This is a genomic window from Moraxella sp. I5G (assembly GCF_055193055.1).
This window is the reverse complement of sequence record NZ_JBUXLH010000001.1, coordinates 1-115,343: the sequence shown is the minus strand read 5'-3', so window position 1 is coordinate 115,343 and position 115,343 is coordinate 1. Positions and strand designations below refer to the sequence as shown.

General features: G+C 37.7%; 84 protein-coding genes, 1 tRNA gene, 1 CRISPR repeat array and 1 riboswitch (1 of these 87 running past the window's edge). Of the genes, 33 read left to right on the top strand and 52 right to left on the bottom strand.

All coding sequences use genetic code 11. From position 1 onward, the window contains the following. Nucleotides 1-2,469, bottom strand: the 5' portion of a protein-coding gene (locus ACZBKJ_RS00425) for a UvrD-helicase domain-containing protein (RefSeq protein WP_463198918.1). It extends 1,386 nt beyond the left edge of the window; the window shows 2,469 of its 3,855 coding nt (coding positions 1-2,469); its start codon is at nucleotides 2,467-2,469; its stop codon lies beyond the left edge, outside the window. Nucleotides 2,470-2,492: 23 nt separating this feature from the next. Further along, nucleotides 2,493-6,614, bottom strand: coding sequence for an exodeoxyribonuclease V subunit gamma (locus tag ACZBKJ_RS00420; protein WP_463198917.1), 4,122 nt, complete (start codon nucleotides 6,612-6,614; stop codon nucleotides 2,493-2,495). Between the two features lie 182 nt (nucleotides 6,615-6,796). Between ACZBKJ_RS00420 and dnaE the strand changes: the two genes are divergently transcribed. Then, nucleotides 6,797-10,441, top strand: coding sequence for a DNA polymerase III subunit alpha (gene dnaE, locus ACZBKJ_RS00415; protein WP_463198916.1), 3,645 nt, complete (start codon nucleotides 6,797-6,799; stop codon nucleotides 10,439-10,441). Here dnaE and ACZBKJ_RS00410 read toward each other — a convergent pair. From ACZBKJ_RS00410 to ACZBKJ_RS00355, 12 genes are all read right to left on the bottom strand, one after another. Next, the gene (locus tag ACZBKJ_RS00410) at nucleotides 10,433-11,353 is read right to left on the bottom strand and encodes a matrixin family metalloprotease (protein WP_463198915.1); all 921 of its coding nucleotides are present in this window, start codon (nucleotides 11,351-11,353) and stop codon (nucleotides 10,433-10,435) included. The two genes, dnaE and ACZBKJ_RS00410, sit on opposite strands and share 9 nt — an antisense overlap. A gap of 48 nt (nucleotides 11,354-11,401) precedes the next feature. Continuing rightward, nucleotides 11,402-11,992, bottom strand: coding sequence for an oligoribonuclease (gene orn, locus ACZBKJ_RS00405; RefSeq protein WP_463198914.1), 591 nt, complete (start codon nucleotides 11,990-11,992; stop codon nucleotides 11,402-11,404). Between the two features lie 60 nt (nucleotides 11,993-12,052). Beyond that, nucleotides 12,053-12,574: a helix-turn-helix domain-containing protein gene (locus ACZBKJ_RS00400; protein ID WP_463198913.1), complete on the bottom strand. Its 522-nt coding sequence runs from the start codon at nucleotides 12,572-12,574 to the stop codon at nucleotides 12,053-12,055. Nucleotides 12,575-12,639: 65 nt separating this feature from the next. Then, on the bottom strand, nucleotides 12,640-12,954 hold the full coding sequence (locus tag ACZBKJ_RS00395; RefSeq protein WP_463198912.1) for a hypothetical protein: 315 nt from the start codon (nucleotides 12,952-12,954) through the stop codon (nucleotides 12,640-12,642). A 64-nt stretch (nucleotides 12,955-13,018) separates the two neighbouring features. Next, complete coding sequence (locus tag ACZBKJ_RS00390) at nucleotides 13,019-13,360, bottom strand: hypothetical protein (RefSeq protein ID WP_463198911.1); 342 nt, start codon at nucleotides 13,358-13,360, stop codon at nucleotides 13,019-13,021. Nucleotides 13,361-13,423: 63 nt separating this feature from the next. Next, complete coding sequence (gene rpe / locus ACZBKJ_RS00385; protein ID WP_463198910.1) at nucleotides 13,424-14,104, bottom strand: ribulose-phosphate 3-epimerase; 681 nt, start codon at nucleotides 14,102-14,104, stop codon at nucleotides 13,424-13,426. Nucleotides 14,105-14,253: 149 nt separating this feature from the next. Then, nucleotides 14,254-15,000, bottom strand: a complete 747-nt coding sequence (gene tsaA / locus ACZBKJ_RS00380; protein ID WP_463198909.1) for a tRNA (N6-threonylcarbamoyladenosine(37)-N6)-methyltransferase TrmO — start codon at nucleotides 14,998-15,000, stop codon at nucleotides 14,254-14,256. 114 nt (nucleotides 15,001-15,114) lie between these two features. After that, nucleotides 15,115-15,516, bottom strand: a complete 402-nt coding sequence (locus ACZBKJ_RS00375) for an ExbD/TolR family protein (RefSeq protein WP_463198908.1) — start codon at nucleotides 15,514-15,516, stop codon at nucleotides 15,115-15,117. Nucleotides 15,517-15,526: 10 nt separating this feature from the next. Next, nucleotides 15,527-16,081 (bottom strand): MotA/TolQ/ExbB proton channel family protein, encoded by a 555-nt coding sequence (locus ACZBKJ_RS00370; RefSeq protein WP_463198907.1) that lies wholly within the window; start codon nucleotides 16,079-16,081, stop codon nucleotides 15,527-15,529. A gap of 84 nt (nucleotides 16,082-16,165) precedes the next feature. Further along, the gene (tolA, locus tag ACZBKJ_RS00365; RefSeq protein WP_463198906.1) at nucleotides 16,166-17,401 is read right to left on the bottom strand and encodes a cell envelope integrity protein TolA; all 1,236 of its coding nucleotides are present in this window, start codon (nucleotides 17,399-17,401) and stop codon (nucleotides 16,166-16,168) included. Between the two features lie 133 nt (nucleotides 17,402-17,534). Beyond that, complete coding sequence (locus tag ACZBKJ_RS00360; RefSeq protein ID WP_463198905.1) at nucleotides 17,535-18,446, bottom strand: LysO family transporter; 912 nt, start codon at nucleotides 18,444-18,446, stop codon at nucleotides 17,535-17,537. Nucleotides 18,447-18,494: 48 nt separating this feature from the next. Then, nucleotides 18,495-19,241, bottom strand: a complete 747-nt coding sequence (locus ACZBKJ_RS00355; protein WP_463198904.1) for a TerD family protein — start codon at nucleotides 19,239-19,241, stop codon at nucleotides 18,495-18,497. A gap of 169 nt (nucleotides 19,242-19,410) precedes the next feature. On the opposite strand from ACZBKJ_RS00355, the gene ilvD reads away from it, so the two are divergent. The 12 genes from ilvD (at nucleotide 19,411) to ruvA (ending at nucleotide 29,886) form a co-directional block, all read left to right on the top strand. After that, complete coding sequence (ilvD, locus tag ACZBKJ_RS00350; RefSeq protein ID WP_463198903.1) at nucleotides 19,411-21,306, top strand: dihydroxy-acid dehydratase; 1,896 nt, start codon at nucleotides 19,411-19,413, stop codon at nucleotides 21,304-21,306. A 177-nt stretch (nucleotides 21,307-21,483) separates the two neighbouring features. Beyond that, complete coding sequence (leuC, locus tag ACZBKJ_RS00345; protein ID WP_463198902.1) at nucleotides 21,484-22,902, top strand: 3-isopropylmalate dehydratase large subunit; 1,419 nt, start codon at nucleotides 21,484-21,486, stop codon at nucleotides 22,900-22,902. A 77-nt stretch (nucleotides 22,903-22,979) separates the two neighbouring features. After that, on the top strand, nucleotides 22,980-23,558 hold the full coding sequence (locus ACZBKJ_RS00340; RefSeq protein WP_463198901.1) for a hypothetical protein: 579 nt from the start codon (nucleotides 22,980-22,982) through the stop codon (nucleotides 23,556-23,558). Nucleotides 23,559-23,808: 250 nt separating this feature from the next. After that, nucleotides 23,809-24,195: a hypothetical protein gene (locus ACZBKJ_RS00335; RefSeq protein WP_463198900.1), complete on the top strand. Its 387-nt coding sequence runs from the start codon at nucleotides 23,809-23,811 to the stop codon at nucleotides 24,193-24,195. Between the two features lie 40 nt (nucleotides 24,196-24,235). Beyond that, the gene (locus tag ACZBKJ_RS00330; RefSeq protein WP_463198899.1) at nucleotides 24,236-24,727 is read left to right on the top strand and encodes a hypothetical protein; all 492 of its coding nucleotides are present in this window, start codon (nucleotides 24,236-24,238) and stop codon (nucleotides 24,725-24,727) included. 34 nt (nucleotides 24,728-24,761) lie between these two features. Continuing rightward, entirely contained in the window at nucleotides 24,762-25,295 is a 534-nt protein-coding gene (locus ACZBKJ_RS00325) for a YbhB/YbcL family Raf kinase inhibitor-like protein (RefSeq protein ID WP_463198898.1), read from the top strand. A 114-nt stretch (nucleotides 25,296-25,409) separates the two neighbouring features. Beyond that, entirely contained in the window at nucleotides 25,410-26,057 is a 648-nt protein-coding gene (gene leuD / locus ACZBKJ_RS00320) for a 3-isopropylmalate dehydratase small subunit (protein WP_463198897.1), read from the top strand. Between the two features lie 31 nt (nucleotides 26,058-26,088). Further along, entirely contained in the window at nucleotides 26,089-26,760 is a 672-nt protein-coding gene (locus ACZBKJ_RS00315; RefSeq protein ID WP_463198896.1) for an EcsC family protein, read from the top strand. Between the two features lie 62 nt (nucleotides 26,761-26,822). Then, nucleotides 26,823-27,893 (top strand): 3-isopropylmalate dehydrogenase, encoded by a 1,071-nt coding sequence (gene leuB / locus ACZBKJ_RS00310; protein ID WP_463198895.1) that lies wholly within the window; start codon nucleotides 26,823-26,825, stop codon nucleotides 27,891-27,893. A 66-nt stretch (nucleotides 27,894-27,959) separates the two neighbouring features. Beyond that, nucleotides 27,960-28,036, top strand: a tRNA-Ile gene (locus tag ACZBKJ_RS00305). Nucleotides 28,037-28,220: 184 nt separating this feature from the next. Further along, a complete protein-coding gene (fba, locus tag ACZBKJ_RS00300; protein WP_463198894.1) occupies nucleotides 28,221-29,261 on the top strand; it encodes a class II fructose-bisphosphate aldolase in 1,041 nt (346 codons plus the stop codon). A gap of 1 nt (nucleotide 29,262) precedes the next feature. Then, on the top strand, nucleotides 29,263-29,886 hold the full coding sequence (ruvA, locus tag ACZBKJ_RS00295) for a Holliday junction branch migration protein RuvA (RefSeq protein ID WP_463198893.1): 624 nt from the start codon (nucleotides 29,263-29,265) through the stop codon (nucleotides 29,884-29,886). A gap of 23 nt (nucleotides 29,887-29,909) precedes the next feature. Here the strand turns inward: ruvA and ACZBKJ_RS00290 are convergent, their stop codons facing one another. Genes ACZBKJ_RS00290 through prmB form a run of 3 tightly spaced genes read right to left on the bottom strand, consistent with a single transcriptional unit; the run spans nucleotide 29,910 to nucleotide 32,799 of the window. Beyond that, entirely contained in the window at nucleotides 29,910-30,554 is a 645-nt protein-coding gene (locus ACZBKJ_RS00290; RefSeq protein ID WP_463198892.1) for a GDSL-type esterase/lipase family protein, read from the bottom strand. Nucleotides 30,555-30,556: 2 nt separating this feature from the next. Continuing rightward, nucleotides 30,557-31,645 carry a chorismate synthase gene (gene aroC, locus ACZBKJ_RS00285; RefSeq protein ID WP_463198891.1) on the bottom strand — a complete coding sequence of 363 codons (1,089 nt, stop codon included), beginning with the start codon at nucleotides 31,643-31,645 and terminating at the stop codon, nucleotides 30,557-30,559. 53 nt (nucleotides 31,646-31,698) lie between these two features. Beyond that, entirely contained in the window at nucleotides 31,699-32,799 is a 1,101-nt protein-coding gene (gene prmB, locus ACZBKJ_RS00280) for a 50S ribosomal protein L3 N(5)-glutamine methyltransferase (RefSeq protein WP_463198890.1), read from the bottom strand. A gap of 156 nt (nucleotides 32,800-32,955) precedes the next feature. Here prmB and ACZBKJ_RS00275 point away from each other — a divergent pair, with 156 nt between their 5' ends. Beyond that, nucleotides 32,956-34,110, top strand: coding sequence for a cupin domain-containing protein (locus ACZBKJ_RS00275; protein WP_463198889.1), 1,155 nt, complete (start codon nucleotides 32,956-32,958; stop codon nucleotides 34,108-34,110). 204 nt (nucleotides 34,111-34,314) lie between these two features. Next, nucleotides 34,315-35,697, top strand: coding sequence for a S1C family serine protease (locus ACZBKJ_RS00270; RefSeq protein WP_463198888.1), 1,383 nt, complete (start codon nucleotides 34,315-34,317; stop codon nucleotides 35,695-35,697). 29 nt (nucleotides 35,698-35,726) lie between these two features. Here the strand turns inward: ACZBKJ_RS00270 and ACZBKJ_RS00265 are convergent, their stop codons facing one another. Both ACZBKJ_RS00265 and ACZBKJ_RS00260 read right to left on the bottom strand, forming a co-directional pair. Next, nucleotides 35,727-37,076, bottom strand: a complete 1,350-nt coding sequence (locus tag ACZBKJ_RS00265) for an SWIM zinc finger family protein (RefSeq protein ID WP_463198887.1) — start codon at nucleotides 37,074-37,076, stop codon at nucleotides 35,727-35,729. A 79-nt stretch (nucleotides 37,077-37,155) separates the two neighbouring features. Then, on the bottom strand, nucleotides 37,156-40,470 hold the full coding sequence (locus tag ACZBKJ_RS00260) for a DUF6493 family protein (RefSeq protein WP_463198886.1): 3,315 nt from the start codon (nucleotides 40,468-40,470) through the stop codon (nucleotides 37,156-37,158). A gap of 184 nt (nucleotides 40,471-40,654) precedes the next feature. On the opposite strand from ACZBKJ_RS00260, the gene hemF reads away from it, so the two are divergent. Then, complete coding sequence (hemF, locus tag ACZBKJ_RS00255; protein ID WP_463198885.1) at nucleotides 40,655-41,614, top strand: oxygen-dependent coproporphyrinogen oxidase; 960 nt, start codon at nucleotides 40,655-40,657, stop codon at nucleotides 41,612-41,614. A 147-nt stretch (nucleotides 41,615-41,761) separates the two neighbouring features. After that, a complete protein-coding gene (locus tag ACZBKJ_RS00250; RefSeq protein ID WP_463198884.1) occupies nucleotides 41,762-42,208 on the top strand; it encodes a c-type cytochrome in 447 nt (148 codons plus the stop codon). A gap of 52 nt (nucleotides 42,209-42,260) precedes the next feature. Here ACZBKJ_RS00250 and thiC read toward each other — a convergent pair whose 3' ends face one another. Further along, nucleotides 42,261-44,096 (bottom strand): phosphomethylpyrimidine synthase ThiC, encoded by a 1,836-nt coding sequence (thiC, locus tag ACZBKJ_RS00245; protein WP_463198883.1) that lies wholly within the window; start codon nucleotides 44,094-44,096, stop codon nucleotides 42,261-42,263. An 80-nt stretch (nucleotides 44,097-44,176) separates the two neighbouring features. Further along, nucleotides 44,177-44,300: riboswitch (TPP riboswitch) on the bottom strand. A 183-nt stretch (nucleotides 44,301-44,483) separates the two neighbouring features. Here thiC and ACZBKJ_RS00240 point away from each other — a divergent pair. Then, nucleotides 44,484-45,644: an MFS transporter gene (locus ACZBKJ_RS00240; protein ID WP_463198882.1), complete on the top strand. Its 1,161-nt coding sequence runs from the start codon at nucleotides 44,484-44,486 to the stop codon at nucleotides 45,642-45,644. 10 nt (nucleotides 45,645-45,654) lie between these two features. On the opposite strand, the gene tfpB is transcribed toward ACZBKJ_RS00240, so the two are convergent. The 6 genes from tfpB to serS all read right to left on the bottom strand — a co-directional run bounded on the left by tfpB (nucleotide 45,655) and on the right by serS (nucleotide 56,277). Beyond that, the gene (tfpB, locus tag ACZBKJ_RS00235; RefSeq protein WP_463198881.1) at nucleotides 45,655-47,427 is read right to left on the bottom strand and encodes a type IV pilus assembly ATPase TfpB; all 1,773 of its coding nucleotides are present in this window, start codon (nucleotides 47,425-47,427) and stop codon (nucleotides 45,655-45,657) included. A 285-nt stretch (nucleotides 47,428-47,712) separates the two neighbouring features. Continuing rightward, a complete protein-coding gene (locus ACZBKJ_RS00230) occupies nucleotides 47,713-48,030 on the bottom strand; it encodes an excalibur calcium-binding domain-containing protein (protein ID WP_463198880.1) in 318 nt (105 codons plus the stop codon). 93 nt (nucleotides 48,031-48,123) lie between these two features. Beyond that, a complete protein-coding gene (locus ACZBKJ_RS00225; protein WP_463198879.1) occupies nucleotides 48,124-49,881 on the bottom strand; it encodes an ABC transporter ATP-binding protein/permease in 1,758 nt (585 codons plus the stop codon). 90 nt (nucleotides 49,882-49,971) lie between these two features. Next, nucleotides 49,972-52,098, bottom strand: coding sequence for a TonB-dependent receptor (locus ACZBKJ_RS00220; protein ID WP_463198878.1), 2,127 nt, complete (start codon nucleotides 52,096-52,098; stop codon nucleotides 49,972-49,974). Nucleotides 52,099-52,269: 171 nt separating this feature from the next. Further along, nucleotides 52,270-54,255: a transketolase gene (tkt, locus tag ACZBKJ_RS00215; protein WP_463198877.1), complete on the bottom strand. Its 1,986-nt coding sequence runs from the start codon at nucleotides 54,253-54,255 to the stop codon at nucleotides 52,270-52,272. A gap of 756 nt (nucleotides 54,256-55,011) precedes the next feature. Then, complete coding sequence (gene serS, locus ACZBKJ_RS00210) at nucleotides 55,012-56,277, bottom strand: serine--tRNA ligase (RefSeq protein WP_463198876.1); 1,266 nt, start codon at nucleotides 56,275-56,277, stop codon at nucleotides 55,012-55,014. Between the two features lie 192 nt (nucleotides 56,278-56,469). Between serS and ACZBKJ_RS00205 the strand changes: the two genes are divergently transcribed. The 3 genes from ACZBKJ_RS00205 (at nucleotide 56,470) to ACZBKJ_RS00195 (ending at nucleotide 58,455) form a co-directional block, all read left to right on the top strand. Beyond that, entirely contained in the window at nucleotides 56,470-57,132 is a 663-nt protein-coding gene (locus ACZBKJ_RS00205; RefSeq protein WP_463198875.1) for a YcxB family protein, read from the top strand. Nucleotides 57,133-57,261: 129 nt separating this feature from the next. Then, nucleotides 57,262-57,696: a Dps family protein gene (locus ACZBKJ_RS00200; protein ID WP_463198874.1), complete on the top strand. Its 435-nt coding sequence runs from the start codon at nucleotides 57,262-57,264 to the stop codon at nucleotides 57,694-57,696. Between the two features lie 150 nt (nucleotides 57,697-57,846). After that, nucleotides 57,847-58,455: a DUF2062 domain-containing protein gene (locus ACZBKJ_RS00195; protein WP_463198873.1), complete on the top strand. Its 609-nt coding sequence runs from the start codon at nucleotides 57,847-57,849 to the stop codon at nucleotides 58,453-58,455. A 37-nt stretch (nucleotides 58,456-58,492) separates the two neighbouring features. On the opposite strand, the gene lolD is transcribed toward ACZBKJ_RS00195, so the two are convergent. The 5 genes from lolD to ACZBKJ_RS00170 all read right to left on the bottom strand — a co-directional run bounded on the left by lolD (nucleotide 58,493) and on the right by ACZBKJ_RS00170 (nucleotide 72,238). After that, nucleotides 58,493-59,167, bottom strand: coding sequence for a lipoprotein-releasing ABC transporter ATP-binding protein LolD (gene lolD / locus ACZBKJ_RS00190; RefSeq protein WP_463198872.1), 675 nt, complete (start codon nucleotides 59,165-59,167; stop codon nucleotides 58,493-58,495). 9 nt (nucleotides 59,168-59,176) lie between these two features. After that, a complete protein-coding gene (locus tag ACZBKJ_RS00185; RefSeq protein WP_463198871.1) occupies nucleotides 59,177-60,415 on the bottom strand; it encodes a lipoprotein-releasing ABC transporter permease subunit in 1,239 nt (412 codons plus the stop codon). Nucleotides 60,416-60,516: 101 nt separating this feature from the next. Then, entirely contained in the window at nucleotides 60,517-61,536 is a 1,020-nt protein-coding gene (gene dusB / locus ACZBKJ_RS00180; RefSeq protein WP_463198870.1) for a tRNA dihydrouridine synthase DusB, read from the bottom strand. Between the two features lie 367 nt (nucleotides 61,537-61,903). After that, a CRISPR array of direct repeats spans nucleotides 61,904-70,626; the repeat unit is 32 nt; unit sequence GCAGCTACCTGCGGGTAGCTGTGTGTTGAAAC. A 74-nt stretch (nucleotides 70,627-70,700) separates the two neighbouring features. Beyond that, entirely contained in the window at nucleotides 70,701-71,879 is a 1,179-nt protein-coding gene (locus ACZBKJ_RS00175) for a ribonuclease D (protein ID WP_463198869.1), read from the bottom strand. Between the two features lie 26 nt (nucleotides 71,880-71,905). Next, nucleotides 71,906-72,238, bottom strand: a complete 333-nt coding sequence (locus ACZBKJ_RS00170) for a YbaB/EbfC family nucleoid-associated protein (protein WP_463198868.1) — start codon at nucleotides 72,236-72,238, stop codon at nucleotides 71,906-71,908. A 183-nt stretch (nucleotides 72,239-72,421) separates the two neighbouring features. Here ACZBKJ_RS00170 and ACZBKJ_RS00165 point away from each other — a divergent pair, with 183 nt between their 5' ends. From ACZBKJ_RS00165 to hpt, 4 genes are all read left to right on the top strand, one after another. Continuing rightward, a complete protein-coding gene (locus tag ACZBKJ_RS00165; protein ID WP_463198867.1) occupies nucleotides 72,422-73,705 on the top strand; it encodes an FAD-dependent monooxygenase in 1,284 nt (427 codons plus the stop codon). Between the two features lie 51 nt (nucleotides 73,706-73,756). Further along, complete coding sequence (gene rlmKL, locus ACZBKJ_RS00160; RefSeq protein WP_463198866.1) at nucleotides 73,757-76,516, top strand: bifunctional 23S rRNA (guanine(2069)-N(7))-methyltransferase RlmK/23S rRNA (guanine(2445)-N(2))-methyltransferase RlmL; 2,760 nt, start codon at nucleotides 73,757-73,759, stop codon at nucleotides 76,514-76,516. 234 nt (nucleotides 76,517-76,750) lie between these two features. After that, on the top strand, nucleotides 76,751-77,680 hold the full coding sequence (gene ttcA, locus ACZBKJ_RS00155) for a tRNA 2-thiocytidine(32) synthetase TtcA (RefSeq protein ID WP_463199044.1): 930 nt from the start codon (nucleotides 76,751-76,753) through the stop codon (nucleotides 77,678-77,680). 57 nt (nucleotides 77,681-77,737) lie between these two features. Further along, nucleotides 77,738-78,268 (top strand): hypoxanthine phosphoribosyltransferase, encoded by a 531-nt coding sequence (gene hpt / locus ACZBKJ_RS00150; protein WP_463198865.1) that lies wholly within the window; start codon nucleotides 77,738-77,740, stop codon nucleotides 78,266-78,268. Nucleotides 78,269-78,433: 165 nt separating this feature from the next. Here hpt and ACZBKJ_RS00145 read toward each other — a convergent pair whose 3' ends face one another. From ACZBKJ_RS00145 to ACZBKJ_RS00125, 5 genes are all read right to left on the bottom strand, one after another. Beyond that, a complete protein-coding gene (locus ACZBKJ_RS00145; RefSeq protein WP_463198864.1) occupies nucleotides 78,434-78,748 on the bottom strand; it encodes a 2Fe-2S iron-sulfur cluster-binding protein in 315 nt (104 codons plus the stop codon). A gap of 85 nt (nucleotides 78,749-78,833) precedes the next feature. After that, complete coding sequence (gene nrdB / locus ACZBKJ_RS00140; RefSeq protein WP_463198863.1) at nucleotides 78,834-79,931, bottom strand: class Ia ribonucleoside-diphosphate reductase subunit beta; 1,098 nt, start codon at nucleotides 79,929-79,931, stop codon at nucleotides 78,834-78,836. A gap of 111 nt (nucleotides 79,932-80,042) precedes the next feature. Continuing rightward, complete coding sequence (locus tag ACZBKJ_RS00135) at nucleotides 80,043-81,071, bottom strand: ribonuclease Z (protein WP_463198862.1); 1,029 nt, start codon at nucleotides 81,069-81,071, stop codon at nucleotides 80,043-80,045. A gap of 67 nt (nucleotides 81,072-81,138) precedes the next feature. After that, complete coding sequence (locus ACZBKJ_RS00130) at nucleotides 81,139-82,431, bottom strand: adenylosuccinate synthase (RefSeq protein ID WP_463198861.1); 1,293 nt, start codon at nucleotides 82,429-82,431, stop codon at nucleotides 81,139-81,141. Nucleotides 82,432-82,525: 94 nt separating this feature from the next. Next, on the bottom strand, nucleotides 82,526-83,752 hold the full coding sequence (locus ACZBKJ_RS00125) for an ATP phosphoribosyltransferase regulatory subunit (RefSeq protein ID WP_463198860.1): 1,227 nt from the start codon (nucleotides 83,750-83,752) through the stop codon (nucleotides 82,526-82,528). 311 nt (nucleotides 83,753-84,063) lie between these two features. Here ACZBKJ_RS00125 and ACZBKJ_RS00120 point away from each other — a divergent pair, with 311 nt between their 5' ends. Together ACZBKJ_RS00120 and ACZBKJ_RS00115 are read left to right on the top strand one after the other, a co-directional pair. Beyond that, a complete protein-coding gene (locus ACZBKJ_RS00120) occupies nucleotides 84,064-85,284 on the top strand; it encodes a magnesium and cobalt transport protein CorA (protein WP_463198859.1) in 1,221 nt (406 codons plus the stop codon). Nucleotides 85,285-85,457: 173 nt separating this feature from the next. Further along, on the top strand, nucleotides 85,458-85,805 hold the full coding sequence (locus ACZBKJ_RS00115; protein WP_463198858.1) for a PilZ domain-containing protein: 348 nt from the start codon (nucleotides 85,458-85,460) through the stop codon (nucleotides 85,803-85,805). A gap of 90 nt (nucleotides 85,806-85,895) precedes the next feature. On the opposite strand, the gene folD is transcribed toward ACZBKJ_RS00115, so the two are convergent. The 13 genes from folD to ACZBKJ_RS00050 form a co-directional block, all read right to left on the bottom strand. After that, nucleotides 85,896-86,750: a bifunctional methylenetetrahydrofolate dehydrogenase/methenyltetrahydrofolate cyclohydrolase FolD gene (gene folD / locus ACZBKJ_RS00110; RefSeq protein WP_463198857.1), complete on the bottom strand. Its 855-nt coding sequence runs from the start codon at nucleotides 86,748-86,750 to the stop codon at nucleotides 85,896-85,898. A 55-nt stretch (nucleotides 86,751-86,805) separates the two neighbouring features. Further along, complete coding sequence (clpA, locus tag ACZBKJ_RS00105; protein WP_463199043.1) at nucleotides 86,806-89,040, bottom strand: ATP-dependent Clp protease ATP-binding subunit ClpA; 2,235 nt, start codon at nucleotides 89,038-89,040, stop codon at nucleotides 86,806-86,808. Between the two features lie 9 nt (nucleotides 89,041-89,049). Next, nucleotides 89,050-89,373 carry an ATP-dependent Clp protease adaptor ClpS gene (locus tag ACZBKJ_RS00100; RefSeq protein WP_463198856.1) on the bottom strand — a complete coding sequence of 108 codons (324 nt, stop codon included), beginning with the start codon at nucleotides 89,371-89,373 and terminating at the stop codon, nucleotides 89,050-89,052. A 52-nt stretch (nucleotides 89,374-89,425) separates the two neighbouring features. After that, entirely contained in the window at nucleotides 89,426-90,163 is a 738-nt protein-coding gene (locus tag ACZBKJ_RS00095; RefSeq protein ID WP_463198855.1) for a hypothetical protein, read from the bottom strand. A gap of 137 nt (nucleotides 90,164-90,300) precedes the next feature. Beyond that, nucleotides 90,301-91,983, bottom strand: a complete 1,683-nt coding sequence (locus ACZBKJ_RS00090) for a fructose-specific PTS transporter subunit EIIC (RefSeq protein ID WP_463198854.1) — start codon at nucleotides 91,981-91,983, stop codon at nucleotides 90,301-90,303. Nucleotides 91,984-92,020: 37 nt separating this feature from the next. Further along, nucleotides 92,021-93,001, bottom strand: coding sequence for a 1-phosphofructokinase family hexose kinase (locus ACZBKJ_RS00085; protein ID WP_463198853.1), 981 nt, complete (start codon nucleotides 92,999-93,001; stop codon nucleotides 92,021-92,023). 17 nt (nucleotides 93,002-93,018) lie between these two features. After that, nucleotides 93,019-95,880, bottom strand: coding sequence for a phosphoenolpyruvate--protein phosphotransferase (gene ptsP, locus ACZBKJ_RS00080; RefSeq protein WP_463198852.1), 2,862 nt, complete (start codon nucleotides 95,878-95,880; stop codon nucleotides 93,019-93,021). 190 nt (nucleotides 95,881-96,070) lie between these two features. Next, complete coding sequence (gene greA / locus ACZBKJ_RS00075; protein WP_463198851.1) at nucleotides 96,071-96,547, bottom strand: transcription elongation factor GreA; 477 nt, start codon at nucleotides 96,545-96,547, stop codon at nucleotides 96,071-96,073. 149 nt (nucleotides 96,548-96,696) lie between these two features. Then, complete coding sequence (gene carB, locus ACZBKJ_RS00070) at nucleotides 96,697-99,933, bottom strand: carbamoyl-phosphate synthase large subunit (RefSeq protein WP_463198850.1); 3,237 nt, start codon at nucleotides 99,931-99,933, stop codon at nucleotides 96,697-96,699. A 70-nt stretch (nucleotides 99,934-100,003) separates the two neighbouring features. Further along, complete coding sequence (locus tag ACZBKJ_RS00065) at nucleotides 100,004-100,867, bottom strand: PhzF family phenazine biosynthesis protein (protein WP_463198849.1); 864 nt, start codon at nucleotides 100,865-100,867, stop codon at nucleotides 100,004-100,006. Nucleotides 100,868-100,880: 13 nt separating this feature from the next. Then, nucleotides 100,881-101,828: a restriction endonuclease gene (locus ACZBKJ_RS00060; protein ID WP_463198848.1), complete on the bottom strand. Its 948-nt coding sequence runs from the start codon at nucleotides 101,826-101,828 to the stop codon at nucleotides 100,881-100,883. A gap of 66 nt (nucleotides 101,829-101,894) precedes the next feature. Further along, nucleotides 101,895-103,076 carry a glutamine-hydrolyzing carbamoyl-phosphate synthase small subunit gene (carA, locus tag ACZBKJ_RS00055; RefSeq protein ID WP_463198847.1) on the bottom strand — a complete coding sequence of 394 codons (1,182 nt, stop codon included), beginning with the start codon at nucleotides 103,074-103,076 and terminating at the stop codon, nucleotides 101,895-101,897. 290 nt (nucleotides 103,077-103,366) lie between these two features. Beyond that, nucleotides 103,367-104,149, bottom strand: coding sequence for a TatD family hydrolase (locus ACZBKJ_RS00050; protein WP_463198846.1), 783 nt, complete (start codon nucleotides 104,147-104,149; stop codon nucleotides 103,367-103,369). Nucleotides 104,150-104,525: 376 nt separating this feature from the next. On the opposite strand from ACZBKJ_RS00050, the gene alaS reads away from it, so the two are divergent. The 6 genes from alaS (at nucleotide 104,526) to rpmG (ending at nucleotide 110,095) form a co-directional block, all read left to right on the top strand. Further along, nucleotides 104,526-107,195 (top strand): alanine--tRNA ligase, encoded by a 2,670-nt coding sequence (alaS, locus tag ACZBKJ_RS00045; RefSeq protein WP_463198845.1) that lies wholly within the window; start codon nucleotides 104,526-104,528, stop codon nucleotides 107,193-107,195. A gap of 173 nt (nucleotides 107,196-107,368) precedes the next feature. Next, on the top strand, nucleotides 107,369-108,655 hold the full coding sequence (locus tag ACZBKJ_RS00040; protein WP_463198844.1) for an aspartate kinase: 1,287 nt from the start codon (nucleotides 107,369-107,371) through the stop codon (nucleotides 108,653-108,655). 118 nt (nucleotides 108,656-108,773) lie between these two features. Then, nucleotides 108,774-109,022, top strand: a complete 249-nt coding sequence (csrA, locus tag ACZBKJ_RS00035) for a carbon storage regulator CsrA (protein ID WP_463198843.1) — start codon at nucleotides 108,774-108,776, stop codon at nucleotides 109,020-109,022. Nucleotides 109,023-109,092: 70 nt separating this feature from the next. Further along, the gene (locus tag ACZBKJ_RS00030; protein ID WP_463198842.1) at nucleotides 109,093-109,434 is read left to right on the top strand and encodes a HopJ type III effector protein; all 342 of its coding nucleotides are present in this window, start codon (nucleotides 109,093-109,095) and stop codon (nucleotides 109,432-109,434) included. A gap of 240 nt (nucleotides 109,435-109,674) precedes the next feature. Next, a complete protein-coding gene (rpmB, locus tag ACZBKJ_RS00025) occupies nucleotides 109,675-109,911 on the top strand; it encodes a 50S ribosomal protein L28 (protein WP_463198841.1) in 237 nt (78 codons plus the stop codon). Between the two features lie 28 nt (nucleotides 109,912-109,939). Next, nucleotides 109,940-110,095: a 50S ribosomal protein L33 gene (rpmG, locus tag ACZBKJ_RS00020; protein WP_003659281.1), complete on the top strand. Its 156-nt coding sequence runs from the start codon at nucleotides 109,940-109,942 to the stop codon at nucleotides 110,093-110,095. A gap of 145 nt (nucleotides 110,096-110,240) precedes the next feature. Here rpmG and ACZBKJ_RS00015 read toward each other — a convergent pair whose 3' ends face one another. The 3 genes from ACZBKJ_RS00015 to ACZBKJ_RS00005 all read right to left on the bottom strand — a co-directional run bounded on the left by ACZBKJ_RS00015 (nucleotide 110,241) and on the right by ACZBKJ_RS00005 (nucleotide 115,029). Further along, entirely contained in the window at nucleotides 110,241-113,009 is a 2,769-nt protein-coding gene (locus tag ACZBKJ_RS00015; protein WP_463198840.1) for a lytic transglycosylase, read from the bottom strand. A gap of 188 nt (nucleotides 113,010-113,197) precedes the next feature. Then, nucleotides 113,198-113,686 carry a Cif family virulence factor gene (locus ACZBKJ_RS00010; protein WP_463198839.1) on the bottom strand — a complete coding sequence of 163 codons (489 nt, stop codon included), beginning with the start codon at nucleotides 113,684-113,686 and terminating at the stop codon, nucleotides 113,198-113,200. 131 nt (nucleotides 113,687-113,817) lie between these two features. Next, the gene (locus ACZBKJ_RS00005; RefSeq protein ID WP_463198838.1) at nucleotides 113,818-115,029 is read right to left on the bottom strand and encodes a CNNM domain-containing protein; all 1,212 of its coding nucleotides are present in this window, start codon (nucleotides 115,027-115,029) and stop codon (nucleotides 113,818-113,820) included. Between the last annotated feature and the right edge of the window lie 314 nt (nucleotides 115,030-115,343).

Here is a 115,343-nt window from a genome sequence, read left to right as displayed (position 1 = left end):
ATAAGCCTCTTCTTCATTTTTTGATTTTAGCATTTTTTCAAACCAAGACATAAAATGCAATTCATGAACATTTCTAAGCGCTTGTTTATTACTCATTAATTCTATCAACTGCCATAAATCTGCAATATATCTTTCATTATATTTTGCAATTTGTTTCCATAAAGTATTTTCTTGGTTATTTAAATTACCTGAAAGTGGATTATTTAACAAGCAATAGTTTAATAAACTTGCAATACCAAATCTATTGAAATTATATTTTGCTTTTTTTAAGTAGGTAACAAATTTATTATAATAAAAATCATTACTAAGGATAGTATTATTTGCTTCATTCAAATCTAAATTAAAAAATGATGAAGTTAATAGCAATGATATTTTATTTTTATTACTATTATCCATAACTGCTAATAATAATTTATGTAAATCTTTTGCAGCTTGAGTTGAAAAAATATTAATTGATTTTGGAAGTACTGAATGAATATTCCATTCCTGCAAATGATGCTTAATTTTTATTAAATTATCATGGTTCCTTGAAAGTATGGCAATATCATTTGGAACTATTCTTCTTTTTATTCCATCAACGTCAATAAATCCATCCATATTTAATATACTATTAATATGTTTTGCAACTGATGAAAATACATTAACATCATCATTATCATAAAATAAAATATTAATTGTTTTATCTGTCAAATAATCAGGAATGGTTTTATTTGTTAAATGATTCTGCCATGATAAAATCTTAAGGTCTTTTTTAGCAAAAATTTCCTGATAAAAAATATCATCGCCCAATCTTGCATGATTTTCATTATTTGTTTTTTGGTTGTCATAAAACCAATTATTTAATGCTTTAATCATTTCTGAGTTGGAGCGATGATTGACATTTAACGTTAATGATGAATCCAAAATAGGTAAATGATTTAGCTGGTTGGGATTTTTACCATAATATTTCGCCTGATTATAGTTGGCAACGTCTCCACCACGAAAACGATAAATAGCCTGTTTAGGGTCACCAACCAGCAGTAAAAATCCTGGTTTTGTTCTTTTTTTCTCTTTATCTCGTTGCTCTTTTAAGTCTTGAAGGTAGATTAATTTAATTAGATTAAATTGTAAATCACTAATATCCTGAGATTCATCAATTAATGCAACTGGATATAAAAAACGAATATATCTTGTGAGTTCTTTATTATCTTCTAGTGCTTCATTTAATCGAACCATTTGAAATGTAAAAGTACTTTGATTTTTTTTCTCTAAATAATTTTTCATTTCCACTTTTACAGTTTTAGCAATTTCACTATATAAATATATTTTGTATTTATCTCGAACAGATTTAATATCCTTTAATAATTTATTTAGTTTTTTTAGATATAAAATTGGTAATTTATGAAATTCATCTCTTGATTTTTCATATCCTTTTTTAAATAATTTATCACTATCTATTTCGTCAAGTTTTTCTATTAGATTTTTTTCTTCTTTTGTTATAAATTTTATGAAGCCAATCTTGTAATCATAAATCTTTTGAATAATACTTTCTAATAAATAAAAATTATTTGAAATTATACCTTTTTTAAATCCGCACGTTTCCGTACAATAATTAGTATCGTAATAAGGGTTAAAAACAGATAAATCTTGATTTAAAAAATCTTGAATAAAATCATTAATCCATTTAAAATAAAAATCATTAACTTTTTCTACTTTGTCAATATTAGCGGTATAAAAATCTAAAGATAATTTAATCAATTTGACAATGGATGATGTATCACTAAATATTGATTTATCTATTATTTGATAGAGTTCTGGCGACTCTTGACTTAATGTATATCTAGATTTTCTAAGCTCATCATGAATTAAAGAATGAATGATATCACTATAATCATCAATAATTTTAGTTTCTGTGTTATAACTAATTTCAGAAGAAAACTCTTTTAGCCATTTCTGAGCAAGGCTATCTATTGTTCCAATAAATAACTTATCCAACGTAGATAATAACAATGAAATACGTCTAATAGTTAATTCTAGTATATGATTTTGACTGTCTGTTAATAAAAATTTAATTAAATGTAAATTAATTGCATCGTCATATTCTTCAATTTCTTCCTTAGAAGCAATGTCTTTAATTTCATTTAAAACATCATCAATTGAAATATTTTCATCAACCCCTAAAGAAAACCAATTTGGATATTTTTCTTTTTTTGATTGCATCCAAATAAGGTACTTACAAAAATTATTTAGCCTTTTTTGCAATCTTTCTTGCATTTCAGCAGCAGCCAGCCGTGTAAACGTTGTAGCAATAATTTTCTCTGGAGGATATTTTTTTTCAACTAACAGTCTTAATAAAATACCCGTCAATGTCCATGTTTTCCCAGTTCCTGCTGATGCTTCTATTAAATAACCATTTTCCAAGTTGCATGAGATAGCTGGTGAAATGTTATTTTGTGAATTATTTAGTCTGATATCAAGTTCTTTGTTCATAACTTATTTTATTGAATTTAAATTTATTTAATTGGTTGTAAATTTTTTACCATTAGCTCAAAAAGCGGTTTTAATAATTGAATATGGCGGGTAATTATTGATAAATGATTTTGATGATTAGATAACATAATTTTCCACGTTTCATGCATACTGCATTGTTCATCAATAATATTTTGATAATCCTTTGCCAACCACTTATCAAAATTTTTTTTATCATCAATAAATTTCGATTTGTCATCACTTAAACAATAATTAACGCTTTCACGAATTGTAAAAATTAGTGGGATTTGTTTTAAAATTTTGTCTATAACCATCATATTAAATAAATAGGCTTGTGCTATTTTATAATGAATGGGCACGATTTTAAATATTTGAACATTTTTATAATCTGTAATATCTTGATTCTGTTTATTAAAATGCCAAATACTTACACCTTGATTATTTTTAATATTCTGATTATCTGTTTTTCTAGCAATTTGCCAAATCAAATGACAAATCCAAAAGCTAAATAAATGGGTTGATTTCGCTGATTTTGGTAAAATATTTATCCAAGTATCGCTGTTTATGCTTGGTATATTTTCTGTAATTAAAACATTTTGTTGATTAAAATTTAATGTTATGCTTTGTTCATTAGTTTTGGTAATCAAATCATCTACATCAATATCGTGACTTTTTAAGATATTAAAAAATTCAGTTCTTTCTTGATTAATCCCATCTATTTTTTCATTCAGAATATCAACTCTTGATAAACCAACAGGAAGTAAATTATCATAGTAAATTGAATTTAATTTATTAATAAATATATTATTTTCTAATTCTTGTTTATTTTTTGAATTAATTATTTCTTCTGGATAATTAATCAATGCTTCATGATTTGTTAATTTAATATTTTCTAGTATTAATTCTTTTAATTGATAACTTTCCAAAAAACCCAGTGTTAATGGTTCATTGGGTTCTTTTTCTTCATTTTCTTTTATTAAATGTATTTTATCATACAAGTAAGCGTAAGCAGGGTTTTTTATACTATTAGTTATTTTTCTTGATGATACATTATTATCAAGGATTATGTTAAATAAATTAGTGAAATTAGAACAATGTTCCGCAAACTGTTCTTGATATTGCTCAGATTTCACCCAATTTTCAGCAAGCTCTAATGTTTTTTGTAGATGGTTTTGTATGTTTTCCACCACCGTGATATCAGGCAAATTTACTAAATTCTTATTACCTATAGGTTCATTTTTATCCAAGATATCGCGAACTTCTTGCCATAGTTGAGGCGGCGGCAAATTTGATTGTTGATAATATTTTAATTCCATTAATTTTTTCTTTAAGTAAGTTTTAATCTGTTGCTTGATATCATCCGTTTCTTTTAGATAGTTCTCTGGAACATCTTTATAAAAAACTGAATAATCAAATGCAGTAGCACTGTGATAAGTAACTAAATAAGATTCTATCAAACTAGGCAATACTTCTTGAAAAGCCTGTGTTATTTTATCATCATCTGCATTTAAAGAACCCTCAACCAGTGGCGTCTGCCAGCGTGCTTCCGTTTTAAAAAACTGCAACAGTTCACTAACGGGTGAAGCTGGCAATAATAAGGTCTGTCCATCTGCACTAACACCATTATAAAAAATCAATACCCTATCTTTTGTGCATAAAATCGCATCCAAAAATGCTCCATTATCATCGTCTTCGTTGTAACGGTCCCCACGTTTTTTAATACCAGCACGCATCAAATCCAAACGCACCGCCCTATCTTGCCTTGGAAATGCTGATAAATTCATATCTAACATTACTGTCAATCCAAAGGGAATGCTACGCAATGCGCCAAACCGAGCAAAGGTAATTACATCGGTAGGTTCAGCTTTAATAGCCTGAGCCTTGACAGTTTGAGTTAAACTATTTAATACAAACTGCAAACTTAGATGAATGTTATCTTTTTTATTTTTTATTTTTGCATCCTTATGATATTGTTGATAATTTGCGTTAGCCCGTAAATCTGACATCATGGAATTTTTAGTAGCAAAAATTGCATTTATAGCTTCGGTTTGATTAAATCGAGCAAAATAACGATTGATAATATTTTGTTCAATTTTATTTAAAATTACTTCAATTCGGTCAAATTTATCATAATCATATCGGTTAGCATCTAGCCCCTGATGGATTTTTGTCAAAACATTTATCACCTTTTGGTCGGCTAAAGTTACCGTTTGCAATGGTAATACCGCTTCTACAAACGCATCTTTTTCCCATTTAAATGGATGCAGCGCTGAGCTTGAACGATGATTCGTTGGTGCTAGCAACCCCAAAACCATTCTATCTAGTGCATAACTAAAGCTATAACGGTAATCCGCATCACCTTCAGCCAAGGTTTTTTTCAAATGGCTTTCATCAAAACCGCGTTTAAATCCAGCCTCTGTTAATAAATCACAGCCTCGTTTTATCTCATCAAAAGTTAAGTAAAAACTTTCATATAAAGCTGGTGTCATAAGCCACTCATATACTTCTTCTGCATAAAATCGAGATGAAGAATCGCCAACCAATGTATAAAATCCTGAGATAGCAGTCAAAAGCTCATCAATATTTTTGTCAGTCGTACCTGTAATTTTAATTGGTAAGGTTAAACCATCTATGCCAACACCTTCTGGAAAAACCGCCCGAATAAGTTCTTCATTATGATTCACATCAGGCAGTAATACAACCACATCCGCCAGTGTACTTTTGGGATTTTCATTTAGATATTTAGCAATCATAAGGCGTGCAATTTCTAATTGGCGCTTTAGACTATGACAAGCATGAATTGATAAACTATCTATCTTATCCAATGGTAGAGTAATTTTTGGACGCGATTTTTGATTTAGATTATTAAAATTATCATATTGAAGCACGCTTAATAAATCAGCGCCTAGAGTAGTTTGGGCATTGGTTTGATTCTCCCCAAGCATCAAGATATCTTGTTTTAAACGATCAAGTAATGTATCTTTTTGACACACTTTAAATTCATCATGCCACACTATCTGCCACGCCTGCTCTTTTTCATCAGCGCCGCCTGACATGTCAGCAAGCATGGCAAAAGTTTCTCGGCTTTCCTTACCTAAACGTGAAAGCAATCCATGACCATAATCTTTTAAATAGACACTTTGAGGTTTAATGATTTGTTGAGTTAATAACCAATTTTTATCCACAATGTCCGCCCAAAACAACATTGACGGGTTAAAATGGAATAAAATCACATCCAAGGATAGCGATAAACGTTTTAAAAAATCCAACTCTACCTGAGGGATTTGCTGTACAGTAAACAAATAAAGTCGTTGTGGTAAAATTTTTTGGGCAAATAGATTTAAATCTTTTTTTTCTTCTAAAATTTGCCAAAATCTATCTTCTAGTTTTTCACGATACAGATAAGTTTGTCCAAACAACTGATACCACAAATAGCCAAGTAGTTTTTCCAAATTTAAATAATAATCCCAAAGCCAATCAGGTATTTGATTATCATTATCATCATTGATTGTTTGAATACCATCAGAACCAATGGTATTAAATTCACTGTGCATTTTTATTTTGTCATTCATCATCTTTTGCACTGCTTGTTCCAATGATTCGCCCTTTGCCCATGCGAGCAGCCATTTAGGTCTATGCGTTAGATAACGTACATATATTCGTGCCAATTCATCACACGCCTGCCAAATTCTATTTTCTAAAAATTTATTCTCTTGTTTGTCATATAAAGGCGTTAAAAGAAAAGCTAAAGGTTCATTTTCATTTTCCAAAATATACGTTATGCCTTTATCTTTGATTTCTTGATGTAAAAACCCAAAAATCCGCCAGCGTATAATAGATGCTGACAGTACTGCTACCTCAGGTACGCGCAACCCATCTTGATAAGCTTTATCAAAATCTAAAGTGTGTTTTATCATATCCCATTGATACTTTCCCCAAAATTGGGCAGTAAACAATGTGCTAATACCCAATCTAGATGCCACTTGTTTATTGAGCCACTCACCTAGCACCATCGATGGCACAATTACAGTGAATTTATCAAACACCAAATCGCTTAACGATAAAGTTGAGGTAGGATTTTGGTAAAATTCTAATAATTTATTGACCAAAATATCTGGGTCATTAGATTGGATAATATGAAACATAGTCTGATTTTTAATAACAATTTTTATCTTAGTTGTAGATTTTAATGTCTATTTAAACACTATCTAACAGTAAGTATTTTAACAATAAATAAAGATGGATTGTAACAGATAAACTGGTTATAATGCACCCAAAGTTTTATATTTTTTAAATTTTCTAAATTATTGATTTATCTGGTAAAAATATGTCATTTGTCCATTTGGGCGTACGAAGTGAATACGCCATTGTAGATTCTATTGTTCGCATTAAAGAACTGGTTGCAAAAGCCAGTCAAGATGGGCAAATCAGTCTGGCACTTGCTGATTTATCCAACACCTTTGCTTTGGTAAAATTTTACAAAGCCTGTCTTGCACACAAAATCAAACCAATCTTAGGTGTTGAGGTTATTGTTGGTGATACCATTGACCGCACCGCTGAAGATCATAACTTTAGTGTTATTTTATATGCCATGAATAATACAGGTTATCAAAACATCTTGCAGCTGGTTTCAAATAGCTACATCGATCGCCCAAAAAATGATAATGGCCGAGTTGCCATTGATACACCCATCGTAACCAAATCAGCTTTATTTGCCAAAAACGACGGCATTATTGCGATTTTAACACATCGGTCAGAAATTGCTCCTATTTTGAACGGTAATTATCCCCATCGGGTGCTAGAAATGCTAACCCCCTGGCAAGATGCCTTTGATAATCGTTTATATTTGGCAATCAAACGTACACACTTGCATGATGATGATTATAATAAAAACGCCATTATTTATGCTGGTCAAAAAAATATTCCTGTTATCGCTCATAATGATGTGCGTTTTATGAATCCAAGCTTACAAACACTTGGTAAAGAAGAAACCGCCAGTTCAGATTTTGAAGCACATGAAGCTCGGGTTTGTATTACTGGCGGTTATATTTTAGATGATAATAACCGACCCAAACTGTATAGCGAACAACAATATTTCAAAAGTCAGGCGGAAATGAGTGCTTTGTTTGCTGATATTCCGCAAGTAATTGAAAATACTAATCTTTTGGCAAGTCGCTGTAACGTTCAATTAAAACTTGGAATCAATGTACTGCCCGACTTTCCCATTCCAGAAGGTGAAACCATTGAGAGTTTTTTTAAAAAAACTGCCGCCGAAGGGTTAAATGCACGTTTAGATAAATTGTATCCACCTGATACCCGAAGCAGCGATTGGCAAGATATTAAAAAATCCTATGATACACGTTTAGATTATGAGATTAATATCATTCTTAAAATGGGGTTTCCAGGTTATTTTTTAATTGTTATGGACTTCATTCGCTGGGCAAAAGAAAATGGGGTGCCTGTTGGTCCAGGTCGTGGTTCTGGGGCAGGGTCACTGGTAGCATACTCTCTAAATATTACCGACCTTGACCCTTTAAAATACGATTTACTGTTTGAGCGATTTTTAAATCCAGAACGGGTATCCATGCCTGATTTTGATGTGGATTTTTGCATTGAAGGGCGCGACCGCGTGATTGATTATGTCGCTCATACTTATGGCAGAAAAGCCGTTTCCCAAATTATCACCTTTGGCACCATGGCAGCAAGAGCGGTGGTGCGAGATGTGGCGCGAGTGCAAGGTAAATCTTATGGGCTTGGTGATAAGATATCCAAACTAATTCCTAAAACACCGGGGATTTCTCTTGACCAAGCTATTGAAGAAGAGCCTCAATTAAAGGATTTGTTAACCAATCCTGATACACTTGACCATGAATTAGCACTAGAAGTCTGGGAAATGGCAAAAAAATTGGAAGGCATTACCCGAAATGTTGGCAAACATGCTGGCGGGGTCTTAATTGCCCCCAATCAAATTAGTGATTTTAGCGCAATATATTGTGATGACGAAGGGCATTTTGTCAGTCAATACGACAAAGATGATGTTGAAGCGGTTGGATTGGTAAAATTTGACTTTTTAGGACTTCGTAATTTAACTGTTATCAAGGCAGCAATTGATAACATTGATAAACGTCGTCAAAAAGAAGGGGAAGCGCCCATTGATTTGGACACCCTACCACTTGACGACAAAGATGTCTACCAAAATGTTTTACAATCTGGCAATACCACAGCAGTGTTTCAGCTTGAAAGCAGTGGCATGAAAAAATATTTAAAACAGCTAAAGCCAACTAATATTGAAGACGTCATTGCAATGTGCGCTTTATATCGTCCAGGTCCTTTAGAATCAGGCATGGTGTCAGATTTTATTGACCGAAAACATGGCATTCAAGAAGTTGCTTATCCTGACCCAAACTTTCAACATGCCTCATTGCAGCCTGCTTTACACTCTACCTATGGCGTCATCGTTTATCAAGAGCAGGTGATGCAGATTGCCCAAGTTTTAGCAGGATATACGCTTGGCGGAGCTGATATGTTGCGACGTGCTATGGGTAAGAAAAAACCTGAAGAGATGGCAAAACAGCGAGAAGTTTTTGTACAAGGGGCTATTGGTCAGCATATTGATGGGGATTTGGCGGCAAAAATCTTTGATTTGGTGGAAAAATTTGCCGGTTACGGTTTTAACAAATCACATTCAGCGGCTTATGGTGTGCTCGCCTATCAAACCGCTTATTTAAAATATTATTACCCTGCCGAATTTATGGCAGCGGTTTTAACATCGGAGATGAGCGATACAGACACTGTGGTTTTTTTGATTAATGATTGCAAAGAAAACTTTGGTTTAACCGTGCTTCCACCCAGTGTAAACCGTAGCCAATGGCAATTTATCGCAGACGATCCACAAACCATCATTTATGGCTTAGGTGCTGTAAAAGGTGTGGGTATTGATGCTGTTGCCAGTATCGTTCAGGCAAGAAAAGATGGGGAATTTCAGGATTTATACGATTTTTGCAACCGCGTTGATACCAAAAAAGTGGGTAAATTGGCTTTAGAAGCATTGATTTTGGCTGGCTGTTTTGATGATTTGGCATATAAACTTGCGCCACATTTACAAAATCTTGACGGTAAAAACCAAAATTATCAAATTCGTGGCGGTTTATGGGAGCAGCTACCCAAAGCTATGGAGGTTGCCAACCAAAATCGGGAAAATAAAAACAATGGTACGCTGGATTTATTTGCTGAAGTTGATGATGGGCTGTCTGTCGCGCCGCCTTTAGCGCCGATTATTTGGAGCAGTAAAGAACGTTTGGCAGGCGAAAACGCTAAACTAGGTTTGTATTTGACAGGACATCCAATGGATGAATACCGTCAAGAACTAAAAAATTACACAACAACGGCTAGTTTAGCCCAGCTTAGTGATACAGGATTTAAGGATGTTAGCAAAGTTGCAGGGCTGATTGTTGATGTTGCAAACTTTGGCAATCGTGTTGCCATTACTTTAGATGATGGAACTTATCGACGTGAAATCAGTTGTTATTTAGAGCAATTTAACCGACTCAAACATTTGTTTAAAATTGGTGAAATTATCATAGTCAAACTCACCGCTAGAGAAAGTGATGGACGGCTTTTTGCTACATTGCGTTACGCTTACTCACTCTTAGAATGTCGGCTTAATTACCTAACAGCTTTGCACATCAAAATACACAGTCAAGATACACAAAAAATGACTGAGTTATTTGGGCTACTTAAAGAAAATAATCCGCCAAGCTCTGAATTTTTGACCACGATTAACAAAGACGATTCATTTAATAATGCTGATAATTTATCAGTGTCTGATGGATGTTTACCTGTATTTATCTATCTTTATGATGACTGTGCTACTTGTGGTATCCAGGTAAATACTCGTTTTCGCATTCATCCAAATGAAGAAAATATCAGTGCATTAAAAGCAACCTTTGAGCAACATTTGATTTTAAAATAGCCGATCATGTTCACCACGATGATTTAACAATTCAATGTCAGCGGGTTTTAATTTAAAATTCGCCATATCCTGTTCGCCTGCCATAGAATACATCAATGCGCTAGGGTCGTCATTATGACCAATATCTAGAGCGTGACCTAATTCATGAGCCAAGGTCAATTTTAAATCATCTAATGAGCTAAATTCATAAATGTTAATTTCTTTGCCGTTAAAAATTCCTTTATGAAATTGTCTAGCAACAAAACGGCGATTAGCATTATTGATGGCGGTGTTAATGGTTTGAGTGTGTTGATTAAATTCATCCACAAATTGATTAAATGATGCTCTTTTTTGATTATACGCCAAAACCTTACTATCCAAAACCTGCTTTTGAGCCAACATAGCTTGGTGTTCATTTAATAAATTTTGACGAATGGTTGGGTCCTGAGTGCTGTTAATATGGCTTACTAATTCATTATAACTGCTTTGCCAGTGATTAACTTGATTTTGAATCGCATTAAATTCAATATCTAAAGACCGCTTATCAGAATCTATTTTTGCAGATTGTTTTTGGTGCGACATAACCATGCCATCAATCGCAAACTTGGTATCACGGCGAGCATCACTTTCTGCCTGACGTTCATCATAAATAAAATTAATGGTTAATCGTGCATCTTTATCATAAACAAACCATTCTTTACCTGTACCATCACGCCAAATATTTGCTGCCTTTTCACTCAAATCAATGACTTGAGTTTCAGTTAAACCAAAACGATTATCCACCTGACCAATACGATAACGAACCCTAGTATCAAAAGGATGCGTCAGTCTATCCAAACCATGATTAAATTTTAATTGGGGATGTTGATAATTTTGGATAGCAAAAAAACACGCAATCCCCATCAGTAAAAAAGCAATAATTTTCTTAATCATGGTTATTTTTAGCAAAAATGCATGTAACTATTAATTTTAAACTTACAATCAGTCTAATAATTTGAAAAAATGCTCGCGATAATGACGCAGTTCGCGAATGGAATCACGAACATCATCCAAAGCTAAATGGGTACCGCCTTTTTGATAACTATTTGCCACATCAGGTCGCCAGCGATAACATAATTCTTTTACACTTGACACATCCAAATTGCGATAATGAAAATAGGCTTCTAAATCAGGCATTTGTCGCGCTAAAAAACGTCTATCTTGACAAATTGAGTTACCGCACATTGGCGATACGCCTTTATCCACCCATTTTGCCAAAAATTCTAACGTTGCTGTTTGGGCATCCGCTAATGTAACAGTGCTACGGCGCACTCTATCAATCAATCCTGATTGACCATGCTGATTTTTATTCCAATCATCCATGTTGTTTAGCACAGTATCAGCCACTTTGATTGCCAATACAGGTCCTTCTGCTAAAATATTTAAATCATCATCCGTAACAATGGTTGCAATTTCAATAATTTCATCACGGACTGTATCTAGACCTGTCATTTCCAAGTCTATCCAGATGAGTGCTTTTTTTGCTTTGACGGTGGATTTTGGATGGGTGATTTGGACTTTTGGGGTGTTCATATCAAACCTAATTTTCTTTATTAAATTTTATATATTGGCAAACTATTAAATTGGCCAAATTCAACTAAATCGCTTTGGTTTTTCATCAAACACATGAGCATGATATTGATTCATTTGTTTTTGCATAAATGTCGCAATTGCCGCCTGAATCATATGTTGCCCTATCATTTGAAGATTTTCTTGTCCAAGCATTTCTTTAATTTTATCAGCAAAACAAATGGTTACCAAAGGTTCTTTGTCGCCAACTTCTTGCAGTACAAGCATACCGTCATCGCGTTGCAAAAATTCCAGATAAGCCTCTTTTGCGGTTAGTTTTGGTTTCTTGCCAGGTGCGCTGGCTGACTTAAGTTTTGATTTTTTGGTTAATTTTTTAATAAAAGGCTCGCCTTGACCTGTTAAAATCCACTGCGTATCTAGTCCAAATGTCTGGTTTAGTTTGTTAATGCCAATTTTGGAAATACCATTTTTTTGCCAATTAATAATTGTAGATAATTTTAAACCCAAAGATTCTGCTAGTTTTTGCTCAGAAATATCAAGCGCTTCATAAACTCGCTTCATGGTATCATGTAATTGGTTTGGCATAAATAATCCTATGATTTGATATACAATGGAATTTATAATAATAAGGATTTTTCCTTAATTTTCAATCAGCGCCAATAGCGAAGTTTGGCAAGCATAAATAAAAGCCCCACAAACATACCTAAATAATAAGCCATTTTTACATCAAAACCATCATCGCGATATTTAATGGGCATGCTAACCAGTGCAGTCAGTGCTGGAAACAGTATCAAATACAGCACCCAGTTTTCTGCCACATGATAAAAACTTTGCAAATAGTCACCGCCACCATAACGATATCCTGACAAACCAAGCAACATAACGACTACAATCAAAGTAAAAGCAAGCGATTTGGGCAGGTCTTTTGGCACCCAACTATCTGGAATTATATTACTGATTTTCATGATATTTTTACTTAATAGCGTGATTGAGGTCTTGTTTAAACATTATAAATTCTTTAATGATTTTTTAACTGTATTGCCCCATGATGGTCAAAATCATCACACAAGATAACAACAATCCTAATGTGCAAGCATTTTGCATATGAATGTTTGTTTTGGAATATTTATTCATAAGCCAAGCCGTTATACACGTCAAAACTGGTACTCCAATCAAAAAGAACGATAAAACAGCGGCAGCGTGTGGCAAAATTTGCGCCCATGTATCACCAGCAAGCCAGCGAAAAAAATAACCCAAAGACCCCAAAAATAAGGCAAAGGCAAAAAACCCAAACGTTACCCACAACGAAATAGGTTTAGGTTTTATCTCAGCAGTTTCTAGTGAGTTTGAGGAATGAATGTTTTGCGTCATAAATCAATCAACTGCAAATTTATAGTAAAATGGTCTTCTATTAATCAATGAGTCCAAAAATTATTAGTTTGACAAACTCGCTAATTCAGCGCGCATTTTATCAATGACCACATTATAATTAGGCTGATTAAAAATTGCTGAGCCAGCCACAAACATATCTGCACCCGCCTTAGCAATGCGTTTAATGTTATCAACATTAACCCCACCATCTACTTCTAGATAAATATCGCGACCGCTATCGTCAATACGTTTACGAACAGCAGCAATTTTATCCAAAGTAGCTTCAATAAACTTTTGACCGCCAAACCCTGGATTGACACTCATTAAAAGAATCTGATCAATTTTATCAATGGTATAATCCAAGTAGTGCAGTGGCGTTGCTGGATTAAATACCAACCCACATTTTGCTCCACCATCTTTAATCAACTGCAAGCTGCGGTCAATGTGTTGCGTTGCTTCAGGATGAAACGTGATGATATCAGCACCTGATGCCAAAAACTGCTCAATCATACCATCAACAGGCGATACCATCAGATGCACATCAATAGGAGCAGTAACTCCATCATCTTTTAACGCCTTACACACCATCGCACCAAAACTCAAGTTTGGCACATAATGATTGTCCATCACGTCAAAATGTATAACATCAGCACCAGCTTGAAGGACGGCTTTAACATCATCTCCTAAATGGGCGAAATTTGCTGACAAAATGGAAGGGGCAATTAAATATTTTTGTGATTTCATTGTCAAGATTAGCTATGAGTAAAAGAATATATCATAGCAAAATTTATTCATAATAGCTATTATAGAAAGACGATTTAAAAAAACGCTTGTAAACATTATAACAGATATGTCTTTGTTATTTTTAAATTTAAAATATATCCAATTGTTGCTTATTTACTTAAATCAATCATCTTAATATCATCCATCACCATTTCATGATGTTGATTCATAAAAAATCCAATATCTAAATTTTTATAACGCATAAAATAACAATTATCCACTTCATGTTGACGGTAAGCAGGACGCGGGTCTTGAGCAACCAATTGTTCAATGATGTTTACATCATCATAAGTTATTTGATGATTTAATATCAAATCTTGAATTTTTTGATTAAATTTTGGATGGAATGTTACGATCTTAATTGATGGGATTTGCATATATCCACTATTGGCATTTGCAATATTGTCAGCAAATGCAATATAAGGTTTAATATCCAAAATGGGTGTTTTATCCACCATATCAGCACCAATGATATGTAAAACCGCTTTATGATGGTTGATTTCCAACTTATCCAGCTGAACAACTGATAACCCAATATTTGAAGGTCTGTACATACTTCGAGTTGCAAATACGCCCATTTTTTCATTACCGCCAAGACGCGGTGGACGTACCTTAGGATGAAATGTTGGTTGCGACTTATTTTGATGAAACTGCCACAATACCCACAAATGACTGTATTGCTCAATTCCTAAAAAAGCATCTGGATTGTCAAAGGGAGTAACAAATTCAATATGGCTTTTGAGGGCAACTAAATTTGGCTGACGAGGAATTCCAAATTTATCCATCATCGGCGAATGATGATAGCCAATGATTGGTAAATGATGATAAGAAGATTGTGAAAAATTTAAATGCTGCATTGGATTTTATGGATTTTTGTGATGATAAAACATTAAAAGACAAATATCAAATTATAATTGTTGCCTTATAAAAAAATAAAAGCGGCTAGAACCGCTTTTTTAATTTCCTGATATTTAATCATTTACAAATGCAATTTTGGTAAGTCCGGCACTACTAGCTGTTGCTAAAACTTGGGCAACTGTATCGTATCTACCTTCTTTGTCAGCACGCAAATGGACTTGGGGGTCTTTACCATCGGCAACTTGCTGGGCAAAGCGTTTGGATAAATCATCCAGCGTTAGTTCGGTTTTATCCCAATAAATCTTACCTTCTGCATCAATACTAACCTGAACCACTTCAGGTGGCATTTCATTAACACTGGCGGATGTTTTTGGCAAATCCAGTGGTACGGTTGGATTAAGCACCGTTGCCGTTACCAAAAAAATAATCATCAAAACCAGCATAATATCAATCAATGGAATTAGATTGACATCATTCATGCCGCCATCGTCATTATCACCTAATTCAAAAGCCATTACTTACCCCTTAGCGCGCAATATCAGCCAAAATTTGATGAGCGGCATCATTTGCCAGATAAATAGCTCGCTTATTGATGCGATTAATGATATTAAAAAATACCACTGCAGGAATGGCTACTGCCAAACCAAGCCCTGTCATAATCAAGGCTTCACCAACTGGACCTGCCACTTGTGCCAACCCCGCCTGTCCGCTTTGACCGATGGAATGCAGAGCATGAAAAATTCCCCAAACTGTGCCAAAAAGCCCAATAAATGGAGCGATTGCCGCTGTTGTTCCCAAAACAGGTGCGCCCTTTTCCAAATCAAAACGGTAATTAGCAATGTGTTTTAAAAGAAGCTGCTCTACTACTGTTTTACGCTCACTAAATGCCAACATAGCGTAACTGGCTTTAGCGCTGCCAATTTTTTGAGTCAAATCAGCATGGATATTTTTTGTCATTTGCAATGATTTCATCAGTCTGACGATTGCCACAACCCACGAAACTAATGATAATGCAATTAAAATACAAAATAAGGTGATGCTAACTGCATCAATATGCTTAAAATATTCTGCAAAATTCATAAAAATTCCTTACCAACTATCAATACGATAATTTTAATGTAAATTTAATAATAAACTAATAATAAAGTCAATGAATACAATCGGTTAATTAAGGTTAATGACCGCTGAAAAATTTCCCGACCCTGAAATTGGCTGTCCACTGGGTGATTTAAACGGGTTTAAACTGGCACGTCTAACAGCAGTAATAATTTGTTTGTTCAAATTAGGATCACCAGTATTTACACCTGAAACACCCGTAATTCTACCTTTAGCATCAAAAGTAATGTGTATGGAAACTTTGATGGTTTTTTTGTCTTCAATGGTGGTACTAAGTCCACTAAAATCAGGTTGTCTGCGCCAGTTGGCATTAATTTGAGCTGCTGAGACAGTCTGTCCTTTTAGCTCGCCGCCGCCACTACCTTGTGAATTTTTATCGCTACCTGTGGCATTTTTATCGCCTTTACCCGTACCGCCAACTTTGCCATCTTCACGACCGCCCTCTTTGCCATCAGCCTTGCCGTTTTCTTTGCCTGCTTTATTGCCTTTGGTATTTGTACCTTGACCGCCTTGACCATGACCATTTTTAGCTTTAGCATCAGCGTCTGCCTTGGCTTTGGCGGCAGCCGCAGCATCGGCTTTTGCTTTTGCTTCAGCATCGGCTTTTGCTTTTGCTTCAGCATCGGCTTTTGCTTTTGCTTCAGCATCGGCTTTTGCTTTTGCTTCAGCATCGGCTTTTGCTTTTGCTTCAGCATCGGCTTTTGCTTTAGCAGCATCTGCTTCAGCTTGTTTTTTTCTTTCAGCTTCTTGACGTTGTTGCAATTCAAAAGCAGCTTGTTTTTGTCGTTGAGCGATTAAATCCTCATTTATTTTTGATGTTTCTATCTTGGGTGTTTCTTTAGGTGGTTCAGGTTCAACCTTAGGTGTTTCTTTTGGTTTAACAGGTTCTGTTTTTGGAGTTTCTGCCAGTTTTTGTGGTTCAACTTTTGGTTTAACAGGTTCTGATTTTTTTACAGGCACAGGAATTGGTGCTGGAGCAGGTGCTGGAGCAGGTGGTGCAGCAGCTGGGGCAGGCTCAGCTTTGGCAGTTGTGCTGGGATTTTTAGCAGGTTTTGGACTAATTGTTGGTGCAATGCTGGGCTTAGGTGGTTCAGGCTCAGCTTCTTCTAGATTAATCATCTCAATTTGCAAAGGCGGGGTATTTTTTAATGGTTCAATCTCAAGCATCTTCATGGTTGCCAAACCAGTTCCTGCCACTCCATGCAACGCCAACGTAATTGCAACCGCAATCGCTGTGTTTTTATTATTAAAAAAGTTATTGTTGGAAATCTCGCCTGTTGTCATAAAACAGTACCTTGTTAATTTTTTGCAAACAAAATAAACAAATAAATACAAATGATAACAATTATCAGAGCGTATTATCTAAAATTTTACAAAAAAAAACAAGGGTTATTTAAAAATAATTATCGTTACTGCTTTATACCCCATTCAAAGCACTAAACCCAACCATTAATAAAGGTGAAACGATATTGGTAGTTACGCCAAAACTAATAATTAGTGGGGCTAAGGCAATACCGCCTGATTGGGTCAGAATGGGCAAGGTAAAATCAAGAGCGGTTACACCACCAAGTCCAATAGCACATGATGATGAATAACGCATAACGTAAGGAATAAAAAATAATGCGCAAATTTCTCGACCCAAATCATTAAATAACGCAACACTTCCCCAGATTGCTCCGTAAGCATCGGTCATGACTGTGCCAGACAATGAATACCAGCCAAAACCAGATGCCAACGCCAGTCCTTGAAAAATTGGTAATTTAAATATTAGCGCAAAAACCACTCCCCCCAATAAAGTGCTGATGATAAATACCAAACTTAAATAAGCACCATACGGATTAAATAATGCGTCTTTTAAATTAATTTTTGAATTTTTTAAACCAATTCCCACCAAAAATAACAATGCCATTAATAATACGGTAATGCTGTGTTTAGGCAATACAAATACTGATGGAAAAAACTTGGCAACCACAATTCCTAACGCCAAACAAATCAGCTGATTAAAACTACTAAAAAAGGAGGTGCTATTTGAGATTTTTACTGTTTTTTTTGGGTAAGGGCAAGGATATTTTTTTTCAAAAACCCATACACCAAAACCACCAAAACCCAAAGTTAAAACAAACAAACAACCAATGTATAAAATAATATCATCTAATTTTTGATGCAATCCCTCTACTAAACCAAGTTCAATCCCAATTACCCATAAAATCATCAAAACTAAATACTGAATGATTTTTTCAGCATAAAGCAAAAGAATCTGATTTATAGGTAAGAAAAAACCAATAAACATTGGCAATAAAATTAAGATTAATGTAATCAAACTATTCATGATGACAATCTAATTAATAACCATCGATATCTTGCAATGCTAGTGTATTTACTGGCTGTTTGATGATTTTAAGTTTGAAATATGATTTTTACTTTTTTCTAAAGCAACATGATTTTTGGCAAAATCTGTTAATGATTTTATAAACTGTTTGGAATTTTGATTGTTTGAATTTAACATGATATTTGGAACACTAAGTAAAAATTCATCGTCTATTTTAGTTAATTGATATATCAGTAAGGCGCTGGCTTCTTTTGAAAGTTGGCTAAGTGATAATTTATGTAAACTGTTGCCTTCGTTATCCATTAATTTGATCAATCCTTTTTTAGCTTGATATAATGGATGATGATAAAAGCTGCTTATAAAAAATAGCAGATAAGTTGCTTTTGGAATTTTTTCTAATAGTAATGGTAGACGAATATGAATTTCTTCTTGATTAATTAGCTGTTCTTCAAAATTTTTTGCACCAGCTAAACCATCACCTAAATGATAAATGGTATGATTATCTCCCAAATCACCAAACCAAATGGTTTTAATTACATTAATATCATCATCCAATAAAACACAAGATAAATCCAAATCCAATTGGCGATATTGGTTTTTAAAGGGAGTTAATTTTTTAGTAACAGGTAATTTGGTTAACCATAAATCCATACCTTGTTTAGGGATTTGAGTTTCATGATAGCTAACTGAAGCGATTAGGCTTGTTCCTTTTAAACCAAGTTGGCTTAATAATTGGGCGGAAGTATGCACAGGCTCTGAACTTGACTGTTTATTCTCTGTATTAATATCTGACATTTGAACATTCATGATTGTTTGAATTACACTGTTTTATTAAAAGATGCCCATTCTAGCAAATTATTAATGCTTTATAAATCTTATATAAAAAATTTCACCTTTTATTCGCCAAACAGTGTAAAATTAACCCCTTTTACAACTTAAAATGATTATCTTGAGGACGATTGTCATGCAATACCGCTCAAAAACTTCCACCGCAGGTCGTAATATGGCAGGAGCACGAGCTCTTTGGCGTGCTACTGGTATGACTGACGAAGATTTTAACAAACCCATCATTGCCATTGCCAACTCATTTACCCAGTTTGTGCCGGGTCATGTGCATTTAAAAGACATGGGGCAGCTGGTTGCTCGTGAGATTGAAAAAGCAGGTGGTGTTGCTAAAGAATTTAATACCATTGCTGTGGATGACGGAATTGCCATGGGTCATAGTGGCATGTTGTACAGTTTGCCAAGCCGTGATTTAATTGCTGATAGTGTAGAATATATGGTCAATGCTCACTGTGCTGATGCGCTAGTATGTATCTCTAATTGCGATAAAATCACCCCTGGCATGCTTATGGCAGCCATGCGATTAAACATTCCAACAATCTTTGTCTCAGGCGGTCCCATGGAAGCGGGTAAAGTCTTAGCAACCACACTTGGCGATAGCCATACCGTGCATGAGCTGGTTACCAACGAAACAGGACAAAAAGTTCGCAAATTGGACTTAGTGGATGCAATGATTGATGCTGCTGATGATTTAATCAGTGATGAAGAGGTTACTCAAACTGAGCGTTCAGCTTGCCCAACATGTGGTTCATGCTCGGGTATGTTTACCGCCAACTCTATGAACTGTTTAACCGAAGCGCTTGGTTTGTCTTTGCCTGGTAATGGTTCATTGCTTGCTACTCACGCCAAGCGTAAAGAATTGTTTTTAGAAGCAGGTCGCACTATTGTTGAACTTGCAAAACGTTATTACGAACAAGACGATGACCAAGTGCTACCCCGCAGCATTGCCACCAAAGAAGCTTTTATTAACGCAATGAGTTTGGATATCGCTATGGGCGGTTCGACCAACACCATTTTACATCTGCTGGCGGCAGCGAATGAAGCGGCTGTTGATTTTAAAATGGCAGATATTGATGCTTTGAGTCGTCGTGTGCCTTGTTTGTGTAAAGTTGCCCCTGCCACTCAAAAATATCATATGGAAGATGTACACCGAGCAGGTGGTGTTATGGGAATTTTAGCTGAACTGAATCGAGCTGGATTATTAAACACCAATACCCCAACCGTTCACAGTAAAACTTTGGCAGATGCTTTAACGTATTGGGATATTATGAATCCTCAGAACAGTGAAGCTCGCGAACGTTTTATCGCTGCCCCTGCAGGCATTCGCACAACACAAGCCTTCAGCCAAAACGCTTCTTGGTCAAATCTGGATGTCAATCGTGAAAGTGGTTGTATTCGCGATAAAACTCATGCTTATTCGGATGATGGTGGGCTTGCAGTATTATTTGGCAATATCGCTGAAAATGGCTGCGTTGTTAAAACCGCTGGTGTGGATGAAAGTATTTTAACGTTTACAGGTCGTGCTCGCGTTTTTGAAAGTCAAGACAGCGCCGTTGAAGCAATTTTAAGCGATAAAATTGTTGCTGGTGATGTTGTTGTCATTCGCTATGAAGGCCCAAAAGGTGGTCCAGGCATGCAAGAAATGCTGTATCCAACCAGCTACCTAAAATCCAAAGGATTGGGTAAAAGTTGCGCCTTACTTACCGATGGGCGTTTTAGCGGTGGCACTTCAGGACTTTCCATTGGACATGCCAGCCCAGAAGCAGCCGCAGGTGGAGCCATTGGTTTGGTGGAAGAATTTGACACCATTCATATTGACATTCCCAATCGTAGCATTCATTTGGACGTCAATGATGATGTGTTAGAAAATCGCAAACAAGCCATGCTAGCTCGTGGCAAAAATGCATGGAAGCCAGTTAATCGCAAACGTTATGTCTCACAAGCTCTAAGAGCTTATGCTGCAATGACCACCAGCGCTGATACTGGCGCAGTGCGTGATGTATCACAAGTAGAGTAGCCAAAAGCACCGCCTGTAAATTTGGCGGTGTTTCTTAATTAAGAAGATTTGTTAAAGTACATCATCTAAATTATCAATCAAGACTGTTTGATGACAAATATTTTTTTCAAAAGAAATTTAGTATAATGACGTATTTTAAACACCATACCCAGACCATATTTTTAGCAGGAGTAAAACATGGCAGGCAAAACTTTATATGATAAACTTTGGGACGACCATTTGGTAAAACAGCGTGATGACGGTTCAAGTTTGATTTATATTGACCGCCATCTACTTCATGAAGTAACCAGTCCGCAAGCCTTTGAAGGTCTGGAATTGGCTCATCGCAAACCTTGGCGATTGTCTGCTAATATTGCAACCCCTGACCATAATGTACCCACATCTCAAAAAGAACGTTCGGAAGGCATTAGTGGCATTGCTGACAATACATCGCGCATTCAGGTGCAAACATTGGATGATAATTGTAAAAATTTTAACGTCATGCAATTTGGCATTAATGACATTCGTCAAGGTATTGTGCACGTGGTAGGACCTGAACAAGGGTTAACTTTGCCAGGTATGACGGTGGTTTGTGGTGATAGTCATACCGCAACGCATGGAGCTTTTGGCTGTTTAGCTCACGGGATTGGCACATCCGAAGTTGAACATGTACTAGCCACCCAGTGTCTTGTACAAAAGAAAATGAAAAATATGCTAGTGCGTGTTGATGGCAAACTTGGCAAAGGCGTCACTCCAAAAGATGTAGTACTTGCCATTATTGGTAAAATTGGCACAGCAGGAGGCACAGGTCATGCCATTGAGTTTGGCGGTCAAGTATTTCGCGACATGTCCATAGAGGGGCGAATGACAGTCTGCAACATGGCAATTGAAGGCGGTGCTCGAGTTGGCTTAGTTGCCGTCGATGATAAGACCATTGATTATGTTAAAGGTCGCCCGTATGCTCCAAAAGGTGATGATTGGGAACGCGCCGTTGAGTATTGGCAAACTCTGCACTCAGACGATGATGCAAAATTTGATACTGTCATTGTATTAAATGGCGAAGAGATTGAGCCACAAGTGTCTTGGGGAACGTCACCTGAAATGGTTGTTGCTATCAGCCAAACCGTACCAACACTAAATGATGCTCGTGATGATGTACAAAAAAATGATTGGAACCGCGCTTATCAATATATGGGCTTGACGGCCGGGCAAGCCCTTGGTGATATTAAACTTGACAGAGTATTTATTGGTTCTTGCACCAATTCACGCATTGAAGACATCCGAGCAGCTGCAGATGTAGTTAAAGGACGCAAGGTTGCTGACTCCATCAAACAAGCAATGATTGTACCGGGTTCTGGCTTAGTTAAAAAACAAGCAGAAGAAGAAGGTCTTGATAAAATCTTTATCAACGCAGGCTTTGAGTGGCGCGAACCAGGATGCTCGATGTGTCTTGCTATGAACGCCGATAAACTGCAAGCGGGCGAACACTGTGCCAGCACATCAAACCGCAACTTTGAAGGTCGTCAAGGCAACGGTGGACGGACGCATTTGGTTAGTCCAGCAATGGCGGCGGCGGCTGCGATTGCAGGGCATTTTGTGGATGTACGGACTTTTTGATTTTAAGTGATAAGTATGGCATGATAGTAATAGGTGGTTTAATTCCCCTATTATTATCTCAAAACTAGGCTCATCTGATGACTTCAATTTACAAAAAGAATGTTTCCGATGCTAAAAAATATTTAATTTATAAAAAAACTCATGGCATTTGTATAATTTGCAGTAAAAAGATTGTTTGTGATTGTAATCAATGGTCATTAGACCACTATATTCCACGGGCAATTTATAAATGGATACCCGACCAAGACCTTAGAAACAAATTGGAAAGTTTGGATAATTTGTTTATTGTTCACCGAAAATGTAACATCAATAAAGACGCAAATTTACCAACGCTTAAAGATATTCACAACCTACCAATTGATAATGATTTAAAATCAAATATGGTAAATTTTTATCAAAGTGTAGAAGATAGATTACTTCAATATCAAGCATTAAAGCAAGGCGTTTTGACAACGCAAAAATTCAGATGTTTATTCTGCAAACGCACAATCTCAGTATTTAATTCAACACTTAGAAGAATTGACAATAAAAAACTTCGAGTAATGGATAATGCCATGTGTTTGTGTTTTTTTTGCAGTGTTCGCGCTGGTAATTCAAAGTATAAACAAAAAATGGTTGCAAAACAGTTAAATGCCTCTGATAATACCAAAACTTAATTATAAAAAAAAATTTTTATGGGAAAATTTATCCAAAATTCAACCCTGATATTTTTTTATAAATCTTATCTGCCTTTATCATCCACCCACCAACCTAGAGCTTTAAAGGGGTTTAAAAAGAAATCAATCTAAATAGTGTGATATTTAATTTATCTTAGTAATGACAAGGCATTCTCATTTGTTAAAATAAATTTACATAGATGAAACAAAGTAAACATAGTCCACACACAATCAAAGAAGGAAAACTGGTATGAAAAAATTTATTCTTGCGTTTTTAGCCCTTGCTCTTTCTCAAAACGCTCTGGCAGTGGATGACTGGATTGAACCTTACGGTACGTACCTAAATACCAATAAGGCGTCAGCTGTTAAAATCTATTATACTATGGGTGGGCGCGGTGAAGATATGGTATCGTCCTCACTTTGCCCAAACAAGACTTTGGCATCGGTTAGTTATGATATAAATTCTCAAACCTCTCATTATCGTGATAAACGAGGTGCATTGACGATGACAACCTCAGTCAGCACCAAAGAGTTACAGATGATAAAAATTGAGGGTTCGCACCCCTGTTTTCCTGCGGCGACGTATAGAAAGGTTTCTGATGATATTAATAAGAGCGGTTCAAAGTCTCATAAATAGCCATCAGATAACTTACTTAACCACATACAAGAGGTGATGAATGGCTTTAAAATATTATTTATTGCTTTGTTTATTGTTATCAACCAATTTAGTATTGGCAAAAGAACATTACAACCAATATTGCAACGCTCGTTTTGCCTATTGTGTTGATGTGCCTGATGGTGTTATTGCTTCGTCTATAGAACCACAAAACGGCGATGGAAAACTTTTTGGTGTTAAAGATACTGATGCGGTCATCTCAATTTATGGTAGTTTGTGGCCAAGCGTCATTGATGCTAGTAGTGAAGAACTACTACAAGAACGGCAACAAACCACTTGTGCAGAAAATCAGTGTCGCATCACTTATCAAGTTAAAAAGGACAATTATTATATTGCCAGCGGCTATTACTTAGATGATGGTAAAATTTTTTATCAAGTTTATCGAGTTAGAAATGGCGAAGAACACTATTTAGGTTTTTTATATCCCAAAAAAGATAAGGTAAAAATGGATAAAATTGTATCAAAAATGACTTCATCTTTTTTGAAATATTAATCGTATAAGCTCATAATTTAAAAAGGCGTGTAAAATGAATCCAATAGCTAACAACCCTTATCTTAATGTTCGTCAACCCACCCAGCCCAAAGGTGAAATGGTGCTTAGCTGTGCTGATATTCACCCAGAAAGCACTTTGTCTAATGATTATGTTGCTAATATCTGGGGTTATACAGGCAATAACATCAGTCCAGCCCTAACATGGAGTCATGCACCTGCTAACACCAAAAGTTTCGTACTAACCATGTACGACCCTGATGCACCGACAGGCTCGGGTTTTTGGCACTGGAATGTATTTAATATTCCTGCAAATGCTACAGGTCTTAAACAAGGTGCTTCAGGTCAATTTACTGATGGTGAAAAAGAACTTATCAATGATGCAGGTCTCTTAGGTTTTATTGGAGCATTTCCACCCAAAGGTGATAAAGTCCATCGCTATATTTTTACTTTGTACGCTTTAAGTGAAATATTGGAACTGCCCGACACCATCAGCCCTGCAGTACTAGGATTTAATCTAAATGGCAAAGTATTGGCAACGGCAAGCTTGATGGCGTATTACAGCTGCTAAATTTGATTTATAAGGGGAATAAAGATATGCGTTTATGGATAACTACAATATTGATTTATCACGCCTGCCCATTAAATTTATTTTCAATCAAGAAAAAGTAATCTGGAGTTATAGATGAAAAAATACACCATTGAAACAGGCATCACCTGCCCTCTTGACCGTGCCAACGTCGATACCGATTTAATCATCCCTAAGCAATTTTTAAAATCCATCAAGCGCACAGGGTTTGGTGATAATTTATTTGATGAATTGCGTTATTTGGATGAAGGCTATTTGGGTCAAGATATTAATAAGCGCCCTAAAAATCCCGATTTTGTACTAAACCAAGAACGTTATCAAGGTGCAAGTATTTTGCTTGCTCGTGATAATTTTGGTTGTGGCTCAAGTCGTGAACATGCTCCTTGGGCATTGAACGAATATGGTTTTCGTACCGTGATTGCCCCAAGCTTTGCTGATATTTTTTATAATAACTGTTTTAAAAATGGCATGTTACCAGTTATTTTATCTGAAAAAGATGTTGATGAGTTGTTCAAAGAATGCTTTGCCAATATTGGTTATCAATTAACGGTTGATTTAGAAAACCAAAAAGTCATCAACCCAAGCGGTAAAGAATATCCTTTTGAAGTCGATGCCTTTCGTAAACATTGTTTGTTAAATGGACTGGATGATATTGGCTTGACTTTGCAAAATGCTGATGATATTCTCGCTTTTGAAACCAAAGCTAAAGCAGAGAGACCGTGGGTTTTTAAAGAATTATTATAAGTAGTTTTCAATTAAAATATGGAGTTTTGTTATGTCCAATTTGATCAGTAGTGAAGCAATGCATGAAGTTATGGAGTGGGCTTATGATAAGTCCATCAATGGTATTGGATTTGGTACAGCTGTTGAAATGGCAGAAGATTATTTATCTGAAAGTGGAAATTTAAGAGATAAGATTGATTCTTTGATTCGTTGGCAAAATACTAAAGCTGGCTCCGCAGGTTTTGTATCAGGGCTTGGAGGGGTTGCTACATTACCAGTTGCTCTTCCAGCTAATATTGCTTCTACATTATATATACAGATTCGTATGATTGCCGCGATTGCTCATATGACGGGTTACGACATTAGAAATGATAAAGTAAAAACAATGGTATATTTATGTTTGCTTGGAAATGGTGCAGGTGAAGTTTTGAAGGATTTTGGGGTTACTGCAAGTATTAAGTTTGCAGAAAACTTTATTAAGAAAAAAGTTACTAAAGAAATGTTAAATAAAATTAATAAATATGTTGGTTTTCGCTTGGTGACAAAAGCAGGATTAACTAAACTTGTACCAATATTGGGTGGCGTGGTGAGCGGCACTTTTGATGCAGCGACAACTAATTTGGTTGGTAATACAGCTCGTGACTTATTTCTAAATAAAAATAATCAAAATTTTGATGGCTTTCATGGGAATATTTACGATGAAAATGGTCAAAGGGTGCGCTAAACTTTTCAGAGAAATGAAAAGTGATTAAAATTATTCAATTTTTTTAGTTTCAAGGAAATCTCATGACCAAAAAAATAGCAATCCTAAACGGTGACGGTATCGGACCTGAAATTGTCGCCCAAGCTGTCAAAGTGTTAGATAAACTCATTGGGCAAGGGCTTGATGTGTCCTATGAATATGGCAAATTGGGCGGGGAAGCCTATGATGCCTATGGTTCACCCTACCCCATTCAAACCCAAGAGCTTTGCCAAAAAGCGGATGCAGTGCTTTTAGGCGCAGTAGGTAGCCCAAAATATGACACGTTAGAACGCCATCTACGTCCCGAGCGTGGACTACTTGCCATTCGCAAGGATTTAAATTTATTTGCCAATTTACGCCCTGCAATTTTGTATAAAGAGCTGGCTGATGCTTCCACATTAAAACCTGAGGTTGTGGCAGGGCTTGATATCTTAATTGTCAGAGAATTGACAGGTGATATTTATTTTGGTGAGCCTAGAGGGATTCGCACGCTTGAAAATGGCGAACGTGAAGGCTTTAATACTATGAAGTACAGCGAATCTGAGATTCGTCGTATTGCCAAAGTTGCCTTTGAGGCAGCCGCCAAACGAAACGGAAAACTATGTAGTGTCGATAAAGCCAATGTTTTAGAGACAACTGAACTTTGGAAAGAAATTTTTAATGAAGTTGGTAAAAGTTATCCTAATGTAGAACTTAGCCACATGTACGTAGATAACGCTGCAATGCAATTGGTGAAAAACCCCAAACAATTTGATGTCATTGCAACAGGTAATATTTTTGGCGATATTTTATCCGACCAAGCGTCCATGCTGACAGGTTCTATTGGCATGCTACCATCAGCAAGCCTTGATGAAAATGCAAAAGGCTTATATGAACCATCACATGGTAGCGCGCCTGATATTGCAGGACAAGATAAAGCCAACCCATTGGCAACTATTTTGTCATTAGCCATGTTGCTTCGTTACAGTCTAAATGATGAAGTACGTGCTAAACAAGTAGAGAATGCCGTTGAACGCGTATTAGCGAATGGATTTAGAACTGCTGATATTTATGAAGATGGTACAACACTGCTTTCATGCAGTCAGATTGGCGATGCGGTACTCAATGCTTTATAAAACTGACTTAATTTATCCAAAAGTATTTACATTAGTAAAAATGTTTGATAAAATAGCCAAGTTTTTGGGCTCATAGCTCAGTTGGTTAGAGCAGAGGACTCATAATCCTTTGGTCGCAGGTTCAAGTCCTGCTGGGCCTACCATATATACCCTATAAATCATTGATTTATAGGGTTTTTATTATTGGTTTTATCTTAATTGGCTTTATAAGCTCTTACTAATAATCTACCAGCTTTGAAATACATTTATCTCAACACTCCAACACTTTCTCTAATGAAGATTTTTTGATATAATCTGAGTTATTTATTTTATTAATGGAGCTTAATTATGGCACTGGTTTCTTTACGTCAGCTTCTTGACCATGCAGCTGAACATGATTATGGTTTGCCAGCATTTAATGTCAACAATTTAGAGCAAATGCGCGCCATCATGATGGCTGCTGACCAAACTAACTCACCTGTTATCGTGCAAGCATCTGCTGGTGCCAGAAAATATGCGGGCGCTCCTTTTTTACGTCATTTAATTTTATCTGCCGTTGAAGAATGGCCGCACATTCCTGTCGTAATGCATCAAGACCATGGTACCAGTCCTGATGTTTGCCAGCGCTCCATCCAACTTGGTTTTAGCTCAGTTATGATGGACGGCTCATTAAGAGAAGATGGAAAAACTCCTGCAAGTTATGATTATAACGTTGGCGTTACTCGCGAAGTGGTCAAAATGGCTCACGCATGTGGTGTATCCGTAGAAGGTGAGATTGGCTGTCTAGGAAGCCTTGAAACTGGTCTGGCTGGCGAAGAAGATGGCGTGGGTGCTGAAGGCGTGCTTGACCACAGTCAGCTTTTGACTTCCGTAGAGGAAGCCCGTCAATTTGTTGCCGATACTGGTGTGGATGCTTTAGCAATTGCCGTAGGAACCTCACACGGTGCTTACAAATTCACTCGACCACCTACAGGTGACATTTTAGCCATCAATCGCATCAAAGAAATTCATGAAGCTCTACCTAACACTCATTTGGTTATGCATGGCTCAAGTTCTGTTCCCCAAGAATGGCTAAAAATTATCAATGAAAATGGCGGACAAATTGGTGAAACTTATGGGGTTCCTGTAGAGCAACTGGTAGAAGCCATCAAACATGGAGTGCGTAAAATTAATATTGATACTGATTTACGTTTGGCTTCAACAGGGGCAATTCGCCGTTTTATGAACGAACATCCAGCAGAATTTGACCCAAGAAAATATTTAGCACAAACCATCAAAGCTATGCAAGAGATTTGTGTTGCTCGCTATGAAGCCTTTGGTTCAGCTGGTCATGCCGATAAAATTCGTCCCATCAGTCTTGAAAAAATGGTAGATTATTACAAAAATTAATATGATTGCTTTAATTAAAGGGCAGGTGCACTCACTGTGTGCGCCTGTTGCTTGTATTCTCACAAACAGTGGTGTGGGTTATGAAATTGAATTACCAATTCCTGATTTTTGTACTTTAACACTTGGTGATGAAGTCAGTTTATTCACACACCTTCATATTCGTGAAGACGCTCAATCTCTTTTTGGTTTTATCGACCAAAAGGATAAAGAAATTTTTAAAAAATTGATTAAAATTAATGGTGTAGGCGCAAAGATGGCATTGGCGATTTTATCTACCTTAAATGGTGATGAGTTAAAACATGCTATTATTTACGATGATGAAACCCTTTTAATTAAAGTACCAGGTATTGGCAAAAAAACCGCTCAAAGACTTATTATTGAACTAAAAGATAAATTAGATAATTTAGAAAATAACACCAAGACACAAACTCACCCTGATATTTCATCCACAAATTTTTCATACATTTCCAAAGAAGTGGAAAGCGCTTTATTGAGTTTAGGTTACAAAGAAAAAGAGGCTCAAATTGCCATTAGAGCGGCTCAAAAGCAGCTTAACAATACTGGCTCTACTTATGATACAGCCAGCTTACTAAAAACTTCTTTAAAGCAATTGTCAGGCTTGTAGTGATTTGATTTAGCCTAATCCAATCAAGAACACAGTCCTAAATTTTGCAAAAATTGATATAATTTATCTGTAAAATATGCATAACCTTGAGGGTTGGCGTGTATTTGGTCAGATTTTAGATTGTTGTTTGATAAAATTTCCGACCAGACTTCACTCAATAAAGGCACATCTGTTAAATCAGCAACTTCTTGATAAATGGGATTATCACTAGCCTTTCCAAATAAGGCACTGGCAGAAATGTATGGTTGAGCAATCAATACAACAGTAATGGATTGTGATTTTAATTGATTGATGATATTTATCAAATTGTTTTTTGTAATTTGTGATGGCACTCCTTTTAATACATCATTACCACCAATACCAAGCAGTACCAGCTTTGGTTTTTTCAAAATCACTGGCTGTAATCTTTTTAAAATATCTTCTGTTGTATCACCATTAACACCATCATTATCTACTTTCCAACCTGTTTTTTGAGCAAGTAGCATGGGGTAGCTTTGTGATTGCTCTGCTCCATAACCAAATGTTAGAGAATCACCCAAAGCTGAAACTAAACTTCCTGAAATTAATGGGCTGAATTTGTGATTTTTATCACAGCCAACCAATCCAACAGCTAAGGCAGCCGTTACCGTCCATAAAAATTGTCGTCTGGATAAATAAAAATGGGACATCATTATGATAATGGTTTAAATGGCAATATCACATCAGCATTTTGGGCTCGATGGCGCAAATAGTGGTCAAGCAAAACAATTGCAAGCATTGCTTCAGCAATGGGTGTTGCGCGTACGCCTACACAAGGGTCATGACGACCTTTGGTAATAACCTCTGTAGTATTACCTAAAATATTCACTGTTTTGCCAGTAGTAGTAATGCTTGGAGTAGGTTTTAAAGCAATGGCAACTTTGATGGTTTGACCACTAGAAATTCCGCCTAAAATCCCGCCTGCATGATTGGATAAAAACCCATCAGCGGTTAATTCATCACGACTTGTATGTCCAAATTGTTCGGCTACCAAAAAACCATCACCAATTTCTACAGCCTTGACTGCATTGATACTCATCATTGCATGCGCAATATCAGCATCAAGTTTATCAAATACAGGTTCACCTAAACCGACAGGAACATTTTCAGCAAAAATTTCAAGTCGAGCACCGCAACTTGTACCTTGTTCACGCAAAGAAGTAATTAATTGTTCAAATCGTACAACCGCATCTTTATCTCCACAAAAAAATGGGTTTTTTGATACTTCTGCCCAATCCAATTTTTCAACTTTTTCGGTGCCAATCTGGGTTACATGACCGCGGATAACAATCCCCAAATGTTCTGATAAATACTTTTTAGCAATGGCTCCAGCCGCCACACGCATTGCCGTCTCTCTTGCAGAAGCTCGACCACCACCACGATAATCACGAAACCCGTATTTCATGGTATAAGTATAATCAGCGTGATTGGGGCGAAACAGCTCAGCAATATTACCATAATCTTTTGATTTTTGGTCAGTGTTGCGGATAAGTAGACCAATTGACGTGCCCGTTGTTTTGCCCTCAAATACCCCAGAAATAATTTCAACCCTATCTGCTTCTTTTCTTTGTGTCGTAAATTTGGATGTGCCGGGTTTTCGTCTATCAAGCTCTATTTGCAAATCTTTCTCACACAGCGATAGATTTGGTGGCACACCATCGACAATCGCCATCAATCCAACGCCATGCGATTCGCCACATGTTGTTACTTTAAAGACCTGACCAATACTATTACCCGACATGATTACTCCAAGTTTACTTTATCATCTATTTTATGTTTTGATTTAGTTTGTAATTATGATAATCCTTTTACCTGCTCAACTTGACACGCAAACTCTTCACGGTACTCCAAAAGCTCTGTGCAAGTCATTGCAAATACACCACTACCACCCTTTTCAAAAGTTAACCAATCAAATTGAATTTCTGGATAGGCTTGACGTAATGCCCACTCACTATCTCCAACTTCACACACCAAAAGTCCATCAGCCGTTAAGTAGTCTGAAGCGTAATATAAAATTTGATGTACCAAATCCAAACCGTCTTGTCCTGCCGCTAAAGCATGTTCGGGTTCATGCAAAAACTCTGGTGGCAGCTCTGCCATTACCGCAGCATCCACATAAGGTGGATTGGTTACAATCAGCTCATACTGATTTTCTGGGGGTAATTTAGAAAATAAATCACTTTGCAACAGATTAACCTGATGGGCTAAATCATGATGCTCAACATTTATACAAGCAACCTCCAAGGCATCTTTGTCAATATCCACAGCATCCACGTTAGCATCAGGAAAAGCTGTCGCCAAAGCAATAGCAATACAGCCTGAACCTGTGCATAAATCCAAAATTCGCTCAGGAGCTGACAACTGCATTTCTGGCAATCCATGTCCAAAAAATTCACTTTTTTTACTGTCATCCACATCAAAATATGGATAAAATTTTTGATTAATCAATTCAGCAATTGGAGAACGAGGAATGAGTACGCGCTCATCTACATAAAATGGTAAATCGCAAAAATACGCTAAATTTATTAGATAACTTAATGGCTTTCTTTGGATAATACGTTCTGATAGTAATGTTAATACTGCTTGTTTTTCATTCTCTATCAACCGACAATCTAAAATTTCTGAATCAGCTGACCATTGAAGCGATAGTGAATGCAAGACAATTGCCGCTGCTTCTGCAAACTCATCAGTCGTTCCTTGGGCAACTACCACATCATATTGACGCAGCTTACTCACCACAAAACGAATAAAATCACGAATGGTCAATAATTGTTCTTGAGCTTGAGCTAATTCGGCGTATAAATCGGTAATATCTTCTTTTGTTAAAGACTCTTCTTCTGAAATATATTCAAAATGTGCATTGTTATCATCTAGTAAATCAGGAATGCTTGACATAAAAACTCTAAAATAATTACATAAATAAGCCAAGCATTATAAATAAAATTCATTTATTTTGCTATGAAAAAAATTGATGTTTTTACATTGACTTTTTGGTTTGGTTTTTGAATTAAAAATTGTTAGAATACTTTATTTAACTTAAGCAAATAAACCATGACCAATTTTACTCAAAAACTACCCTATTGCCTGCCAAATAACATGACCGCAGAAGAATTTTTAAACGATTATTGGCAAAAAAAACCACTTCTTATCAAAAATGGCTTACCCGCTTTAGCCAATATGTTTGAACCCACCGATGTGCTAGATTTAGCGCTTGAAGATGGTGTATCAGCCAGACTTATTAGCCAAAATGACGGTAATCCTGACAAATGGTCGCTCAAAAATTCCCCTTTGAATGAAACTGACTTACAAAACACCCCAAAACTTTGGACGGTTTTAGTACAAAATTTAGAACAATGGTCACCAGAACTTGGTGAGCTTTGGCAGGCATTTGATTTTATTCCAAGATGGCAACAGGATGATATTATGGTTTCTGTCGCTCCAAAAGGTGGCTCTGTGGGCAAACATTACGATGAGTATGATGTTTTTTTGGCACAAGGATATGGCAAAAGACGCTGGCAGCTGGGCAAAATGTGCAGTCTTGATACGCCTTTTGTAGAAAATCAACCCATTCGCTTGCTAGATGATATGGGTGAGCTTATTTTTGATGAAGTGCTAGAAGCTGGTGATGTACTGTATGTACCACCAAGATTATCCCACTATGGCGTAGCAGACGATGAATGTCTAACTTTTTCCTTTGGATTTCGTCGCCCCAGTATGGTACAAATTTTAGATGAAGTTGCTGACATCGCCACTCATCACACAGAATTATTTTCACCAATTGTCTTACCACAAACTAAACAAAATAGCCCTTATGAACTTAGCCAAGAAAGTCTAAGTGCCATTAAAAATAATCTCATAGACACACTAAATTCTGATGCAGGCAATGATATTATTAAAACTGCACTTGCTGAGCTGATCAGCCGTCGTCAATATGAGCTTTTAGCTTTTGAAGATGAACTTGATGCCACAACATTAAAAAACCGTTTAGCAAATGGCGAGTGTTTAGCCATTAATCCTGCTAGCCGATTTGTATTTGTTGATGGTACTTGGTATATTAATGGTAATGATATTTGTTTTAATACTGACGAATTTTTAATATTTGAAAAACTGATTCGAGGTGATGTATTAACTTTATCAGATATTGCCACTGATTTATTGCCTGCTGTAGCCGATTGGTTAAATAACAACTGGTTAATTTTATACTAGCTAATTTATATGGATAGTAATATCACAAAGGTCTGTTTTTTCAGACCTTTTCTTAATTTGATTGTTTATTTTATTTTTATTTCGTATTATTCGTTCACAATTTAGAAAAACTATTTAAAAAAATCCTAAAAATTTCGTTGTTTAGCAAAATTTTACCTAAGCAATTCATGTTAAAATAACCTGAATTTTATCAAGGATACAAAAATGCATTTAAAAAATACACAAAAACCGTCAAATTTATCTAAAAATGAACATTTTTGCACTCAACAAGGATTTAGCGGCTTAAAAATTTTATCTTTATTGATTGCAATCATTTTAGGTGGTACACTGGTTTGGGTAGCTCTTGATCCAGACTCCAATGGTAAAGCCCTACAAAGTCAATTACCAAGTCAACTTCAATTAAGCCAGCCTGAGCCTGCTGCCCCTGAAGAACCCAAGCCGGCTGCTCAAAAAGTAGAAGCTCCAGAACAAGTATGGCAACCAACATTGGCTGATACCAACAAAACCAACCCTGATAAACCAGCGCCTATCACTTCTTATCATGATGCGGTTAGCAAAGCAGCTCAATCTGTGGTTAATATTTATACTACAAAAAAAGTTGAAAACCCTTATGCGGATGACCCAGTTTTTCAACAGTTTTTTGAATATTATGGACAAGGTCAAGAGCAAAGTGAAGGAGCAGTTAGTTTGGGCTCAGGTGTTATTGTCTCAGCTGATGGTTACATCGTGACTAATGCCCATGTTATTGAAAAAGCCGATGAAATTACCGTTGCATTAAATGATGGCAGAAAGACGCTTGCTAAAATTGTTGGTAGCGACCCTGACAGCGATTTAGCGGTAATCAAGGTGGATTTAGAGGGACTCACACCTCTTGCGTTCCGCCGTGACTCAATTTTAGTAGGTGATGTAGCTTTGGCTATTGGTAATCCATTTGGAGTTGGTCAAACGGTAACACAAGGGATTATTTCAGCCACTGGACGAGCAGGTCTTGGTGTAAGTAGCTTTGAAGATTTTATTCAAACCGATGCTGCTATTAATCCAGGTAATTCTGGTGGTGCCTTAGTTGATGCGAATGGTGCTTTGATTGGTATTAATACTGTCATCTATTCACGTTCTGGCGGCAGTATGGGCATTGGTTTTGCGATTCCAACCAATATTGTTGAGCAGGTGATGGATGGACTGATTAAAAATGGCAAAGTCAGTCGTGGCTGGTTAGGCATTGAAATTGCCCCAGTCAATAAAAGCCCTACTGATTTATCCAATGACACAGGGGTAACCATTGCTAATGTTTTATCAGGTGGTCCTGCTGATACCGCAGGATTAAAAGCTGGTGATGTGGTGTTATCCATCAACAACCAGCCTGTTAAAGACGCTAACGCTCTAATAGGCACAGTTGCGCGCACCACCCCAAATAGTGAACTAAGTTTGGTTGTTAATCGCAATGGTCAAAAGCAAAATCTATCTGTTACTGTAGGTGAACGTCCAAGCGCCCAACAAGCCAAAACTCCCCAAAACCGCCAACTAACCCCTGAAGAAGCTGAAAGAATCCAAAAATTACTTCAGGAGCTGGGCAGAATGCAGCGCTAATTATTTGTTAATGATTTTATCAAATCATTTTATTGGATGGTGTTATTAACAGTTTGTTCGGTCATCATTTTAACCGATAAAATGTGTTTACATAATCCACGTTTTGTTTGATGTTTGGCAAACCACTGGCAAGTGCATTGTGGTTTGCCATGTTTGATTAAAACTGTGTGTGTAACATCGGTACCAGTAACACGAGCTTCTAGTTCTGTTGGTGTGTTTTTAATCAATTGTACATCTTGCGAATTGGATAATTTTTTGGCATTTTTTAAACGCGGATTTAATGATAAAATTCTATCCATTTTAAACGGTAATCGACGATAATAATGTTGATAGCCATCCAAATCAAAACCTAAAAGCCCCATAGCTGATAAACTTGCGGTCATTTGCTCAGTCGTTGCAAAGTCCAAATCGTATTCAAATGACAACAAAGTCGGATCGAATGTTTCATTGGATTTTAACAAATGATTGAATGCATAAATAAATTCTACTGGTATATCAGTTAATTTATCCAAAACATTTCCTTCACCGCTAAATCCGCGATAGTAATCTGGCGAAATTGCCAAAGTCATGCGCAAATGACCCATATATAATTGCACTGCTAAACTTTCACCATCGTCAGCCTGATACAAACACATCACATCAATAAATGGCAACAACCCCTCAAGCAGTCTTAACCGCTCAATCCCGCCAATACGAATACTATGTGGTTTGGCAATTGGGGATAATTGCAATCTTCCTGCAATGTAGCTGGCATACAAAACTGCTGTAGATTTACCTTTGGGTATTTGATTAAAAAATTGTATGGTCTGCATTTTATTTAATTTAAATACTTCCTTCATGTCTGCCATATACAATTGTACACTTGTTAGACCCTTAAGCCAACGCTCAGGTAATTTCACCTTTTTTTCTACCACATCAGTTTTTTCAGTCTGGATACGAACCTCATTATCACCAACTGCAAGCAGCATCAATTCTTGCTTTTTAACTGCATTTAAAGCATTAATCATTGGTTCGTTAAAATCAACATTGGTTGTACCACTGGCAATAAATTGACCATCCAAACCTTGTTCTAAAATATCCAATCGTGCATAGACACCATTACAAGAAGAAAAACCTTCAAAACGCATTTTCTCCTTACCTGTAGTTACAATCGGGTCAAGTAAACGCACAGGAATCGGAGCAAAACTTGAACGCACCACCTTTGAAACTGTCATCAAACACTTAGCAGTTAAAGCAGAATCCACAATTTCACCTGTAAAAAAACAAGGAATATTCTGAATTTCTTCAATTTGGGTATGATGAGCCAAAACCAATTCATTCAAATTAGCTTTTTTATGGATATGGCTTACACTTTTATAAGCAAAATCAATGTCGTTCATAACTTCTCTTTTTCTTTAAATAAAACCATTAAATAAAAAAAATAATCAATAAATAATCAAACCAATTGACTATTTATAGTTATAGTTTTTTAATTTTTGCAATTATGCTTTTTAGACCAGATGCTTGATTCAACAGAACATCCAAATTTGTTAAAACTTCTTTATTGGGTTTTTGGTCGTATTGACCTAAAAGTATATAATATAATTCTAACATTTTTTTAAATCCAATAGGCTGTTTTTCTTCAAATTTAACTTTAGATAAAATATCATCCACTAATTGCAAAACAAAAGATGAATTAGTAGAACCATATTGATTTAATAATGTAATACTTTCAATAAATCGACTAAACGGCGCAGAATTATTTTCTATCAGCGCTATAATATGCTTAGCAAAAACAGATATTTCTATTTTTTGCTGATCAATCAAAGATTGCAATCCATCAACAGCAATCAAACGTACATCTTTTTTAGAATGAAACAATAAATAGGCTAATATCATCAATGTGTATTGATTTATTGGATGGCATTTCTCAATAAATGACTGCACCATCACAGTAAATGATTTGGCATTTTTCCCATCTAAAAACTCAAAAACACCATTTGCGAATACCTTATCAACATACAATGTATTTACTGGTGTTAAACTTTTTATAAAATTAAATTGATGACCAAAATTATCATCATATCCATTAAAAACACTGACATAGCCCCAGTGTCCGTTATATTGTTTCATGTAACATTGTCGACGATAGATATCTGTGGTTGATGCCAATCTAAAGTATTTTGGTATTTCACAAGCAATGGCATACCCAACCACCATTTTTTTCCATTTTTTACCTTCATAGCCATATTCATAGATTGGTTGCATACGATAATGTTCATCTTGTTTTGGCAAGACTTTATCGTATATTTTGCCATCTTCGTGAGAATGATCCAAATCAATCTGTAGATGATGGGTTAATGCTGCTGTTGCCCATAATCCACGCCAAGACTGCCAGTTATCCTGATTAATTTCATTTATCTTATAAAGATTTTGGTCTTGATGATTATTTTGATGTTTGCCAAAATACTCTTTTAGTTTGGTGATAGATTTATGGATAATATTTTCATCTTTGATAGTTGCTTCATCAATCCATGATTGTGGCGGAATCGTTTCTGGAATTTTGTGTTTACCAAAATGACAATACAAAATTTCTTTTAAATAACGATTATCTAATTTTTCAATCAGCTCAAATAATAAATCATTCTCTTTTTGATTTTGATTTCTAGGTGTTCTTGCTAATGCAACCGATAAGTCTGTAAAGTCAAAATTAATATTTTTTTCTTGATATTCCAATAATCTATTAATCAAAATATCTGGTTTGATAAAACTTGGATAATGAGTTGGCAATGACAACAAAGTTACGCCTTTATTATTTTTGTTTAAACGGTAAAATTGTCTTAGGATATTGGCAAACGCATAAATAATTTTATAAGTGGAATCATGATAATTATTAATCTTATTAGAATTAAACATGCTATTTTTTACCACCAAAGCGTAAATAGCGGACATAAAAATATCATGAAAGTTACTTGATAAATACTCATCATAATATCTTTCTTGTTTTAAAACAGTTTCTATTTGTTGATACGCATCATCTGGAAACTGGTTTTGATAAGATAATATAAGCCAACTATTAATCACTCGTTCATATTCAATCGGTTGTTTATCATTTTTCAAACAACCTAACGAAAATAAGAGTTCATAAAAATCCTGATACAAAATACATTCGTTATTTTTATCAAAATAATCGATGGTATGGTCTTTGTATTCATAAACTATTTGTTTACTATTATCAAATTCTATTTTATCTTGACCGTCTAATAAAAATGCAATGATGTTTTTAGCATCTTGAGCAATATTATCCTGATAAACTGTAATTTTATCTATTACATCTTGATGGTTTTCTTTGTCCTTAAAATATGTTTTTATAATTTTTGCTGTACGTTCTTGTAACGATAAATCATCACCAATAAATACATTAGGGAGTGATAATAGAATGTCTAATGTATATTTTTGTTTTTCTTTATCTTGTTTTAAAATATTTTGAGCAATCGATAGGATTGTTTTAATGGCGGTTTTATTATTAAAATTCATCAGTATCATATCAAAATAGCTAACAAAATCTGTTATATTAAAATCATCTAATTGATAAATTTCTTTAATTTGGCTTAAGGCAAAATTTACCACGGATTTATTTTCATGATTTAATAAAGAAAATAAATTATCTTGTAAATAAATAAGTTCATCTTGACTTGGTTCTAATAATAAAAATAATTTTTTAAAATAAGATTTTGCGTTATCCTGCCAAAGATTGGTTTGTATTTCTAAACATTTGGTTAACACCCAATTTCTATCCAAATTTTTATTTTCAACTAAATGAATAAATATTTGATGAAAACCATCAACAAAATCTGAATTCTCAATATTTTTATTATTATAACTAAATTGCCAGTATATCCAGCTACTGGAGTTTTGAATATTGGTTTCATATTCAAACAAGGAAGGTATCTCTCTATTTATTACAGCATCATCTTTTAAAATTAACTCAAATTTAACTTTGACTTTTTTATTTTGTTTATCAAGAATAAAATATTCTTTTTGGAGTGAGTTGGCAAAAGATTTTGCAAACAAAGAGGGTTGATAATTCATATATCCTTGATTTTCATAAAAGCGTAACTTTCGATAATCTACTTGCCATTCATTTTTTTCAAACAATAAAAACAATGCTTCAATACAGATCGGATTTAATTGTTTTAATAATTCTAAATTTTGATTATCTTTTTTTGTAAAAAAATTACTGGTTAATATGTGGTAAATACAATCCCAACGGCTATTAATCTCATCACCAGATAGTAGTGCCAAACCCAAAAGTGCAATTATTATTCTTTGTCTTTCACCACCACGGCTTCCCCAGCGGCTTCCCCATTTGGAGGTTTTTTCTTTTAATTCCTGCCAATCCAACCAATAATGACGCAATTTACTCAATTCTTTTTTTAGCCAAGTTTTATTATTTTCTTGGTACGTTTGCAAAAATGGCAATACTTTTTGATAATCGCCTTCTTGAATCAAAGTATTTAATTCATCTAAAATCAATTTTTTTTGAATGTGTGACTCAGATGGCTGTTTAGATGGTATGACGGACACTTCGCCGTTTTCGGTATAACCTTTGGCTTTTTTTGCTTTAATTAATTTTTCAGCGTCTTTTTTGCAACTTTGAGCATCTGTAAATTCTTTGGTTTTAGATTGTCCTTGTGTGCCGATTTTGCCATAAGTGACTGTATGTTGATTTTCATTAACAACAATCTGCCAAAATTTATCGGATTTTTCATCATGATATTCAAGATATGTCATAGGTATTTCCAAAAAATAAATAAAAGTTCTTTATAAAATCAATAGGTTAAAAACTTATACGATGATAAACCCATTTAAAATTAACGTCAAGACAGTTTGGGGCGTTTTATCTGTATTTTTATCTATTTCTTTTGTATTCAATTTCTTTTATACTACAAAATCAATCATTAAATAGCGTTGCGATATGACCGATTATTCTAAAAAAATCCAAGAAGTTCGTAAGTTTTTGCTTATTTTGCAAGATAATATTTGTCGCGCCTTAGAAGAACAAGAGCTCAAGGGCGACATTGATGGCAGCAGTGAAGAAAAATTTACTGCTGATATTTGGGAACGAAATGAAGGCGGCGGAGGTCGTTCATGTGTCATGTCGGGAGGGCGGGTGATTGAAAAAGCAGGGGTTATGTTTAGTCATATTCACATCAATCAAATGCCAGGTGCTGCCACCCAAAGATATCCAGAACTTGTGGGCAAAAAAGCTGAAGCCTTGGGACTGTCTTTGGTAGTACACCCTAAAAACCCCAATGTTCCAACCAGTCACGCTAACATTCGTTTATTTGTAGCGCACGCTGATAACAACCCTGTTTGGTGGTTTGGAGGCGGATTTGATTTGACGCCTTTTTATCCAACAATTGAAGATTGCGTGCATTGGCACAAAGTTTGCCATGATTTATGTCAACCATTTGGTGATGATGTTTATCCAAAATACAAAGCTTGGTGTGATGATTATTTTTATCTCAAACACCGCTGTGAAGCTCGAGGTGTAGGTGGGCTGTTCTTTGATGATGTTAACACTCAAAACACAGGTTGGGATTTTGAACGTTGTTTTGACTTTATTAAAGCGGTTGGCTCTGGTTATCTTGATGGCATTTTACCTATTTTTAACAAACGCAAACATATGCCCTATACCCAAAAACAAAGAGAATTTCAGCTATATCGCCGAGGTCGTTATGTGGAATTTAATTTAATTTATGACCGTGGCACATTGTTTGGTTTACAATCAGGCGGACGTACCGAATCCATCTTGGTCAGCATGCCGCCTTGTGCCAGCTGGTCTTATTGCTACGAGCCGGAAGTTGGCAGTGCTGAATTTGAATTAACTGATTTTTATCTAAAACCCAAAGACTGGTTAAATATTAACCAATGATTTAAGAATTGTGATAATTTGTAAAGTTTCAGTAATATTATGCAAATTGCATTGAGTCTATAAAGTCGCTTATGTTATAGTTATCAGCTTAGTTTGTAATAAACCAATTCTAACAAATAGCCAAGCCTTGATATCTGGAAAATAGCCATGACTTCTTTAAAGCAAACTGCACTTATTGTCTTAACCACCATCCTTTTAACTGCCTGTAATGGTGGTGGGAACTCCAACAGCCCTGATGTAAAAGCCCGACAAGACCTAATGCAAGATTGGCGCAGTGCCAGTGATATCATGAAAGGTATGATGGAAAACCCAGCATCGTTTGACCCAGCTACCTTTAAAGAACAAGCGTACTTTATTCATGAAAGCAATCAAAAAATGTGGACACATTTTGCTGATGCTAACGCCAAGGGCAAAGGGCAGGATGCAATTTGGACAGACGCAGCTGGTTTTAAAGCCAAACAAGATGAATTTGTTACTGCCACTACCAATCTTATTTTGGCTGCTGATTCAGCAAAAACTGCTGCCGATGTCGAGCAAGCTTTTGGAAAAATGACAGAAAGCTGTGGCGGTTGTCACAAAGCTTATAAAAAATAAGCATCACTTAGTAAAATCCCCTTTTAGCAACAAAGGGGATTTTTATTTTTAATTAAATTTCGTGATACAGTTTTGCTCCTGTTTGTTGATAGGTTTGTTTCATTTGCTCCAAACCTTCGGCATATTCTCTAACATTTTGAGTAATTTTCATAGAGCAAAATTTTGGACCACACATTGAGCAAAAATGAGCGGATTTATGAGCTTGTTTTGGCATGGTTTCATCATGCATACTGCGTGCTGTATCTGGGTCAAGTGATAAATTAAATTGGTCTTCCCAGCGAAATTCAAAACGGGCTTTGGATAAAGCATTATCCCTTACTTGCGCTGCTGGATGTCCTTTGGCAAGGTCGGCGGCGTGAGCAGCTATTTTATAAGTAATAATACCGTCTTTAACATCTTTTTTATTAGGTAATCCCAAATGTTCTTTTGGAGTAACATAACACAACATCGCCGTTCCATACCAGCCAATCATCGCCGCACCAATTGCTGATGTAATATGGTCATAACCTGGGGCAATATCCGTAGTTAAAGGTCCTAATGTATAAAATGGCGCTTCATGGCAAACTTCCAGCTGCAAATCCATATTTTCTTTAATCATATGCATAGGCACATGCCCAGGTCCTTCAATCATTACTTGCACATCGTGCTGCCATGCTCGTTTGGTCAATTCACCCAACGTTCGTAGTTCACTAAATTGAGCTTCATCATTAGCATCTTGAATACAGCCTGGACGCAGACCATCGCCCAAACTAAAAGACACATCATAAGCTTTCATAATTTCACAAATTTCATCAAAATGAGTGTATAAAAAGTTTTCTTGATGATGAGCCAGACACCACTGTGCCATAATCGAACCGCCCCGAGAAACAATCCCTGTTAAACGATTTGCTGTTAATGGCACATAACGAAGCAGCACGCCTGCATGAATTGTAAAATAATCGACGCCTTGTTCAGCTTGCTCAATCAATGTATCTTTAAAAATTTCCCAAGTAAGGTTTTCAGCGATACCATCTACTTTTTCTAGCGCTTGATAAATTGGCACCGTACCAATCGGCACAGGTGAGTTACGAATAATCCATTCGCGAGTTTCATGAATATTTTTACCCGTAGACAAATCCATAATGGTATCTGCTCCCCATCGGGTCGCCCATGTCATTTTTGCAACTTCTTCATCAATGCTTGAACCTAATGCTGAATTACCAATATTGGCGTTAATTTTTACCAAAAAATTACGCCCGATAATCATTGGTTCAGATTCTGGGTGATTGATGTTAGCAGGAATAATTGCTCGTCCTGCAGCAATTTCTTGACGAACAAATTCTGGGGTAATCTCAAAAAGATTTTTTGCGCCAAAATTCTGTCCTTTGTGCTGACGCATATCCACGCCTTCAGCTTGACGCTGATTTTCACGAATTGCCACATATTCCATTTCAGGAGTAATGATTCCTCGTTTGGCATAATGCATTTGAGTAATGTTCTTACCAGTCTTAGCGCGCTTGGGCTTGGTAATATGAGCAAAACGCAAATCTTGTGTTAAAATATCATTAAGACGCTGTCTACCAAATTCAGAAGTCAGCGCTGGCAGTTCTTCGGTATCGCCTCGTTCATCAATCCAACGCTCTCTAAGTCGTGGCAAACCTTTATTTAAATCAATTTCCACATTAGGGTCAGTATACACCCCTGACGTATCATAAACTAAAATAGATGGATTGGCTTCAGCTTCCGTTTTGGTTTGAGTATCTGTTAAATCAATTTGGCGAAAAGGTACTTGAATATCAGTTCTTGAGCCTTCTACATAAACTTTTTTTGATGCAGGCAAAATGCGAGTTAAATCTTTGGCATCTTGTTCGTGTTTGTCGTTTTGAGTTGATAGATTTGTTTGATTCATCATAAAACCCTTAATCATGATTAAACAAATCAAGCCATCAATTTTATGATAAATCCACAAAAAGCGCAGAAAATCAGAAGGTTATTGATATGCTTGATTCCTACGGCGGTATTAACCGCATCAGGTTCAACGGTATCTGTGTCTATAATTAAAACAATTCAACACAATCTCAGCAGTTTATTGACCGCACTCCGTCAAGCTTTTGGCATTATAACATAAAAACACAAATAATATAAAAACATCCATCTTTCAACTTATTATCTTAATAATGCTATCAATTTTTTTATTACTATTGATTTATTGATGTTAATATCATCATTCAAATAGTTAATTGATTTTTATGTTAAAATGAGTCTAATAAGATAGCAAACAAGGAAGTTCATGGAAATGACCGCCTTAAAATCACCATCTTTAATTGAACAGCTCACCATTACTTTAATTGGTGTATTTGCCTTTTTGCAAGTATATTCCATCCAAGCAATTTTGCCAATTTTAATCCATGATTTGAATGCCAGTGAAGTGCAAGCGGGCATGATGGTCGGTGCAACTGTGATGGGCATTGCCCTTTTATCGCCTTTTGTAGGCATTTTATCAGATAGATTGGGACGCAAAATCTTTGTTGTGGGTGCCTTATTTTTGCTCAGTATTCCAACGGCTTTAATTTCTATCAGCCAATCAGTACACATCATTAGTTTTTGGCGATTTTTGCAAGGAATTTTTGTACCCGGAATTACAGTGGTCTTAATTGCCTATATCGGCGAAGAATACCGTCATCATCTGGCTAAAATGATGAGTTTATATGTGATGGGTACAGTTTTAGGGGGCTTTGGTGGGCGGTTTTTGGTAGGTCATCTTAATGAATTGATTGGATGGCGATACGCTTATGCAGTGATGGCAATTTTTACACTTATTGGCGCAATCATTGTGCTAAAAACTCTACCAAAATCTCAACATTTTTTCCAAAGTGGTAATTGGTCTAGCGCCCTTACGCTGCTAATTTCTCATGCTAAAAATCGCTACGTCATCAGTGCTTGTTTATTAGGAGCGTGTGTACTGTTTTCTTTAGTGGCGTGCTTTACTTTTATTAATCTGCATCTGGCTCAATCGCCCTATCTTTTATCAACGTCAGCGCTTGCCAATATTTTTAGTATTTATTTAATTGGTATGGTCATTACGCCTTTATCTGCCAAAGCAATTGGTCGTTTTGGTATGGTTAAAACCATCATTGGTGCTGTCAGTATTTCCGTTATCGGCGTGCTGCTAACACTGAGCACGCCACTTTGGATGATTATCATTGGTTTGACTTTAATGTCTTCTGGCGTCTTTGTAACCCAATCAGCAACCATCAGTTACATTGCAAGCCACATCACCAAAGGTCGCTCACTGGCATCTGGTTTGTATTATATGAGTTATTATGGCGGTGGCAGCATTGGCGCTTGGCTGTGCGGCTTGGTATATATGCAAGGGCAATGGACTTATACCGTATACACCATTATTGGCGTTCAATTATTAGCCTTGACGGTTGCGCTTATGTTTATGCGTCAATAATCATCACATACTAATGCAAAGGGGCGACTCTTAACACTTCCTCTAATGTAGTTACGCCTTCACTGATGCGTTTTGCCCCCTCGATTCTAAGCGGAAAAACCCCTTCGCTGTAGGCTTGACGTTTTAATTCATCAAGCCCCACCCCTTTGGCAACCATTTTTTTTAATTCATTAGACATCGGCATAATTTCATAAAGCCCAATTCGCCCCTTATATCCTGTATTACGACAAACATCACAACCTACAGGATGATACAATTTTTTTGGCAAAGGCGCATTCCAAGGCGCAACTAGTTCACGCCACTGCTGGGCAGCAGGCGTGTTTTCTTCCACAAAATGAGCTTGTTTACATTCAGAACACAGTGTTCGCACCAAACGCTGCGCCATCACACCCAAAATCGTTGCTGACGTCAAAAAAGGTTGTACGCCCAAATCGTGTAAACGAGTTAGAGAACTTGGGGCATCATTGGTGTGTAGTGTGGATAATACCAAATGACCCGTTAGGCTTGCTTGTACTGCCATATCTGCTGTTTCGGTATCGCGAATCTCACCAACCATAATAATATCAGGGTCTTGACGCATCAGTGAACGGATACCATCCGCAAAATGTAAATCAATACCCGCATTAATCTGCATTTGATTAAAGGCTGGTTCAATCATCTCAATAGGGTCTTCAATAGTGCATACATTAACCCGCTCAGTTGCAAGCTGTTTTAAGGTGCTATACAGTGTTGTTGTCTTTCCGCTGCCTGTTGGACCTGTTACTAAAATAATACCATTGGAGTGAGCAGTCAATTCATGCCAAACATCCAATTGTTTTCCCATTAAACCCAATTGACTAAAAGACCGTACCAACACCTCTGGGTCAAATACCCTCATAACTAATTTTTCACCAAAGGCAGTGGGCAGTGTAGAAAGGCGCAGTTCGGTTTCTAGTCCTTTATGGGTACGTGTTTTTAAACGCCCATCTTGAGGTTTTCTTTTTTCTGCAACATTAAGTCTGCCCAAAATTTTAATGCGCGCTGTTACTGCTGTCATAATCGCCACAGGCATTTCATAAACCGTATGCAATACCCCATCGATGCGAAAACGCACTTTACCTGTTTGTCGGCGTGGTTCAAGATGAATATCTGATGCTCTTTGCTCAAAAGCGTATTGCAAAAGCCAATCCACTACTTTAACAATATGCTGGTCATTAGCGTCTGGATTATTACTGTCGCCAAGTTGTAATAGTGCTTCAACATTGGTTACGTCAGCTGCTGCTCGTTTTTGAACCGTATGAGCGCCAGCAATCGCTTTGGTGACTTGATAAAATTCTTGACGATAGCGATTTAGCTGTTCTGGACTAGCATAAACTGTACTGATGACTTTTGGTTTAACAATTTGATAAATATTAGCATGCCAATCACGGTAAAACGGTTGGTCAGTTGCAATGGTAACTTTTTTATCACTAACATCAATAGGCAAAATATAATGATTTTTGGCGTATTCAAACGACATAATCTTAGTGATGGCAGGCACATCCACTTTGAGTGGGTCAATCTTAAACATCTCAAGCCCAGCTTTATGTGCCAGCCATTGATTGAGCTTGTCCAGTGTTAAAGGTTGATGGTCAATTTGGCTAACCAAATTAAATTTGGTAATAACTTGTAAAGGATGCAAGCTTACATCTTTACGGCTAGTCATGACCAAATGATATGATTTTTGGTCAATATATCCTGCATTTAATAATTCGTCTAAACACCAGCGCAAATCGATAATAATAGAAAGTTGATTTTGATTCATGTGTATGTAATTTTTTGATGATTTTTAGACAAATTACCAAGAGTTTTAAAAAAATTCAACCCTAAAACGATAAAAACCATAATTCTTATTTTTAAGTCTATTTATTGGGGCTATTTTTAGAAAAAGAATCAATCAGTGAACCAAAAACCCTTTAGCAAAGCCAAACAGAACCAAGTCCAAAACAATCAAAGGGATAATTAACATAAAAAACAGTAGACAAAGTGTAATCAGCAAACCAAAAGCAAGACTAATAATGCCAAAAATCACTCCAATTAGGCGATTAAACTATTTGCACAAACTTTCACAAGGTACGCCGTCATTGTTTCGGTCAAGACTGGATACACCGCAAGTATTTAGATAATATTTGGCTTCAGAGCAACTGCTCATTTGACTGCAATAACGCTTTGTGCCGCATTGCTGATCGTTACCGCCCTGAGCCGAGCCTTTACTATGACTGGTATGGCTGGCTTGATTGGCAGTTTTTGTTGTGGTGATTGTTTTGGTCGTGCTTTTAGTTCGTGAGCCGCCACCACGTCTAGCTTCGGCAACATTGATACCGCTTAAAACAATACAGGCAGATACTAAAACTGCAAAAAATTTCATAAAAACTTCCAATAATTTAAAATGATTGAAACTAATGATTCTATCATACTTTACAACCATGCACTATTAAAAATTAAATAAATTAGATTAAAATCAAAGAGTTAATTTAGTTAAAATCAGCTGTTTATTATGGTGAATGTGCAGTGTGCTTCTATGCCCAACACTGACTATAATTGCTCTTGGTAATTGTTTAATAATTAAGCAATATAACGCCTGCTCGATAGGTTCATCAAGCGCAGACGTTGCTTCATCCAAAAACAATACATCCGGACGTTCAAGCAAAACTCGCAAAAATGCCACGCGCTGCAATTCACCTGGCGACAATAAAGTCTGCCAATCCTGAATTTTGTCCAGCTCCTTTATCCATTTATCCAAATAACATTGGCGCATAAGCAATTTTAGCTCATCATCTTTTGCTTGAATGCTAGGATAACAGATGGCTTGTTTTAATGTGCCTTGTGGCATATAGGCTCTTTGCGGTACAAATAGAATTTTACCGCCGGGCGTCTTGAGCGTACCTTCTACAGTAAATGGGCAAATTCCCGCCATTGCCTTTAATAATGTGGTTTTTCCCGTGCCTGATGTTCCCTGAATTAAAAGCCTATCACCTTGATTTAATTGAAGATTAATTGGTTCACTCAAACCTTTACCATTACAAACTATCATAAAATTTTCTAAAACCAAGGCATCTGCTTGCTCAGGCTTAAAGACGATGTTGTTATCCAAACCATCCAAACGGAATAAAAACCCATGCAAACGGTCAATTCTGGCTTGATACAAGGTAAATTCTTCATAAAACAAACGAAAAAATGATAAAGCACGCATTAAACGGTTAAAAGATTGTACTGTTTGATGCATATCACCAAGTTTGATTTGACCTGCAAAAAATCGAGGTGCTTGCAGCATCAATGGAAGCAGCATTGCCGTTTGAGTTACGCCAGTATTAAAACCATCCAAACCAAGCATTTGACGCACAATTGCCCAACGATTGATGATAATGGCTGAAAAACGTTCGGATAGATGCTTTTTTTCTTGTTGTTCGCCGTCATAAAAGGCAATACTTTCGGCATTATCTTGCACTCTAATCAGTGAATAACGATAATCACCATGCAATTTTTCTTTATTAAAGTTTAAATTAATCAATGGCTTACCAATCCAAACTGAAATTAGTGTTGCTACAATGATAAATAGATAAATAAAAAATACTACCCCTTTTGGTATACCCAACCCAAACAACACCAAAATGCCAGACAGCCCCCACAAAATAATGGTGAATTCAACCACACTAACCACGGCATTAATCACCCCACGCACAAGTTCAACACTTGCAGTAATAAACTCTCTGGCATCTTGTTCGATACGTTGATCAATGTTGTCAGGTGTGTGGTTTTGATAATGTAGACGATAATAATTTTTTTGATAAAGCCAGCGTTCTAGTAAAACGTGATTTAATTTTTCCAACCAACGGATCTCAAATGTCTGACCAATCAGTGTATCAATGATTTCTTGAATGACTTTAAAAATCACCAATAACGCATTTAAAAACGCAAAAAACCAAAAAACTTCGGCTTTATTGTCTTGCAATGAACTGTAGAGTTGATTGTAAAATTTGGTATTAAGTACGCTAATTTTAACTTCTATCAATACAAAAAACACTAAAAGTCCAATCATTAAAAACGCTTTAGAAATTTGACTTAAGTTTAAACAAGGATGAACAATTAGCCAAAACTTTTGTCCAAAATTTGTTCTTTTAAGCAAATACATACAGCCTAAAAGCCCAAGCATAACCCAAAAAAACGCTTTAAACAGCCAAAAACCTGCGGTGATTAATTCTGCCTGCCAATTCATCATAATTTTAAAACCCTAGAAAAAACCTTTTGCCCAGCCAACAAGACAAAAGGTTTTTGAATCATGATTCTTAAATCACTGGTAATTTTTTAATCAATATTTAAATTTAACACTCACGCGAATGTTACGTGGCTCACCATAAGAAACCAATTGTGAATTTGGGGTTGTGCCAATTAAGTAATCTTTATCAAAGACATTTTTTACCGCCAGACCTACACCCCAATGTTTGGCTTCATAACCCGCCTTTAAATCTAAGAGCGCATAACTTGGCAAATCGATAAAACTAGTGCTGCGCCAAGCGGTGCGTTTGCCTTGATATCTTGCTCCGCCGCCGACGTACCAACCCAAACGGTCAGGACTAAAATGATATTGGGTAGAAAGTGATGCAGCATGTTTGGGAATCTGGCTGATGCGTTGACCTTTTTCATAACTGGTTGCTGCCTCTTCAATTTTGGCAGTAGGTATATAGCTGTACGTTCCTGAGATATTCCATTGGTTATTTAATACAAGCGCTGTTTCTAATTCCACTCCTTTAGTGCGTTGTTTGCCAATCAAATCAGAATAAGTTGCACCGTCAACCGTTTCAGCCACATTTTTACGCGTCAAATCATAATATGATAAATAACCCTGTAGACGGCGACTAAATCCTTGAAATTTTACCCCAACTTCGGCTTGATGACCTTTTTCAGCATCTAAAATTTTACCATCTTGACCCAAATCACTGTTTGGATTAAACGATGTACCGTAACTGATATAAGGTGCAAATTTACCTTGGTAATCGTACATCACAGACGCCGTACCTGTAAAAGCGTTATCGGATGATTTAACATAAGTTTTTTTAACGTCGTCTTTTAATTGGGTATTTGCCCAATCATGGCGAGCTGCCAGATTTACAATAACATCATTAAAACGCATTTTATCTTTTAAATATACGCCTGCATACTGGGTGTGGGTTAACCAATCACGATTTTTCCTTACCACGCCTGTACCTGTATAGGTGTAATCAGGAGTATCGGCATCAAACGATTCATTGGCATTGCCGCGCGTAATAATATAGTGACTGCGTTCACGCAATAAATCCACACCTGCAGTTACATCGTGCTGAATTCTACCTGTATCAAACCACATTTGAGCACGATTATCCATGGTATACATGGTATCTTTTTTATCCTGAACATTTACCTCTCTACCAATAACGCCATCACGATAAAAATTATCAGAAGACCTTGCCAGTGTTGGGTTACCATCAGTTTCAGTTTTAGTAACGGCAAAAATAGAACTTAATTTGACCTTATCATTTAAATTATGAGATAAATCATAACCAACACGAAACGTTTTTTGCTCATCGGTATTTTGTGGTAAGCCAAAAAAGGTTTTGGCAGAATATTTTTCATGAGCATTACGCACGGTTTTTACACCCGTACGTAAATTAACCTTATTATTGTGCGGCAATCCTTGTTGGCGCAAATATTCACGCCATTGATAACTGCCTAGAACTGTCAAATTGGTTTTATCGCCCAAATCAAAGGTATAGCTAGGAGCAATATAAAAATTTTTAAAAAATACATAATCCGTCGCGTCATCACGGTCGCTATAACGACCATTGAGACGAAATGCCCCTTTATTGGTTTGATTGGGTGCATGGTTAATATCATAACTGATTTCTTTTTGATTAAAATTTCCCAGTGTAATTGTTGCGCGATTAAATGATTCATTTTGTGGGCGTTTTGAAGTAATATTTACAATTCCACCCGGAAGCCCCATACCATAATCAGCAGTTGCCGGACCTTTGACCACTTCAATGGCGTCCGCCGCTCCCACATCCCATGCTCGTAAATTATTTGTAGAAGTTTGTACTCGCATACCATCAACGTAAGTCTGAGCGGATGATACTTGTCCACGAATGATAAAATCATCCCAACCACGACGACCTTGCACTCCAGAATTTACACCTGCCACATTTTCTAAAAGCTCAGCAACGGTTGATGCTTGTTTTTGTTCTACTTGTTGTGGTGTCAGTACAGTGATGGATTGAGCCGTTTCGTATAACGGTGAATCATCTTTGAGAGAAATGGGTTTAATGGCAACGTATTTCCCCGCTTCTTTTGATACATCAATCACCATGGTTTCAAGTTCCACGGTTGGTTCTTGGGTTTGGGCGTATGTGAAAGTTGAAAAAAGCACACTGGCACTAAGCACAGATAAAGGGAATTTACGCATAAATTATCTCTAAAATAAGAATAATGATAATGATTTACAAAGTGATAAATATTATATTAAAAAAGAAAGATAAAAGCTACAAAAAAACACACTTAATTTATAAAAAATTTAAGTGTGTTTTGATTAAAATCAAGTAGTTATCAGTTATGTTATATAATTACATTTATATAATCATATTAAAGATTGAACTGCATCCACAACTGCTTGAGTGGTGATATTAAAATGCTTGAATAAATCTTTAGCAGGAGCTGACTCGCCAAAGGTGGTCATGCCAATGATTTTTCCATCCAGGCCAACAAACTTATACCAATAATCACAAATACCTGCTTCAACAGCAACTCGGGCACGAATGTGATTTGGTAGAACTTGTTGGCGGTATTCCAAAGACTGCTTTTCAAAGGCTTCCACGCATGGCATCGATACCACACGCACCCCATCAAGCTGATTATAAGCGTTGATTGCAAGCTCTACTTCTGAACCTGTTGCAATGATGATGGCTTTTAACTCACCTTTTTCTTTTGCTAAAATATAGCCGCCCTTGGCAATATCTGCAATTTGTTCATCACTGCGAATTTGATGTGGTAAATTTTGACGAGATAAAATCAGTGCTGTAGGAGCAGTTTTAGTTACAATTGCCTGCTTCCAAGCCACCGCTGTTTCAACAGCATCACAAGGGCGCCATGTATAATGATTGGGAGTATTTCTTAAACTGGCAATTTGTTCTACAGGCTGGTGAGTTGGTCCGTCTTCACCCAGTCCAATTGAATCGTGAGTATAAACCTGAATGATGCGCTGTTTCATTAATGCTGCCATACGCACTGCATTGCGAGCATATTCCATAAACATCAAAAACGTTGCTGTAAAGGGAATGAATCCACCATGCAGCGCCACACCATTGGCAATGGCAGTCATACCAAATTCACGCACACCATAATGCACATAGTTACCATCAGTATGCACTTGTACACCTTTTGCATCTTTCCATAATGTCAAGTTTGACCCCGCTAAATCTGCTGAACCGCCTAAAAATTCAGGCAATAATGGAGCAAAAGCAGCGATGGTGTTTTGGCTGGCTTTACGGGTGGCGAGCGACTCGCCCTTTTGTTGAGTTTGATGAATAAATTCGTCTGCTTTTTGAATAAAATCTTCAGGTAATTCACCATTTAGACGACGCAATAGCTCTTTTGCATCGTGTGGGTAGTTTGCTTGATAGTGAGCAAATTTTTCATTCCACGCCTGTTCAAGCGCTTCGCCTTTAGATTTAGCATCCCATGCCTGATAAATAGACTGAGGAATTTCAAATGCAGGAAAATGCCAACCCATCTCTTGACGAGCTAAAGCAATTTCATCGGCACCCAGTGGTGCGCCATGACAATCTTCTTTACCTTGTTTATTTGGTGAGCCTAGACCAATAACTGTTTTACAGATGATTAGTGTTGGTTTGGTTGTTTCTGCCTTGGCAGCTTGGGTGGCTTTCGCAATCGCTTGGCTGTCATGTCCATCTACGTTTAATACTTGCCAATTGTAAGATTCAAAGCGTTTTTTGGTATCGTCACTAAACCAGCCTTCTACTTCGCCATCAATAGAAATGCCATTATCATCATAATATACAATCAATTTGCCAAGCTCAAGAGTCCCAGCAAGTGAACACGCTTCATGGCTGATGCCTTCCATTAAACAGCCATCGCCTAAAAAACAATAGGTGTAATGATTAATGATTTCGTTGTCAGCTTTATTAAATTGGGCAGCTAGCGTTTTTTCAGCCAATGCAAATCCCACCGCATTGGCAATTCCTTGACCCAGTGGCCCTGTAGTGGTTTCAATTCCGCCTGCATAGCCATACTCTGGATGCCCTGCGGTTTTTGAATGTAACTGGCGAAAATTTTTAATGTCATCAATTGTTAAGTCATAACCCGTTAAATGCAATAGTGCATATAACAACATAGAACCGTGACCATTTGATAAAACAAAACGGTCGCGGTTTGCCCATTTTGGGTTGGCAGGATTGTGATTTAAAAACTGACGCCAAAGCACTTCAGCAATATCCGCCATACCCATAGGTGCGCCAGGATGTCCTGAATTAGCTTTTTGAACAGCATCCATAGCAAGGACACGGATGGCGTTGGCATTTTGGCGTTGGTTTAGAGGGGCTGACATTTGGCTAATCCTATAGGCTAATTAAATCGCCATATTTTAACATAATTTATAAAATATTGGGGAATTTTACCAACAGAACAGCTTAAGGTATTTTTAAGTTATTATGGTTTAAACACCTTTTTCGCCATTTGAATGAAATATCCATACACCAATGCGCACTATCAAATATTTGGCTGTCATTCTGTATTTCATAATGACGATTATGCACACTTGGCACATTTGTGATGAAATGATGTCATCATTTACAAAACCTAGTCTTAACTTAAAAAAAATTCTTGATGGTGTAGTCAGCTTTATAAAACTTGTGTTTGTTTGTGATTTTACAGGCGATGACAAACCCTAGTATCTATTTGTAAATAAGGCTTGATAGCAGCAAATGGGGCTCATCATCTGATTTACTTAGCTTATAATTACTTTACAGCCCCTTTGGTTGCTGCCCTTACAGGCTGTTGCCAAAGCAGTTTGATAGCTTGACCTTGTGCATACATGTAGCCAAAGCTGAATTGAGCATTTTTATTACCTTGATTGGCTTTTTGGATTTAATATGGTGATATTTATTAAATATGCACTTATAAAAAGGCTTAGAGCAAGTGCGAATATGGTGAGTTTTTTAACATAGTAATTTTCTCTATTGGGTAGGTTATTGAAAAACAAAAACGCCCTGATTAACTCACCTGCACTTAACTCTCCACCTAGATAGGAAGTGATAGGCGGAGAATTGACATGATAAGTTAAATTTTTACCAAGGATACATAATCAAGAAAGCACTTTGACACCGCCCATATATGGCTGCAATACCTTAGGAATATTAACCGTGCCATCCGCATTTTGATGATTTTCCAAAATAGCAAGTAATGTCCGCCCTACCGCAAGCCCTGAACCATTGAGTGTGTGCACCAACTCAATTTTTTTACCGTCTTTAACACGAGCCAACATACGTCTTGCCTGAAAATCACCACAATTTGAACAACTGGAAATTTCACGATAAGTATTTTGGCTAGGTAACCATACTTCGATATCGTAAGTTTTTACTGCACTAAAGCCCATATCACCTGTGCATAATGCCACAACTCGATAAGGCAGCTCCAAAGCTTGTAAAATACTTTCAGCTTGAGCAGTCATCTCTTCTAGCGCCTGCATGGACGTTTCAGCTTTAACGATTTGCACCATCTCCACCTTTTCAAATTGATGTTGGCGAATCAATCCTCGTGTATCACGCCCTGCACTACCTGCCTCACTACGAAAACAAGGTGTGTGTGCGGTTAGTTTGATGGGTAGTTCTTTTAACTCTATAATTGCATCACGAACTGTATTAGTCAAAGGAACTTCTGATGTTGGAATTAAATAATAGTCTTTATCACCACGCAGTTTAAATAAATCTTCTTCAAATTTTGGTAACTGCCCTGTTCCTTGCAAACTATGATTATTCACCATATAAGGCACATACATTTCAGTATAGCCTGCTTGGATGTGGGTATCTAACATAAATTGAATCAATGCACGATTTAATCTTGCCAGACCGCCTTTTAACACGCTAAAACGTGAACCAGTTAATTTAGCAGCCAACTCAAAATCAAGCAATCCCAAACCCTCGCCAATGTCTGTATGGTCTTTTATTTGAAAATCAAACACTCTTGGCGCACCCCATTTTCTAACTTCAATGTTGTCATTTTCATCTTGACCCACAGGTACACTATCATCAGGTAAATTAGGAATGGCAAGACTTTGAGTAATAATAATGGACTGCAGTTCTTTTAATTCATTTTCAGCCACTTTCATGGATTGGCTAACCACTTCCATTTGTTGCAATAGTTCTTCAGCATTTTGTCCATTGCGTTTTAATTCGCCAATTTTTTTTGCACCTTGGTTTTTTTGGGCTTGCAAATCTTCGGTTTTTATTTGTAAGGATTTACGGCGTTGTTCTAAATCTTGCCAAAAATCAATGTCAAGCTGATAACCACGAGTGACTAGTTTGGCTTGTAAATCACTTAAATCACCACGCAATAATTTGGGGTCTAACATAATTTGCCCTTGAAAAAAATTTGTTCTTAAATTAAGTTTTTAAAGTGGTTTATAATACCAAAAAGCACCATAAATTTCAGCTGATTTTGGTGATTTTTATATTTAATCGGAAATTTTTAGTTTTTTGGTTTATTTTTGTGAAATATTTGGGTAAGATAGGCAAATTCATTGTGTTTATTTTTGTGGTTTTTTATGAAAAATAAAAAAGAAGGTCTTTATCCTTATACCCTACAGCCCATTGCTTTAAATATGACGGATGGCGAATTTAAATCTGCTCAACTTGCACTTTTTGAAAAAAGCGCCAGCACTTATAATATCAAATCACTACGCACCAAAGAATGGATTGTTATTGGGATTACAATTATTTTAGCAATTTGTGGACTGATTTTTTTGCAAGGCTATTCAACCATTATTTTTTGGTTAATGTTGATTGGTGTGGTTGTCTATCTTTTGCTTAGAACACTTGGATTAAAATGGTACATGAAACGCGAATTTGAAAAACAAGTTAGTGAACTTAAAATTCCTGATGAAATGTATCAATTAAAACTTGGCGTGCAAAGTCATGGGCTTATTATGGCAATTCCTGCTAGCACTGACCGATTAACAAATCTACAAATGCGCGGCATGAATGTTCGACAAGCGCCCATGCAACAAGGGGTTATCGCTTGGTCGGCGGTGACATCTTGGGATGAAACAAACGAATTTTTGTTTGTGATGTTTGAAGCGCACGGTCAAAAAGGCAGTCAAATTATTCCAAAACGCTTGCAAAATCAAGGATTACCCATCCAAACCATCATCAAACATCTAAGTCAAGTAAAAGCTAAAGGCATGGAGGGATTACCTTCTGCAGTTTAATTTAAAAAATTAATTAAATTAATTAAAAAATTATAAATATTCAATTTTACCAATTAAAATAGATTGTTTATACTGTACCTACATAAAGATTTTAAATCGCAACCAAAGCAAACACCCTTAGGAGGGACTATGCAACAATCCATTGATAAATTAAATGTATTACTATCTGGTTATCATGTGTTTTATTTAAATGTACGTGGTTATCATTGGAATGTAAAAGGTGAACACTTTTTCTCATTGCATACTAAATTTGAAGAGCTGTACACTGAGCTACAAAACCAAATTGATGAAATTGCTGAACGCATTCTAACGCTTGGTGGCACACCCCTACACGCTTATAGCGACTATGCGGCATTATCTAACATCCAAGAACACAAAAATTCGTTTGATGGACGTGAATGTGTAAGTGGCGCAATCAAAGGTCTGGAGTCGTTAATTGCCGAGCAAAAAGCATTGATTGTGATTGCTGAAGAAGCAGGCGACCAAAATACTGCTGATTTGCTTTCAAACTACACCAGTGGTCAAGAAAAACATCTGTGGATGTATAAAGCATTTCTTGGTTAATTTTTTAATTCAAAGCAATTTTTTAAAACCCTTGAAGAGATCATCAAGGGTTTTTTATGATAAAAAATTAACCACTTAGCAAATAAAAACATTAAAATAAAGCTGTTTTTTGCTATAATTAAAAGTTGTTTTTTTAATATTTGTTTTTTTATGCCAAAACAGCGTCTAAAAGCATGGCTACCCACTCCAGAAAAATTACACCAAAACCGAATTGTGCGTTGGTTTGCACCTTTTTTGGCGGATGCTCGCCTGTGGCACATGAACCGAAATTCGCTTGGAAAAGCGGTGTATATTGGTGTTTTATGCGCTTTTTTCCCTTTGCCAGGTCAAATGCCACTCGCAATTATTGGCGCACTATTATTTCGAGCAAACGTACCAATGGCAATTGCCCTGACGTGGCTAACCAACCCCTTAACCACCATTCCTATTTTTTGGGCTGCTTATTGTGTGGGTGCTTTTTTACTTGGTGAGCCACTGATTGGTTTTCGAACGGTTGGTATTTTTGTATCAGAACTGACCAAATGGCTATCGGGAAATGGTTACAATGCTCATATTTTGACACAATTTTCACTACCTGCGTTTGGGCTTGGACTTGTGATTTTTGCAATTGTTACCAGTATTATTGCAGGAATTTTATTTCGGATTGTTTGGCAATATTATATTTTGATTGATTGGCGTAAGCGTCATGGTTACAACGCTAACGCCCCAAAATTTAGCAACCAAAAAAATCGTAAAAGTGATGATGATTTTTCGATTTAGTATAATTTTTTAGATTAAACTTCTTAAATGTAATCTGTCACTGCCATTGTCCACTTTTCATGACCAGCATTCTGTCAGCTTTTTTTGCCAATGCTTTATCGTGTGTTACCATCAAAAGTGCCATACCAAATGTGCTTTGCAGCTCTGATAATAACTCAAAAACTGCATGGGCATTTTCATCATCCAAATTGCCTGTTGGCTCATCCGCCAAAACCAATGCAGGCTTGGTAACTAAAGCCCTAGCAATAGCCACTCTTTGACGCTCCCCGCCTGACAATTCACTAGGGCGATGATGGCTTCGATGCGCCAGTCCAACTTTTTGCAACAGTTCATTTGCCAGCTCTTTAGCTTCTAAAATTGAAACATTTTTTCTCATCAAAAGTGGCATCGCAACGTTTTCAGTTGCGGTAAACTCCGCCAAAAGATGATGGAATTGATAAATAAAACCTAGATACTGGTTTCTTAATTCACCACGCTGAGTTTCATTTAATTGATTAAGACAAACACCCTTTAACCAAACTTCACCTGTAGTCGGCGTATCAAGCCCGCCCAACAAATGCAAAAGCGTACTTTTGCCAGAACCGCTGCTACCAACGATAGCAACACGCTCGCCTGCCTGAATTGTTAAATCCAGACCCAACAAAACTTCAGTTTTAATTTTGCCTTCATCGTAAATTTTACTAATGCTTTTTGCTTCTAAGATTGCATTCATTCTTTATCCTTATTCATAACGTAATGCTTGAGCAGGTTGAACTTTTGAAGCACGCAGTGCGGGATAAATTGTCATCAAAAAAGACAACAAAAATGAAATACTCACAACCAACAAAACATCCAAAACTTTTACCTGTGATGGCAAATAATCCACAAAATACGCATTAAATAGCCCCAACCCCAATGTATTGTTTACCCAATTGAGTAAGTCGCTGACTGTTAAAGAGAAGGTAACCCCTAAAATTGTTCCAAGCACCGTACCAACAACACCAATAATCATGCCTTGCACGACAAAAACCTGTGTAATCAATTTAGGGGAGGCGCCAAAGGTTTTTAAAATGGCAATATCAGCCTTTTTATCGGTTACCAACATAATCAAACTAGACACAATATTAAAAGCCGCTACCAAAATAATCAGAGATAGCAGCAATGCCATCATGGTTTTTTCCATTTGAATTGCAGAAAATAAATTACCATGGGTTTGTTTCCAGTTATCTGAGATTAATCTATCTGGGTCAATGGACTGAGCTTTATCAGCGGCGATTGGTGCATAAAAAATATCATTTAATTTTAAGCGAATGCCTTGAGCGCCTTCTGGTAGTCTCAACAAAACACCCGCATCACGCATCGCAACATAACCTGTTAAACTATCTAATTCAGGACTAATATTAAAAATCCCCACCAAAGTAAAACGTTTAAATCGTGGAATAACCCCCGCTGGTGATGGTGATGCTTCAGGTAACACCAAGGTTACTTTATCGCCTAATTGCAAATTCATGTTATCAACCATGCTTTTACCCAGAACGATTCCGAATTCACCTTCTTTTAAATTGTCAATATCACCTGCCAACATATGTTCATTGATAATAGAAACTTTTTTTTCGTATTCAGGTTCGATGCCAGATACCACCACGCCTGAAACTTGACCATAAGCAGTAATCATGCCTTGTAACTGAATAAATGGCGCAACTGCCTCAACATTTTTATCATTTTGTTGAATCTTTTCTCCAAGAGACTTCCAATCAGCAATAATCTCTGGCGACAACACTGAAGCTTGAGATACGGTGCCCAAAATACGAGTTTTTAGCTCCCTATCAAACCCATTCATCACAGAAAGCACTGTAATCAGGACCGCTACGCCCAACGTCAGTGCAATAATAGAAATCAGTGAAATAAAAGAAATAAAGCCATTTTTATGTTCAGCTTTGGTATAGCGAAGCCCAATAAATAAAGCAAGAGGACGAAACATGAACTATCTTTTTTCCTAAAAAAATTTACCATAGTTTACACTATTTACACTCATTGCGGGCAAATTTTTATCCTAATGTTATTAATGATAAATTTACTGATTTATTCATTTATTGATACAGTATTAAAAAACTGCTCTACCACCATAAATTGTTCTTTTGTGGTTTCTTTGTGATACATAGCCTGACGAAAAGCAGCTGAGTTGGGTAGACTGCCTGTATACCATGCAATGTGTTTTCTAGCAATACGGCAACCTGAATACTCTCCATAAAAACGATATAATTCATCAAGATGCGTCAAGACGACTTCTTTTAATTCATTAATTGTTGGTTTTTTAGGCAATTTTCCAGTTTGTAAATAATGATGAATCTCCCTAAAAATCCAAGGCTTTCCTTGTGCTGCCCTTCCTATCATTACCGCATCAGCACCCGTTATCTGCTGAACATTGACTGCTTTTTCAGCACTGTCAATATCACCATTAACAATCACAGGAATGTTTATCAATTTTTTAACCTTGGCAATCAATTCATAACGAGCACTACCATGATACATATCTTCTCTAGTTCTGCCATGAATGGTAATGGCACTAATACCTGCATTTTCTGCAATTTTAGCAACTGTTAAAATGTTCTCTTTGCCATTTTCATAGCCTAGACGCGTTTTTAAAGTAATGGGTACATCAATTGCTTTAACAACTTCATTAAGTAACTTTTCCACCAAAGGCAAATCGGCTAATAAAGCAGAACCTGACAATTTTTTACATACTTTTTTGGCAGGACATCCCATATTGATATCAACCATTTGCGCCCCGTTTTCTACTTGAAAACGCGCTGCTGCAACCAATTTATCAACATCTGCTCCTGCAATTTGAGCAGAAATAGGTGCAATCTCTCCTGTAAAATCAGCACGATACAATGATTTTTTACGCGCATAAAGCGCCGTATCTGCAATAATCATTTCACTGATGGCATGCCCTGCCCCAAAATTTCGACACAGTCTTCTAAAAGGATTATCTGTAACCCCCGCCATCGGTGCAAGTATCAAGCGATTGTCGATTTTTAAGCCTCCAATGTACAAAGGCTTAAGTAAATCATGTTGGTTTTTTATTAAGTTTTTTGTCATGTGGTATAACTTTACATAATTTGGTATAATTAACTATTTTAGCTTATTAAATAAGCTTAAGCGACAAATGATTTAATTAATTTAAAAAGTAAGCATTAATTTACAATGTACTTACTAATTTGTTTTATTTCACCAATCATAATAAGTGTTGTAACAAGCCTTCATCAAATAAATTTATCAATCGCTAACCCGTGGTTGTCATCAAAAATACAGTAAATTAGCGATTTTTATAATCATTTTTAAATCAATAACTTATCATTTTGTTTTTACAAAAAATTTATGTTATACTTCAAAAACTCTCTTTATAAATAGCTTTAGCGAATTTAGGCTGTCAAAGCCTTACTTGGCAAGGTCTAGAAACGAGGGAGCAGCTACCTGCGGGTAGCTGTGTGTTGAAACTTGAAAATTATCATCAGATGCACCGCCGAAAATTAGCGCAGCTACCTGCGGGTAGCTGTGTGTTGAAACTATGTCCCAATGGTCGGATCTAGAACCATCAGCAGCAGCTACCTGCGGGTAGCTGTGTGTTGAAACTAGCTTGTCAATACTTTTTAAAAATTTTTTAAATGCAGCTACCTGCGGGTAGCTGTGTGTTGAAACTTTACAAAGGGTGTTGAGTCCTTGCAGGGCAAGGGGCAGCTACCTGCGGGTAGCTGTGTGTTGAAACATCAATTAATTTGTCTAATTGGGCTTTATAATCAGGGCAGCTACCTGCGGGTAGCTGTGTGTTGAAACTTAAAAACGTGTTGCTATTATGAGTGCTTCGCCATGCAGCTACCTGCGGGTAGCTGTGTGTTGAAACGCTATATATAGCTGCTAAAAATCGCTGCTATGCGCAGCTACCTGCGGGTAGCTGTGTGTTGAAACAGGGCTGTTTATCAAATTGTTAAATAGTAGGTCGGCAGCTACCTGCGGGTAGCTGTGTGTTGAAACTACATTTCAATTGGTAACGATAGATTACTCAAATCGCAGCTACCTGCGGGTAGCTGTGTGTTGAAACCAATGACTTACAAGATTTTGTCCAAATATCCTAAAGCAGCTACCTGCGGGTAGCTGTGTGTTGAAACTCTTGGTTAGGTTGATGCAGATTAGAAATAATCTGGCAGCTACCTGCGGGTAGCTGTGTGTTGAAACAAGCTGTGATACAAAACGTGCAAACCCTTGATTTGCAGCTACCTGCGGGTAGCTGTGTGTTGAAACTATATATAGTAGTGACGCGGTGGTGTTTATATAAGGCAGCTACCTGCGGGTAGCTGTGTGTTGAAACTTACTGCGTTATGTTATAGCATATACCAAAAAATGCAGCTACCTGCGGGTAGCTGTGTGTTGAAACAGCAGCTCGGAAGTCAGGAACGGAAACAACGCTCAGCAGCTACCTGCGGGTAGCTGTGTGTTGAAACTTGCCGGGAAGCATGGGTTGGTATCTCACCACGGCAGCTACCTGCGGGTAGCTGTGTGTTGAAACTATATCCATATCACCCCCAAAAAGGGTGATAAAGTGCAGCTACCTGCGGGTAGCTGTGTGTTGAAACTAAAATACGGCTTGGCATATACTCCATGCCACAAGCAGCTACCTGCGGGTAGCTGTGTGTTGAAACTTGATGACTATTATATAGATTCAAATTTGTTTGTGCAGCTACCTGCGGGTAGCTGTGTGTTGAAACTTAAAAACGCTGTTGACGCTAGACGCGGCAAGGGTGCAGCTACCTGCGGGTAGCTGTGTGTTGAAACTACGATACAGATTTTGACGTTAATTACGTGAACGGGGCAGCTACCTGCGGGTAGCTGTGTGTTGAAACAAAACCTAACCGCATTTAAGCCTAGCCCAATTAACGCAGCTACCTGCGGGTAGCTGTGTGTTGAAACCGTACATGAGCCTTGTATCTATCCCTGATTTCCGTGCAGCTACCTGCGGGTAGCTGTGTGTTGAAACTACAATAGACGTTGACCCCTTGTGCGGCAAGGGTGCAGCTACCTGCGGGTAGCTGTGTGTTGAAACAATCGGTAATGATAGATTATCTAAATCATCATTAGCAGCTACCTGCGGGTAGCTGTGTGTTGAAACTATAAAATTTTTGATTATTTTATTAAGTCATTGATGCAGCTACCTGCGGGTAGCTGTGTGTTGAAACTTAAAAAAATTTGATAAAAAGTGTTGAAGCTAGATGGCAGCTACCTGCGGGTAGCTGTGTGTTGAAACAACCACGACCTAGACACAAATTTTGTGAGCGGTCGCAGCTACCTGCGGGTAGCTGTGTGTTGAAACACAAGTAAACGGGGCGATGTCGTTGTCAGTTAGATAGCAGCTACCTGCGGGTAGCTGTGTGTTGAAACTTTTTGGATGTCTTCGCAAATTGTTAAAATATCAAGCAGCTACCTGCGGGTAGCTGTGTGTTGAAACAAAGTCTAACCATGTTTAAGCCTAGCCTGATTAAGCAGCTACCTGCGGGTAGCTGTGTGTTGAAACAGATTTTTAATCATCTTTGCGTTGTTTATGTTGCTGCAGCTACCTGCGGGTAGCTGTGTGTTGAAACTATAATAGTCATCAAGTTGTTAGCGATGAGCTACAAGCAGCTACCTGCGGGTAGCTGTGTGTTGAAACAACCTTTTTAAAATCCGTACCTGTTGCTGAGATGGCAGCTACCTGCGGGTAGCTGTGTGTTGAAACCAGTAGTGAAATTAACTGCTCTTTATCATCAATTGCAGCTACCTGCGGGTAGCTGTGTGTTGAAACCATCATACTGTTTGACACCGTTCACAATGCTATATGCAGCTACCTGCGGGTAGCTGTGTGTTGAAACTTATTATAGGTGTCTAATGGTGTATAACCATTTGCAGCTACCTGCGGGTAGCTGTGTGTTGAAACCCCGTAAAGTGCGTCCATAATCGGGTCAAACCATTGCAGCTACCTGCGGGTAGCTGTGTGTTGAAACCATGCTTTTGACTCGCAAATCAGACGACAAAGCGGCAGCTACCTGCGGGTAGCTGTGTGTTGAAACGCATGCTGATAGCCTTTATCTTTGATAAAGCAGTGCAGCTACCTGCGGGTAGCTGTGTGTTGAAACACAGCTTGATTTTTAAGCGTTAGGGATTGCAGCGTAGCAGCTACCTGCGGGTAGCTGTGTGTTGAAACTTAACTGGATTGCGTATCAAGTACAGAATCCCGGGCAGCTACCTGCGGGTAGCTGTGTGTTGAAACGTCATTATCTGCAAAAATGTAAAGCGTTGGCGATAGCAGCTACCTGCGGGTAGCTGTGTGTTGAAACTGCCTATGCAGGGATGGATATATCGTTGAATGCGCTGCAGCTACCTGCGGGTAGCTGTGTGTTGAAACTGGATTGGTGAAATTATCCACAAAAGGCTTATTGACGCAGCTACCTGCGGGTAGCTGTGTGTTGAAACTGAAAAGCCGTAATTGAAATTATAGCTTTCGGTAGCAGCTACCTGCGGGTAGCTGTGTGTTGAAACTTGTTGCTTATTATATAGTGCGTTTTTCAGCCTGGCAGCTACCTGCGGGTAGCTGTGTGTTGAAACGCCGTGATACAAATTGCGCAAACCCTTGATTTTACGCAGCTACCTGCGGGTAGCTGTGTGTTGAAACTTGAAAATTATCATCAGAAGCACCGCCGAACCGCGCAGCTACCTGCGGGTAGCTGTGTGTTGAAACTAATCTGCATCAACCTAACCAAAGAAGAGGTGACGCAGCTACCTGCGGGTAGCTGTGTGTTGAAACGAAGGTTTAACGACCGACGAGGACGAAGCCGACGAGCAGCTACCTGCGGGTAGCTGTGTGTTGAAACCAGCAGACATTTCCCCCAAATCTGAAGCCCAAGGCAGCTACCTGCGGGTAGCTGTGTGTTGAAACACTAGAACCAATGCTATCGAAACAAAAAGAATTGGCAGCTACCTGCGGGTAGCTGTGTGTTGAAACTATAACTCAAAAAACACCAAAACCCATCGGCACGGAGCAGCTACCTGCGGGTAGCTGTGTGTTGAAACATGGAATACAGACGATAATGCACTATTTGCTGATAGCAGCTACCTGCGGGTAGCTGTGTGTTGAAACTAGATCGTTTTGATGTCAAAGAGGTTGCCTTTGACGCAGCTACCTGCGGGTAGCTGTGTGTTGAAACTATTAAGGTTTCAGGTGTCCATGTATGGGTAACTTCGCAGCTACCTGCGGGTAGCTGTGTGTTGAAACTTAATGTTATTAGAAAAAGTTAATTTTTTGGAAAATGCAGCTACCTGCGGGTAGCTGTGTGTTGAAACATATACACCCCGAACAATTTGCTCTCTTGCAACATGCAGCTACCTACGGGTAGCTGTGTGTTGAAACAATAAAGCAGATATTATTAATAAAATTCATGCCAGCAGCTACCTGCGGGTAGCTGTGTGTTGAAACTGTGCTTATTGTACTTTTTGGCAAAAATTATCCTGCAGCTACCTGCGGGTAGCTGTGTGTTGAAACAAAGAAAAGCTGGATTATGCACGTGGTGTGCGTGAGCAGCTACCTGCGGGTAGCTGTGTGTTGAAACCACCACCACACAAAGACGGCAGAACATCGTACTGGAGCAGCTACCTGCGGGTAGCTGTGTGTTGAAACAACCAAAAGCAGAAAACATCGCTATTGTCCGCTCCAGCAGCTACCTGCGGGTAGCTGTGTGTTGAAACGATGTAGTGCTGCAAGCAGTCCGAATAATAAATCGCAGCTACCTGCGGGTAGCTGTGTGTTGAAACGGGTATTGTTTTTTGATAAATCTGGCGACTTTTGCAGCTACCTGCGGGTAGCTGTGTGTTGAAACAGACGCTTTTAACTGTCTGATGATTTCAGACGCGCAGCTACCTGCGGGTAGCTGTGTGTTGAAACTAAAAATACTTGCACGCTGCAAAAAATAATATATAGCAGCTACCTGCGGGTAGCTGTGTGTTGAAACAACATTACCCAAGCGCCGGACTTTGGGCAAGATGGCAGCTACCTGCGGGTAGCTGTGTGTTGAAACATAATAATCAATGATATGGTACTCATCGCCAACTTGCAGCTACCTGCGGGTAGCTGTGTGTTGAAACTGAAAAAACAGCAAGATTATACTTGCGCTTTAATGCAGCTACCTGCGGGTAGCTGTGTGTTGAAACACAATCTGCGGTGGATTAAATTATAATAGGTATGGCAGCTACCTGCGGGTAGCTGTGTGTTGAAACATATATAGCTATTTTTTCGCTGCTGCTTCTGACAAGCAGCTACCTGCGGGTAGCTGTGTGTTGAAACGCTTTGGTGAAGAGCAATATAAAATGCAAAATGAAAGCAGCTACCTGCGGGTAGCTGTGTGTTGAAACAGCAAGAAGGTCGTAAGTGGGGGGTGTGTCTATAAGCAGCTACCTGCGGGTAGCTGTGTGTTGAAACTTTAATGCTACTGTATAAAGGTGTCAAATCATTTGCAGCTACCTGCGGGTAGCTGTGTGTTGAAACATTAACTGACCTACAAATAGACATGGAGCGTAACTGCAGCTACCTGCGGGTAGCTGTGTGTTGAAACAAAAATATATTGACAGCAGCAAAAGCGCTATATATAAGCAGCTACCTGCGGGTAGCTGTGTGTTGAAACACCGAAAAATCGGAAACTAGCAGCAAAAAATACTTGCAGCTACCTGCGGGTAGCTGTGTGTTGAAACAAAAAAATTTGAAAAAATATATTGACAAGCAAATGCAGCTACCTGCGGGTAGCTGTGTGTTGAAACCTTAGTAAAATCAATGACCTGCGCATTTTTGTCCAAAGCAGCTACCTGCGGGTAGCTGTGTGTTGAAACTATAAAATCGGTCAAAAATCACCCAAAAAAACGGGCAGCTACCTGCGGGTAGCTGTGTGTTGAAACATTGGTTAGTCTTGCTATCAATCTATCAATTTCAGCAGCTACCTGCGGGTAGCTGTGTGTTGAAACTGTCTATCAGTGGACGAGACATAACCAACAAATCGCAGCTACCTGCGGGTAGCTGTGTGTTGAAACAATTAGCATTTGTAGTCGTGATTTGAACGATAAGGCAGCTACCTGCGGGTAGCTGTGTGTTGAAACTTAGGGGTTACGAGTGGCGATAGTGCTATCGGTGGCAGCTACCTGCGGGTAGCTGTGTGTTGAAACATGTGATTGCACAACAGTATTATGGGGATAGTAACGCAGCTACCTGCGGGTAGCTGTGTGTTGAAACAAAGACAATGCGTTTACCCTGTGTTGTGATTTGGTTTCAGTCGCAGCTACCTGCGGGTAGCTGTGTGTTGAAACATGATTAGGTCGCGAAAGTTGGCTAACATCTCAGAGCAGCTACCTGCGGGTAGCTGTGTGTTGAAACATAGCTATGTCTCAATGATTTACGTCTAGCGCAGACAGGCAGCTACCTGCGGGTAGCTGTGTGTTGAAACTGTACATGGGGGAGCGTCGGCATGAGTGATTTTTTGCAGCTACCTGCGGGTAGCTGTGTGTTGAAACCTTGTAGGATAATGTTTAGGATAGCTTATTTTTTAATGCAGCTACCTGCGGGTAGCTGTGTGTTGAAACTCGTCCATAAGCATATCTATATCATAGCTTGGATAAGGCAGCTACCTGCGGGTAGCTGTGTGTTGAAACCTAGCTGGGGGTGGTTTTCGGCAGGCAAAAAGTTAGCAGCTACCTGCGGGTAGCTGTGTGTTGAAACAAGGACTTAACACTTTAGTAAAAATTTTTTAAAAGCAGCTACCTGCGGGTAGCTGTGTGTTGAAACAGCCGTTTTTTTGGGTGATTTTTGACCGATTTTACGCAGCTACCTGCGGGTAGCTGTGTGTTGAAACAAGCGAACGTGTGTACACTAAATGAGCGTACACCTGCAGCTACCTGCGGGTAGCTGTGTGTTGAAACGTATGGGCTTGAGCCTCTAGCAATGGATAAATCAAGCAGCTACCTGCGGGTAGCTGTGTGTTGAAACATGTTGCTTATTATATAGTAGCGTTTTTAGCTTGTGCAGCTACCTGCGGGTAGCTGTGTGTTGAAACGTATCACAACAAAAAAATCCGTGATACATTTTTGGAGGCAGCTACCTGCGGGTAGCTGTGTGTTGAAACTGTCTGCCCCAAGCTCGCCCCATAAAGTTACAAGCAGCTACCTACGGGTAGCTGTGTGTTGAAACCCTTGACCCACGCCGAAGCCGATAAAAAGGCAAAGGCAGCTACCTGCGGGTAGCTGTGTGTTGAAACTGATAAGTTGTTTTGTTTGGTTTTGTCATGAGTTGCAGCTATCTGCGGGTAGCTGTGTGTTGAAACTCTAATACCAGAGCTTGCCCTGACACTATCAGCAAAGCAGCTACCTGCGGGTAGCTGTGTGTTGAAACTAGGGCGAAGCTATCAATGCCCCCAACACTGTACTGCAGCTACCTGCGGGTAGCTGTGTGTTGAAACGCACTGTAAAAGTTGCAAATACAAGTTTGTGATTGCAGCTACCTGCGGGTAGCTGTGTGTTGAAACAATAAACTTACCAATAGTAATCATGAAATCTCCGTGCAGCTACCTACGGGTAGCTGTGTGTTGAAACATAGTAAGACTTGGGGTCAATATGATTGGCTAATAGCAGCTACCTACGGGTAGCTGTGTGTTGAAACAACAGAATTAGAAGAAACTACAGTAGAAGAAACTAGCAGCTACCTACGGGTAGCTGTGTGTTGAAACACAAAAAACTCCAATTTTTGGCAAAGCAAAGCCCTGCAGCTACCTACGGGTAGCTGTGTGTTGAAACTGTTGGTAGCTGTACCAAGGAAATCATAGAATGATGCAGCTACCTACGGGTAGCTGTGTGTTGAAACTTTATTGAAAGAGCAAAAAGAAGAAGTAAACCGTCGCAGCTACCTACGGGTAGCTGTGTGTTGAAACATGGTTTGGCTTTTGCCTTGTCTTACATAGCGCGCGCAGCTACCTACGGGTAGCTGTGTGTTGAAACAACGCTTAACATGATTATGCTCCTTCTCCAAAATTGCAGCTACCTACGGGTAGCTGTGTGTTGAAACATTTGACCCACCTTACAGCCCACGCCAAGTTAGGCAGCTACCTACGGGTAGCTGTGTGTTGAAACATAAAAGTAGGTCGGCATATTTCCAATCTTAATCGCAGCTACCTACGGGTAGCTGTGTGTTGAAACATTATTTAACAGCTTGATAAATAGTCATGGGTTGGGCAGCTACCTACGGGTAGCTGTGTGTTGAAACAACCCAGCTTACACCACAGCAGATTGGTGATATGTATGGCAGCTACCTACGGGTAGCTGTGTGTTGAAACTCAGTTTGGGTTAAAGGTTTGCTTGTATTAATACGCAGCTACCTACGGGTAGCTGTGTGTTGAAACCTGCTTTTGGGTCTCAAGTTTTACGGCATAGTCCGCAGCTACCTACGGGTAGCTGTGTGTTGAAACAGCGTTTAACATGATTATGCTCCAAAATTAAAAGCAGCTACCTACGGGTAGCTGTGTGTTGAAACACCAGCAAAATAAAATCGCCAATCTGTGGCAAAAAAGCAGCTACCTACGGGTAGCTGTGTGTTGAAACTTTAAATGCAACACAAGCAGCTATTAAAGCTAGGTGCAGCTACCTACGAGTAGCTGTGTGTTGAAACATTGCAAGCAGCTGCAGCAATCAAGGTGTCATAGACGCAGCTACCTACGGGTAGCTGTGTGTTGAAACTATGCTTGCTGTTTGACCGTTTACAGTGGTTTGGCAGCTACCTACGGGTAGCTGTGTGTTGAAACTACTCCTGCAGCATAGACCGTGCCAGACAACGCAAGGCAGCTACCTACGGGTAGCTGTGTGTTGAAACGGGATTTGCCAAGAAATGTTTATTTTTCGGCAAAAGCAGCTACCTACGGGTAGCTGTGTGTTGAAACTGCGAGCTTGGGTAAAAAAGACCTTGAAAGCCAAGCAGCTACCTACGGGTAGCTGTGTGTTGAAACATATTGGCGTTGGTTTGCGCAAAGTCTTGTTCGGGCAGCTACCTACGGGTAGCTGTGTGTTGAAACTGCATTGTAATTGACATGGCTGTTTAGGCTCACTTGCAGCTACCTACGGGTAGCTGTGTGTTGAAACTATCATGATTAAATAACCAGCCTTTTGTAAACCAAGCAGCTAAAGTGTATTTATTTAGTCTATAATAAGAAAACTTATGATTCAAATCTAATTTGTATTTGTTTTTTATAAGTCATCAGCAGTGGTAAGATTTCACAAACCACCCAATCATAACGATAACCTTGCAAGCCAATACTAACACTGGCGATAGGTAAATCGTAGTACACCAAAGATGTTAATTCATCAATCCAACGACTTTTTAAAAGCAAACATTCAGGAATTCCAGTCTTTTGACTGTATTGCTTAACAATATTATCTATGGCATTTTTAAAATTTTTATTATTATGATAAAAACTAGGCAAAGTGTGTTGTGGTAATTGGGACTCAGGCAAGGATTTGGCGTGGTTAATTTGTTTTAAAATTTCATTGCCATATCGTCGCAAAGTATGACGATTTAATGTGGTTTGTGCTAAATTTTTGATAGTTAAAGGCGATTTTTCAACAATTTCTCGTAAAGCTTGTTTATTGATAATAAAGCTAACAGGCTGATTAATTGATTTAGCAAGTGCTTCTCGCCAAGCCACCAAATTTCTTAAAATTGCCAATTGTCTTGGTTTATAAGAACACGAAATGTAATTTAAATACATTTTATCTAAAGGGGTGTGGTAAGTAGCATGAATGTCTTTAGCAAGTAAATTACTGTCTTCAATCACGCAGGTGTATAACCGACGCTGGTCTAATCTTTTTTTTACATCATGATATAATGCCAAAAGATAACGCACATCATTAACCGCATATTGTTCTTGTTGATTACTTAGGGGGCGAGCCATCCAGTCAGATTTACTTTCTGATTTGTTTAAACAAACACCTAAAAAATCATGGGCGGCTTGACCATAACCAACATGCGTCTGCCCTGTCAAATAAGCAATAGCAATTTGCACATCAAAAATATTAGTTAAAGGTGGACAGCCAGCCAGAAGATAAAAAATCCATAAATCTTCAAAACAAGCATACCAAACCATCATTGGCACTTCAATTAATGCCTGCCATAAATCATGTAAAAATAACTGAGGTGCATCAACCAAATAAATAGCATCACCTGTATTAATTTGAATTAATGCTAAAATAGGATAATAGGTACTACGTCTGATAAATTCGGTATCCAACGCAACAATTTGACTGTTATCAATTTTGTCAATTAATTGATACAAAGTCGCTTCGTTATTGACCCAATAAACAGGTAATTTATCCCATTTTGCTAATTGACCACTCATGATTTGGTAACTGTATTTTGGTAAAATCAGCCAAATAGCCCTTGCATGCCTTTGGGTAGACCCATCCCAGCGGTTGCACCAGCCATAACTTCCTCAGACAGCGCATCCGCTTGGCGCACCGCATCGTTAACAGCTGCAGCAACTAAATCTTCAATCATATCGGGCTCATCACCTAATAAACTTGGGTCAATAGACAAACGTTTTACTACATGGCGTCCCGTCATGGTAACTTTAACCAATCCATTACCTGCCTCACCATGGACTTCTTTATTAGCAAGATTTTTTTTGGCAGTTTCAACATTTTGTTCCACTTGTTTTTGCATAGCTTGGGCTTGTTGCATCAGTGCTTGAATATTCATAAATTTCACCTTTAATAACAAATAATAAAATAGTTCTTAAAAAGACAAATATTATAACAAAAATCATTCAAAAATATATTTATTTTAAGCGGTTGTTTTAATAGCATGAGTGCATTTTTCAAGCACTTTGTAAATTTGCTATAATGAGCAATTTATTTATGCCAACAAACAAGAGTTTTTATCATGCCCAACCATCTTAAACCCAGCAATCAAAACCATGTCATTATCATTGGTGGTGGTCACGTGGGTTTATCTTTTGCTTTACTACTTGCTCATCAAGGAATTTTTAGCACATTAATTGAAACTGCAAAATATCCTGACATTTCACCCGATAAAGACATTCAACGTATTCATTATTTGGACAGTCGCAATACGGCTTTATCCAGACGCACTGTACAAATTTATACACAAATTGGGCTTTGGCAACAGCTACAAAGTCGTGCTTGTCGTATTGATGGGGTGAGTATCAGTGAGCTTAACTGTTTTGGGCGCGCAATGCTAAATAAAGAGCAAGAAAACGTTGAAAGTTTTGGATACGTGATGGAAAATGCCTGGCTTGGACGTAAACTCTTAGAAGCAGTTAAGGCAAGTGATTTTATCACATTATTGGACAACACCAATGTAGTGGATATTAGACAATGCGACGCAGGTGTAACCGTTACAGCGCATAAGAAGGATGATGAGCAGCTAACGTTATTAGTAGAAGCGCCTTTAGCAGTGGCATGTGATGGGCAAAATTCACCCATGCGACATATTTTAGCTGTTAAAACAGATACTTATGATTATCAACAAGTTGGGATTGTGGGTGTAGTGCAGACAGATAAACCACATAATCATATTGCAATTGAGCGCTTTAGTCAAGTAGGACCATTGGCATTATTGCCATTAACAGACATCATACCTACAGATGATCAGCCTCAAACAACACAAGGTTATCGACGTTCTGTGGTGTTTATTTGTCCAAAAGGTGAAGAAGAGCGATATTTAACCGATGATGAATATTTTTTAAACACATTACAAACCGTTTTTGGGCAAGAGGCAGGTCAGTTTTTACAAGCAGGCAGACGTGGCGCTTACCCTCTTATGAAGGTTTTAGCAAAACGTCAAGTAATTGGTCGCTGTGTTTTGATGGGAAATGCTGCGCACACCTTGCATCCTGTAGCAGGTCAAGGTTTTAATTTATGCTTAAGAGATGCTTATGCGCTAGCAAACATGCTTGGAGATATTTTAAAACAAGCCGAAAAAGGCGAGTTTGATTTTGGTGGTCATGCAAAATTATTTCAATACGAAATGGCGCGCCAAAAAGACCAAAAGCGTGTGATTCGTTTTTGTGATTTTGTAGTAAAGAGTTTTACTCATAAAAATTCTGCGGTAAAATTTGCCAGAAATGCAGGATTGATTATTTTTGACAAAATACCAGGTATTAAACCTTTAGTTGCCAGTTATGCTATGGGTTTGAAATCTTAACGACAATGGAAAATTATGGTACAATAAACAGTTTTTCGTACTGAGCTTACCATGAATTTTTCCCGTCGCCCTTTTGCTGATTTTAATCTGGACGCTTTTTCTCTGGTCATCACATGTGCTGATGGGCTTGAAAATGCATTGCTTACTGAACTGACAAGTTTTAATTTAATAGGTAAAATTCATAAAACAGGACGTGTACACACTACTGTATCTTTGGTTCAGTTTTATCATCTTTGCCTATATAGTCGCGTAGCAAGTCGTTTGCTACTGCCCATTGGTGAGTACCCATTTAAGCAAAAATGCGAAACAGTTACCCAAGTGACCACTGACAAAATGGGTAAAAAAATCACTCGTACCTTACAAACTCAAAGCATTGATGAAGATATTCCTGAAACTTTATATCGTTTTACTAGTTTATTTGATTGGCAGGATGTGTTTGGAGTAGAACAAACATTTGCTATTCGGCTGGTAACTGACAAACGCCTAAATGTCAATCAACAATTTGCCACCTTACGAATCAAAGATGCCATCGTCGACAGTTTCAACACAAAACTCGGTAAACGGCCTGATGTTGATGCAAAAAACCCTGATTGTCATATTTTTGCCAGCGCCAATCCTCAATCTTTTGAACTATTTTTAGATTTATCAGGCACAAGTCTACATAAACGTGGCTACCGAGTGGTCAATACTCAAGCACCCTTAAAGGAAAATTTAGCGGCAGCCTTGTTGTACGAATGCAATTGGCATCAAGGCGAATTTGATGCACTGATTGACCCGATGTGCGGCTCAGGAACGCTGATTACCGAAGCGCTATTGATGCGTACCAATTATCCTGTGGGGCTTGAAAAATCCATCAAAAATTCCAATAGTGCCTTCGGTTTTTACGCGTGGAAATGGCATAACCAAACACTTTGGCAAGATTTAAGCTCAAAAGCATTGGATGATTTTCATCAAAATTTAAACAAATTTACCCAAAATCCAATTACCGTATTTGCTTTAGATGCCGATTCAAAAGCAGTACAAGCGTGCCATAAAAATTTAGCCGCATCAGGGCTTATGCCAATTTTAAATTTTGTGCATGTTAAACATCAATCATTAAGTCAATTTAAGCCACTGTTAGCAAATTTATCCGCTAAAAATCCACTGATTATTACCAATCCACCCTATGGAGAACGTCTGGGCGTTCAAGATTTTATCAAGCCTTTATATCAGGGGCTTGGGCTGGCGGTTTATGATGGTTTACGCGCTGCAAATATCAAACATGGTACTTTAGCAGTTTTAGCCAGTGATATTGAACACGCTGACACACTGCCAATTCAGCACCCTACCACCTTAAAATGTCATAATGGGGCACTGACGGTTTATTTTCGATATGGCAGCATTCAATTAGATAGACCCAATCATTTGATTGAAACCTTTGAGAAAAAAACCATTATCCAAGATGACTATCAAGAATTCATCAATCGTTTACAAAAAAACCTTATTCATCTAAAAAAACTTGCCAAGAAAAATCAAGTTACCAATCTTAGAATTTACGATGCAGATTTGCCTAACTACAATGCAGCCATCGATTTGTATGGTGATCAAGTGCATGTTCAAGAATACGCGCCGCCAAAACAAATTTCTCCAGAAATTGCCAAAACTCGTTTTAATCAAATGTTAGCAGCACTAAGGGAAGTGCTGGATGTTTCTCGTGACAGTATTTTTATTAAAACTCGTGCCAAACAATCAGGAAATGACCAATACCATAAACAAAACAGTGAACATACCAAGCCCAAAAAAATGAATATCGTTCAAGAAAATGGGGCGTATTTTTATGTTAATTTTACCGATTATTTAGATACAGGGTTATTTTTGGATCACCGCAACATGCGCACAATAGTTGCCCAAAATAGCCGAAATAAACGGGTACTCAATTTATTTGCTTATACCTGCAGTGCCAGCGTTCATGCAGCGGTTGCAGGAGCAAAATCTGTGGTTAGCGTCGATTTATCTGCAAATTACCTGACTTGGGGGCAGCAAAATTTTGCTTTAAATGGATTGGTTTTAGATGCAAAAGATGAGCACGAACAAGAAAAATATCAGTTTATTGCCGAAGATACATTTGAGTGGATAAAAAATAATACCGCTCAATTTGATGTGATTTTTATTGACCCACCAACCTTTTCAAATTCTAAAAAATTTAAAGGCACTTTTGATGTACAAAGAGACCATGCAGCATTAATTAGCCGAGCAATGAATCGACTCGCGCCTGATGGTGTATTATATTTTAGTAATAATTTTACTAAATTTAATTTATCTGAAGAGTTATATCAAAGATACGATATTGAAAACATCACCAACAAAACAATTGGTTTTGATTTTAATATTAAAAAACCAATTCATCACAGTTTTAAGATTTGTCATAAAAATAAACAAATGACTTTTAATGAAACCGGTTCGCTAAATGGTTATCTTGCACACAATACAAAAAACCCCAATCACAATAAAACAAATAGCAAAGCAAATGGGGAAAAATTTCAAAAACATAAAGAGTTAAAAAAACAAACATACGATAAGAAATTTTCTAAAAAATCCAGAGATAGAAAAGACAACAGACAAAATTTTATAAAAAATTTAGATAAAAAATCTGAAATTAAAAAGCCTACCATCAAAACCCATTATGAAAAAATTGATGGAAAAATGATTCAAACCGCAGCTTATATTGAAGATAACAAAGATACAACCCAGCAATCTACCAATCCTAGATATCAGGTTAAAAAGACATTGGATAAAGCATTTTTAGAGCAATTTAAAAACAAAAAAATTTAATTTGCAATATAGTCATCTAAAATAATTTATCCATTTAATATTAAAAAAATCACAAACAGAGTGTAAGTTGTTATGCAGCAAAAAAATCAAGATGTCATAAATTTAAAAGCACATAATCCAGAAATAGATAATCAAGATAATTTGGATAATCAAGAGATTATTCAGGCTTTAACTCAAAAAAATTCAAATGAGTATTTAGAAGATGACGATGACGTTTATCCATTCGATGAACACATTACATCAGCTCGTTTTAAAAAACTACAAAAGAAAATTAGAAAAGAGGTTTCTTGGGCAATTCGCGACTTTAATATGATTGAAGATGGCGATATTATTATGGTATGTATTTCAGGGGGTAAAGACAGTTTTACGCTACTGGATATTTTGCTGTTTTTAAAACGCATTGCTCCAATTAATTTTGATGTGGTGGCAGTAAATTTAGACCAAAAACAGCCCAATTTTCCAGAACATGTTTTGCCTGAATATCTTTCCAAACAAGGCATTGCTCATTATATTTTAGAAAAAGACACCTACAGTATTGTTAAATCGGTTGTTCCTGAAGGTAAAACTTACTGTTCAGCGTGTTCAAGACTGCGTCGCGGCTCATTGTACGGTTTTGCCAAACAGATTGGGGCAACCAAAATTGCTTTAGGGCATCATCGTGATGATATTTTAGCAACTTTCTTTTTAAATTTATTTCATGGCGGTTCTTTAAAAGCCATGCCCCCCAAATTACTATCCGATGACAAGCAAAATATCTTGATTCGTCCTTTGGCATACGTTGCAGAAAAAGACATTATTAAATACGCCAATTATAAAAAATTCCCCATTATTCCTTGTGGGCTTTGCGGCAGTCAAGAAAACCTACAACGCGCCATGATTAATGACATGTTAAGACAATGGGATGACGCGCACCCAAAACGTTTAGCCAGCATGTTTAAAGCCTTGCAAAATGTTGCACCAAGCCAACTTGCTGACAGACAATTATTTGATTTTGAAAATTTGTCCACAGAACGCACTGATGACTTACGTGTGTTTGAGGGTGATAATATTCAAGTCGGTCAAACAAAAATGCTTCAGGAAATGGGACTGCCAGTCAATCCAGAAGTGCAAACCTTTAATCCTAAATTTAACAAAATCCCTGTAATTAACCCCATTATTGATTAATATTGATATAAGAAGTATTCTGGTTAATTCAAAACAATTAAACTTAAGGTTACATTTATGAATGATGTAAAAATGAATGTCATGATTTCTGAAGCACAAATTGCTGAAAAAGTTGCCCAGCTGGGTAAGGAAATCAGTGAATATTACTCTAAAAGTGATAAACCATTAATATTGGTTGGACTGCTTCGTGGTTCGGTCTTATTTATGGCAGACTTATGTCGTCAAATTACCAAACCTCATGAATTGGATTTTATGACTGCATCGAGTTATGCCAAAGGCACAGTATCTAGTGGCGATGTCAAAATTTTAAAAGATTTAGATGGCAATATTGCAGGTAAAGATGTACTTGTTGTAGAAGATATTATTGATTCTGGTCGTACTTTATCCAAAGTTTTAGAAATTCTAGAAACTCGCAATCCTAACTCCATTGAACTATGCACTTTTGTTAGCAAACCATCACGACGCGAGATTGACTTACCTGTAAAATTTTTAGGCTTTGAAGTTCCTGATAAATTTATTGTCGGCTACGGTTTGGACTATGAACAAAAATATCGCCATTTACCCTTTATTGGCGAAATTGGGTTGTAATATTTAATCGCTGTTTGATATACGGCTTAAATCAAACATCCAATAAAAAAAACGCAAAACTAAAAGCAGTTCAAATAAACCAAATGATGATTTTTTCAAATTACCTTATTGGTGTTGAGCTGTTTTTTAGTATTCTCATATTCACCAAAGCACGTTTACTAAAATTTAGTGTTTGATGATTTGATAAATATGCACACTATCTAAATTTAAATGATTTGGTTTTTTATCATAACTGACTTGCAGCGCACCACTTGCCAAACAACAACATGCCAACACTTCGTCCTCCTCCAACATAACCAAAGGCGGATATTTTTGGTGGATTTCGCCTGACATGTGCTTAATCTTTATCCGGCATGCCCCACAATACCCCTGTTGACACTCAAAACGCACATCACGGTGATGAGTACGCAGCATACCATCCAATAATGTTTCGTCTTGATGCAAATAAAATCGCATCTCATCTGTAAATACCCAGCTCATCAGTTTGCTTATTTTATCTTATTGACTTTATTTTGTTTTTTTATTGACTGATTTGAATTTGATTTGAGTATCAAATTTACATTAATTACAATTCAAAACCACCCAAGTCCATCTCGCCTAAATCACTGTCAATTTGACCCACCAAATAAGTTGTGATTTCGGTTTCTTGGGGGGCAACTTGCACATTATCGCTTGATAGCCAAGCATTAATCCAAGGAATTGGATTGGATTTGGTAGCAAAAATTGCAGGCAACCCAATTGCTGTCATGCGAATGTTGGTAATATACTCAACATATTGACATAAAATATCTTTATTTAAGCCAATAATTGAACCATCTTTAAATAAATAACCCGCCCAATCTTTTTCTTGGTCAGCCGCAACTTTAAAAATTTCAATAGCTTGATTAGTGCATTCTTTGGCAATTTCCACCATTTCAGGGTCATCTTTACCTTGCTGCATTAAATTAATGATGTGCTGCGTGCCATTTAAATGCAAAGCTTCATCACGAGCAATCATTTTAATAATTTTAGCATTGCCTTCCATAACCTTATTCTCAGCAAACGCAAATGAGCAAGCAAACGACACATAAAAACGAATTGCCTCCAATACATTGACGGCTACAAGGCATAAATACAGTTTTTTCTTTAACTCTCTTAAGTCGCCTTGACCCGTTAAGTTATATAACTGACTGGCTTCATACAAATCATCATAATACACAGCAATATCTTTAGCGCGAGCTAGAATATGACTATTATCCATAATATCTTCAAAGACAACACTAGGGTCGCTCACAATATTTCGGATGATATGCGTATAGCTTCTACTGTGAATGGTTTCACTAAATGACCAAGTTTCAATCCAAGTCTCAAGTTCAGGCAATGATACAATTGGCAGCAAAACGGCATTTGGACTTCTACCTTGAATGCTATCAAGCAAAGTTTGATATTTTAAATTGCTTAAAAAAATATGTTGAGCAGGAGCAGAAAGTTCAGCAAAATCAATTCTATCTTTAGAAACATCAATTTCTTCGGGTCGCCAAAAAAAAGATAATTGCTTTTCGATGAGCTGTTCAAATACCGAATGTCTTTGTTGGTCATAACGCGAGACATTGACGGGCTGACCAAAAAACATGGGTTCTTTTAAAGGGTCATTTTTAGTGCGCGGAAAGATAGAATATTGCATAATATGCCTATAAATTAATCAATTTTACACCGGTTTTGGTAGTAAATTATAGCATGATTGCTTATAAAAATTTTGACTGTGATAAAGAATTTCAAGATTTATTAATGATTATCATTCGTCAATAATAATTTGCTGTAAATCTTGTGCCAAAAATAACTTGTTTTGATAAAATTTCTGAGCCTCTTTTCTGATATGAGCCATATTTAACGAATCTGATGTTTCATCATCAAAGCTAGCAAAGCGTGCACTAAAATGCGTTAAAATCAGATTTTGAAGATTTATTTTTTGCGCAAATATCGCGACTTTTTCAGCACTACTGTGTTTAGGGTTAAAACCACCTTGGTCGGCAGGTTTGTTTAAAATTTTTTGTAAAATTTCTTGAGTATATGTGGCTTCATGAACAAGAGCTATTGCATTTTGTAAAATTGGCGCTAATATTTCTGGCGTATCATTATCGCCTGCAATCACAATTTTTATGCTTTTTTGTTGATGATTGATAAATTCTCTAGGAATTAATATCTTACCATCAATGTTTATTGGCAATGATTTATCTTGAGCTTTAAGAATGGTACTCCAATGTTTATTATTAATTTGCCAAGCGGTTAATTTATCTATTTTAAGTTTGTCTTTGGATAAATTTTGAATAATTGAAAAGGCATAACAAGGGCAGCGGTGAGAGGTTCTACTAATTTCGAACGCTAAATTTGGTAAACCCTCTAATTGCAAATTGGCGATTTCTAAATCATCGGTTAAAATATCTTCAATTGCAAGAAATATAATAGGATAATTTACGTACAATTCAGTCAGTTCATAAAACGCTGATAATAACTTTTGTATGGCTTTTGGCGCAACGATATATAGTGGGGTTTTGCGATTATGCAAACCTAAACTTGCCAAAAGCCCAAAAAGCCCATAGCAATGGTCGCCATGAATGTGAGTAATCAAAATTGCTGACAAACGATTTGGAGAAAGTTTAGTTTTTAGTAACTGGTGTTGAGTGCCCTCTCCGCAATCAATTAAAAACCATGGAGGATTTTTGGCGTGCAAATCATCACCAAGACACTCAAGCGCAATGCCCGATACATTGCGGCTTTTGGTGGGCATACCACTGGAAGTACCTAAAAAAGTCAAACGAAACATATTATTATCAATTTTATATAGTTAAAAAAAGCACACCCGTTAAGTGTGCTTTTGCATCTAGCAGCACTTAGATGTCGTAAGGGTCTCTTAACACGATGGTTTCTTTGCGGTCAGCACCTGTTGAAATAATATCCACAGGACAACCCACCAACTCTTCAATACGTTTAATGTAAATCTGAGCATTTTTTGGCAAATCTTCAAATTGAGTGACGCCAACAGTAGACTCACTCCAACCCTCTAATGTTTCATAAATTGGGGTGATTTTTTGATAACTTTCAGCATCATAAGCCCCAATGGCTTTATTAACATCTTGATAGTCATAATCAATGGCAATTTTAATTTCTTTTAAACCATCAAGCACATCAAGTTTAGTTAAACAAATGCCTGTCATAGAGTTTAATGTAACCGCCCTTCTAAGGCTGACCGCATCAAACCAACCACAACGTCTAGCACGCCCTGTTGTTGCCCCAAATTCATGACCTACAGTCGCAAGATGATTGCCAATATCGTCAAATAATTCAGTTGGAAAAGGTCCAGAACCTACTCGGGTAGTATAGGCTTTGGTGATGCCTAACACATAATCAAAATACAAAGGACCAAGTCCGGTTCCCGTTGCTACCCCGCCTGCGGTAGTATTTGAACTAGTTACAAAAGGATAAGTACCATGGTCAATATCCAAAAGCGTACCTTGAGCACCTTCAAACATCAGATTCTCACCTGCCAGACGGCGTTGATTTAGCTCTTCAGTAACATCAACAACCATTTCTTTTAGTTCATTTGCCCAAAGTTGGCACAAAGCAAGAGTCTCATCATAATCAATCGCAGGTACTTTGTAGTAATGAGTTAATTGGAAGTTATGATATTCTAATAGCGCTGACAATTTTTGGGGCAAATCGCTACGGAATAAATCCACAACTTTTAAAGCACGACGAGCAACTTTATCTTCATAAGCTGGTCCAATGCCACGCCCAGTGGTACCAATTTTAGCATTTCCTCTTTTAGCTTCACGAGCCTGGTCTAATGCTACATGATACGGCATAATCAGCGGACAAGCTGGTGAAATGCGCAATCTTTGGCGAACTGGCACACCCTTATCCGTCAATTTTTGCATTTCTATTAACAAAGCATCTGGGGCAAGCACCACACCATTACCAATAAAGCATGTTGCGCCATCACGTAAAATACCCGATGGAATCAAATGCAAAACCGTTTTTTCACCACCAACCACTAAAGTATGCCCAGCATTATGACCACCCTGATAACGTGCCACTGCTGATGCTTTTTCGGTCAACAAATCAACGATTTTACCTTTGCCTTCATCACCCCATTGACTACCCAGCACAACAACATTTTTACCCATAAACGCTCTCTTAACAATAATAATTAAATTGATTTAAGTAATTAAATTGATTTTGTTGCTATAATTTAGCAAATCTTTCGTGTATTAAGACAGTTTAGTCATCACCCAGCAAACTTACCAACCACTGCTTTTGCTCTTTATCAAAATACAAAACGCCATCAATTAAATCAGGCTTATCTTCTTTAGATAAAGGTTTAATAACAATACAGCCCTCATCTTGTAGATTTTTAATTTGCTGGTCTAAATCTTGAATGCATGCTTGAGTTTTATTCTGCATATCTGCAAAATCCACCCAAATTACAGTATCTTCTTGCAATTCTACAAAATCAAGTAAGCGATTGATATCCATACTAAATCCAGTAGCTTGGCGTGTATCGCTAGCGCAAAAACGCCCGCCACTAACCAATGCTTGGGTTTGTATGTTTTGAGACGTTTGAGTGTTTAAATAAATATTAAACACAAGTCCTGTATGATAATGATAACCTGACAATTCTGCTACATCCACACTGACAGTCATGCCTTTTTTCTTAGCGTGACGGGCAAGGGTTTGGATTTCATAACACGCTTTTTGAATTTGTTGGTCATTTTTGGCAACGTCTGATAATTTGTTTAACAGATTATCAGCTGATGGCAAGCTTGTTCCATCAAAAATATGCGTAACTAAAGTTAAAAAATCGACCCCACCCGTCAGGTTTTGACAAAAATCTGTCAATTCAGGCAGTGATTTTTTATTATAAAGCAGCATCAGTTGATTAACATCTGCCACGTCCATCGCATGAATTTGGCATAGACGCTTAAAAATTGCCACATGACCAATATCAATGTGTAAATCTTCACCACTAATTGCAATTTCAGCAAATAGTGACGCAATTAAATCAATCAAAGACAGTTCACTGGCTGCATCTAAAACATCTTCTACACCAAAAATTTCCGCCCCAAGTTGCATTGGAGTGCGCAAACCAAATAAACCAGTTGGCAAAGTTTTTACCACCTGACCAACATAACAATAGCGACTAATCTTATGCCCATGCTGAGCATCAATGCGGGTAATTTGTGGGGTAATATCAGCACGCACACCCATCGTTCGACCATTCAGTTGGTCAATAATTTTAAAAGTTTGTCGGCGCAAATCTTCATCGGTTTGAGCAAATAAGGTTTGAGTGTATTCAATGAGTGGCGGCGACACCAAACGAAAACCGTGGGCAGTCAAAACAAACAATAAAGCATCGCGTAAACTTTCCTGTTTTTGAGCATCAACAAACAAAATGTCCGCTACGCCATCAGGCAACAACCAGTCGTGATTGGTGGTGGAAATAGACACAAAAACTGTTCCTAAACTTATCTAAATGCTAAACTAAAAAAGCCGTTCCTATTTGGCTTTTTACTTAGTTTATCACAGAAAAAACAAAATGGGGTAGATTTGGCTTAGATTTTTTAGTTTGTGAATTAAACCATAAATAAGTTGATGATAATATCTGTTCAAACAATAATAAAAGGATGGGTTTTTAGAGATTTATGATGATTTATCATATTTATTGCTGAAATTATTTGTTTTTGTTATAATGATTGGCTTTTTTAGCTATTTAACAACAATTCTTTTTTTAAATCTCTTGAACAGTTAAGGGGTGCGTGATGCCTGACAAGCTAAAAACCGAACTCGCCGACGAACACACCACTAATTTGGCATATCAAAACGACGACCCTGACCAAAAAGAATATTCTGAAGATTTAGCACCACCTGACACCCAAGATAGTTATATTTATGGCGATGCCGATGCAACCGAAGAAGATACTTTGGAAACCATGACGGTTTACGACCCTGATGGCGAGCGCTTTGAAGAACTTGAAGACAACCCTAGCCCTGATGAAAGCATTGTATGTTACTCTTATTCTCGAAAAACAGGTCAGCCAATTGAAACCTTGGCAATTGATGAAGTAAGCCGAACTTTAACCAATAGCAATCAGTTTATTTGGCTTGGACTATATAATCCTAGTTATGAAACGGTCAAAGAAGTTCAGGATGCTTTTGATTTGCATGAACTTGCCTTAGAAGATGCTTTTGCCGACCACCAGCGCCCCAAAGTGGAAAGTTATGGCAATGATACAATTTTTGTGGTAGTGCGTACTGCCAAATTAGAAGACAACCAAATTCGCTATGGTACAACCGCTATCTTTATGGGAAAAAATTTTATTATCAGCATTCGCCGTGGCGCATCAAACTCTTATACCCCCGTACGCGAACATTGTCATCGTCGCCCCGAAAAACTGAGACTCGGCCCAATTTTTGTACTGCACGCTATTTTAGACTTTACGGTGGATAATTATTTGCCAATTACTGACCGTTTGGGCAATTATTTACGTGAACAAGAACGCAATATTTTTTCTTATGAATTTAGTAAATCCACCCTAAAAAGTTTATACGAACTTAAATCTCAGTTAGTACACATGCGAGCGGTTATTTTGCCAGTGCAAGATGTCTGTAATTTTTTTATCAATCATAAAAAAAATGAGTTGTTATCGGCTTTTCCCGCTGCTGCCAAACCTTATTTTCGAGATGTCAATGACCATCTTTTACGCTCCATTGATGCGGTCAATGGTCTAAATGAGATGTTATCGGTGGCGATGGATACTTATATGGCAATTGTTACCATGGGACAAAACGACGTTGTACGAAAACTGGCGGCATGGGCAGGGATTGCAGCGGTACCAACGGCGGTTGCAGGGATTTATGGCATGAACTTTAAATTTATGCCTGAATTAGACTGGCAATACGGCTATTTTATGGTGCTGTTTTCTGTATTTGCAGTTTGTTTTTATTTGCATTGGAAATTTAAAAAAGCGGGTTGGTTGTAATTTAGATGAATTTTTAACCTGTTAAATCAACCAATCAGCTTTTATTTAGTTTTTACGCATAGAACTTATGCTACAATGATAGCTAACCTATCATCATTTGATGGTAGATATTTTAGCATCATGTTTAAGATAATGTTTATCACATCAAGCATTAAAAAGATTTAAGGATTATCATGGCAATGCCGATTCGTGGTGGTATCATCACTTGTAACATTCCTGATTTAGAAACGCTGTATCGCAGTTATTTAGTGTTTATTAACAATGGCGGGCTTTTTGTGCCAAGCGCTCGAAATCATCAAATTGGTGAAGAGGTATTTGTTGCTTTTACCTTACCAGGCTCTAGTGAACGCTATCCTTTAAATGGTAAAATTATTTGGTTAAATGCCAAAGGCACAACCACCAAACCTTCTGGGTTTGGCATTCAATTTGGTAATGATATTAACAGCCAAAAGCTTAAAAACGAAGTCGAGCGTTTACTTGCTGGCACTAGCGAATCTGATAAATCAACATTTACCATGTAATTTTAAAGCAATTTTTATAAACAGTCAGCTGATGCACTTGGGTTTAGCGTTTTGCTTTACCCAAGCCGTGTAATTATCTCTTTGTTTTGCTTATCTTATATTTGCCTCTTTTTCAGCAGCTTCAACCGTTTGACGAATTAAAGTATTAATTGTCATCGGTCCAACGCCGCCCGGTACTGGTGTATAGGCAGATGCAATACCATCAATACCATTTAACTCAATATCGCCACAACCACCATCATCTGTTGGATGAAACCCAGCATCAACCACGACTGCACCCTTTTTAATCCAAGATTTCTTAATCAATTCTGGCACACCAACCGCCCCAACCACGATGTCTGCCTGCCCAACATGATGGGCTAAATCTTGAGTTTTAGAATGACAAATGGTCACTGTGCAATTGGCGTTTAGTAGCATTTGCGCCATTGGTTTGCCCAAAATAGCGCTGCGCCCAATGACAACAGCATGCTTGCCTGTTAAATCAATTTGATAATGATTCAATAAATGCATGATTCCTTGTGGAGTACATGAACCATAAGCAGACTCACCCATTGCCATACGACCAAAACCAAGGCAAGTTACGCCATCAACATCTTTACCCAAATTAATGCGGTCAAAACAGGCACGTTCATCAATTTGGTTTGGTACAGGGTGTTGTAGTAAAATACCATGAACATCAGGATTGGCATTTAATTCATCAATTTTTGCCAAAAGTTCATCCGTTGTAGTGGTACTTGGCATTTCTACACGAATGCTATCCATGCCAACACGTTTACAAGCGTTTCCTTTCATGCGTACATAAGTTGCTGATGCAGGGTCATCGCCTACCAAAATTGTTGCTAAAATTGGTGTGCGTCCTGTCTTTTGTTTTAAATTCGCCACACGCGTCGATAATTCATCTTCGATGGATTTGGCGAGTGCTTTGCCGTCTAAAATCAATGCCATATTGGTTACCTTGATATTTGTTTAGGTTTGTTGTTAATTAAGATTGTCTTTAAAATTATGTGTTTGCCATCACCTGCAAATTAACTTCATTATCTTTTATCGATGCCAATACATGACCACCGTCACTCAATTCACCAAATAGAATCATTTGCGCCAAAGGTTTTTTTAGTTTTTCTTGGATGAGTCGTGCCATTGGTCTAGCCCCCATCAACCTATCATAGCCTTTTTGAATCAAATATGTTTTAATTGATTCATCAATATCTAAAAATACCTGTTTTGCTTCTAGCACGCTTTGCAGTTCGATGATAAACTTATCCACCACAAAACCAATAGTGTCTTGCGATAATGGTTTAAACTGCACAATAGCATCTAAACGATTGCGAAATTCTGGGCTAAAGGTTTGTTTAAGAGCTTCTGTATTGTCCTGACTGTGGTCTTGATGGGTAAAACCCATAGATGCCCGGCCGATGCTGTCTGCGCCAGCGTTGGTGGTCATGATTAAAATAACCTGTTTAAAAGAGACTGTACGTCCATTATTATCAGTGAGTGTACCATTATCCATCACTTGTAACAGTAAATTAAATACATCAGGGTGTGCTTTTTCAAGTTCATCAAGCAGTAACACACAATGTGGGTGCTGATTGACTTTTTCGGTTAAAAGTCCACCTTGGTCGAACCCCACATAGCCAGGAGGAGCGCCAATCAGTCGCGATGCGGTATGCGCTTCCATATATTCACTCATATCAAAACGAATCAGCTCAACACCCAGTGTACTAGCAAGCTGCTTGGCAATTTCTGTTTTGCCGACACCCGTTGGGCCTGCAAATAAAAATGCCCCAATAGGTTTATTTAATGGTTTTAAGCCTGCTCGAGCTAATTTAATGCTATCACTGACTTGTACAATAGCTTCGTCTTGTCCAAAAACCACATGCTTTAAATTGCGTTCTAGGTTTTTTAAAACCTGCGTATCATCGCGCGATACTGATTTTGGTGGAATACGTGCGATTTTGGCAACGACCGCTTCAATTTGTGGCGTATCAATGGTTGTAATTTCAGTATTTTGAGCAGTTTTAATATAAAGTTTGGTATTTGCTCCAGCTTCATCAATCACATCAATAGCTTTATCTGGTAAAAAACGGTCATTAATATGTTTTGCAGACAACTCTACCGCTGCTGTGATGGCGTCTTCAGTATAATGCACTCGATGAAAATTTTCATACTGCTCTTTTAACCCCTGTAAAATCTCAATGGCATCTTTAATACTGGGTTCTTTAACATCTATTTTTTGAAATCGCCTTGATAAGGCATGGTCTTTTTCAAAAAATTGGCGGTACTCAACAAATGTTGTTGAGCCAATACATCTTAATTCGCCATTTGCCAGTGCAGGTTTAATCAGATTGGATACATCCATACTGCTATTCATACTTGTACCTGCGCCAATGATGGTGTGAATTTCATCAATGAATAAAACGGCATTGGGCTGTTTTTTTATCGCAAGTAATAACTCTTTAATACGTTTTTCAAAATCACCTCGGTATTTTGTCCCCGAAATCAATGACCCAATATCCAAGCTATAAATTACCACATCCGATAAGGCTTCTGGAGCCTTTCCATTAACAATTAGCCACGCCAATCCTTCAGCAATGGCTGTTTTACCAACGCCAGGGTCGCCAACTAATAACGGATTATTTTTACGGCGACGACATAAAATCTGCGCCGTGCGTTCAATTTCGCTCGTCCGTCCAATCAAAGGGTCAGTCAATCCTTTTTTGGCGCGCTCATTTAGATTTTGAGTCCAACTGGTTAAGGCGTTTTGCTTGGCAGACTTATCAGTGGTTTGATTGCTTTCTTCATCAGATGGGTCATTTTCTTCTTGTTCATGAGATAAATAACGCTGAACAACCAATCCTGACACGCCTTGAGCATTTAGCAAAGAAACTGCATGGGAATCTTTTTCTTTAAACATTGCAACCAGAACATCCACACCAGTAATTGGACGGTTTTCACCGTTGGTCTGATTGTGCCAAATTGCCCTTTGCAGCACGCGCAAGAACGCTTTGGAGGTAGTTGGCAATTTCTTACTATTTTTTGGAACATAGGCTTCAATATATGCCATCAGTTCTTCTTTAACGAGCAACAAATCAACTTCGCAAGCTTGTAGTACTACTTTGGCATCATCATCATCAATCAGCCCAAGCAACAAATGCTCAATAGTAACAAATTCATGGTTACTAGAAATGGCAAATTGCTCAATAAATTGGCGAGTTTCTTCAAATTCTTTACTAAACATCATCGTCGCTTATAACAGTTTTTTTAGGGTAACCAATAAAGGAAAATCACAGGCTTCGGCAAGTTCCAAAACTTTGGTTACTTTCATCTCAGCAATTTCTTTTGGATAAGTTGCTATCACTGCCTGCCCTTGATTATGTATTTGCAGCATAACCATCACAGCTTTATCTGTTGTATAATCAAAAAAATCTAACAACACATTGACCACAAAGTCCATGGTTGTATAATCATCGTTGTGCATAATTACCGCATACAACACGGGTTCTTTAGGCATAGTTTGAGGTTTAACAGTTAAAACATCAATATCATCATCAAAAAAATGTTCGTTTGACATAAATTAACACTACCAAGCGACAAACAAAACCTGCAAAAGCAGGTTATTTAAATTATTGACCAATTGGTCTGGCACTGAGTTCTTTTTCATTAACACCATCAGGCATGCTAACCACTTTACCCACTTGCCAATTATAAAGTTGCTCTGTATCTTCTGAACCAGCTTTTAAATCCAACTTGATTTGTTTAGGTTCAAATCCCTCAGGCATTACAAAACGTCCACGAATATGAGCAATACCCTTAATACTGTAAGTTGCTGGCTTAACAGGAATTTCCACCATATTTGTAGCATTAAGTAGGGTAATTTTTGGCATCATGGTTACTGATTGCCCTGATTTATCCACCATCGCTACATCAAAACGATATTCAAACGTTCGATCAGGCATGGAAACGATTTCAGATGCCAACACCTTTAATGGCACGCCACCTTGTTTTGCCACACTTTGTAATAACATGGTGTTTAACTGTTCTAATTGCAAGTTGGTTGTTTTGATAGACTCATTTTGCTCATGCAATGATTGAATATTTTTTAGTCCAATATCACGCTCTTGAATTGCAGTTTCTAATTTTTGTTTTAATGCGGTTTCTTGTGCCAAGTCAGCCTGATTTTCTGCTTCCATTTTTTCTTCTACTGCTTCATTAATGGCACTGCGCATACCTTGCTTTTGACCTATGTGATAGCCAAATACCGCCATCACAATCGCCACAAATATCACCACACCTGCAAACAAAACAAAAATTTGCTGTGTAGAGCCACGTTGATGATAAAAATGAAACTTAGTCATACTCATGTATTTATTGCTCAATTGTGAATTTGCCACATTATAGCAAAAATTACCCAAACATTAATGGATTTTTCACAATCAACAATTAAGTTTGGGCAAATTTTTACAGACAAACAGTAGAAAATTACCGACAAGTTACATTTTTAAGCAGAAATCGTGGGATTTTGTGCCTTTCTTAACATTGCATATAGACCGCCTGTCGTTAATGAACCAATAGCAATTGCAGATAAATACAATATTGGTTTAGATACAAAAGGAATGACAAACAATCCGCCGTGTGGTGCTTGTAAGGCGATACCAAAACCCATACAAATTGCGCCTGCTAACGCTCCGCCAATAACTGATGAAATAATGACTCGAGCAGGGTCGGCTGCTACAAAGGGCAATGCGCCTTCAGAAATAAAACACAGTCCTAAAACAAACGATGCTTTGCCAGCATTTTTTTGGTTTTCATTAAATTTACGTCTAGCAATCCAGGTAGCAATTGCCATGCCAATTGGTGGAACCATACCTGCCGCCATCGCCGCAGCAATCGGCGTATAAACACCGGATGCAATCATTCCCACTGAAAACGTATAGGCAGCTTTATTGACAGGGCCGCCCATATCCGTGCACATCATAGCACCAATAATCAATCCTAAAATTACAGCGTTCATTTCACCCATGCTGGTTAGCCAATTTTTTAAGGCTTCCATCAAAGCAGCTACAGGCGGATTGATAATATACACCATAGATAAACCAACCAATAACGTACCCAATAGTGGCAAAATCAAAATGGGTTTTAATGACGTCAAACCAGCAGGCAGATGAATTGTATTATTTAAAAATTTAACCGTATATCCTGCTAAAAATCCGGCAATAATACCGCCTAAAATGCCAGCTCCTGCCGTTGTTGCCAGCATACCTCCTGTCAAGCCAACTGCAAGTCCTGGTCTATCAGCAATGGAATATGCGACATAACCTGCAAATACTGCAATCATTAAATGAAATGCTGCGCCACCACCAACATCCATCAACGCCTTAGGTAGGCCAAAAGCAATTGCCTCGTCTTTAAAGGCTTCCACACCAAACATAAACGACATGGCAATTAATAGCCCGCCTGCCACCACCAAAGGTAACATGTGAGACACACCTGTCATTAAATGTTGATAAATGCCTTTTTTCTCTTGGGTTTGGTCATCTGTTTGGGCTTGGGCGTGATTTTGGTAGGTGCTGGCGGTTTCTAAGGCTTTATTAAATTCTTGTTCAGTTTTTTTAAGTGCTAGCCCAGTTGAAGTTTTGTACATTTTTTTGCCAGCAAATTTAGTCAAATCCACGTCAATATCTGCTGCCACAAAGACCAAATCGGCTGCCGCGACTTCTTCGGGTGTAATAATATTGCCCGCTCCCACTTGACCGCGGGTTTCTACTTTGATTTGCCAACCTTTGGCTTTTGCATAATTTTCAATTGCTTCAGCCGACATAAATGTATGAGCAACACCCGTTGGGCACGCAGTAACCGCAACAATGTTAAGCGGCTTATCTTGATTAACTGATTGTGATTGATTGTGATGATTTTTAGGCGTTAAAATCTTTGTTAAATAATCTAAGTTGTCAAAAAGCTGATTGTCCAGTGTTTGATAATTTAGGTAAATGGTATTTGTTTTATCCATTTGCTGCTGATGACCAATCACAACAAAAATACCATCTTGATTATAATCACTGTTTGCAATATTGGCGGTTGCCCCCAATCTTTGCAAACTATTTTGTAATTGTTTTGCCAAAAGCAGGCTGATTGCTAAAGGTTCTTTGGGTAAAATTGTGAAGATAGAATGTTTGATGTCCATTTTATGTACCTATTTAATTGATGATGCTTATTAGGATTTAAGTGATGCCTTTATCAAAAATTTGTACTTTAGCAATCAAGTTTAATAGCTCATTACGTTTTGGTACTTGTACGCCAATCACGGTAACGGCATGCGCAGATAACGCGGTTGTATGACATAGTAGTGTCTTATCATCAAAGTTTTGAAGCAGCCCAAAAATCATACCAGCAACCATAGTATCGCCTGCCCCAACGGTGCTTTTAACGGTCATTTTTGGAGGTATAGCATGATAAATTTGACGCTTTTGACCTGATTTTTTAAACCAATGAACCCCTTTATCCCCCATAGAAACTAAAACATGCTCAATATCGCCTGAAATTTCCTGAATAGCGGATAACTGTTCATCAAGCGTGGTAATTTGTCTATCAAACGCACCAGACAGCTCATCATTATTTGGTTTGATAAACCATAAATTATGTTTTAAAGCGGTTTTTAGAGCATCACCACTGACATCAACGGCAATTTTTGTGTTATTTTGAGTTAATAAATCCAACAGTTCATCAAAATCTCTAGTTGTAAACCCCTTGGGCAGGCTGCCTGCCACCAAGACTGCATCTGCTTCTTTGGCATACTGGATAAGGCGTTTAAATAAAGCTTGTTTTGCGTCGTTATCTATCAAAAAACCTTGACCGTTGATATCTGTTGTACAGCCTTGTTTATCTACTATTTTAACGTTGGTACGTGTAGCACCTGCAACTTTAACAAAACCATCGGATAACTGACCTACGCCAGCATCACCGATAAAGGTTTTATGACTTTTAAATAAACGCTCAAAAATCTCATCATTATCATCGCCCAAAAATCCAGATGCAATCGCATTGATACCCAGTTCTGATAATACATGAGCAGCATTTAAACCCTTACCTGCAGCTCCAAGCTGATTTTCACTTGCCCGATTAACCGCGCCTAATGTCAATACATCTAGAGTAATCGTCAAATCAATAGCAGGGTTTAAAGTAATACATAATACAGTTTTCATGAATTTACTCACTTATTTTATTCATCACGGATTAAAGCTCGTACTTCTTGGCTTGTGGCGCATGATAAGGCTTTTTTAGCAAGAGTTTGGCATTCTTGTAAATTAAGTTCACGAATTTGGGCTTTTGTTAAGGCGATGCTTGTACTTGACATACTAAGCTCATCCACGCCTAGGCCCAGTAAAATCGGCACTGCTTTTTCATCGGATGCAAGCTCGCCACACACACCAACCCATTTTCCATAAGCGTGTGCCGCTTGAACTGTTTTGTCAATCAATCTTAAAATACTTGGGTGCAGACCATCAGCATCTTTAGAAAGCGTTGGATGCCCACGGTCAATTGCTAGTGTATATTGAGTTAAATCATTTGTGCCTACACTGAAAAAATCTACTTCTTTAGCAAAATCTTCTGCCATAATTGCCGCACTTGGTACTTCCATCATAATACCTGCTTGCAAATTATCATGTGGGTACTCTTGCAGCACATCATCCAAAATGGCTTTTGCGGCTCGCCACTCTTCTATCCTGCCAATCATTGGAAACATGATGCGTAAATCGCGACCCTTAGATGCCATAATCAAAGCTGTTAATTGGTCTTTAAGCAGTTTTGGTTGCTCTAGCGTTAAACGAATGCCACGCACTCCCAAAAATGGGTTTTCTTCAGCAGGCATTGGCAAATAAGGTAAGGGTTTATCACCCCCCACATCCAACGTTCTTACCACCAAAGGGCGGTCTTCTAAATCATTGAAAACTTTCTGATAATCTAAAATTTGAGTTTGCACATCTGGCATGTTGTGATGCGCCATAAAAACCAGTTCGGTTCGCAGTAGCCCAACCGCTTCGGCACCATTCTTGACTGCAAGTTGAGCATCATTAACATTGCTTAAATTTGCAGCAATTTCTACTCGATGACCGTCCTTGGTGATTGCAGGTTGAAAGGCTTGTTCTTTGGCAAGAGCTTTGCGTTTAGCAAAATTAGCTTGAGCAATCTGACAGTCGTTCACCATATTTTGGTCAGGTGAAACCACAAAATAGCCCCTGCCGCCATCAATCAATACCACAAGTCCTTGATGAATGCTTAATACGCCACCAGCACCAACAATTGCAGGAATGCCCAAAGCTCTTGCAATAATAGCACTGTGTGAGCTTGCCCCACCTTGGGCGGTTAAAATGCCTGCCACTTTTTTGGGGTCAAGTTTTGCAACATCTGATGGAAGCAAATCTTGCTTAATTAAAATATAAGGCTCATCAGGTTCAACATCCAAATCTTGACCAGTAAGCTTCATCAAAACCTTTTGTCCAATATCTCGCAAGTCAGCGGCGCGTTCTGCCAGCAGATGATTTCCTACCAAAGACTGAGTTTTTGCCATTGCTTCAATGTGCGCATGCCAAGCGGCGGCAGCGGATAACCCTTCATCAATGCTATCTTGCGCGCCAAAGATGATTTCTTCGTCTTCTAATAATGCTACATGCGCAGCAAAAATCTTGGCAATGGAAGTTTTGGTGGCATTTTCCACTAATTTTTTTAGGTCAGTTTTAACATCATGAATCGCCTGCATCAATTTTTCTGTTTCAGCGGCAGAATCTTTAGCTGTCATTGAATAACTAAAAGTTTTGGGGGTAATAACATAAGCCTTTGCTATTGCAAATCCTGACGATGCAGGCGTGGCATAAATTTTCTCGCCATACTCAATGGTAAATGCAGTTGAATTTTCAAGATTGGATTGTTGGGTTGATTTTTGATGAAGAATGGATGAAGAATTTTGTACGGGTACCACGTCTTCACCTAAGCCTGATTGCACCAATTCAATTAATTTTGGTAAAAAATCAATCGCATCGGTATTTGGTTCGGCAATAAAAGTGAGTGTTTGTCCATGTGTACCGCCAAGTGATAAAAGACGCGCCAAACTTTTTGCAGAGACAAACACCCCATTATCCACACTCACCCGAATTTCACCTTTTGCCTGTTTTGCCATATCAGACAACAGTGTCGCCGGACGAGCGTGCAAACCTAGCGGATTAACAATTTGAGTGGACTGGTTTTGCCAATCAAGCGCTTCTTCGGCATGTAACAATCTGGCAATTTGTTTAGCGGATTGATTTAAGTCGTGGTTAAAATCATGACTAAGCAAAACATCATAAACTTTGGACAATCTGGCTGTGTCCATATGCGCATTACTAGCAATAACTGCCAATGCCTTGACTTTATCTTTTTGATACATAATCGGTTTTTTAGCCACCACCAAAGATAATGCTGACTGATGAATGTTATCGTCTTCTAAAATTAAAGCATAAATGGCTTGGGATAACTTGGTTAAGACGGGTTTGATAGTTAAAACACTGTCTAATATACCGCCTGATTTTAATAAGGCACACGCCTGATAAGACAGCTCATCCAAATCACCAGCAGCGACATCGGTTTTAATTAAGTTTTCATGTAAAAGCAAACTATCAGGCACACCATTGATGATTGTTATCAATTCATCCGCAGTTTGAGCGTTTTTGATTTTATCCTCAACATTATCAGATAAAGTGCGGGTTAATAATTTTAAAATGTCTAAATGTTCATCAGATTTTGCTGCTATTACTGCCGCCAAATACACCTTGTCACCAGCATCATTCCAAATCACCCCATTAGAAAAATGCACCAGACGAACACCCGTATTATAAATAAGGCTTCGTGAATCTGGTGTACCATGTGGTATTGCAACACCTTGACCTAGATAAGTGGACGCTTTAGCTTCACGATTCTTTAACCCTTGCAAATAATCGCCGTGAGTTAAACCATCTTCATGTAAAATATCAGCAAGCAGTTGCAAGGCTTCTTCTTTTGTATTTGCCTTAGCATTCATACGTACATCTTTTGTAGTCAAGGCTAACATAACCGCTCCTTTATAGTCAGGGCTAAAAATCGCTGAATTGATAAAATATCATCATAAAATTGCACCATTCTAGCATTTTTTATCAGATAAACCGCCTATTATTACAAAATATTTCAAAATAAAAAGCAGATTTTCCAGTGGAAATCTGCTTAAAGTAATTAAAGATACAATTTAAATATTAAATGCTTTTTTAGGTATAAAGCACCTGCAAAATTTCAAATTCTAGTAAACCGCCAGGCGTTTGAATTTTGGCTTCATCGCCTTCAGATTTACCAATGAGACCGCGGGCAATTGGCGAGTTTACTGAAATTTTACCAATTTTAAAATCAGCTTCATCTTCACCAACAATTTGATAGCGACGTTCTTCGCCATTATCAATATTTTCCAGCACCACGGTAACCCCAAACACCACACGACCTTCTTTGGGCAGTTTGGCAGGGTCAATTACTTGCGCGCCACTTAATTTAGCTTCAATATCGCGGATACGAGCTTCACATAATCCCTGTTGTTCACGAGCAGCATGATATTCAGCGTTTTCCTTTAAATCACCGTGTTCACGAGCTTCGGCAATTGCGGTGGTAATGCGAGGACGCTCTACGGTTTTTAATTGTTTTAATTCAGCTTCTAAAGCAGCATGTCCTTGAGGGGTCATCGGATAACGTTGCATAAAAATTCTCCTATTTTTAATAAAACAATTTAGTTTTATCAAATTTTTATCAAAAAAAGATATAGTGAAAAACACCACGCCTTTTGGGGTGGTGTTGTTTATAAATTTGGTTAAATTTGAAGGTATATTAACAGGTTTATTTGTAATTATCAAGCGTTTAAATCTTGCAGTTTATACACATCAAATGGCAACGACACTTCGTAAGCTTTGCATACTGCTTGAGCAGCACTGATGGTGGTTACATAAAAGACTTTACCTTGCAAAGCACTGCGACGAATAGAAAAAGAATCTTCCTGAGACTGCTTGCCTTCAGTGGTATTAATCACCATTGCAATTTCACCATTTTTAATCGCATCTACAATATGCGGGCGACCTTCAGTAACTTTGTTAATTTTTTGACAAGCAATGCCTGCTTTATCGATTACTTGGTAAGTGCCACTGGTTGCTACCAGCTCAAAACCTAAATCCACCAAAGACTGTGCCACCGCAACAACGTATTTTTTGTCGCTATCACGTACAGATAAAAAGGCTTTTTTAATTTCGCCCTTGGTTGGTAGTCCTGGCAAACGTTCATTGGACGCAATCACTACTTTATAAAACGCTTCACCAAAGGTTTTACCCACACCCATGACCTCACCTGTCGATTTCATTTCAGGGCTTAAAATGGGGTCAACACCTGGAAATTTAGCAAATGGGAATACCGCTTCTTTAACTGAGTAATGATTTGGGATAATCTCCTGCACAAACCCTTGCTCTGTCAATGTTTTGCCTGCCATGCAACGAGCCGCAACTTTCGCCAAAGACGTACCAATACACTTAGAAACAAAGGGCACAGTGCGACTAGCGCGTGGATTAACTTCTAAAATATAAACCGTATTATTCTTGATGGCATATTGTACATTCATCAAACCCACCACCCCAAGCTCTTTTGCCATAGCGATGGTTTGCGTGCGAATTTGGTCTTGAATTTCTTGACTGAGTGAATAAGGTGGAAGTGAACATGCCGAATCACCAGAATGCACGCCTGCTTGCTCAATGTGCTGCATAATGCCGCCAATTACCACATTTCTACCATCAGATACACAATCTACATCCACCTCGATAGCGTCATCAAGGAAACGGTCTAGTAGCACCGGAGCTTCATTTGATGCCTGTACGGCGGTTTTAAGATAATGACGGAGTTCATCTTCATTATAAACGATTTCCATCGCTCGCCCACCAAGCACATAAGAAGGACGCACCACTAAAGGATAGCCTACCTCTTTGGCGCGAATAATTCCCTCATCAGTGCTGGTTGCCAATGCGTTTGGTGGTTGATTAAGATTTAGCTGAATCAACATGCGCTGAAAACGCTCACGGTCTTCAGCACGATCAATCGCATCAGGACTGGTACCAATAATCGGCACGCCCGCCTCTTCTAAAGCACGTGCTAATTTTAGGGGAGTTTGACCGCCATATTGTACAATTACGCCCTTAGGCTGCTCAGTACGAACAATCTCAAGCACATCTTCTAATGTTACAGGCTCAAAATACAAACGGTCTGACGTATCATAATCCGTAGACACTGTTTCTGGGTTACAGTTTACCATGATGGTTTCGTAACCATCTTCACGCATAGCAAGAGCAGCATGAACACAGCAATAATCAAATTCAATACCTTGACCGATGCGGTTTGGACCTCCGCCAATTACCATGATTTTATCTTTGTTAGTTGGGCGAGCTTCACATTCCTCATCATAGCTTGAATACATATATGCAGTGGACGTCTCAAACTCTGCAGCGCATGTATCGACACGTTTGTAAACAGGATACACCCCCAAATTCCAGCGATGCTTACGAAACTGTTTTTGACTGATTCCCATTAAACTTGCAATGCGCAAATCACTCATGCCTTTACGTTTAAACTGACGAATATTTTCAGCAGTCAAATCGCCAAAACCTAAAGCTTTGATTTGATTTTCTGTGCGTACAATGTCTTCAATTTGCACTAAAAACCAGCGGTCAATCTTAGTACATAAAAACACATCATCAAGACTTAATCCATGACGAAATGCCTCAGCAATATAAAAAATACGTTCAGGTGTTGGAATGGTTAAGCGATTTTTGATTTCACTGATGATACCATCTTTGGTTTTGTTTTCGGTGTCAATAATTTCATCAAAACCTGTTGCGCCTGTTTCAAGCCCACGTAAGGCTTTTTGCATAGACTCTTGGAAATTACGCCCAATTGCCATCACCTCACCCACTGACTTCATTTGAGTGGTTAATGTGTTTTCCGCTTGAGGGAATTTTTCAAAATTAAATCGAGGTACTTTGGTCACTACATAATCAATAGACGGTTCAAAAGAAGCTGGGGTCTTACCGCCTGTAATGTCATTTTTTAACTCATCTAATGTATAACCAACAGCAAGTTTGGCAGCAATTTTAGCGATTGGAAAACCCGTTGCTTTACTTGCTAGGGCAGATGAACGGCTTACGCGAGGATTCATCTCAATAACCACCATACGCCCATTTTCAGGATTAATACCAAACTGCACATTAGACCCACCTGTTTCTACGCCAATTTCACGCAGGACGGCGATGGATGCATTGCGCATGAGCTGGTATTCTTTATCAGTCAATGTTTGGGCAGGCGCAACCGTGATACTATCGCCTGTATGTACGCCCATTGGGTCAAAATTTTCAATAGAACATACAATGATGCAATTGTCTTTTTTGTCACGCACCACTTCCATTTCATATTCTTTCCAGCCAATCAAACTTTCATCAATCAATAGCTGGTGCGTTGGTGACAAATCAAACCCTCGCTGACAAATTTCAAGAAATTCATCACGATTATAAGCAATTCCACCACCACTGCCGCCCATCGTAAATGACGGACGAATAATTACTGGAAACCCAAAACGTGCTTGAATTTCCAATGCTTGTTCCATGGTTTCTGCAACATCTGCTCGAGGACACTCCAAACCAATTTTTTTCATAGCCTTATCAAAAAGCTCACGGTCTTCAGCTTTTTCAATAGCTTCTTTGGTTGCTCCAATCAGTTCACAATTGTACTTTTTTAATACGCCATGTTTGTCCAAATCAAGCGCACAGTTTAAAGCCGTTTGCCCGCCCATCGTTGGCAAAATCGCATCAGGGCGTTCTTTATCAATAATACGCTCCACCGTTTGCCAAGTAATTGGCTCAATATAAGTTGCATCCGCCATCACAGGGTCGGTCATGATAGTTGCTGGGTTTGAATTGACCAAAATTACTCGGTAGCCCTCTTCACGCAGGGCTTTGCAGGCTTGAGCGCCTGAATAATCAAACTCGCACGCCTGCCCAATGACAATTGGACCTGCTCCAATAATTAAAATTGATTTAATATCACTGCGTTTTGGCATAATTTATACTCACTTTTATAAAATTTTTTATTACAATTAACTGATAAACTCTATCACTCTTTAGTTTGATTTAATTGGGTAAATAAAATTCACCCCGACCAACTTGAATCACCTGACCGCCAACATAAATATTTTGCTCATCATCTATTTTTAGCAGCAAACGATTAGCTCGCCCCATGTCATCACCCTGACAAATAGTATGTGTTAATGGATAATTATTTTGACTGATAAAATACGCCCCAAGATTGGCGCATGCAGAACCTGTACCGCTGTCTTCTACCATCACTGAATTTTGTTCAAAAAACATACGCGAATGAATACACTTGCCATCACAAACCCAATAATAGATAGAAGGTTCTTTGGTTGATTTAAATGGGTTTTCTGCATTTAAGACGCGAAGTTTTGCAATATCAATGTGTAAATTTTTCAAAGCTCGACGATTACTAAGTTCAATTAAAATTTGTTGTGTACCACTATTTACAAAGTACGCTCGCCCTACAATATCATCAACATCCAAACCACTGAGTTTTGCTAGTGATGGTTTATCTGTTTGGCTTTTGGTGATATCAAAACCCTTTATCTTCATTTGCACATGGTCTTTATTAATAAAAACTTGCACAGGCTTAGCTTTGGTATTTAATATAAATTCATCAGGTAATAAGTGGTTAAGCTGCTTTAAAATAAATGCTGAACCTAGTGTTGGATGTCCTGCCAAAGGCAGTTCATAATTAGGTGTAAAAATACGCAAACTAGCCGCTGCTTTATCATCATTTGATGAAAAAATAAACACCGTTTCACTCAAATTAAACTGCCTAGCAATCGCTTGCATCTCATCATCCGTCAAATTATCCGCTTGAGGAAAAACTGCTAAAGAATTGCCACCAAAATGGCTATGAGCAAAGACATTAACCAGATGATAAGGGCGGGCTTGCATTTTTTGATTTACCCTATTCAAAAAAGTCTTCATCAATTTCAAAAATTTCCAGAATTTCTTTAGCTTGAATGCCTACCTTATATCTAATCATCAAAGTTGCCAGCTCTTGCCCATCAATCAAAATAATCTTTCCGAGTAATTTTTGAGCATAATCTTTAGCGCTTTTGGTGAAAGATGAGGTGGTGATAAATACGCCTCTTTCTACGCCATTACCCTGTAAAGCTCCTGAAAATGACTGTAATTCTTTTGATCCAACGGTATTTTCTCTGGCGTATCGTTTTGCTTGAATGTAGATATTTTGAATACCAAGTGGGTCTTGCTTAATCACCCCATCAATACCGCCATCATGGGATTTACCTGTATGCTCAAATAAGTTTTCTTTACCTCCATAACCCATTGCCAGTAGCAATTTTAATACTGCTTTTTCAAAAAATAAGGGTGTACTTTGTTGTAGTCTATTTAAAAGTTCTAATGCAACTTCAGTTTCTATTTCTTTAATGGCATTTTTGGCTTGACTTTCAAAATCAACTTCTTCAGATTCACAGACATCATCCGCATCAATCTCGTTTGATAAATTATTTTTATTTTTTAGCTCTGCTCTGTATTCTAAATATTTTCGCCATTCTGGCAAATCAATCTCAAAATAAAGCTTTTCACTAATTTCTGTTTTGTCCTGCCAAAGTTTGGCAACCTTTAAGCCAGTGGGCGTGATTTGGTAAGTTGCCTTACGGATACGATTTAAAATGCCCGCCTTGGTAAAAGAAGTAATAGCCCACGCGATAGAATTTTCAACCTTAGACTGTCCAAAAGGAAATCTTAAAGACAATATTTCATCAGAAAAACCACCATTTCTGATAGTATTGCTATAAATTTCTTGACGTGTGCGAACTTGATTGTCAGCCATCAACTTTAACACCAATGCACGACATTCATCCCGATTTTTTCTAGTATTAAACTTCATTTCATTTGCTCAATTTATAAAAGTGGGTATTTTATGATAAAAATATACCACAATCTACGCTTTCGCCTATTCCATTGCCCGAATAAATCTATCAAAAAGCGGTGAACAATCGTGTGGTCCTGGGCTAGCCTCTGGATGCCCTTGAAAACTAAACGCCACCCTGTCAGTGCGCTCAATGCCTTGATTTGAGCCATCAAACAGCGAACGATGAGTTGCTCTTAAAGTACTTGGCAAGGTTGTCTCATCCACCGCAAACCCATGGTTTTGACTGGTAATCATCACCGTGCCATCATCAAGATTTTGTACAGGGTGGTTTGCGCCGTGATGACCAAATTTCATTTTAAGTGTTTTTGCGCCACTTGCCAAAGCCAGCAGTTGATGACCCAAACAAATTCCAAACACAGGGATTTTACTAGTTTCTACAATTGTTTTAATGGCTTCAATGGCATAATCGCACGCTGCAGGGTCGCCAGGCCCATTGGATAAAAAGATACCATCTGGATTCATGTCCAATACTTTTTGAGCGGGTGTTTGAGCTGGCACAACGGTTAAACGACAACCTCTATCTACCAGCATACGTAAAATATTGGTTTTTACCCCAAAATCATAAGCTACTACATGAAATTTTTCTGCAATCTCATCGCCTAAGTTAACAAAACGACCACCTGATTGGGTAGTTTTGGCATTACGTCCATCATGCGCCAATTGCCACGAGCCTTGTGTCCATGTGTAACCTTTGGGGTCACAACATTCTTTTGCCAAATCCATGCCATTCATGGATGGCGTGTTTTTGGCAAGTTCAATGGCTTTTTCTACATTCAGCTGACCTGCTTCATCAGCGGTCATAATGCAGCCATTTTGAGCTCCTGTTTGACGCAGTCTTGTGGTCAGTTTACGAGTATCAATCTCGCCAATGGCAACAACATTATGTTTTCTTAGATAATCTGACAACGAAAGTGTAGCTCTAAAATTTGAATGCAGCAGTGGCAAATCACGAATAATCAAACCACTTGCCCAAACTTGATGAAGATTTCCCGATTCGCTATCTTCATCATTACAACCAGTATTACCAATATGTGGGTAAGTTAAAGTAACCATTTGCTTAGCATAACTTGGGTCAGTCAAAATCTCCTGGTAACCTGTCATTGCAGTATTAAACACAACCTCACCTGTTGTATGCCCTTCTGCACCAATTGCCACGCCATAAAAAATGCTACCATCTGCCAAAGCTAAAACTGCTTTTGTCATATTTGCCACTCCCAACTGATTGTTTTTGCTCATTAATTTTTAAAATTGGTAAATTTTAGGCAAAATTTTTTGGCATATCGCCAAATTATTTTTATTGATAATTTCACACAAAAATTTTACACAAAAAAAAGTGAACATTTATAAAAGAAAATAACTTAACTGGTTATCATAGATAATGGTTAAGTTGTTTGCTTTCATAATTGCTCACTTACTTAGATTTGGGCTATTATATACAAAAAAATACAAAATGCCTAGTCTTTCATAAAAATTTTTATGAATTTACTCTAACCTTACAGATATTGATTTAATAAATTTGTAAAATTTTTACTGGTAATTTGTCCAATCTCTTCACCAGTTTTACCAAAAATTTTACCCAAAAATTCAGCTACATAAGGTACATAAACAGGCGAATTTTCTTTACCACGCTTAGGCACAGGAGCAAGATAAGGACTATCTGTTTCAATTAAAATGCGATCTAGTGGCAATTTTTTAACAACGGCTTGCAAATCTTGCGATTTTTTAAAAGTAGCAATGCCTGAAAGTGAAATATATAGCCCCAAATCCAATGCTTTACGCGCAAAATCATAGTCTTCAGTAAAACAATGAATAATTCCATGTTCACATTTTTGAGTTGTCAATAAATCCAATGTATCCTGATAAGCATTACGAGTATGCACAATGATGGGTTTTTTAGTAATTTTGCCAGCTTGAATGTGAGCAATAAAACTGGATTTTTGAGCAGATTTTTTATCTGCATCCCAATAATAATCAAGTCCTGTCTCACCAAATGCCCATACATTTTCATTATTAAAAGATATAAGTTTTTCAGCAGTAACGCTGGTTAATACATCAATATCTTGACAAGGATGTATGCCCACACTCATACCAATATCAATCTCATCATCACTTAATTTTGTCCAATTTTCAATCTCATCAAATTCATCAAAATGACACATAATCGCCATTACACGACTGACTTGAGCGCGTTTTAAAGCAGTAATTAGATTTTGGGGATTATTTTGGTAATTTTCTACACTTAAATAATTTAAATGACAATGACTATCTGTATACATATGTTGATAATAAATTAATAATAAAAGTCGCTATTTTAAACAGTTATTACCATTTAATCAATAGTGATTATTGATGGTTAATTTTTTATTAATTTATCTAATTAAAATTATTAATTTATTAAAAATAAATATTAAATACTGACAAAACCATTAATAACAAATTAGTTTTTTTAATTTTACATTTAATCGGCTTTTTAATAGATAAACCATTTTTTATGTTTTAAATAAAAAAATTAATTTTGATACTTAGAATAATCGCTAAATTGTATCAAAATCTGAATCAATGCTAAAATTATCCACTAAAATGATTTTTATTCTGTAATGGTTATGATAAAATTGACACTTTATCAATTTTACCCTTTGTTACGAGATTTATATGAGCCAACCAAAAAAAACAATGCAGTTACATGAAGTGCGTCAAGCCTTTATTGATTTTTTTGTAAGCAAAAACCACACACACGTTGCGTCATCAAGCCTGATTCCTCACAATGACCCAACACTTTTATTTACCAACGCTGGCATGAACCAATTTAAAGATACTTTTTTGGGCGTAGAAAAACGTGATTACAGTCGCGCAGTCACTTCTCAAAAATGCGTGCGTGCTGGAGGAAAACACAACGACTTAGATAACGTTGGTTATACTGCCAGACATCATACTTTTTTTGAGATGATGGGTAATTTTAGTTTTGGGGATTATTTTAAAAAAGACGCCATCAATTTTGCTTGGGAATTTTTAACTGCTGACAATTGGCTTTCCCTACCCAAAGACCGTTTATATGTTACAGTATATCACACCGATGATGAAGCCTATGATATTTGGCATAAAGATATTGGCTTAGAAGCTAGCCGAATCATTCGAATTGGCGATAATAAAGGTGAACTTTACGCATCAGATAATTTTTGGACTATGGGCGATACGGGTCCTTGTGGTCCTTGCACTGAGATTTTTTATGATTATGGCGAACAAATTGCAGGCGGTCTTCCTGGAACGCCTGAAGAAGATGGGGACCGCTATGTAGAAGTGTGGAACTGCGTTTTTATGCAATTTAACCGCCAAAAAGATGGTAGTTTATTACCTTTGCCAAAACCATCTGTTGATACAGGCATGGGACTTGAACGCATCAGTTCTATTATGCAAGGTAAATTTGGCAACTATGAAGTGGATTTATTTATTCATCTAATGGATAAAGCCGCCCAAATCATTGGGGTACCAAGCACATATGAACCTTCTTTTAAGGTGATTGCTGACCATATTCGTGCAGTTTCGTTTTTAATCGCTGACGGGGTGCGCCCTAGCAATGAAGGACGTGGCTATGTGTTGCGCCGTATTATTCGCCGTGCGGTGCGTCATGGCAATAAACTTGGAGCCAATGACGTCTTTTTTTATAAGCTAGTGCCCGAACTGGTTAAACAAATGGGTCAAGCCTATCCAGAACTTGCTGAAAAACAAGAACATATTCAAGCCATCATTTTAAAAGAAGAAGAACAATTTGCCAAAACTTTGGCTCAAGGTTTGCGTCTATTGTCTGGTGAACTGCACAATTTAACAACAGGCGATACATTGGCAGGTGAAACAGTCTTTAAACTATATGATACTTACGGATTCCCGGTTGATTTAACCGCTGATATTGCCAGAGAGCGTGGTATTGGAATTGATGAATCAGGCTTTAATGAATGTATGCAAGAACAGCGTCGCCGTGCCAGAGAGGCTGGTAAATTTGATATGGATTACACCGATGTTATTACTGATGGCAATCCAAGTGAATTTGTTGGTTATGGTTTTAGCAGTTATAACAGTCAAATTACCAATTTGTATGAAAATGGCAAAAAAACTGAGATTTTAGAAGAAGGCAGTAAAGGTGCTTTGATACTCAATCAAACCCCCTTCTACGCTGAAAGTGGTGGTCAAGTTGGCGAAATTGGTGAAATCAGTACTCAAACAGGCACCTTTCGCGTACACGATACTAAAAAATCAGGCAACACAATTGTTCATTATGGCACTGTTATTTTAGGTCAAATTCAAAATCATCAGCCTGCCTCTGCTCAAGTATTAGAAGAAGTTCGTCGTGCTAGTGCAAAGAACCATTCAGCAACTCACCTATTGCACGCTGCCTTACGCCAAATTTTAGGTACAGAAGTTACCCAAAAAGGTTCTTTGGTGTCCAGTGAGATTTTACGCTTTGATTTTTCTTATGATAAGCCCATCAGCGATGACCAGCTTATTCAAGTAGAACGCTTGGTTAATGCTCAAATTCAAGCCAATACCAATGTTATGGTTGAAGAGATGGACATTGACAGTGCGGTGAAAAAAGGCGCAATGGCGTTATTTGGCGAAAAATATGGTGAACATGTCCGTGTTTTGAGCATGGGACAAAAAACGGATGATGTGCCATTTTCTATTGAATTATGTGGCGGTCTACACGTTTCGCAAACTGGAGAAATTGGATTGTTCAAAATCATCAGTCAAGGCGGTATTGCAGCAGGTATTCGCCGAATTGAGGCCTTAACAGGCATGGCAGCAGTGCGCTATGTGGAAACAGGTGAACAGATTTTAAGCAGTATTGCGGGAGATTTTAAAGCTAAGCGTGAAGAGATTCAAACGCGAATTACCAACTTAAACAAACAAAATCAAGAACTTGAAAAACAAATTGAGCATCTAAATCAAAAATTAGCACATCATCAAGCTAAAACTCTACTTGCTAACGTGCAAAAAATTGGTACAGTTAATTTGTTAGTAGAAATGGTATCTGACGTTGATGGAAAAGTCATTCGCACCTTGATAGACAGTTTAAAATCACATTTTGATGACTCAGTTATTGTGTTAGTTGGAAAAAATGGCGATGATTTGGCGTTGGCTGCTAGTGTTAGCAAAACGTTACAAGATAAAATCAAAGCTGGCGATATCATTCGTACACTAGCTAACGAACTTGGTGGTAAAGGCGGCGGTAAAGCCGATTATGCTCAAGGTGGCGCTAAAAATGGTGAGCAGCTTAACACCATTTTAGCAAATTTACATCAAGACCTGACTGCTCGTTTGACACAATAAATCAATTACTAAATTTATTTTAGCAGATTTATTGCCCTAAATTATTATTTGGAATTTTTGATAAATAAATAATTTAGGGCGACAAAGTTTGCTAAATATAGTAATATAGCGGGCTTGACTTTTTATTATTATTTTAACCGTTCTTTTGATGTTATAAATTAAGGCAACATATCATGGCATTAATTGTACAAAAATACGGCGGCACCTCAATGGGGAATACCAGTCGCATTAAAAACGTTGCAGCACGTGTCAAACGCTGGCATGACCATGGTCATCAAGTGGTGGTAGTGGTTTCTGCCATGAGTGGTGAAACTAATCGTTTAATTGGATTGGCGCACGAAATCAGTCGCGACCCTGATATGCGTGAGTATGACCAAATGGTTGCCACGGGTGAACAAGTATCTATTGCTTTATTAGCAATGGCATTAAAAGATTTAGGCATCAATGCCAAATCTATGACTGGTCGTCAAGTTGCTATTAAAACCGATAACACTCACACCAAAGCACGTATTGAAGATATTGATGCTGAAAATATCAAGCGTGAGCTTTCTGATGGTAAAGTTTTAGTTGTTGCAGGATTTCAGGGCGTAAACGAATTTAATGACTTGACCACCTTGGGTCGTGGCGGTTCTGACACCACGGGGGTTGCTATCGCTGCCGCTATCGGTGCTGATGAATGTCAAATTTATACCGATGTTGATGGTGTTTATACTACTGACCCACGCATCACCCCCAAAGCCAAAAAACTAAACAAAATTACCTTTGAAGAAATGCTGGAAATGGCATCTTTAGGTTCGAAAGTATTGCAAATTCGCTCAGTGGAATTTGCAGGTAAATACAAAGTTCCATTGCGAGTTCTATCCAGCTTTGATGAAGGCACTGATGGTGCGTTTGATGATGAATTCAGAAAAAATGTGGGTACACTCATTACCGTTGATGAAGGAGATGATATGGAACGTGCGGTTATTTCAGGCATTGCGTTCAATAAAGATGAAGCAAAAATTACAGTTCGTGGCGTACCAGATAGACCTGGGATTGCCTCCGCCATTTTAAGCCCAATTGGCGCTGCTAATATTGAAATTGACATGATTATTCAAAATGCATCTATTGACGGCATGACAGATTTTAGTTTTACTGTACAGCGTGGCGATTACGATAAAGCTCTAAAAATCTTAAACGAACGTGTAAAAGACGATATTGGCGCCACTGAAATTACAGGCTCAACCGATGTTGTTAAAGTTTCTGTGGTGGGTGTTGGTATGCGCTCTCACGCAGGGGTAGCAAGCAAAATGTTTGATGCACTAGCTAGCAACAATATCAATCTACAAATGATTTCCACCAGTGAAATTAAAGTGTCTGTATTAATTCAAGAACAGCATTTGGAAAAAGCAGTTAAAACATTACATACAGCTTTTGGTCTTGATCGCGTTGACGGTGAAAGCAAGGTTGCAGGATTGTAATTTTTCTTTACTTTCATAGCTGTTTTTTAAAAAAAAGCTGACAATTTACCCAAACCACTTTATAATGATGGTTTGGGTATTTTTATTTTTATTTTCCCACAAAAACAAGGAGCTTGTTATGTTAATTTTAACTCGTCGTGTTGGCGAAACTTTAATGATTGGCAATGAAGTCAGCATTACTGTTCTTGGTGTTAAAGGTAATCAGGTGCGTTTGGGTGTCAATGCCCCCAAAGATATCGCGGTGCATCGTGAGGAAATTTATCAACGTATCCAACATGAGCGCTCCATGCAAATGCATATGAGCCATTTAGAGCAACAAGGCAATTTTGCCCCACCTTCGTTTGATGATGATTACTTTAATCGTTAATATTCATGAAAATAAATTTCATAAAACTAGTTCTATCTAGTAATTGATGCAAAAGAGTAAAACTGTAAATATGAATACTGACATTTCACGACTGTTACACGGTATTGATAAGGGTGAATTGTTTTTTAAAGATGTATTGGCATTCATTGAAGCAAATTATACTTATATACCTGTGGAGTTTTATAATGGCGAGCTGGTTAATCCAGCAGGTACAAATGAAGGTAGTGCTAAAATTTTTAGCCTTGCAAAATTGCATAATCTTAGCCAATTAGATACATTAAAATTATTTGCTGAGCATTATCAAGCCGTTTTAGCTGACCCCAAAGGCGACAACCACGCCAATATTCGAAACTTTATTCATTATGGCTGGTTAGCTTTTGCCATGCCTGTCAATGCTTTAACATTGCGCTAATTTTTATTAAGATTACCCAAATTCTGCTTGAAAAATTGCTAAATTTCATGTAGAATTTGGGCTTTGATTTTTTCTGCTACTTCTTGCTTGTTGTCGCCTTTAACGACAAAAAAGAATGGCGTAACCTTGTAAGTTTGGTCAAAAAAGTGCTATGTCCATACCATTAATAATCGCGCCTTGTCCAAACGGCACAACCGATACCGCTCAATATCCGTGCCATGATTTTATAGGAGTTTCACCATGTCTCGCGTATGTCAAGTGACTGGAAAACGCCCACTAGTGGGTAACAACGTATCACACGCTAATAATAAAACTCGTCGTCGTTTTTTACCAAATCTACACAATCATCGTTTTTGGGTAGAATCTGAAAACCGTTTTGTGCGTCTTCGCGTATCTTCTAAAGGCATGCGCATCATTGACAAGCATGGCATTGATAAAGTGCTTGCTGATTTGCGCGCTGCTGGTCAAAACATTTAAGTTTTGTTAATTACAAAAGGATACTGTTATGAGAGATAAAATCAAACTTGTTTCTACCGCTGGTACTGGTTATTTTTACACAACTACCAAAAATAAGCGTACAATGCCTGGTAAAATGGAAATCAAAAAATTTGATCCGAAAATTCGCCAGCATGTTCTATTCAAAGAAGCAAAAATCAAATAATTGATGATTACTTTGAATTAATTATAGTCGCTCTTTTTTAGGGCGACTTTTTCTTTTAATCTTCTTTCCTAATTTCCTAACGCTTTTAATCATAAAGCACCTTAATTCCAAAGAGTTAAGGTGCTTTATTACTTATTGCATAAATTTACTTTTTAGGCACAATCAATTTTTGTCCAGATTTTAAAGCTGCATTACTATCCAGTTTATTGAGTTTTGCAAGCTCTGCCACACTGATACCATGATGTTTTGCCACTGATGTCAAATTATCACCTGATTTTACTGTATAAGTAGTTGTTTTATCTGAATCTTTTTTATTTTCTTTAGTGGTTTGTTTTTTAGTTTCTGATTTTTTAACATCTGTTTTTTCAGGTTTGGCAGAAACTGGTACCTTAATCACTTGCCCACGTTTAAGCTGAGCTTGTGTGGATAAATGATTAGTTGCCGCCAAATCGGCAATAACAACATTGTGTTTTTTTGCCAATCCTGCAAGGGTATCACCAGACTGTACTGTATAATTTTCAGTATTTTTAATGATTTTTCCTTTTGCCATTTCAGTTTTTACTTCTTCTTTTTTATCTGCCTTTTTGATTTCAGTTTTTGGGTCAACCTTTGGTTTGGTTTCAGGTTTTGACTGCGGTTTTGCTGGCACTTTTACTGTGCCAGAAGCTGGTATGGTCAATATTTTGCCGTGAATTAATTTAGCATTTCTATCTAAATTATTTGCTGCAGCTAATTCATCTACTGTAATGCCATATTTAGTAGAAACACTCGTCAAACTATCACCAGACTGAATGGTGTATTTTACAGATTGACTACTGGCTTTAACATCTGATTTAACATCACTAGGTTTAGTTTCTGTTTTGGTAGTTTGGGTTTTTACGGGCGCTTTGATATCTGATGGCACTTGCAATTTTTGACCAACCAATACACCATCAGTAACTGACAAGCCATTTAATGCCGCTAAATCTTGTACCGTGGTGTTGTATTTACGCGCAATGGATGTCAAACTTTCACCACTTTGTACAACATAAATGGTGGTTTTTGCGCTAGCACTGGTTGTTTTGGGTGCCATAGGTATGGTAGTGGCCTTACCCGGCACAAGCCACAAGCGCTGACCTGCTCTTACATGTGTAGTTGCACTGATATTATTATAACTTGCAAGCTGACTGACACTTAACCCATGCGCTTCAGCAATACCCGATAATGTATCACCTGCCACTACCTTATAACGGTCGGATTTAACTTTTGGCTGAGTTGGTTTAGTTTCAGGTTTTGATTGAGCTTTGACAGCTGTAGGTTTTTCAGGTTTTGATAAAGATGACGGTTTGTTTGGCGAATTTACTTCAAGTTCTGTAGTCGTTGTTACTTTTGTAATCTCTTCAGTGATGGTTGGAATATTGCCAGTTGGATTATTGCTTTGGGAATCATCTTCTACAGTTTTAACTGTGGTACTTGGAGCGTTAAAACTTAAACTTTTAATCTCACCGCGTGCTTCTAAGACAGATTGACCAGTTTGTAATGCTACAAACTCAATATTACCATCACTAGAAATCGGTTCTACGTTTTCAATGGTGTTTGCCTGAATTTGAGCTGCAATAAAATCTCTTTCTTCACTAGATAACGGTGGTTCTTGAATGATGGTATTTTGGGGAGTGATTTGAACGCTAGTAGTTGGCAATGTATTTGCTGAAGCCAGTTCTTTAAATAAAGCGTCATTTTTATTATTTGTCCCCATTTTTGGCACAACGTAACTGTTGCTTGCGGTATAGGTGGATGCACCATAACCATAACCACGCAATGATGTTAAGCGTGAATCCAGCGCTGCCGATACACTGTTTGGCACAATTACCCGACCAGGCCCTGAACTGTCCACGCTAAAATTAATCAATGCAGGGTTTAGCAACCGTAGCTCATCAACTGGCACACCTGTAACGCTTGATACATCATACAAGCTCACGCCAAAGTTAGCAGGCACCGCTCTAAAATGTGAATGGTTGGCAATGGCTGGTAAATAGACGCCGTAACTCTCTGGAGCTGCAACAATTTGAGCAACTGCCATAAATCGCGGTACATAGTTCATTGTTTCAGTTGGCAAACGCAGTGACCAATAATCGGTTGGTAGCCCTGCATTTCTATTAGCATTAATCGCCCGCTGAATTCGACCTGGACCAGCATTATAAGCTGCTAATGCCAGCTCCCAGCTACCAAATTGATTGTACAAACTGGTTAAAAAATCATAAGCTGCACGTGTGGACTCAATAATATCACGACGTCCGTCATAAGTCGTACTTTGGTTTAAACCATAAATTCGCCCTGTGCTTGGAATAAATTGCCAAAGACCTGCTGCTGCTGCGTTACTGGTGGCTGATGGATCATAGGAACTTTCAATGATGGGTAATAACGCCAATTCAGTCGGAATGCCACGTCGTTCAGCTTCGGTAACGGTATGATATAAATAACGCGACGTTCTAGCAGCTAAGCGATTTAGGTAATCTTGACGGCTGTAAAACCAAGATTTTTGAGCCTCAATACGTGAATTTTGCATATGGCTCATACGATAACCACGTCGTACCCTATCCCACAAATTTCCATAACGCTGCACGGTTAATTTATCACCTTCCACCATGCTCATATCGGTTGCTTGTAGCAAATCTTCCAATTCATCTAAAGTAGCTTGGTCAAGGACACCTGCATAGGTGGTTTGTGAAGATGTGGTGGATGTCCTGGCTTTGGTTTTTGGGGTATAAGTTGGTATTGGTGCAGATGACACGGTTGCACTTGGTTTGACAGATTGACTGTCATTGTTCGCTTTAGGGGTACTTGCACAGGCAAACAATAAACATGAAGAAATGGAGATGACTAATGGTTTTAATAAAGTATGGGGGGCTAATTTATTAAACTGAATAGATTTCATGGATGGATTGTCCTATGTGTAAAAAGCGATTGTATTGACAGTGATATTGCTATAATCGTGATTTTATCAAAAACAACATAACAAATAGACCAACTGACTGCATTATAATACAGCTGATTTATTAAGCAAAGTTAAAAATGCAAATCATCTACACATCCTTTTGCATCTTGTTATAATTTATAACAATTTCAATTAATGCTAATTTGTGACACCATACGCAATAAAATGGCATTATTTCCCGACTGTACTAAAGTTGCTCGGGAATTGGATTTTAAAGTTACTTTTTTTCCATCCTTGTTTGTCCAAGTTTCTGTAGTGACAACCTGAGCTCGCGCTTGGTCGCCACTAATCACAACATCATTTAAATGAATTGTGTAATAATAATGGGTCGATTCTGCCCAACCTTTTTGTAACAATTGCAAATATGCGTTTTTATCTAAGGTAATGGTTTTATTTTGACGAGTTAAAGAAATGACTGCATTATCATCAATCAGCCCTGCGATTTGACCAATATTTTGCTGATTTGCCGATGCGCTCATCAGACGAGCAAAGGTTTGCGTTTGCGCTTCACTGATGGCATAAGCTGATACACTTATCATCATTGCAGCTCCAAAACCAAGCCATTTGGAGGTGGCTTTTAGCAATGATAATTTTTGATTATTATAAAAAACATGCATTGATTGTATCCTAATTTTATTAATTGGCTGGCTTGGTTGTAAAATAACAGTCAAGTTCTAAAGAATCATGACTGTTTTGTAATATTTTGTTGCATTTTATACAAAATTAACGAATATTTGCGCTTATCGGCTTATTTATTGCTTTTATCGTCAATTGACTCGTCATCATTTTCAAGAGTTGCCCCAAGCCGATGCATACGACGCTCCATCAGTTGCTGGGCAAGAATCTGCATGTCTTCTACACGGTCAATTTCATCAATAATCTCAAGCCCCAAAAGAGTCTCTAAAACATCTTCTAGACTTACCAAACCCTTGACTTCGCCAAACTCACCAACCACCAGTGCAATATGCACATGATTTTTTAACATCAAATCCAATAAATCAAACAGTTTCATTTTTGCAAACACAAAGGTGATATCGCGCTTAAATTGTTTGATGGGTGTATGAATTTCTTGATTAGCTTTTGCGATGAGCAAATCGGTTTTTAAAACAAACCCTGTAGCGTTATCCAAGTCATCATCATCAAAAATTGGAAAACGTGAAAACATCAGTTTTGGATACAATGCAAAAACATCCCCCACGCTCATATTTTCATCAAACGCCGTAACGACTGAACGCGGTGTAACGATATCTTCAACGTTAATTCGGCTAAGCGCCAGCGAATTTTTAATAATCCGAGTTTCAAGAGCAGTCATTTGTCCTGAGCTTTCACCCGCATTAGCAAGAGCAATAAATTCATGGCGGCTAAAGTCATTTTGGGTATTACCCTTAGTTAAAAGTCGAGAGATTTTTTCAGCCAGCCAGACAATTGGAAATAATAAAACATTGATGCCTTTGACATAATAAGCAACAGGCACAGCAAATTTTCGCCAATAGGATGTTCCTAGTGTTTTTGGAATGATTTCTGTACCAATTAAAATCACCACAGTCATCACTCCACTAAATACTCCAAACCAAACATTACCAAAGACAATCACCGCTTGAGCGCCCGCCCCAAGACTACCTAATGTGTGAGCAACTGTATTTAACGTTAGAATGGATGAAATGGATTTTTCAATGTTGTTGACTTTAACATCTTCAAGCATTTGAGCGATTTTTGGCGCGTCTTCTTTGATGGTTTGGATGTAACTTGGTGTCATCGTGAGCAATGTTGCTTCTGAAATTGAACAAATAAAAGAAACAATCAATGACAATGAAATATAAAAAATAAGCAACGCAACATTGGTACTGGTTGCGACTTGGGTACCATCACCAGCAAAAGCACTAACAGAAAAAATAGATAAGAAAAAAAGACAAGTTTTGGGTAAATTAGGCAAAAGAGCTAATAAACTACATCGGGGCATATGTTTAAAAAACCAAAGTAAAAGTGTAATATTAAGACAAAAATCAACTAACTGCAAGTAAAATAAAATGGGCTGGTCAAAGCCATTTAACGGCATCACCATAACAGTATTAATTGTAAAAGTTATCCCCTTGATTTTTTAAAATATGGTATGATATAGGGTATTTTTGTAAAAATTAGTTTAAAAAATTAGGAGCAAACATGTTATTGTCTTTATTGGCTGCAGCAGCACCTGAACAGCCATCTTTACTAAGCTCATTAGCATTACCATTAGCGTTTTTTGCTATTTTTTATTTTATGATTATTCGCCCAAAC

Coding starts and splice junctions, on each gene's coding strand:
- ACZBKJ_RS00420 (WP_463198917.1), bottom strand. CDS start 6,614: ATGTTTCATATTATCCAATCTAATGACCCAGATATTTTGGTCAATAAA.
- dnaE (WP_463198916.1), top strand. CDS start 6,797: ATGTCATTTGTCCATTTGGGCGTACGAAGTGAATACGCCATTGTAGAT.
- ACZBKJ_RS00410 (WP_463198915.1), bottom strand. CDS start 11,353: ATGATTAAGAAAATTATTGCTTTTTTACTGATGGGGATTGCGTGTTTT.
- orn (WP_463198914.1), bottom strand. CDS start 11,992: ATGAACACCCCAAAAGTCCAAATCACCCATCCAAAATCCACCGTCAAA.
- ACZBKJ_RS00400 (WP_463198913.1), bottom strand. CDS start 12,574: ATGCCAAACCAATTACATGATACCATGAAGCGAGTTTATGAAGCGCTT.
- ACZBKJ_RS00395 (WP_463198912.1), bottom strand. CDS start 12,954: ATGAAAATCAGTAATATAATTCCAGATAGTTGGGTGCCAAAAGACCTG.
- ACZBKJ_RS00390 (WP_463198911.1), bottom strand. CDS start 13,360: ATGACGCAAAACATTCATTCCTCAAACTCACTAGAAACTGCTGAGATA.
- rpe (WP_463198910.1), bottom strand. CDS start 14,104: ATGAAATCACAAAAATATTTAATTGCCCCTTCCATTTTGTCAGCAAAT.
- tsaA (WP_463198909.1), bottom strand. CDS start 15,000: ATGCAGCATTTAAATTTTTCACAATCTTCTTATCATCATTTACCAATC.
- ACZBKJ_RS00375 (WP_463198908.1), bottom strand. CDS start 15,516: ATGGCTTTTGAATTAGGTGATAATGACGATGGCGGCATGAATGATGTC.
- ACZBKJ_RS00370 (WP_463198907.1), bottom strand. CDS start 16,081: ATGAATTTTGCAGAATATTTTAAGCATATTGATGCAGTTAGCATCACC.
- tolA (WP_463198906.1), bottom strand. CDS start 17,401: ATGACAACAGGCGAGATTTCCAACAATAACTTTTTTAATAATAAAAAC.
- ACZBKJ_RS00360 (WP_463198905.1), bottom strand. CDS start 18,446: ATGAATAGTTTGATTACATTAATCTTAATTTTATTGCCAATGTTTATT.
- ACZBKJ_RS00355 (WP_463198904.1), bottom strand. CDS start 19,241: ATGTCAGATATTAATACAGAGAATAAACAGTCAAGTTCAGAGCCTGTG.
- ilvD (WP_463198903.1), top strand. CDS start 19,411: ATGCAATACCGCTCAAAAACTTCCACCGCAGGTCGTAATATGGCAGGA.
- leuC (WP_463198902.1), top strand. CDS start 21,484: ATGGCAGGCAAAACTTTATATGATAAACTTTGGGACGACCATTTGGTA.
- ACZBKJ_RS00340 (WP_463198901.1), top strand. CDS start 22,980: ATGACTTCAATTTACAAAAAGAATGTTTCCGATGCTAAAAAATATTTA.
- ACZBKJ_RS00335 (WP_463198900.1), top strand. CDS start 23,809: ATGAAAAAATTTATTCTTGCGTTTTTAGCCCTTGCTCTTTCTCAAAAC.
- ACZBKJ_RS00330 (WP_463198899.1), top strand. CDS start 24,236: ATGGCTTTAAAATATTATTTATTGCTTTGTTTATTGTTATCAACCAAT.
- ACZBKJ_RS00325 (WP_463198898.1), top strand. CDS start 24,762: ATGAATCCAATAGCTAACAACCCTTATCTTAATGTTCGTCAACCCACC.
- leuD (WP_463198897.1), top strand. CDS start 25,410: ATGAAAAAATACACCATTGAAACAGGCATCACCTGCCCTCTTGACCGT.
- ACZBKJ_RS00315 (WP_463198896.1), top strand. CDS start 26,089: ATGTCCAATTTGATCAGTAGTGAAGCAATGCATGAAGTTATGGAGTGG.
- leuB (WP_463198895.1), top strand. CDS start 26,823: ATGACCAAAAAAATAGCAATCCTAAACGGTGACGGTATCGGACCTGAA.
- fba (WP_463198894.1), top strand. CDS start 28,221: ATGGCACTGGTTTCTTTACGTCAGCTTCTTGACCATGCAGCTGAACAT.
- ruvA (WP_463198893.1), top strand. CDS start 29,263: ATGATTGCTTTAATTAAAGGGCAGGTGCACTCACTGTGTGCGCCTGTT.
- ACZBKJ_RS00290 (WP_463198892.1), bottom strand. CDS start 30,554: ATGTCCCATTTTTATTTATCCAGACGACAATTTTTATGGACGGTAACG.
- aroC (WP_463198891.1), bottom strand. CDS start 31,645: ATGTCGGGTAATAGTATTGGTCAGGTCTTTAAAGTAACAACATGTGGC.
- prmB (WP_463198890.1), bottom strand. CDS start 32,799: ATGTCAAGCATTCCTGATTTACTAGATGATAACAATGCACATTTTGAA.
- ACZBKJ_RS00275 (WP_463198889.1), top strand. CDS start 32,956: ATGACCAATTTTACTCAAAAACTACCCTATTGCCTGCCAAATAACATG.
- ACZBKJ_RS00270 (WP_463198888.1), top strand. CDS start 34,315: ATGCATTTAAAAAATACACAAAAACCGTCAAATTTATCTAAAAATGAA.
- ACZBKJ_RS00265 (WP_463198887.1), bottom strand. CDS start 37,076: ATGAACGACATTGATTTTGCTTATAAAAGTGTAAGCCATATCCATAAA.
- ACZBKJ_RS00260 (WP_463198886.1), bottom strand. CDS start 40,470: ATGACATATCTTGAATATCATGATGAAAAATCCGATAAATTTTGGCAG.
- hemF (WP_463198885.1), top strand. CDS start 40,655: ATGACCGATTATTCTAAAAAAATCCAAGAAGTTCGTAAGTTTTTGCTT.
- ACZBKJ_RS00250 (WP_463198884.1), top strand. CDS start 41,762: ATGACTTCTTTAAAGCAAACTGCACTTATTGTCTTAACCACCATCCTT.
- thiC (WP_463198883.1), bottom strand. CDS start 44,096: ATGAATCAAACAAATCTATCAACTCAAAACGACAAACACGAACAAGAT.
- ACZBKJ_RS00240 (WP_463198882.1), top strand. CDS start 44,484: ATGACCGCCTTAAAATCACCATCTTTAATTGAACAGCTCACCATTACT.
- tfpB (WP_463198881.1), bottom strand. CDS start 47,427: ATGAATCAAAATCAACTTTCTATTATTATCGATTTGCGCTGGTGTTTA.
- ACZBKJ_RS00230 (WP_463198880.1), bottom strand. CDS start 48,030: ATGAAATTTTTTGCAGTTTTAGTATCTGCCTGTATTGTTTTAAGCGGT.
- ACZBKJ_RS00225 (WP_463198879.1), bottom strand. CDS start 49,881: ATGATGAATTGGCAGGCAGAATTAATCACCGCAGGTTTTTGGCTGTTT.
- ACZBKJ_RS00220 (WP_463198878.1), bottom strand. CDS start 52,098: ATGCGTAAATTCCCTTTATCTGTGCTTAGTGCCAGTGTGCTTTTTTCA.
- tkt (WP_463198877.1), bottom strand. CDS start 54,255: ATGTCAGCCCCTCTAAACCAACGCCAAAATGCCAACGCCATCCGTGTC.
- serS (WP_463198876.1), bottom strand. CDS start 56,277: ATGTTAGACCCCAAATTATTGCGTGGTGATTTAAGTGATTTACAAGCC.
- ACZBKJ_RS00205 (WP_463198875.1), top strand. CDS start 56,470: ATGAAAAATAAAAAAGAAGGTCTTTATCCTTATACCCTACAGCCCATT.
- ACZBKJ_RS00200 (WP_463198874.1), top strand. CDS start 57,262: ATGCAACAATCCATTGATAAATTAAATGTATTACTATCTGGTTATCAT.
- ACZBKJ_RS00195 (WP_463198873.1), top strand. CDS start 57,847: ATGCCAAAACAGCGTCTAAAAGCATGGCTACCCACTCCAGAAAAATTA.
- lolD (WP_463198872.1), bottom strand. CDS start 59,167: ATGAATGCAATCTTAGAAGCAAAAAGCATTAGTAAAATTTACGATGAA.
- ACZBKJ_RS00185 (WP_463198871.1), bottom strand. CDS start 60,415: ATGTTTCGTCCTCTTGCTTTATTTATTGGGCTTCGCTATACCAAAGCT.
- dusB (WP_463198870.1), bottom strand. CDS start 61,536: ATGACAAAAAACTTAATAAAAAACCAACATGATTTACTTAAGCCTTTG.
- ACZBKJ_RS00175 (WP_463198869.1), bottom strand. CDS start 71,879: ATGAGTGGTCAATTAGCAAAATGGGATAAATTACCTGTTTATTGGGTC.
- ACZBKJ_RS00170 (WP_463198868.1), bottom strand. CDS start 72,238: ATGAATATTCAAGCACTGATGCAACAAGCCCAAGCTATGCAAAAACAA.
- ACZBKJ_RS00165 (WP_463198867.1), top strand. CDS start 72,422: ATGCCCAACCATCTTAAACCCAGCAATCAAAACCATGTCATTATCATT.
- rlmKL (WP_463198866.1), top strand. CDS start 73,757: ATGAATTTTTCCCGTCGCCCTTTTGCTGATTTTAATCTGGACGCTTTT.
- hpt (WP_463198865.1), top strand. CDS start 77,738: ATGAATGATGTAAAAATGAATGTCATGATTTCTGAAGCACAAATTGCT.
- ACZBKJ_RS00145 (WP_463198864.1), bottom strand. CDS start 78,748: ATGAGCTGGGTATTTACAGATGAGATGCGATTTTATTTGCATCAAGAC.
- nrdB (WP_463198863.1), bottom strand. CDS start 79,931: ATGCAATATTCTATCTTTCCGCGCACTAAAAATGACCCTTTAAAAGAA.
- ACZBKJ_RS00135 (WP_463198862.1), bottom strand. CDS start 81,071: ATGTTTCGTTTGACTTTTTTAGGTACTTCCAGTGGTATGCCCACCAAA.
- ACZBKJ_RS00130 (WP_463198861.1), bottom strand. CDS start 82,431: ATGGGTAAAAATGTTGTTGTGCTGGGTAGTCAATGGGGTGATGAAGGC.
- ACZBKJ_RS00120 (WP_463198859.1), top strand. CDS start 84,064: ATGCCTGACAAGCTAAAAACCGAACTCGCCGACGAACACACCACTAAT.
- ACZBKJ_RS00115 (WP_463198858.1), top strand. CDS start 85,458: ATGGCAATGCCGATTCGTGGTGGTATCATCACTTGTAACATTCCTGAT.
- folD (WP_463198857.1), bottom strand. CDS start 86,750: ATGGCATTGATTTTAGACGGCAAAGCACTCGCCAAATCCATCGAAGAT.
- clpA (WP_463199043.1), bottom strand. CDS start 89,040: ATGTTTAGTAAAGAATTTGAAGAAACTCGCCAATTTATTGAGCAATTT.
- ACZBKJ_RS00100 (WP_463198856.1), bottom strand. CDS start 89,373: ATGTCAAACGAACATTTTTTTGATGATGATATTGATGTTTTAACTGTT.
- ACZBKJ_RS00095 (WP_463198855.1), bottom strand. CDS start 90,163: ATGAGTATGACTAAGTTTCATTTTTATCATCAACGTGGCTCTACACAG.
- ACZBKJ_RS00090 (WP_463198854.1), bottom strand. CDS start 91,983: ATGGACATCAAACATTCTATCTTCACAATTTTACCCAAAGAACCTTTA.
- ACZBKJ_RS00085 (WP_463198853.1), bottom strand. CDS start 93,001: ATGAAAACTGTATTATGTATTACTTTAAACCCTGCTATTGATTTGACG.
- ptsP (WP_463198852.1), bottom strand. CDS start 95,880: ATGTTAGCCTTGACTACAAAAGATGTACGTATGAATGCTAAGGCAAAT.
- greA (WP_463198851.1), bottom strand. CDS start 96,547: ATGCAACGTTATCCGATGACCCCTCAAGGACATGCTGCTTTAGAAGCT.
- carB (WP_463198850.1), bottom strand. CDS start 99,933: ATGCCAAAACGCAGTGATATTAAATCAATTTTAATTATTGGAGCAGGT.
- ACZBKJ_RS00065 (WP_463198849.1), bottom strand. CDS start 100,867: ATGCAAGCCCGCCCTTATCATCTGGTTAATGTCTTTGCTCATAGCCAT.
- ACZBKJ_RS00060 (WP_463198848.1), bottom strand. CDS start 101,828: ATGAAGTTTAATACTAGAAAAAATCGGGATGAATGTCGTGCATTGGTG.
- carA (WP_463198847.1), bottom strand. CDS start 103,076: ATGACAAAAGCAGTTTTAGCTTTGGCAGATGGTAGCATTTTTTATGGC.
- ACZBKJ_RS00050 (WP_463198846.1), bottom strand. CDS start 104,149: ATGTATACAGATAGTCATTGTCATTTAAATTATTTAAGTGTAGAAAAT.
- alaS (WP_463198845.1), top strand. CDS start 104,526: ATGAGCCAACCAAAAAAAACAATGCAGTTACATGAAGTGCGTCAAGCC.
- ACZBKJ_RS00040 (WP_463198844.1), top strand. CDS start 107,369: ATGGCATTAATTGTACAAAAATACGGCGGCACCTCAATGGGGAATACC.
- csrA (WP_463198843.1), top strand. CDS start 108,774: ATGTTAATTTTAACTCGTCGTGTTGGCGAAACTTTAATGATTGGCAAT.
- ACZBKJ_RS00030 (WP_463198842.1), top strand. CDS start 109,093: ATGAATACTGACATTTCACGACTGTTACACGGTATTGATAAGGGTGAA.
- rpmB (WP_463198841.1), top strand. CDS start 109,675: ATGTCTCGCGTATGTCAAGTGACTGGAAAACGCCCACTAGTGGGTAAC.
- rpmG (WP_003659281.1), top strand. CDS start 109,940: ATGAGAGATAAAATCAAACTTGTTTCTACCGCTGGTACTGGTTATTTT.
- ACZBKJ_RS00015 (WP_463198840.1), bottom strand. CDS start 113,009: ATGAAATCTATTCAGTTTAATAAATTAGCCCCCCATACTTTATTAAAA.
- ACZBKJ_RS00010 (WP_463198839.1), bottom strand. CDS start 113,686: ATGCATGTTTTTTATAATAATCAAAAATTATCATTGCTAAAAGCCACC.
- ACZBKJ_RS00005 (WP_463198838.1), bottom strand. CDS start 115,029: ATGCCCCGATGTAGTTTATTAGCTCTTTTGCCTAATTTACCCAAAACT.